Annotated in this window: 114 protein-coding genes, 2 tRNA genes and 1 pseudogene (2 of these 117 running past the window's edge); 59 read left to right on the top strand and 58 right to left on the bottom strand. The window is 68.0% G+C overall.

Annotated features, from left to right (window positions below):
- Positions 1-300, top strand: partial view of a VOC family protein gene (locus KY493_RS03840; RefSeq protein WP_219897670.1) — the 3' portion only. The gene continues 42 nt to the left of window position 1, outside the view; the window shows 300 of its 342 coding nt (coding positions 43-342); its start codon lies beyond the left edge, outside the window; the stop codon is at positions 298-300.
- A gap of 6 nt (positions 301-306) precedes the next feature.
- On the opposite strand, the gene KY493_RS03835 is transcribed toward KY493_RS03840, so the two are convergent.
- Genes KY493_RS03835 through thiE form a run of 3 tightly spaced genes read right to left on the bottom strand, consistent with a single transcriptional unit; the run spans position 307 to position 3337 of the window.
- Positions 307-891 (bottom strand): hypothetical protein, encoded by a 585-nt coding sequence (locus KY493_RS03835; protein ID WP_219897669.1) that lies wholly within the window; start codon positions 889-891, stop codon positions 307-309.
- Between the two features lie 51 nt (positions 892-942).
- Positions 943-2619: a HAMP domain-containing sensor histidine kinase gene (locus tag KY493_RS03830; protein ID WP_219897668.1), complete on the bottom strand. Its 1677-nt coding sequence runs from the start codon at positions 2617-2619 to the stop codon at positions 943-945.
- Positions 2620-2668: 49 nt separating this feature from the next.
- Positions 2669-3337, bottom strand: a complete 669-nt coding sequence (thiE, locus tag KY493_RS03825) for a thiamine phosphate synthase (RefSeq protein WP_219897667.1) — start codon at positions 3335-3337, stop codon at positions 2669-2671.
- Positions 3338-3461: 124 nt separating this feature from the next.
- On the opposite strand from thiE, the gene KY493_RS03820 reads away from it, so the two are divergent.
- Together KY493_RS03820 and bfr are read left to right on the top strand one after the other, a co-directional pair.
- Entirely contained in the window at positions 3462-3647 is a 186-nt protein-coding gene (locus KY493_RS03820; RefSeq protein ID WP_219898311.1) for a bacterioferritin-associated ferredoxin, read from the top strand.
- Positions 3648-3781: 134 nt separating this feature from the next.
- On the top strand, positions 3782-4282 hold the full coding sequence (gene bfr, locus KY493_RS03815; protein WP_219897666.1) for a bacterioferritin: 501 nt from the start codon (positions 3782-3784) through the stop codon (positions 4280-4282).
- A gap of 31 nt (positions 4283-4313) precedes the next feature.
- On the opposite strand, the gene KY493_RS03810 is transcribed toward bfr, so the two are convergent.
- From KY493_RS03810 to rpsL, 16 genes are all read right to left on the bottom strand, one after another.
- The gene (locus KY493_RS03810) at positions 4314-4733 is read right to left on the bottom strand and encodes an NUDIX hydrolase (RefSeq protein ID WP_255568010.1); all 420 of its coding nucleotides are present in this window, start codon (positions 4731-4733) and stop codon (positions 4314-4316) included.
- A 127-nt stretch (positions 4734-4860) separates the two neighbouring features.
- Positions 4861-5964, bottom strand: coding sequence for an AI-2E family transporter (locus KY493_RS03805; RefSeq protein ID WP_219897664.1), 1104 nt, complete (start codon positions 5962-5964; stop codon positions 4861-4863).
- Between the two features lie 172 nt (positions 5965-6136).
- Positions 6137-6826 carry a 50S ribosomal protein L1 gene (gene rplA / locus KY493_RS03800; protein WP_219897663.1) on the bottom strand — a complete coding sequence of 230 codons (690 nt, stop codon included), beginning with the start codon at positions 6824-6826 and terminating at the stop codon, positions 6137-6139.
- Positions 6827-6830: 4 nt separating this feature from the next.
- Entirely contained in the window at positions 6831-7262 is a 432-nt protein-coding gene (gene rplK, locus KY493_RS03795) for a 50S ribosomal protein L11 (RefSeq protein ID WP_219897662.1), read from the bottom strand.
- A gap of 258 nt (positions 7263-7520) precedes the next feature.
- On the bottom strand, positions 7521-7871 hold the full coding sequence (locus KY493_RS03790; protein WP_219897661.1) for an endonuclease domain-containing protein: 351 nt from the start codon (positions 7869-7871) through the stop codon (positions 7521-7523).
- 163 nt (positions 7872-8034) lie between these two features.
- The gene (nusG, locus tag KY493_RS03785; RefSeq protein ID WP_219897660.1) at positions 8035-8604 is read right to left on the bottom strand and encodes a transcription termination/antitermination protein NusG; all 570 of its coding nucleotides are present in this window, start codon (positions 8602-8604) and stop codon (positions 8035-8037) included.
- 13 nt (positions 8605-8617) lie between these two features.
- Positions 8618-8914: a preprotein translocase subunit SecE gene (gene secE / locus KY493_RS03780; protein ID WP_219897659.1), complete on the bottom strand. Its 297-nt coding sequence runs from the start codon at positions 8912-8914 to the stop codon at positions 8618-8620.
- A gap of 70 nt (positions 8915-8984) precedes the next feature.
- Positions 8985-9060 (bottom strand) — tRNA-Trp (locus KY493_RS03775).
- 80 nt (positions 9061-9140) lie between these two features.
- The gene (locus KY493_RS03770) at positions 9141-9773 is read right to left on the bottom strand and encodes a hypothetical protein (protein WP_219897657.1); all 633 of its coding nucleotides are present in this window, start codon (positions 9771-9773) and stop codon (positions 9141-9143) included.
- Between the two features lie 58 nt (positions 9774-9831).
- Complete coding sequence (locus KY493_RS03765; protein WP_219897656.1) at positions 9832-11166, bottom strand: hemolysin family protein; 1335 nt, start codon at positions 11164-11166, stop codon at positions 9832-9834.
- Between the two features lie 91 nt (positions 11167-11257).
- A complete protein-coding gene (locus KY493_RS14425; RefSeq protein ID WP_255568009.1) occupies positions 11258-11389 on the bottom strand; it encodes a hypothetical protein in 132 nt (43 codons plus the stop codon).
- Between the two features lie 89 nt (positions 11390-11478).
- Positions 11479-12468: a sensor histidine kinase gene (locus tag KY493_RS03760; RefSeq protein ID WP_255568008.1), complete on the bottom strand. Its 990-nt coding sequence runs from the start codon at positions 12466-12468 to the stop codon at positions 11479-11481.
- A 113-nt stretch (positions 12469-12581) separates the two neighbouring features.
- Positions 12582-13772, bottom strand: a complete 1191-nt coding sequence (gene tuf / locus KY493_RS03755; RefSeq protein ID WP_219895839.1) for an elongation factor Tu — start codon at positions 13770-13772, stop codon at positions 12582-12584.
- 112 nt (positions 13773-13884) lie between these two features.
- Entirely contained in the window at positions 13885-15963 is a 2079-nt protein-coding gene (gene fusA / locus KY493_RS03750; RefSeq protein WP_219897654.1) for an elongation factor G, read from the bottom strand.
- Between the two features lie 141 nt (positions 15964-16104).
- On the bottom strand, positions 16105-16578 hold the full coding sequence (gene rpsG, locus KY493_RS03745) for a 30S ribosomal protein S7 (RefSeq protein ID WP_219897653.1): 474 nt from the start codon (positions 16576-16578) through the stop codon (positions 16105-16107).
- Positions 16579-16614: 36 nt separating this feature from the next.
- Positions 16615-16989 (bottom strand): 30S ribosomal protein S12, encoded by a 375-nt coding sequence (gene rpsL / locus KY493_RS03740; protein WP_008260482.1) that lies wholly within the window; start codon positions 16987-16989, stop codon positions 16615-16617.
- A 338-nt stretch (positions 16990-17327) separates the two neighbouring features.
- Between rpsL and KY493_RS03735 the strand changes: the two genes are divergently transcribed.
- Positions 17328-18128: a hypothetical protein gene (locus tag KY493_RS03735; RefSeq protein WP_219897652.1), complete on the top strand. Its 801-nt coding sequence runs from the start codon at positions 17328-17330 to the stop codon at positions 18126-18128.
- 70 nt (positions 18129-18198) lie between these two features.
- Here the strand turns inward: KY493_RS03735 and rpoC are convergent, their stop codons facing one another.
- Complete coding sequence (gene rpoC / locus KY493_RS03730) at positions 18199-22392, bottom strand: DNA-directed RNA polymerase subunit beta' (RefSeq protein WP_219897651.1); 4194 nt, start codon at positions 22390-22392, stop codon at positions 18199-18201.
- 135 nt (positions 22393-22527) lie between these two features.
- Positions 22528-26646: a DNA-directed RNA polymerase subunit beta gene (rpoB, locus tag KY493_RS03725; protein WP_219897650.1), complete on the bottom strand. Its 4119-nt coding sequence runs from the start codon at positions 26644-26646 to the stop codon at positions 22528-22530.
- Positions 26647-27043: 397 nt separating this feature from the next.
- Here rpoB and KY493_RS03720 point away from each other — a divergent pair, with 397 nt between their 5' ends.
- The 6 genes from KY493_RS03720 (at position 27044) to KY493_RS03695 (ending at position 34037) form a co-directional block, all read left to right on the top strand.
- The gene (locus tag KY493_RS03720) at positions 27044-27586 is read left to right on the top strand and encodes an FKBP-type peptidyl-prolyl cis-trans isomerase (RefSeq protein WP_219897649.1); all 543 of its coding nucleotides are present in this window, start codon (positions 27044-27046) and stop codon (positions 27584-27586) included.
- Positions 27587-27727: 141 nt separating this feature from the next.
- The gene (locus KY493_RS03715) at positions 27728-27991 is read left to right on the top strand and encodes a hypothetical protein (protein WP_219897648.1); all 264 of its coding nucleotides are present in this window, start codon (positions 27728-27730) and stop codon (positions 27989-27991) included.
- 50 nt (positions 27992-28041) lie between these two features.
- Positions 28042-29052, top strand: coding sequence for an alpha/beta fold hydrolase (locus KY493_RS03710; protein ID WP_219897647.1), 1011 nt, complete (start codon positions 28042-28044; stop codon positions 29050-29052).
- Positions 29053-29118: 66 nt separating this feature from the next.
- The gene (locus KY493_RS03705; RefSeq protein WP_219897646.1) at positions 29119-31086 is read left to right on the top strand and encodes a M61 family metallopeptidase; all 1968 of its coding nucleotides are present in this window, start codon (positions 29119-29121) and stop codon (positions 31084-31086) included.
- A gap of 78 nt (positions 31087-31164) precedes the next feature.
- Positions 31165-33129 carry a M61 family metallopeptidase gene (locus tag KY493_RS03700; RefSeq protein WP_219897645.1) on the top strand — a complete coding sequence of 655 codons (1965 nt, stop codon included), beginning with the start codon at positions 31165-31167 and terminating at the stop codon, positions 33127-33129.
- The gene (locus KY493_RS03695) at positions 33129-34037 is read left to right on the top strand and encodes a PHB depolymerase family esterase (RefSeq protein WP_219897644.1); all 909 of its coding nucleotides are present in this window, start codon (positions 33129-33131) and stop codon (positions 34035-34037) included. The genes KY493_RS03700 and KY493_RS03695 overlap by 1 nt, the downstream gene beginning before the upstream one ends.
- Before the next feature lie 125 nt (positions 34038-34162).
- Here the strand turns inward: KY493_RS03695 and KY493_RS03690 are convergent, their stop codons facing one another.
- The 3 genes from KY493_RS03690 to rplJ form a co-directional block, all read right to left on the bottom strand.
- A complete protein-coding gene (locus KY493_RS03690) occupies positions 34163-34648 on the bottom strand; it encodes a cytochrome c (RefSeq protein WP_219897643.1) in 486 nt (161 codons plus the stop codon).
- Between the two features lie 302 nt (positions 34649-34950).
- Positions 34951-35334 carry a 50S ribosomal protein L7/L12 gene (gene rplL, locus KY493_RS03685; RefSeq protein WP_219897642.1) on the bottom strand — a complete coding sequence of 128 codons (384 nt, stop codon included), beginning with the start codon at positions 35332-35334 and terminating at the stop codon, positions 34951-34953.
- A 59-nt stretch (positions 35335-35393) separates the two neighbouring features.
- A complete protein-coding gene (rplJ, locus tag KY493_RS03680; protein ID WP_219897641.1) occupies positions 35394-35909 on the bottom strand; it encodes a 50S ribosomal protein L10 in 516 nt (171 codons plus the stop codon).
- A 320-nt stretch (positions 35910-36229) separates the two neighbouring features.
- Here rplJ and KY493_RS03675 point away from each other — a divergent pair, with 320 nt between their 5' ends.
- From KY493_RS03675 to KY493_RS03655, 5 genes are all read left to right on the top strand, one after another.
- Positions 36230-36937 carry a glutathione S-transferase gene (locus KY493_RS03675; protein WP_219897640.1) on the top strand — a complete coding sequence of 236 codons (708 nt, stop codon included), beginning with the start codon at positions 36230-36232 and terminating at the stop codon, positions 36935-36937.
- A gap of 59 nt (positions 36938-36996) precedes the next feature.
- Entirely contained in the window at positions 36997-37533 is a 537-nt protein-coding gene (locus KY493_RS03670; protein WP_219897639.1) for a tryptophan-rich sensory protein, read from the top strand.
- A 125-nt stretch (positions 37534-37658) separates the two neighbouring features.
- On the top strand, positions 37659-38225 hold the full coding sequence (gene efp / locus KY493_RS03665; RefSeq protein ID WP_219897638.1) for an elongation factor P: 567 nt from the start codon (positions 37659-37661) through the stop codon (positions 38223-38225).
- Positions 38226-38343: 118 nt separating this feature from the next.
- Positions 38344-39150, top strand: a complete 807-nt coding sequence (locus KY493_RS03660; RefSeq protein WP_219897637.1) for an inositol monophosphatase family protein — start codon at positions 38344-38346, stop codon at positions 39148-39150.
- Positions 39151-39239: 89 nt separating this feature from the next.
- Entirely contained in the window at positions 39240-40247 is a 1008-nt protein-coding gene (locus KY493_RS03655) for a glycerophosphodiester phosphodiesterase family protein (protein ID WP_255568007.1), read from the top strand.
- Here KY493_RS03655 and KY493_RS03650 read toward each other — a convergent pair.
- Positions 40229-42079: an ABC transporter transmembrane domain-containing protein gene (locus KY493_RS03650; protein WP_219897635.1), complete on the bottom strand. Its 1851-nt coding sequence runs from the start codon at positions 42077-42079 to the stop codon at positions 40229-40231. The genes KY493_RS03655 and KY493_RS03650 overlap by 19 nt on opposite strands.
- Before the next feature lie 136 nt (positions 42080-42215).
- Between KY493_RS03650 and rpmE the strand changes: the two genes are divergently transcribed.
- Positions 42216-42440 (top strand): 50S ribosomal protein L31, encoded by a 225-nt coding sequence (rpmE, locus tag KY493_RS03645; protein WP_219897634.1) that lies wholly within the window; start codon positions 42216-42218, stop codon positions 42438-42440.
- Between the two features lie 158 nt (positions 42441-42598).
- Positions 42599-44164 (top strand): murein L,D-transpeptidase, encoded by a 1566-nt coding sequence (locus KY493_RS03640; RefSeq protein ID WP_219897633.1) that lies wholly within the window; start codon positions 42599-42601, stop codon positions 44162-44164.
- A 64-nt stretch (positions 44165-44228) separates the two neighbouring features.
- Here the strand turns inward: KY493_RS03640 and KY493_RS03635 are convergent, their stop codons facing one another.
- Positions 44229-44744 carry a DUF1465 family protein gene (locus KY493_RS03635; protein WP_219898310.1) on the bottom strand — a complete coding sequence of 172 codons (516 nt, stop codon included), beginning with the start codon at positions 44742-44744 and terminating at the stop codon, positions 44229-44231.
- Between the two features lie 96 nt (positions 44745-44840).
- The gene (locus KY493_RS03630; protein ID WP_219897632.1) at positions 44841-45065 is read right to left on the bottom strand and encodes a DUF1192 domain-containing protein; all 225 of its coding nucleotides are present in this window, start codon (positions 45063-45065) and stop codon (positions 44841-44843) included.
- Between the two features lie 67 nt (positions 45066-45132).
- On the opposite strand from KY493_RS03630, the gene KY493_RS03625 reads away from it, so the two are divergent.
- The gene (locus KY493_RS03625; RefSeq protein ID WP_219897631.1) at positions 45133-46104 is read left to right on the top strand and encodes an NAD(P)H-quinone oxidoreductase; all 972 of its coding nucleotides are present in this window, start codon (positions 45133-45135) and stop codon (positions 46102-46104) included.
- Between the two features lies 1 nt (position 46105).
- Here KY493_RS03625 and KY493_RS03620 read toward each other — a convergent pair whose 3' ends face one another.
- Positions 46106-46738, bottom strand: coding sequence for a beta/gamma crystallin-related protein (locus tag KY493_RS03620; RefSeq protein WP_219897630.1), 633 nt, complete (start codon positions 46736-46738; stop codon positions 46106-46108).
- 214 nt (positions 46739-46952) lie between these two features.
- Between KY493_RS03620 and KY493_RS03615 the strand changes: the two genes are divergently transcribed.
- Positions 46953-47618: a DUF1013 domain-containing protein gene (locus KY493_RS03615; protein ID WP_219897629.1), complete on the top strand. Its 666-nt coding sequence runs from the start codon at positions 46953-46955 to the stop codon at positions 47616-47618.
- A gap of 80 nt (positions 47619-47698) precedes the next feature.
- Here the strand turns inward: KY493_RS03615 and KY493_RS03610 are convergent, their stop codons facing one another.
- The gene (locus KY493_RS03610) at positions 47699-47872 is read right to left on the bottom strand and encodes a YdcH family protein (RefSeq protein WP_219897628.1); all 174 of its coding nucleotides are present in this window, start codon (positions 47870-47872) and stop codon (positions 47699-47701) included.
- Positions 47873-47988: 116 nt separating this feature from the next.
- On the opposite strand from KY493_RS03610, the gene KY493_RS03605 reads away from it, so the two are divergent.
- The 6 genes from KY493_RS03605 to KY493_RS03580 all read left to right on the top strand — a co-directional run bounded on the left by KY493_RS03605 (position 47989) and on the right by KY493_RS03580 (position 52600).
- The gene (locus KY493_RS03605) at positions 47989-48603 is read left to right on the top strand and encodes a UbiX family flavin prenyltransferase (RefSeq protein ID WP_219897627.1); all 615 of its coding nucleotides are present in this window, start codon (positions 47989-47991) and stop codon (positions 48601-48603) included.
- The gene (locus tag KY493_RS03600; RefSeq protein ID WP_219897626.1) at positions 48600-49064 is read left to right on the top strand and encodes a TIGR02444 family protein; all 465 of its coding nucleotides are present in this window, start codon (positions 48600-48602) and stop codon (positions 49062-49064) included. Before KY493_RS03605 ends, KY493_RS03600 begins: the two co-directional genes overlap by 4 nt.
- Positions 49065-49101: 37 nt before the next feature.
- Positions 49102-49326 carry a YdcH family protein gene (locus tag KY493_RS03595; RefSeq protein WP_219897625.1) on the top strand — a complete coding sequence of 75 codons (225 nt, stop codon included), beginning with the start codon at positions 49102-49104 and terminating at the stop codon, positions 49324-49326.
- Positions 49327-49476: 150 nt separating this feature from the next.
- Entirely contained in the window at positions 49477-50115 is a 639-nt protein-coding gene (locus tag KY493_RS03590) for a M23 family metallopeptidase (protein WP_219897624.1), read from the top strand.
- An 86-nt stretch (positions 50116-50201) separates the two neighbouring features.
- Positions 50202-51161 carry an ABC transporter ATP-binding protein gene (locus tag KY493_RS03585; RefSeq protein WP_219897623.1) on the top strand — a complete coding sequence of 320 codons (960 nt, stop codon included), beginning with the start codon at positions 50202-50204 and terminating at the stop codon, positions 51159-51161.
- Positions 51158-52600 (top strand): ABC transporter permease, encoded by a 1443-nt coding sequence (locus KY493_RS03580; protein WP_219897622.1) that lies wholly within the window; start codon positions 51158-51160, stop codon positions 52598-52600. Before KY493_RS03585 ends, KY493_RS03580 begins: the two co-directional genes overlap by 4 nt.
- Before the next feature lie 220 nt (positions 52601-52820).
- Here the strand turns inward: KY493_RS03580 and rpsU are convergent, their stop codons facing one another.
- Positions 52821-53063, bottom strand: coding sequence for a 30S ribosomal protein S21 (gene rpsU / locus KY493_RS03575; RefSeq protein ID WP_087120183.1), 243 nt, complete (start codon positions 53061-53063; stop codon positions 52821-52823).
- 190 nt (positions 53064-53253) lie between these two features.
- Here rpsU and KY493_RS03570 point away from each other — a divergent pair, with 190 nt between their 5' ends.
- Positions 53254-53919 carry a COQ9 family protein gene (locus tag KY493_RS03570; protein WP_219897621.1) on the top strand — a complete coding sequence of 222 codons (666 nt, stop codon included), beginning with the start codon at positions 53254-53256 and terminating at the stop codon, positions 53917-53919.
- Here the strand turns inward: KY493_RS03570 and KY493_RS03565 are convergent.
- Both KY493_RS03565 and purE read right to left on the bottom strand, forming a co-directional pair.
- Positions 53916-54998, bottom strand: a complete 1083-nt coding sequence (locus tag KY493_RS03565; RefSeq protein ID WP_219897620.1) for a 5-(carboxyamino)imidazole ribonucleotide synthase — start codon at positions 54996-54998, stop codon at positions 53916-53918. The two genes, KY493_RS03570 and KY493_RS03565, sit on opposite strands and share 4 nt — an antisense overlap.
- Positions 54999-55002: 4 nt before the next feature.
- Positions 55003-55461: a 5-(carboxyamino)imidazole ribonucleotide mutase gene (gene purE / locus KY493_RS03560; protein ID WP_219898308.1), complete on the bottom strand. Its 459-nt coding sequence runs from the start codon at positions 55459-55461 to the stop codon at positions 55003-55005.
- A 167-nt stretch (positions 55462-55628) separates the two neighbouring features.
- Here purE and KY493_RS03555 point away from each other — a divergent pair, with 167 nt between their 5' ends.
- On the top strand, positions 55629-56204 hold the full coding sequence (locus KY493_RS03555) for a GGDEF domain-containing protein (RefSeq protein WP_219897619.1): 576 nt from the start codon (positions 55629-55631) through the stop codon (positions 56202-56204).
- 25 nt (positions 56205-56229) lie between these two features.
- Here the strand turns inward: KY493_RS03555 and KY493_RS14420 are convergent.
- Together KY493_RS14420 and KY493_RS03545 are read right to left on the bottom strand one after the other, a co-directional pair.
- A pseudogene (locus KY493_RS14420) lies at positions 56230-56367 on the bottom strand (IS5/IS1182 family transposase); the annotation flags it as partial.
- Between the two features lie 321 nt (positions 56368-56688).
- Positions 56689-60054 carry an EAL domain-containing protein gene (locus tag KY493_RS03545; protein WP_219897618.1) on the bottom strand — a complete coding sequence of 1122 codons (3366 nt, stop codon included), beginning with the start codon at positions 60052-60054 and terminating at the stop codon, positions 56689-56691.
- A 112-nt stretch (positions 60055-60166) separates the two neighbouring features.
- Between KY493_RS03545 and KY493_RS03540 the strand changes: the two genes are divergently transcribed.
- Positions 60167-60616 (top strand): PleD family two-component system response regulator, encoded by a 450-nt coding sequence (locus tag KY493_RS03540; RefSeq protein ID WP_219897617.1) that lies wholly within the window; start codon positions 60167-60169, stop codon positions 60614-60616.
- A 6-nt stretch (positions 60617-60622) separates the two neighbouring features.
- Here KY493_RS03540 and KY493_RS03535 read toward each other — a convergent pair whose 3' ends face one another.
- On the bottom strand, positions 60623-60985 hold the full coding sequence (locus tag KY493_RS03535) for a DUF4440 domain-containing protein (RefSeq protein WP_219897616.1): 363 nt from the start codon (positions 60983-60985) through the stop codon (positions 60623-60625).
- Between the two features lie 140 nt (positions 60986-61125).
- Here KY493_RS03535 and KY493_RS03530 point away from each other — a divergent pair, with 140 nt between their 5' ends.
- Positions 61126-62124 (top strand): SDR family oxidoreductase, encoded by a 999-nt coding sequence (locus tag KY493_RS03530; protein ID WP_255568005.1) that lies wholly within the window; start codon positions 61126-61128, stop codon positions 62122-62124.
- Positions 62125-62151: 27 nt separating this feature from the next.
- On the opposite strand, the gene KY493_RS03525 is transcribed toward KY493_RS03530, so the two are convergent.
- Both KY493_RS03525 and KY493_RS03520 read right to left on the bottom strand, forming a co-directional pair.
- Positions 62152-62646 (bottom strand): isoprenylcysteine carboxyl methyltransferase family protein, encoded by a 495-nt coding sequence (locus KY493_RS03525; protein WP_219897615.1) that lies wholly within the window; start codon positions 62644-62646, stop codon positions 62152-62154.
- Positions 62643-63704, bottom strand: a complete 1062-nt coding sequence (locus tag KY493_RS03520) for a type III polyketide synthase (protein WP_219897614.1) — start codon at positions 63702-63704, stop codon at positions 62643-62645. Before KY493_RS03520 ends, KY493_RS03525 begins: the two co-directional genes overlap by 4 nt.
- 161 nt (positions 63705-63865) lie before the next feature.
- Between KY493_RS03520 and KY493_RS03515 the strand changes: the two genes are divergently transcribed.
- Together KY493_RS03515 and KY493_RS03510 are read left to right on the top strand one after the other, a co-directional pair.
- A complete protein-coding gene (locus KY493_RS03515) occupies positions 63866-64264 on the top strand; it encodes a hypothetical protein (RefSeq protein ID WP_219897613.1) in 399 nt (132 codons plus the stop codon).
- A gap of 119 nt (positions 64265-64383) precedes the next feature.
- Positions 64384-64944: a DUF1003 domain-containing protein gene (locus KY493_RS03510; protein ID WP_219897612.1), complete on the top strand. Its 561-nt coding sequence runs from the start codon at positions 64384-64386 to the stop codon at positions 64942-64944.
- Between the two features lie 9 nt (positions 64945-64953).
- Here the strand turns inward: KY493_RS03510 and KY493_RS03505 are convergent, their stop codons facing one another.
- A complete protein-coding gene (locus KY493_RS03505) occupies positions 64954-65469 on the bottom strand; it encodes a peptidase S1 (protein ID WP_255568004.1) in 516 nt (171 codons plus the stop codon).
- 111 nt (positions 65470-65580) lie between these two features.
- On the opposite strand from KY493_RS03505, the gene KY493_RS03500 reads away from it, so the two are divergent.
- Genes KY493_RS03500 through KY493_RS03490 form a run of 3 tightly spaced genes read left to right on the top strand, consistent with a single transcriptional unit; the run spans position 65581 to position 67396 of the window.
- Positions 65581-66285 (top strand): CoA transferase subunit A, encoded by a 705-nt coding sequence (locus KY493_RS03500; RefSeq protein ID WP_219897611.1) that lies wholly within the window; start codon positions 65581-65583, stop codon positions 66283-66285.
- A gap of 32 nt (positions 66286-66317) precedes the next feature.
- Positions 66318-66692, top strand: a complete 375-nt coding sequence (locus KY493_RS03495; RefSeq protein ID WP_219897610.1) for a four helix bundle protein — start codon at positions 66318-66320, stop codon at positions 66690-66692.
- 44 nt (positions 66693-66736) lie between these two features.
- A complete protein-coding gene (locus KY493_RS03490) occupies positions 66737-67396 on the top strand; it encodes a 3-oxoacid CoA-transferase subunit B (RefSeq protein WP_219897609.1) in 660 nt (219 codons plus the stop codon).
- Positions 67397-67415: 19 nt separating this feature from the next.
- On the opposite strand, the gene KY493_RS03485 is transcribed toward KY493_RS03490, so the two are convergent.
- The 8 genes from KY493_RS03485 to flgK form a co-directional block, all read right to left on the bottom strand.
- On the bottom strand, positions 67416-68099 hold the full coding sequence (locus KY493_RS03485) for an ABC-type transport auxiliary lipoprotein family protein (RefSeq protein ID WP_219897608.1): 684 nt from the start codon (positions 68097-68099) through the stop codon (positions 67416-67418).
- Positions 68096-69034, bottom strand: coding sequence for an MlaD family protein (locus KY493_RS03480; RefSeq protein ID WP_219897607.1), 939 nt, complete (start codon positions 69032-69034; stop codon positions 68096-68098). The genes KY493_RS03485 and KY493_RS03480 overlap by 4 nt, the downstream gene beginning before the upstream one ends.
- 15 nt (positions 69035-69049) lie before the next feature.
- Positions 69050-69856 carry an ABC transporter ATP-binding protein gene (locus tag KY493_RS03475; RefSeq protein ID WP_219898302.1) on the bottom strand — a complete coding sequence of 269 codons (807 nt, stop codon included), beginning with the start codon at positions 69854-69856 and terminating at the stop codon, positions 69050-69052.
- 5 nt (positions 69857-69861) lie between these two features.
- Positions 69862-70980: an ABC transporter permease gene (locus tag KY493_RS03470; protein WP_219897606.1), complete on the bottom strand. Its 1119-nt coding sequence runs from the start codon at positions 70978-70980 to the stop codon at positions 69862-69864.
- Between the two features lie 107 nt (positions 70981-71087).
- Positions 71088-72593, bottom strand: coding sequence for a UdgX family uracil-DNA binding protein (locus KY493_RS03465; RefSeq protein WP_219897605.1), 1506 nt, complete (start codon positions 72591-72593; stop codon positions 71088-71090).
- Positions 72593-73834, bottom strand: coding sequence for a putative DNA modification/repair radical SAM protein (locus KY493_RS03460; protein WP_219897604.1), 1242 nt, complete (start codon positions 73832-73834; stop codon positions 72593-72595). Before KY493_RS03460 ends, KY493_RS03465 begins: the two co-directional genes overlap by 1 nt.
- 54 nt (positions 73835-73888) lie before the next feature.
- Positions 73889-74893 carry a flagellin gene (locus KY493_RS03455; RefSeq protein ID WP_219897603.1) on the bottom strand — a complete coding sequence of 335 codons (1005 nt, stop codon included), beginning with the start codon at positions 74891-74893 and terminating at the stop codon, positions 73889-73891.
- Complete coding sequence (gene flgK / locus KY493_RS03450; protein ID WP_219897602.1) at positions 74893-77016, bottom strand: flagellar hook-associated protein FlgK; 2124 nt, start codon at positions 77014-77016, stop codon at positions 74893-74895. Before flgK ends, KY493_RS03455 begins: the two co-directional genes overlap by 1 nt.
- Before the next feature lie 1207 nt (positions 77017-78223).
- On the opposite strand from flgK, the gene KY493_RS14410 reads away from it, so the two are divergent.
- From KY493_RS14410 to KY493_RS03430, 4 genes are all read left to right on the top strand, one after another.
- Entirely contained in the window at positions 78224-78976 is a 753-nt protein-coding gene (locus KY493_RS14410; RefSeq protein WP_255568003.1) for a flagellar hook-length control protein FliK, read from the top strand.
- A 5-nt stretch (positions 78977-78981) separates the two neighbouring features.
- Positions 78982-79653, top strand: a complete 672-nt coding sequence (locus tag KY493_RS03440; protein ID WP_219897601.1) for a flagellar hook assembly protein FlgD — start codon at positions 78982-78984, stop codon at positions 79651-79653.
- Positions 79654-79672: 19 nt separating this feature from the next.
- The gene (gene flgE / locus KY493_RS03435; protein WP_219897600.1) at positions 79673-81124 is read left to right on the top strand and encodes a flagellar hook protein FlgE; all 1452 of its coding nucleotides are present in this window, start codon (positions 79673-79675) and stop codon (positions 81122-81124) included.
- Between the two features lie 169 nt (positions 81125-81293).
- Complete coding sequence (locus tag KY493_RS03430) at positions 81294-81578, top strand: DUF1153 domain-containing protein (RefSeq protein WP_219897599.1); 285 nt, start codon at positions 81294-81296, stop codon at positions 81576-81578.
- A 62-nt stretch (positions 81579-81640) separates the two neighbouring features.
- On the opposite strand, the gene KY493_RS03425 is transcribed toward KY493_RS03430, so the two are convergent.
- On the bottom strand, positions 81641-82045 hold the full coding sequence (locus KY493_RS03425) for a helix-turn-helix domain-containing protein (RefSeq protein ID WP_255568002.1): 405 nt from the start codon (positions 82043-82045) through the stop codon (positions 81641-81643).
- A gap of 110 nt (positions 82046-82155) precedes the next feature.
- Between KY493_RS03425 and KY493_RS03420 the strand changes: the two genes are divergently transcribed.
- From KY493_RS03420 to KY493_RS03405, 4 genes are all read left to right on the top strand, one after another.
- Complete coding sequence (locus tag KY493_RS03420; RefSeq protein WP_219897597.1) at positions 82156-82902, top strand: SDR family oxidoreductase; 747 nt, start codon at positions 82156-82158, stop codon at positions 82900-82902.
- Between the two features lie 115 nt (positions 82903-83017).
- Positions 83018-84190 (top strand): tRNA 2-thiouridine(34) synthase MnmA, encoded by a 1173-nt coding sequence (gene mnmA, locus KY493_RS03415; RefSeq protein WP_219898298.1) that lies wholly within the window; start codon positions 83018-83020, stop codon positions 84188-84190.
- A 91-nt stretch (positions 84191-84281) separates the two neighbouring features.
- Entirely contained in the window at positions 84282-84557 is a 276-nt protein-coding gene (locus KY493_RS03410) for a hypothetical protein (protein WP_219897596.1), read from the top strand.
- A gap of 19 nt (positions 84558-84576) precedes the next feature.
- Positions 84577-85269 (top strand): alpha/beta fold hydrolase, encoded by a 693-nt coding sequence (locus tag KY493_RS03405; protein ID WP_219897595.1) that lies wholly within the window; start codon positions 84577-84579, stop codon positions 85267-85269.
- A 16-nt stretch (positions 85270-85285) separates the two neighbouring features.
- On the opposite strand, the gene KY493_RS03400 is transcribed toward KY493_RS03405, so the two are convergent.
- The 3 genes from KY493_RS03400 to queC are packed head-to-tail and all read right to left on the bottom strand — an operon-like array spanning position 85286 to position 86999.
- Positions 85286-85654, bottom strand: coding sequence for a 6-pyruvoyl tetrahydropterin synthase family protein (locus KY493_RS03400; RefSeq protein ID WP_370627353.1), 369 nt, complete (start codon positions 85652-85654; stop codon positions 85286-85288).
- Positions 85654-86289 (bottom strand): 7-carboxy-7-deazaguanine synthase, encoded by a 636-nt coding sequence (gene queE, locus KY493_RS03395; RefSeq protein WP_219898296.1) that lies wholly within the window; start codon positions 86287-86289, stop codon positions 85654-85656. Before queE ends, KY493_RS03400 begins: the two co-directional genes overlap by 1 nt.
- The gene (queC, locus tag KY493_RS03390) at positions 86286-86999 is read right to left on the bottom strand and encodes a 7-cyano-7-deazaguanine synthase QueC (protein WP_219897593.1); all 714 of its coding nucleotides are present in this window, start codon (positions 86997-86999) and stop codon (positions 86286-86288) included. The genes queE and queC overlap by 4 nt, the downstream gene beginning before the upstream one ends.
- A 191-nt stretch (positions 87000-87190) precedes the next feature.
- Between queC and KY493_RS03385 the strand changes: the two genes are divergently transcribed.
- Positions 87191-88819: a response regulator gene (locus KY493_RS03385; RefSeq protein ID WP_219897592.1), complete on the top strand. Its 1629-nt coding sequence runs from the start codon at positions 87191-87193 to the stop codon at positions 88817-88819.
- 81 nt (positions 88820-88900) lie between these two features.
- A protein-coding gene (locus KY493_RS03380; protein ID WP_255568001.1) for an IS5 family transposase occupies positions 88901-89655 on the top strand; the annotation gives its coding sequence in 2 pieces (ribosomal slippage) (positions 88901-89237 and positions 89237-89655; 756 coding nt in all).
- Positions 89656-89664: 9 nt separating this feature from the next.
- On the opposite strand, the gene KY493_RS03375 is transcribed toward KY493_RS03380, so the two are convergent.
- Positions 89665-90696, bottom strand: coding sequence for a ligase-associated DNA damage response exonuclease (locus tag KY493_RS03375; protein WP_219897590.1), 1032 nt, complete (start codon positions 90694-90696; stop codon positions 89665-89667).
- A 51-nt stretch (positions 90697-90747) separates the two neighbouring features.
- On the opposite strand from KY493_RS03375, the gene KY493_RS03370 reads away from it, so the two are divergent.
- The 6 genes from KY493_RS03370 (at position 90748) to KY493_RS03345 (ending at position 93673) form a co-directional block, all read left to right on the top strand.
- A complete protein-coding gene (locus tag KY493_RS03370) occupies positions 90748-91221 on the top strand; it encodes a PaaI family thioesterase (protein ID WP_219897589.1) in 474 nt (157 codons plus the stop codon).
- The gene (locus KY493_RS03365; RefSeq protein ID WP_219897588.1) at positions 91218-91616 is read left to right on the top strand and encodes a PaaI family thioesterase; all 399 of its coding nucleotides are present in this window, start codon (positions 91218-91220) and stop codon (positions 91614-91616) included. The genes KY493_RS03370 and KY493_RS03365 overlap by 4 nt, the downstream gene beginning before the upstream one ends.
- A gap of 69 nt (positions 91617-91685) precedes the next feature.
- On the top strand, positions 91686-92039 hold the full coding sequence (locus KY493_RS03360; protein WP_219897587.1) for a hypothetical protein: 354 nt from the start codon (positions 91686-91688) through the stop codon (positions 92037-92039).
- Between the two features lie 70 nt (positions 92040-92109).
- Positions 92110-92460, top strand: coding sequence for a hypothetical protein (locus KY493_RS03355; protein ID WP_219897586.1), 351 nt, complete (start codon positions 92110-92112; stop codon positions 92458-92460).
- Positions 92426-92980, top strand: a complete 555-nt coding sequence (locus tag KY493_RS03350) for a hypothetical protein (protein ID WP_219897585.1) — start codon at positions 92426-92428, stop codon at positions 92978-92980. The genes KY493_RS03355 and KY493_RS03350 overlap by 35 nt, the downstream gene beginning before the upstream one ends.
- A gap of 57 nt (positions 92981-93037) precedes the next feature.
- Positions 93038-93673, top strand: a complete 636-nt coding sequence (locus KY493_RS03345; protein ID WP_219897584.1) for a helix-turn-helix transcriptional regulator — start codon at positions 93038-93040, stop codon at positions 93671-93673.
- Positions 93674-93743: 70 nt separating this feature from the next.
- On the opposite strand, the gene KY493_RS03340 is transcribed toward KY493_RS03345, so the two are convergent.
- The 3 genes from KY493_RS03340 to KY493_RS03330 form a co-directional block, all read right to left on the bottom strand.
- Entirely contained in the window at positions 93744-94214 is a 471-nt protein-coding gene (locus KY493_RS03340) for an SH3 domain-containing protein (RefSeq protein ID WP_219897583.1), read from the bottom strand.
- Positions 94215-94351: 137 nt separating this feature from the next.
- The gene (locus KY493_RS03335) at positions 94352-96025 is read right to left on the bottom strand and encodes a lysine--tRNA ligase (protein ID WP_219897582.1); all 1674 of its coding nucleotides are present in this window, start codon (positions 96023-96025) and stop codon (positions 94352-94354) included.
- A gap of 40 nt (positions 96026-96065) precedes the next feature.
- Complete coding sequence (locus KY493_RS03330) at positions 96066-96929, bottom strand: NAD(P)H-binding protein (protein ID WP_219897581.1); 864 nt, start codon at positions 96927-96929, stop codon at positions 96066-96068.
- Positions 96930-97037: 108 nt separating this feature from the next.
- Here KY493_RS03330 and KY493_RS03325 point away from each other — a divergent pair, with 108 nt between their 5' ends.
- Complete coding sequence (locus tag KY493_RS03325) at positions 97038-97568, top strand: peptide-methionine (S)-S-oxide reductase (protein WP_219897580.1); 531 nt, start codon at positions 97038-97040, stop codon at positions 97566-97568.
- Here KY493_RS03325 and KY493_RS03320 read toward each other — a convergent pair.
- Positions 97522-98976 (bottom strand): phospholipase D-like domain-containing protein, encoded by a 1455-nt coding sequence (locus tag KY493_RS03320; protein ID WP_219897579.1) that lies wholly within the window; start codon positions 98974-98976, stop codon positions 97522-97524. The two genes, KY493_RS03325 and KY493_RS03320, sit on opposite strands and share 47 nt — an antisense overlap.
- A gap of 74 nt (positions 98977-99050) precedes the next feature.
- On the opposite strand from KY493_RS03320, the gene queA reads away from it, so the two are divergent.
- Positions 99051-100145 (top strand): tRNA preQ1(34) S-adenosylmethionine ribosyltransferase-isomerase QueA, encoded by a 1095-nt coding sequence (gene queA / locus KY493_RS03315; RefSeq protein ID WP_219897578.1) that lies wholly within the window; start codon positions 99051-99053, stop codon positions 100143-100145.
- Positions 100146-100218: 73 nt separating this feature from the next.
- Here the strand turns inward: queA and KY493_RS03310 are convergent, their stop codons facing one another.
- Entirely contained in the window at positions 100219-100494 is a 276-nt protein-coding gene (locus KY493_RS03310; RefSeq protein ID WP_219897577.1) for a YdeI/OmpD-associated family protein, read from the bottom strand.
- A 575-nt stretch (positions 100495-101069) separates the two neighbouring features.
- Here KY493_RS03310 and tgt point away from each other — a divergent pair.
- Entirely contained in the window at positions 101070-102185 is a 1116-nt protein-coding gene (gene tgt / locus KY493_RS03305; RefSeq protein ID WP_370627352.1) for a tRNA guanosine(34) transglycosylase Tgt, read from the top strand.
- Here tgt and KY493_RS03300 read toward each other — a convergent pair.
- Complete coding sequence (locus tag KY493_RS03300; RefSeq protein WP_219897575.1) at positions 102182-102805, bottom strand: hypothetical protein; 624 nt, start codon at positions 102803-102805, stop codon at positions 102182-102184. The two genes, tgt and KY493_RS03300, sit on opposite strands and share 4 nt — an antisense overlap.
- The gene (locus KY493_RS03295; protein ID WP_219897574.1) at positions 102802-103131 is read right to left on the bottom strand and encodes a hypothetical protein; all 330 of its coding nucleotides are present in this window, start codon (positions 103129-103131) and stop codon (positions 102802-102804) included. Before KY493_RS03295 ends, KY493_RS03300 begins: the two co-directional genes overlap by 4 nt.
- Before the next feature lie 152 nt (positions 103132-103283).
- Between KY493_RS03295 and KY493_RS03290 the strand changes: the two genes are divergently transcribed.
- From KY493_RS03290 to KY493_RS03265, 6 genes are all read left to right on the top strand, one after another.
- Positions 103284-103360, top strand: a tRNA-Lys gene (locus KY493_RS03290).
- A 144-nt stretch (positions 103361-103504) separates the two neighbouring features.
- Positions 103505-103771: a hypothetical protein gene (locus KY493_RS03285; protein ID WP_219897573.1), complete on the top strand. Its 267-nt coding sequence runs from the start codon at positions 103505-103507 to the stop codon at positions 103769-103771.
- Positions 103772-103837: 66 nt separating this feature from the next.
- Positions 103838-105634, top strand: a complete 1797-nt coding sequence (locus KY493_RS03280) for an autotransporter assembly complex family protein (RefSeq protein ID WP_219897572.1) — start codon at positions 103838-103840, stop codon at positions 105632-105634.
- The gene (locus KY493_RS03275) at positions 105631-109875 is read left to right on the top strand and encodes a translocation/assembly module TamB domain-containing protein (RefSeq protein WP_219897571.1); all 4245 of its coding nucleotides are present in this window, start codon (positions 105631-105633) and stop codon (positions 109873-109875) included. Before KY493_RS03280 ends, KY493_RS03275 begins: the two co-directional genes overlap by 4 nt.
- Before the next feature lie 55 nt (positions 109876-109930).
- Positions 109931-111184, top strand: a complete 1254-nt coding sequence (locus tag KY493_RS03270; protein WP_219897570.1) for a hydrolase — start codon at positions 109931-109933, stop codon at positions 111182-111184.
- Positions 111185-111348: 164 nt separating this feature from the next.
- A protein-coding gene (locus KY493_RS03265; protein WP_219897569.1) for an arginine N-succinyltransferase crosses the window boundary here: on the top strand, positions 111349-111668 show its 5' end (the start). It continues 688 nt past the right edge of the window; 320 of the gene's 1008 nt are visible here — the first part of the coding sequence; its start codon is at positions 111349-111351; its stop codon lies off the right edge, out of view.

The raw sequence follows: 111668 nt of genomic DNA, 5'->3' as shown, positions 1-111668 counted from the left end.
GGGGTCCTGCCGCGGACCAAGGCGTTCTACGGCGAGGCGTTCGGCTGGACCTTTGTCGATTACGGCCCGAGCTATGCCGCGTTCGAGCAGGGGTTGGACGGCGGCTTCGACGCCGATGCGACCGCCGCCACGCCGCAGCCCCTGCCCGTCCTCTATGCCCATGACCTGGAGGCCATGCAGGCCAGGGTCGAGGCGGCCGGCGGCGTCATCGTGCGGGCGATCTATGCTTTCCCCGGTAGTCGGCGCTTCCACTTCCGCGACCCGGCCGGAAGCGAGCTGGCGGTGTGGTCCGAGGGCTGAGGGCGATCAGCGCGGCTCCACGCCCTGGCCGATCGCCTCGGCCTGGACGCGGTCGGCGCCGTCGAGGCTGGCGATCCAGACGTGGATCTCCTTGGGGGCCGAGGGGCGCTGGAACAGGTGCTCGGCGGCGGTGCGCTGGCCGTTCTCCGTCAGCACGACCGAAGAGCGCCCGCCCGCCTGGACCATCTCTCCGTCATAGATCGGAAACTGCGACGCCGGGCCGGCATAGACGGTGACAAAGGTCTGGCCGCCGCGCTGGATGGCGTAGACCTTGGCGTCCGCGCCCGACGGACGCTGGATCATCTGAAAGCCCGCCGGCACGGTCGCACGGAACGGCAGGGCGGCGATGGCGGCGGCGCTCAGCGGCGCAACCTCCGGCGCACGTGGCGCGGCCGCAGTCGTAGCGACAGGCGCGGGCGTCGTCACAGCCGCCGGCGGCGCGGCTGGGCGGGTCGGCGCCGGCGCCGGCGCCGCGGACTGAGCGGCCGGTCCGCCGTTCAGACTGCGGGTCAGGTCGCTGGACGGGCGCGGCGCGGTCTGACCGGACGGCGCGGCGACGGCAAAGGCGGAGACAAGAGCGATCAACATCATTGCGGAAGCTTGTCCCGCCCTTGTGTCGAGAACAAGCCCCGTCGCATCGCCTTAGACGCCCGGCAGGGTGACCCAGAAGGCGGCGCCCTCGCCCGGCTCAGACACCACGCCGATCTCGCCGTTCTGCAACTCCACCAGACGGCGCGCCAAGGCCAGGCCGATGCCGTGGCCCTCGATCGTCGAACGCTCCAGTCCCAGCCGGTTGAAGGGCTCGAACAACTGCGCCTGTTTCTCGGCGCTGAGGCCGGGACCGAAGTCGATCACCTCTACACGAACTGCGGCGTCCTCGCGGACGGCGCGCAGGATGACGCGTCCGCCGGAGCGACCGTACTTCATCGCATTGACGCCCAGGTTGGTCAGCACCTGCGCCATGCGCTGCGAATCGGCCAGGGCCACGGCCGCGGAAGGCTCGCCCTGCACCTCTACCGAGACGTCCTGCGCTTCCGGCCGCAGGATCAGGGCGCGGCGAACGTCCTGCATGACGCCGAACATGTCGGTCGGACGCAGATCGACGCGGACAGCCCCCGCCTCGGCGCGCGCCACGTCCAGCAGGTCATGCGCCAGGGTCTCGACCTCGCGCGCGGTGCGGACCAGCATGTCGGCCATCTCGACCTGCTGAGGCGTGACAAGGCCCAGCTGTCCCTTTGACCACAGTTCGCCGATGCCGATCACGCCCGCGACCGGGCTCTTGATCTCGTGCGCCACATTGGCCAGCAGGCGCGACTTGGCGGCCGAGGCCATCTCGGCCTGGCGCTGGGCCCGTCGGGCGGCGGCGACCAGCCCCGCCCGCTCCTCGATCAGGCTGGCCAGGAGGGTGAAGGGCATATAGCCGACCACCACAAGCAGTTGCGCCGTCATCACCTGCTGCGACAGGTCGCCGGCCGCGCGATAGGGACCTTGCCCGAGCAGCGAAGAGCCTACCGCGACCAGGGCGATCACGCAGATGGCGGCAGCCACGCCGAGCACCCGGAAGCGCAGCGCGATCAAAACCAGCGCCGGCAGCAGCAGAAAGCCCAGCGGCATGCCGCCGGTGAAGGCGAACAGGCAAAGCGCGACCAGGCCGACCAGCAGACCCAGCGCCTCCAGCGCGCGTTGCGGCCTGGCGAGCACGCGCAGGCTGACCGACGTGGCGGCGATAACGGTGGAGCAGATCACCGCCATGCCCATGGCGTGGCCCAACCACCAGGTCTGAAGGCTCGGCAGGATCGGCGCGCCGGTGAAGAGGCCCAGGCCGATCGAGGCGACCAGGCCGGCGGCGAGCGGCGGCAGCACGGCGGTGCTGACCAGCAAGCGCGCGGCGTCTTCCAGGGTGTTCATCGACAAAGCCGGCGCGAACCGCCGCGCCATCGCCACAGCGCCAACGATCTCGATCAGATTGACGATCGTGAAGAAGGCCGACAGCGCCGGCGGATTGCCCGCGAGCAGTTCGCCGACCATGATCGCCGTGGTCATGGCTGCGAAGAAGGCGGTGTCGAGAGAGCGCCCCCTGCCGCCCTGACGAAGCCAGACCGCCGTCGCCAGACCGCCCGCGCCCCACAAAGCCGCGACCGTCCCCTCAGATCGCGCCAGCGACAGGGCCAGGCCGATCAGAACGACCACTCCGACCCCGGTGAGGATAGGCGCCAGCGTCCACGTCAGCCCGCCCGCCCCGCGGGTTCGCTCGATACGCGCCTTGCGCGAGCGCGGGACCTTCGAAGCAGCGATGTCGAGCGCGGTGCTCGGGGTCATGGGGAGGGCCTTGGGTAAGCGGCTACATTCTCCACAAAACCTATCTTTGTTAAATTTCCTCTGCGACAGCCGCCAGCACAGCTGCGAATCGCGACACGGCGACCGCTGGACCGTCAGGGTGGGCCCAGACGCCGCCAGAGACCGCGATGAAATCGGCTCCGGCGCGGGCGAGCGCCGCCGCATTGTCGACGGTGATCCCGCCGATGGCGACGCAGGGAACCTCCACGGTCTCCTGCCAGGTCGACAACAGCTCCAGTTCCGGCCGGTGAGCCGTCTCCTTGGTGGCGGTCGGGTAGAAGGCGCCAAAGGCGACGTAGTCCGCTCCGCCCTCGGCCGCGTCCCAGGCCAGGTCGCGATCGGCATGGCAGGTGACGCCGATCATCGCGTCAGGCCCCAGGATGCGGCGCGCCTCGGCGAGCGGCGCGTCCTCCTGTCCGATGTGAACACCGTCGCAGCCCAGCGTTCGCGCCAGGTCGGGCCGGTCGTTCAGCAACACCGCCACGCCCATCGCGCGCGCGATGGGCAAGAGCCGCTGCACGGCGTTGCGGATGTCGCCTTCCTCCGCCGGCTTCAGCCGGATCTGCAGCGCCGCGACGTCGCCTGCATCCAGCGCCTGCTCCAGCTGCGCGGCGAAGGCGTCCAGATGAGCGATGTGCGGCGGCGTGATGAGATACAGTCGGCACGGCGGGCGGACAGGAGCGAGAGGTTGGCGAGCCATGGCCGAGGACCTGCGACGGCGCGCCGCGCGCGTCAACGGCAATCCATCGCCGCGAACGATTTGCAATCGCCTCTACGGCTGCTATAGCGAACCATTATCAGTCGCCTGCGTGAGTGTTCGCCTCGTGTATGTCTGCAACTGCAATGGCCTGCGTCGCCGCGACGTGGCCCAGGCCATCGAAGCGGGCGCCGAGCGGCCCCGCGACATCTTCGCCTCGCATGGGTGCCAGGCGCAGTGCGCCAAGTGCGTCTGCGAGATGCGCCAGATGATTCAGTCCAGCCGCGAAAGCTTCGCGCTCGCAGCCGAGTAGAAGAGAAAGAGCGAGCGACAATCGTTCGCGTTATCAACGCGCTGATAAATAGTCGCAGGTAAACACAGCCGCTTTTACTGTGCTAGGAAGCCTCTGACGGCGCGGTTGCGCGATCAGGACAAAGGACCATGGCCATGAAGGGCGATCCCGCGATCATCCGCACCCTCAATGCGGTGCTGACCAACGAGCTGACGGCGGTCAACCAGTACTTCCTGCATGCCCGCATGTTTGAAAGCTGGGGCCTGAAGCACCTGGGTCAGGTGATCTACGAGGAATCGATCGGCGAGATGAAGCACGCCGACATGCTGATCAAGCGCGTGCTGTTTTTGGACGGCCTGCCCAACCTGCAGGATTTGCACAAGCTGCACATCGGCGAGAACGCCATTGAATGCCTGGGCGCCGACTTGCAGCTGGAGCTGGGCAGCCGCGAGACCCTGCTTCCCGCCATCGTCCAGTGCGAAGAGGCGCGCGACTTCGTCAGCCGCGAGATCCTGGTCCACATCCTGTCGGACACCGAGGAGCACATCGACTTCCTCGAGACCCAGCACCTGCTGATCCGCCAACTGGGCGAGCAGAACTATCTGCAGTCGGCCATGACCGAGATCAGCCCGGACAAGAGCGCGTCGGGCAACTGACGCCGAACGGGGCGGGCGCGATGCGCCTGCCCTACCCCTCGCCGGCGTCCGGTGCAGCTACGGGCGGTTCGAAGCGGCGGATCAGGTCGGCGAGATCGGTCTCATGCACGGCCTCGGCGGCGTGGGCGAGCATCATCCATTGCCGCTGGCGTTCGCCGTCCTCGGGCCAGGCGCCCAGCTGGATCAAGACTTCCAGCGGATAGACGGCGACCACGCACTGACGCTCGGCGCCGGTGCGCAGGCGTTTTGCGTAGCGAAATGAGCCGATCGCGTCCGGATGGATCTCGCCCCGGACGCCGGCCTCCTCCAGCGCCTCCTGCGCGGCGGCTTCATGGTCGGTCTTGCCGATCATTCGACCGCCCTTGGGGATGACCCAGCGCCGGGTCTCGCGCGAGGTGATCATCAGGACCTGCAGCCCATCGTCGGTCTTGCGCCAGGGCAGCGCCGCCACCTGGCGAGTTTCCGAGCTTCTTGAACGCTTGCTCTTGGTCACACGCTTGGGCCCTTCAACGCGACACCTCGTCTCAGGGGCCCGAAGACGGCATTCGAGCGGCGGGGTCAAGACGTCCGTTCACGGATCATTCCTTCTTGGACTTGCGTCCCTTCTCACCGTGAGCCTTGGCGTCGGGATCGCCAAGCACGTCCTGGCGGTACAGCATGGTCACCAGGGTGTGCAGCACGAGCGCCAGGGGCGTGGCGAACAGCACGCCCAGCGGCCCGAACAGCGTGCCGATGCCGACAACCGCGAAGATGCCGAGCACGACCGGCAGGTTGGCGACGTTCTTCTGCACCATCGGGGTGATGAAGTTGCTCTCGAGCTGGGACACGACAAGATAGAGGCCCAGCGTCAGCAGCACGGTGTCGAGCCCTTGGGTCGTGGCCACCAGCACCGCAGGCACGGTGGAGACGATCGGCCCCACGATCGGCACGAACTGCGCCAGACCGGTGAGCAGCCCCAGCGCCAGCGCCGAGGGCACGCCGATGACGGCGAGGCCGACGCCGGTCAGGGTGCCCACCAGGACCATCGAGAACAGCTGCGCCTTCAGCCAGCCCTTCAGCGCCATGCCGCAGGTGTTCAGCACCTGGCGCAGACGGGGACGCCGATCCATCGGGAAGATCGACAGCATGCCTTCGCGCGACTTGGCCGGTTCGATGGCCAGAAAGACGCCTGCCACCACCACCAGCAACAGGGTGGTCAGGCCCGAGGCGAAGCCCATTGCGAACTTCTGGGCGACCTGCAGCGCCTGGCCGGCGCGGTCGCCGAGGTGCTGCACCTGCTCCAGCAACTGAGGCCCGTAAGGCTGCGCCAGGACGTAGGCCTGAACGCGCGCGGCGCCTTGGGGCAGCACCGCCGATAGCGAGGCGATCTGCTGCGCGATCTGGGTGCCGAACAGGAACAGCACGCCGGCTATGAAAAGAACCACGATCAGCAGCGAAGCGAACACCGCCATGGGATCAGGCAGACGCAGCCAGCGCACGATGGGATCGGCCAGGGACCGCAGCACCACGGCGACGACAATCGCCCCGAAAATCAGCAGCCACAGCGTCTGCAGCCCGACAATCAGCTGCACCGTGAAATAGGCGGCCACCAGCACGATCGCGCCAAAGGCCAGACGACCTTTCCATGGATCACCGCCGTCCAGCGGCTCGCCCTGTGTCCTTGCCTTCAGAAATCCGAACATCGCCGCCCAATCTTGATCCGAACCGGTGCAACGCGCCGCGGGCGCAGCCGTTCGCATCCAGTCAAAATAAACGGCACAGCTTGTCCGAACAGCTGTTGATCGCCGCTGAAAAGAAAAGGGCGGCGACCCTGAGGTCGCCGCCCTTTCACGTCCCGGTGGCGGTCGCCGCGGCTCAGGCGCCGAGCGAAGCTGGGTCGATCTTGAAGCCCGGGCCCATCGTCGAGGACAGGCTGATGCGCTTCACATAGGTGCCCTTGGCGCCCGACGGCTTGGCGCGGTTCAGAGCGTCCACGAACGCCTTGACGTTGGCTTCCAGAGCTTCCTGGGTGAAGGAGGCCTTGCCGACGCCGGCGTGGGCGATGCCCGCCTTTTCGACACGGAACTCGACCGCGCCGCCCTTGGCGTCCTTGACGGCCTGGGCGACGTTCGGGGTCACGGTGCCGACCTTGGGATTCGGCATCAGGCCGCGCGGGCCCAGCACCTTACCCAGACGGCCGACCAGGGCCATCATGTCCGGCGAGGCGATCACGCGGTCGAACTCCATGAAGCCGCCGGCGATGCGCTCGTACAGGTCCTCGGCGCCGACGTGCTCGGCCCCGGCCGCGCGCGCTTCATCGGCGCGGGCGTCCTTGGCGAAGACGGCGACGCGAACGTCGCGGCCGGTGCCCGAGGGCAGGTTCACCACGCCGCGGACCTGCTGGTCGGCGTGACGCGGATCGACGCCCAGGTTGACGGCGATCTCGATCGACTCGTCGAACTTGGCGGTGGCGTTGTCCTTGACGGCCTTGATGGCGTCGGCGAACGGCATGTTCACCTGGGTGTCGCCGGTGCGGGCCTTGAGGCGCTTGGTTTGCTTGGCCATGAGCTTAGCCCTCCACCACTTCCAGGCCCATCGCGCGGGCCGAGCCTTCGATGATCTTCGCCGCGGCGTCGATGTCGTTGGCGTTGAGATCCTTCATCTTCTTTTCGGCGATCTCGCGCAGTTGCGTTTGCGTGATCTTGCCGGCCGTTTCGCGGCCCACGAGCTTGGAACCCGACTTCAGGCCGGTGGCCTGCTTCAGGAACCAGGTCGCCGGCGGCGTCTTGGTGACAAAGGTGAAGCTCTTGTCCTGGTAGACGGTGATCACGGTCGGAAGCGGGGTGCCCTTGGCTTCCTTTTCCGTGCGCGCGTTGAACTCCTTGCAGAAGCCCATGATGTTGACGCCGCGCTGACCCAGCGCAGGGCCGATCGGCGGCGAAGGCGTGGCCGAGCCGGCCGGCACCTGCAGCTTGATGTAGCCGAGAATCTTCTTGGCCATTGAACTCTCCTATGGATGACCTGATCGGGGATCAGGCCGGTGAGCCGTGGTCCGGCATGGCTGCCTCCCACGGATTTGCCCCGCATGCGCGGGAGGCGCGCCTATAGCGGACGGATGTGGAAAAGGAAACCCCTCCGTCACGAGGCTTACGCCTCGCGCCACCTCCCCATCGACGATAGGGAGGAGAAATCTTCTCCTCCCTATCGCGCAGAGATGGGGAGGTGGATCGGCGGCGCAGCCGACGAGACGGAGGGGTCTTCAGCGACCGGTCAGTTCGGCCTGAAGGAAGTCGATCACGGACGGCAGATCGTCTCTGACTGCGACGGCTTCGATCCTGATGACGCGAACACCCTGCTGCGCCAGCCAGACGGTTCGTCGCGCATCATGTGCGGCGCGTTCCGCGCCGCTGTGCATGAGACCATCCACCTCGACCGCTGCCTTCGCCTGTGGGCAATAGAAGTCGAGGATGTAGGGGCCGATCGGATGCTGGCGGCGGAAGCGCACGCCGAGCCGCTGGTTCTTGATCGCCGTCCAGAGTCTAGCCTCTGGCGGCGTCAAAGCCCTTCGCATGGTGCGGGCGCGTTCGTAGCTCTTCGCGGCGGCCGGCATCCAACCCCTCCGTCTCGTCGGCTATGCCGACGATCCACCTCCCCATTCGCTTCGCGAACAGGGAGGAGAAAAGAGGTTTGGTCAACTCCCCTAACTATAGAGGATAGAGAGGGGGCGCGGCGCGCAGCACCGTGACGAAGGGGTTCTGGTAGTCAGCGGCCGATCAGCCCGCGACCTTCTCCACCTGGCCGTATTCCAGATCGACCGGCGTCGCGCGGCCGAAGATGGAGACGGCGACGCGCAGGCGGGCGTTGTCCTCGTCCACGCTTTCGACCGAGCCGTCGAAGCTGGCGAAGGGGCCGTCGGTGACCTTGACCTTTTCGCCGATGTCGAAGCGGATGGTGGGTTTCGGACGCTCCACGCCCTCTTCCACCGCGCCGATGATGTTCTGCACTTCGCGTTCGGAGACCGGCAGCGGCTTGGTGCCGCCGGCTGCGCCCAGGAAGCCGGTGACCTTGGGCGTGTCCTTGACCAGGTGATAGGCCTCGTCCGTCATCTCCATCTTCACCAGCACATAACCGGGGAAGAATTTGCGCTCGGAGTTCACCTTGCGGCCGCGGCGGATCTCGACGACGTCCTCGGTCGGCACCAGGATTTCGGAGAACTTGTCCTCAAGCCCACGCTGACGAGCCTGCTCGCGCAGCTGCTCGGCGACCTTCTTTTCGAAGTTCGAATAGGCGTTGATGATGTACCACTTGTGGCGCGGATTGGCGGCGGGCGCTGCATCGGTCATGGGCGCGTCTTTCTCAGGATCCGAGAGCGATGATGTAGCGGAAGGCGAAGCCCAGGCCGGTGTCCACGATCCAGAAGAAGATCGAGGCGATCAGCACCATGATGAAGACCATCACCGAGGTGATCCAGGTCTCCTTGCGGCTCGGCCAGGTGATCTTGCGGCCCTCGGCGCGGACCTGGCTGAAGAACTGACCGGGCGAGGTCTTCTTCTTGGGCGCAGGCGCGTCCACGGCGATCGTCTGGGCCGCCGGAACCGTCTGGGGCCCCGCGCCCATCTGGGGACGCCTGCCGGGAGTTTTGGCCTTGGCCATCAGCTGCTCTTCAAAACAATTGAACCTGTCGCCGCAGATGGGAAGTCCCATCCGGCGGCGACAGGGGGAATGGCAGGAGTTGGGGGACTCGAACCCACGACCCCCGGTTTTGGAGACCGGTGCTCTACCAGCTGAGCTAAACTCCTAGACAAGAGGCGGCCGTGAAGCCGTTCTCGCCAGAGGGGCGCGTATGCCCCACCCCGCTCCGCTTTTCAAGCGCGATGCGTCAGCGCGGGCTGAACAGTCGTCCGTTGCGGCGCACGAACTCGCGCAGCGTTCCCGTCAGGACCCAGCCCTGCTCGCCCTGGAGGTAGATCCACCCGGCCGCGGCGCCCACGAGCGCGCCCAGACAGTCCACGATCAGGTCCCACATGGTGTCCATCAGCCCGGACCGCTGGGTGTTCGTGCCCAGCGTCTGGTCGGCAGTGAACTCGATGATCTCCCAGAACACGCCCACCGTGACCGCAAAGCAGAAGGCGAAAAAGGCCACGGTGATCGGCGCCGCGGTCAATCGCTCGCCGCGCACAAGGATCAGCATCAGCACGACCCCGGCCAGGCCAAAGGCCACGGCGGAGCCGATGTGAAGCACGATGTCCCACCACCAGAAGCGTTCGTAGAAATTCCTGATCTCTCCTAGAAAGAGGGTCGCCATCAGGAACACCGCGATCGCCACCAGGAAACCCGAAGGGATGTGCACGCCCGAGACCCGTCCCACATAGAGCGGAAGCAAGGTCAGACCGAATGTCGTCAGCGCGACCGCACCGACGATCCATTCCCTGTTGAGCAGGGCGGCGCAGGCTTCGCCCAGCAGCACGAGCCAGATCAGCTTCAGGGGCCAAGGTTGCTGGAGCAGTCGCATCAGCTTCTCCGAGGGGAAAGGCCGCTAACGCGGTTCGGCTTCGGATCGATCCGCAGGGTCAGCTCTCGACGTGGGCGGCCACCGCGTCCTTTTCGTCCTCGGCCTTGACCACCTCGCGGAAGATCAGCTTGTCGATGCGGCGGTCGTCCATGTCGATCACCTCGACCTCGAAGCGTCCGACCTGCAGCACCTCGCCCTCGTCCGGGACGCGCGACAGCTGGTGCAGGATCAGGCCAGCCACGGTGTGGAAGCTTTCGTTCTCGCCGAAGTCCTCGCCCAGGACGTCGCACAGTTCGTCCAGGTCGGTGCGCCCGTCGACCAGCCAGCTGCCGTCCGAACGCTGGGTGACATAGGCGTGCGGCTCGTCGTGGCCCTCGTTGAAGTCGCCGGCGATCATCTCGAGAATGTCGGTCGCGGTCACCACGCCTTCAAAGGCGCCGTACTCATCGACGATGAAGGCCATGTGGACAAAGGAGCCCTTGAGGATCTCCAGCGCCTTCAGCACCGAAGTCGACTGCGGAATAAAGGCCGGGGTGGCGATGTGCGCCTCGACCGTCAGCTCGCCGGTCGTCAGAAGAGCGTCCAGCAGGTCCTTCTTGTGAACCACGCCGACGGGGTGATCCAGGTCGCCGTCGCGCGCGACCACGATGCGCGAATAGGGACACAGGCGGATTTCCTCGCGCAGCGTCTCGGGCGTGTCGTCCAGCGCCACCCAATAGACGTCGGTGCGCGGCGTCATGGCCACCCGCACCGGCCGGTCGCCCAGACGCAGGATCTCCTCGATCATCTCCTGCTCTTCCGGCTCGATCAGACCAGCCGATGTGCCCTCGGCGATCATGGTCTCGACCTCTTCCTGGGTCACGTCCGAGCCGTCGCGATCCTTGACGCCGAGCAGCTTGAGGATGCCCGAGGTCGATGCCGTCAGCAGCAGCACGAAGGGCTTTAGCACAATGGCCAGGGTCGAGATCGGCGCCGCCATCTTGGCCGCGATCGATTCGGGAAAGATCAGGGCCAGTCGCTTGGGCACCAGCTCGCCGACGATCAGCGACACATAGGTGATGCAGATGACCACCAGCAGGGTCGAGAACACCTCGGTATAGGCCGACAGCGCCGGAAAGCTCGCCTCCAGGATGCGGTCCAGTTCGCCCGCGATCGCCGCCTGACCGTAGGCGCCCGCCAGAATGCCGATCAAGGTGATGCCGACCTGAACCGCCGACAGGAAATGGGTCGGCTCTTCCGCCAGCTTCAGCGCCGCGCGCGCCCCCTTGTCGCCCCGCTCCGCCCGGCTTTGCAGCCTCGACTTGCGAGAGGAGACGACCGCCAACTCGGTCATGGCGAACAGGCCGTTGAGCACCACAAGGAGCAGAACGACGACAATGGCGATCAGTAACATCTAGGGGGTTTTGGAACCGACGCGGCGCGACAGCCGGCGTCCGCACCGGTCATCTTACGAGATCACGCGACCTTTCGCCACGATTTCGTTGTCAGCGGCTGCGACCCACGTCCACCGAGCCATAGGCGCCGGCCTGCCCGGACCCATGGTCAGACGCGGTGGCGCAGGCGGACATGCCGATCAGGGTGCCGATGAACAGACCGATGTGAAGCGCGCGCCGCATGGTTGGTTACCGAAAGCTTAACGTCCAGACAGCGAACGTAAGCGGCGCCGTTCGGTTGCTTGCAAGCTCTCTCGCGCCTCACGCGAAGATCAGCCTGCGATATCCCTCGGTATCGGATAGGCGAGCGCGCAGCGGACGCCGGGATCAACGTGCTCCATCTCGAAGCGGCCGCCCAACTGCCCGGCCAGGCCATGGACGATCCGAAGGCCCAGGCTCGACGGCCGTCCCGCATCGAAGCCGGACGGCAGGCCCCGGCCGTCGTCGCGCACGGTCAGCCGACGCTGCCCCTCTGTTTCGGCGAACACCACCTCGATCCGGCCTTCGCGATCGGCCAGGCCGTGCTCGAGTGCATTGTTCACGCACTCCAGCAGGATCAGCATGACCGGTGTCGCCTCCTCCGCCGTCAGCGTCAGCTGCCCCCCGTCCAGCAACAGGGCGACGTCCTCTCGCGCGGCGGCGGCCAGGGCGTCGGCGCAAAGATCGCGCGCCACCGCTTCGAACGGGGTGGCGCGGCCCTCGGCGTCGGACAGGCCGCGCTGCACCTTGGCGATCAGGGCCGTGCGGCTGGCCGCCTCGGTCAGGATACGACGCGCATCGCCGTCCTTGGCCATGCCCGCTTCCAGCCTCAGCAGCGAACTGACCACCTGGATGTTGTTGGACACGCGGTGCTGGACCTCGCGGTAGAGCAGGTCCCGGCTCTGGGCCAGGGCGGCGCTGCGGGCGGCCTCCGCCTCCAGCTTGCCCCGCGCCGAGGTCATGCCGACGATAAAGAAGATATCGACCGCAACCACAAAGGCGAAGAACACCAGGGCCACGGCCGTGGCCGGGCTCCAGTCGAAACCCGGCGCGCCGATCCAGAACCACCATGCGCTGAGACCCGACAGCACCGCCGTCAGGATCGACGGCCACAGTCCCGCGAAATAGGCGGCCACCACGACGGCGGGAAAGAAGGTCAGATAGGGAAAGCCTGGAGGAAACCAGTCGGCCAGCGCCACGCGCAGCACAAAGGCCGCCAGCCATGCGCCGATCGCCAGGCCATAGCCGAGCACCGGCCGGCTCCGGATAGCTTCCGCGTTCAACTTCGGTGATCCCCCTTGTGCGCCCATCTTGCCTCAAGCTGCGCTGCAGGCAAAGAAAAACGGCTCCGGGACAAGCCCGGAGCCGCTTCTGCAGTTCTCAAGACCGATCGCGATCAGGCGATGATCTTGGAGACCACGCCGGCTCCAACCGTGCGGCCGCCTTCGCGGATGGCGAAGCGCAGCTTTTCTTCCATGGCGATCGGGGTGATCAGTTCGACGTTCAGCTCGGCGTTGTCGCCGGGCATGATCATCTCCACGCCTTCCTTCAGGTGCACGATGCCGGTCACGTCGGTCGTGCGGAAATAGAACTGCGGGCGGTAGTTGGTGAAGAAGGGGGTGTGACGACCGCCTTCTTCCTTGGTCAGGATGTAGGCTTCGGCCACGAACTTGGTGTGCGGGGTGATGGAGCCCGGCTTGCACAGCACCTGGCCGCGCTCGACGTCTTCACGCTTGGTGCCGCGCAGCAGCACGCCCACGTTGTCGCCCGCCTGGCCCTGGTCCAGCAGCTTGCGGAACATTTCCACGCCCGTGCAGGTCGTCTTCTGGACCGGACGGATGCCGACGATCTCGACTTCCTCGCCGACCTTGACGATGCCGCGCTCGACGCGACCCGTCACCACGGTGCCGCGGCCCGAGATCGAGAACACGTCTTCCACCGGCATCAGGAACGGCAGGTCCACCGGACGCTCAGGCTGCGGGATGTAGGCGTCAACCGTGGCCATCAGCTCCAGCACGCGCTGTTCGCCGATTTCCGGGTTCACGCCGTCGGTCGCGGCCTTGGCCGAGCCCTTGGTGATCGGAATGTCGTCGCCCGGGAACTGGTAGGACGAAAGCAGCTCGCGCACTTCCATCTCGACGAGCTCGAGCAGCTCCTCGTCGTCGACCAGGTCGACCTTGTTCATGAACACCACCAGCGCCGGCACGCCGACCTGACGGGCCAGCAGGATGTGCTCGCGGGTCTGCGGCATCGGGCCGTCGGCGGCCGAAACCACCAGGATCGCGCCGTCCATCTGGGCGGCGCCCGTGATCATGTTCTTCACATAGTCGGCGTGGCCGGGGCAGTCGACGTGGGCGTAGTGACGGTTGGCCGTCTCATATTCCACGTGCGCGGTGTTGATCGTGATGCCGCGAGCCTTTTCTTCCGGCGCCGCGTCGATGTCCTCGTACTTCTTCGCCGTGGCGCCGCCCGACTTCGCCAGCGTCATCGTGATCGCCGCCGTCAGCGTCGTCTTGCCGTGGTCAACGTGACCAATCGTGCCGATGTTGCAGTGCGGCTTCGTGCGTTCGAACTTTTCCTTGGCCATTCTCTAGCTCCTAGGTCCCCGAACCGGGGGTTCCTGCAGTTTGGGGGTTTAGGGACGCCCGGCCATGACACCGGCCGGGCGCTTGTAGGTCCGCTTCTCCGAAAGGAAAAGCTTAGGCGTACTTCTTGATCACTTCGTCGGCGACGTGCTGCGGCACCGGCTCGTAGTGGTCGTACTGCATGGTGAACTGGGCGCGGCCCTGCGACATGCCGCGCAGCGTGTTCACATAGCCGAACATGTTGGCCAGCGGCACAAAGGCGTTCACGACGGTGGCGTTGCCGCGCATGTCCTGACCCTGGATCATGCCGCGACGGCCGTTCAGGTCACCGATGACCGAACCCAGATACTCTTCCGGGGTCACGACCTCGACGGCCATGATCGGCTCGAGCAGCTTGGGCCCGCCCTTTTCGCGCAGTTCCTTGAAGGCGGCGCGAGACGCGATTTCGAACGCCAGAACCGAGGAGTCGACGTCGTGGAAGGCGCCGTCGACCAGGGTGGCCTTGACGTCGATGACCGGGAAGCCCGCCAGCAGGCCGTTGTCCTTGGCCGACTTCAGGCCCTTTTCGACGCCCGGGATGTATTCCTTGGGCACCGCGCCGCCGACGATGGCGGATTCAAACACGAAGTCCGTGCCCGGCTCGCCCGGCTCGAACACCAGCTTGACGCGGGCGAACTGGCCCGTGCCGCCGGTCTGCTTCTTGTGGGTGTAGTCGATTTCGGCCTTGCGGCTGATCGATTCACGATAGGCGACCTGCGGCGCGCCGATGGTGGCCTCGACCTTGTAGGTGCGCTTCAGGATGTCGATCTTGATGTCGAGGTGCAGCTCGCCCATGCCCTTCAGGATCGTCTGGCCGGACTCGTGGTCGGTCGACACGGTGAAGGACGGATCTTCCGAAGCGAGCTTGGCCAGAGCGACGCCCAGCTTTTCCTGGTCGGCCTTGGTCTTGGGCTCGACCGCGATCTCGATCACGGGCGCCGGGAACTCCATGCGCTCCAGGATCACCGGGGACTTCAGCGGATCGCACAAGGTGTCGCCGGTGCGGGTGTCCTTGAGGCCGGCCAGGGCGACGATGTCGCCGGCGTAGGCTTCCTTGATGTCCTCGCGGTTGTTGGAGTGCATCAGCAGCATGCGGCCGACGCGTTCCTTCTTGTCGCGGGTCGAGTTCAGCAGGCCCATGCCGGTTTCCATCTTGCCGGAATACAGGCGGCAGAAGGTCAGCGAGCCGACGAAGGGGTCGTCCATGATCTTGAACGCCAGGACCGACAGGGGCTCTTCGTCCGAGGCGCGGCGGACCACTTCTTCTTCGGTCTTGTAGTCGATGCCCGGCGTCGGCGGGATGTCGACCGGCGACGGCAGATAGTCGACGACGGCGTCCAGCAGCGTCTGCACGCCCTTGTTCTTGAAGGCCGAGCCGCACAGGATCGGATAGAAGGCGCCGGTCAGCACGGCCTTGCGGATGCACTTCTTGATGGTCTCTTCCGAAGGCTCATTGCCTTCGAGGTAGGCTTCCATCGCCTCGTCATCCAGCTCGACGGCGTTGTCGATCAGGTACTGGCGCGCTTCGTTGGCCTTGGCTTGCAGGTCGGCGGGGATTTCCTCGTCGCGGAAGTTCGCGCCCAGGGCGTCGTTGTCCCAGACCACGGCCTTCATGCGGACCAGGTCGACCAGGCCCGACAGGTTGGACTCGGCGCCGATCGGGAACTGGATCGGCACGGCCTTGGCGCCCAGACGGTCGCGGATCGACTCGACCGACTTGTCGAAGTCGGCGCCGATCTTGTCCATCTTGTTGACGAACACGATGCGCGGCACGCGGTACTTGTCGGCCTGGCGCCAGACGGTTTCGGTCTGCGGCTCGACGCCGGCGTTGCCGTCAAGCACGGTCACGGCGCCGTCGAGGACGCGCAAGCTGCGCTCGACTTCAATGGTGAAGTCCACGTGGCCGGGGGTGTCGATGATGTTGAGGCGCTTTTCTTTCCAGAAAGCGGTCGTCGCGGCCGAGGTGATGGTGATGCCGCGTTCTTGTTCCTGGTCCATCCAGTCCATGGTCGCGGCGCCGTCGTGGACTTCGCCGATCTTGTGGGACTTGCCGGTGTAATACAGGATCCGCTCGGTCGTCGTCGTCTTGCCCGCGTCGATGTGGGCCATGATGCCGAAGTTGCGGTAGTCTTCGATTTTATGCGTGCGGGGCATTGTGCGTCCCTGTGGGGTGCGTTGGCGGGACGCCTCAAGCGCCCCCGGATATGTCGGATAAGACAGCGCGGGCGATTTAACGGAAATCGCCCGCGCCGGATAGTCTCAAGATAGCGACGCCCTATGGCGCTTTGAAGACGCTTACCAGCGGTAGTGGCTGAAGGCGCGGTTCGCCTCGGCCATCTTGTGGGTGTCTTCGCGCTTCTTGACCGCGGTGCCGCGGTTGTTGGAGGCGTCCAGCAGCTCGGCCGCCAGCTTCTCGGTCATGGTGTTCTCGCCGCGCTTGCGAGCGGCGTTGACCAGCCAGCGGATGGCCAAGGCGCGACGGCGGTCCGGACGAACCTCGACCGGCACCTGGTAGGTCGCGCCGCCGACGCGGCGGCTGCGGACTTCGACCGCCGGGGCGACGTTGTCCAGCGCGGCGTGGAAGGTGGCGACCGGTTCCTGGTCCTTCTTCTTGTCGGCCAGGATGTCGAAGGCGCCGTAGACGATGTTCTCGGCGACGGCCTTCTTACCTTCGTACATGACGTAGTTCATGAACTTGGTGACGACCAGGTCGCCGAACTTGGGATCCGGCAGGACGTCGCGCTTCTGGGCGCGGTGACGACGGGACATAGGTGTATCCTCTTAAATCTGACTGGGCGCGAAGGCTTACTTCGGACGCTTGGCGCCGTAGTGCGAACGGCGCTGCTTGCGGTCCTTGACGCCTTGCGTGTCCAGCACGCCGCGCAGGATGTGGTAGCGGACGCCGGGCAAGTCCTTGACCCGGCCGCCGCGGATCAGGACCACCGAGTGCTCCTGCAGGTTGTGGCCTTCGCCGGGGATGTAGCACACGGCTTCGTAGCCGTTCTTGGCCAGGCGAACCTTGGCGACCTTACGCAGAGCCGAGTTCGGCTTCTTCGGGGTCGTGGTGTAGACGCGGGTGCAGACGCCGCGACGCTGCGGCGAACCCTCGAGCGCCGGCACCTTGTTGCGGGTGGGCTTGGGCTTGCGCGGCTTGCGGATCAGCTGATTGATCGTGGGCATTGGAGACTCGTCTCGACTTCTGATGGAGGCGTGTGCCTTTCGGCCGGGGCGCCTCATGGACCTTCTTTTGGACGGCGCGTGAGCCGCCCGGGCTGCTGTCGAGACCCGGCGCATGACGCACAAACAGAAAAACCGGAACGCGCGCTTCGGGCGTTCCGGCGGGCACAGCCCGTCCGTTCGATTGTCACGATCCCGGAAAGCGGCGAACCGCCCATCCTCGAAAGTGCGGGGCTTCTACGTCCGATCGACGATTTCGTCAAGCGACCGCGCTCCCACGCGCTTTCCACGCCTGAAAGTCGCCTCAGTTGCCGCTCAGCTTGCTGATCGAGGGAGAACCCATGGCGGCTCTGGCGGCGGATACCGGCAGCCTGGACGGGCGCAAGCTGTCGCTGGCGGCGGCCGCCCTCTTGCTCAACGCCGGGATGATCGGCCTGCTGGCGATCGCGGATTTGGGTCAGAGGGCGCGGCAGACAGCCGCTTGGACGCCGCCGGTCTATATGGACATCGAGCCTCGCCTGCTGCTGCCGGACGAGCGGCCTCGGCCGATCTCGCCGTCGGTACGGACGCCGGTGAGGCGGGATGTGACGGCGCCGAACCGGCCCTCGTCTTTGACCGCTGCTCCCACGCAGAGCAACGCCCCGCCCTCCCCGCCGGCGCCCCGGCTGGCGGCGCCTGCGCCGCAAGGAACGCCCCAGCCCGACAGCCCCTGGGCCGTGCGGCCAAACGGCGGGGCTTTCGCCCGGTCGCTGCGGCAAGGGCCGGTCGGCTGCGCCTCGTCGCAACTGCTGAACGACGCCGATCGCGCGGCCTGCCGCCAGTCCTTCAACGACCGCGCCGAGCGGGCGCCCCCGCTGGACGGAACAGGCAATGCTCGCCGCGACTCCCGCTTCGCCCGCGAGGGCGCGCGCAAGCTGCAGGAGTGGGAGGCCCGGCGTCGGCCGCTGTCCGGCGGCATCGGCAATGTGGGCGTTCAGGAGGGCGTCGGCTCCAACTTCGGCATCGGCGTCGCGGGCGCCCATCTGGATCCGTCGCTGCGGCCCGATTCCACCCGGAACGTCCAGACGCGCCGCGACGGCCCGCCGGCGTCCGGAGCCCCGCTCGTCCCCGGCTCGACCGGCCCGGGGCGCGAGCCGAGATAGACGCCCGATAAGGAAAAAGCGGCGCTGTTTCCAGCGCCGCCTTCCTTCCGTTCGGACGATCCTGAGCCGATCAGCTCTGGTCGGCCAGCTCCAGCTGCAGGTCGGCCGGCAGCGGCTCGATGGAGTCTTCGCGCGCTTGCGTGAGGACGGCGTCGCGCTCGTTGGCGATCTTCTGCAGCGACCGCAGATAGGCGCCCGTGCCCGCCGGGATCAGGCGGCCCACGATGACGTTCTCCTTCAGGCCTTCCAGCATGTCCTTCTTGCCGTGGACCGAGGCGTCGGTGAGGACGCGGGTGGTCTCCTGGAAGGACGCCGCCGAGATGAAGCTGCGGGTTTGCAGCGACGCCTTGGTGATGCCCAGCAGGACCGGCTGCGTAGTGGCCAGACGACCGCCGCGCTTTTCGACCTTGTCGTTCTCGGCCACGGCCTCGGCGACCTCGACCGTGTCGCCACGGATCAGCGTCGTCTCGCCCGCGTCCAGCACCTCGACCTTTTGCAGCATCTGGCGAACGATCACCTCAATGTGCTTGTCGTTGATCGGCACGCCCTGCAGTCGGTAGACCTCCTGCACTTCGTTCACGAGATACTCGGCCAGCGCCTCGACGCCCTGGATGCGCAGCAGATCGTGCGGATCCGGGTTGCCGTCGATGATGTAGTCGCCCTTCTGGATCAGATCGCCGTCGTGGACGGAGATGTGCTTGCCCTTGGGGATCAGGAACTCGACCGGTTCAGGCTGCACGCCGTCGGCGTTGACCTCGGGCGTGATCTTGATGCGGCGCTTGTTCTTGTAGTCGCGACCGAATTCGACGCGGCCGTCCATCTCGGCGATGACCGCGCAGTCCTTCGGACGACGGGCTTCGAACAGCTCGGCCACCCGCGGCAGACCGCCGGTGATGTCGCGGGTCTTGGCGCCTTCGGTCGGAACGCGGGCGATGATCTCGCCCGGCTTGACCTCGTCGCCGTTCGAAACGGACAGAACCGCGCCCACCGGCAGCAGGTAGCGGGCGTCGGAGCCCGAGGCCAGCTTGGCGTAGGCGTCGCCGGTGGTGACCCCCATGGCCGGACGCAGGTCCGAACCGCGCGGGCTGGCGCGCCAGTCGCTGACCACGCGCTGGGCGATGCCGGTGGCTTCGTCGGTTTCTTCCTTGACCGACAGACCTTCGACCAGGTCCTCGAAGCGCACGACGCCGCCGACTTCCGTCAGGATCGGTGTGGTGTAGGGGTCCCACTCCGCCAGACGCATGCCGCGCGTGACCTCGGCGCCGTCCTTGACCCGGATGCGGGCGCCGTACGGGGCCTTGTGCGTTTCGCGGTCCTTGCCGTCCACGACCACGGTGACGACGACGTTGCGGCTCATCGCCACCAGATCGCCGTGCGCCGCGATGACGGTCGGGCCGGTCACCTTGGCTGTACCGGCGTTGGTCGCCTCCATGAAGGAGGTTTCCGCCACCTGCGCGGTGCCGCCGATGTGGAAGGTCCGCATCGTCAGCTGGGTGCCCGGTTCGCCAATCGACTGCGCGGCGATGACGCCCACCGCTTCGCCGATGTTGACGTTGGTGCCGCGCGCCAGGTCACGACCGTAGCAGTGGCCGCAGATGCCGGCTTCGGCCTCGCAGGTCAGGGCCGAGCGGACCTTGACCGACTGGACGCCCGCAGCCTCGATCGCCTCGACCTCTTCTTCCTGCAGATAGGTGTCTGCGGGGAAGACGATGGTGTCGGCGCCCGGCTCCTTGATGTCCTCGGCCGCATAGCGACCCAGCACACGTTGGCCCAGCGAGACCAGCACGTCGCCGCCTTCCATGACGGCGCGGAGGGTGATGCCGCGCGTCGAGCCGCAGTTGTCCTCGGTGACGATCGAGTCCTGCGCCACGTCCACCAGACGGCGGGTCAGGTAACCCGAGTTGGCGGTCTTCAGCGCGGTGTCGGCCAGACCCTTACGGGCGCCGTGGGTCGAGTTGAAGTACTCGAGAACCGTCAGGCCTTCCTTGAAGTTCGAGGTGATCGGCGTCTCGATGATCTCGCCGGACGGCTTGGCCATCAGGCCGCGCATGCCGCCCAGCTGCTTCATCTGCGCCTGGGAACCCCGGGCGCCCGAGTTGGCCATCATGAACACCGAGTTGATGTCGGGGTTCTCGCCTTCGATCAGGACGCGCGGCTGGGCGATCTCGCCCATCATCGCGTCGGCGATCTTGTCCGTGGCCTTGGCCCAGGCGTCGACGACCTTGTTATACTTCTCGCCGCGCGTGATCAGGCCGTCGGCGTACTGTTGCTCGTACTCCTCGACCTGGGTGCGGGTTTCCTCGACCATGCCGGCCTTGGCCGCCGGGATCACGATGTCGTCCTTGCCGAACGAAATGCCCGCCTTGGCCGCCTCGCGGAAGCCTAGGCCCATCATCTGGTCGGCGAAGATCACCGTCGCCTTCTGACCGCAGTGGCGATAGACCACGTCGATCAGATTGCCGATTTCCTTCTTGGTCAGGTTCTTCTCAAGCAGGCGGTAGCCGACGTTCGGATTGCGCGGCAGCAGTGCGGCCAGCTTCATCCGTCCAGGCGTGGTGTCGATGACCTTGGTCACCTCTTGGCCTTGCGCGTCCTGCTCGGTCCAGCGCGCCTTGATGCGGGTGTGGAGCGTGACGACCTTGGCGTCCAGCGCGGCGTCGATCTCGCCGATGTTGGCGAACAGCTTGCCCTCGCCCGGCTCGCCGTCCTTGACCAGCGACAGGTAGTAGAGGCCGAGCACGATGTCCTGCGACGGCACGATGATCGGCTTGCCGTTGGCGGGCGACAGGATGTTGTTGGTCGACATCATCAGCACGCGCGCTTCCAACTGGGCCTCGAGGCTCAGCGGGACGTGCACGGCCATCTGGTCGCCGTCGAAGTCCGCGTTGAAGGCCGTGCAGACCAGCGGGTGCAGGCGGATGGCCTTGCCCTCGATCAGCTTGGGCTCGAACGCCTGAATGCCCAGGCGGTGAAGCGTCGGCGCGCGGTTCAGCAGCACCGGGTGCTCGCGGATGACCTCGTCCAGGATGTCCCAGACCTGCGGCTGCTCGCGCTCCACCATGCGCTTGGACTGCTTTACGGTGCCCGACAGGCCCTTGGCGTCCAGGCGCGCGTAGATGAACGGTTTGAACAGCTCCAGCGCCATCTTCTTGGGCAGGCCGCACTCGTGCAGCTTCAGTTCCGGACCGACGGTGATGACCGAACGACCCGAATAGTCGACGCGCTTGCCGAGGAGGTTCTGGCGGAAGCGGCCCTGCTTGCCCTTCAGCATGTCGGCCAGCGACTTCAGCGGACGCTTGTTGGCGCCCGTGATCACGCGACCGCGACGGCCGTTGTCAAACAGGGCGTCGACGGATTCCTGCAGCATCCGCTTTTCGTTGCGGATGATGATGTCCGGCGCCCGCAGCTCCATCAGGCGCTTCAGGCGGTTGTTCCGGTTGATGACCCGGCGATACAGGTCGTTCAGGTCGGACGTGGCGAAGCGACCGCCGTCCAGCGGCACCAGAGGGCGCAGTTCCGGCGGGATGACCGGCACGATGGTCAGGATCATCCACTCGGGCTTGTTGCCCGATTCCAGAAATGCCTCGATCAGCTTCAGGCGCTTGGACGCCTTCTTGGCCTTCATTTCCGACGGATTGTCGGCCAGCTCGGCGCGGTGCTTTTCGGCCTCCGCGTTCAGGTCGATGCCCATCAGCAGATTGCGCACGGCCTCGGCGCCGATCTCGGCGGTGAAGCCGTCATCGCCGTACTCGTCCTGATAGCGGTAGAACTCGTCTTCCGTCAGCAGCTGGTTCTGCTTCAGCGGGGTCAGGCCCGGCTCGGTGACGATGTAGTTCTCGAAGTACAGGACGCGCTCGACGTCCTTCAGAGCCATGTCGAGCATCAGCGAGATGCGGCTCGGCAGCGACTTCAGGAACCAGATGTGGGCGACCGGCGCGGCCAGGTCGATGTGGCCCATCCGCTCGCGGCGAACGCGGGCCAAGGTGACCTCCACGCCGCACTTCTCGCAGATGATGCCCTTGTACTTCATGCGCTTGTACTTGCCGCACAGGCATTCGTAGTCCTTGGTCGGGCCAAAGATACGGGCGCAGAACAGGCCGTCACGCTCGGGCTTGAACGTGCGGTAGTTGATGGTTTCCGGCTTCTTGATCTCGCCGAACGACCACGACCGGATCTTCTCCGGCGAAGCCAGGGCGATCTTGATCTGGTCAAAGGTCGGGGTGACCGGGACCGGGTTGAAGATGTTCAGGACGTCCTGGTTCATCTTGATTCCTTCTGCGGCGCGAGGGCCGCTTGAAAATAGTGTCGAGTGGTTAGTGGCGAGAGGTGATCGAGGGGCGACGACGATTTCTCGTCACTCGCCACTCGTCACTCGCCACTCTGAGGCGCGCTACGCGCCTCAGCTGTTCTCCAGCTCCACGTTGAGGCCCAGCGAGCGCATTTCCTTGACGAGCACGTTGAAGCTCTCGGGAATGCCGGCCTCGAAGCTGTCGTCGCCGCGGACGATCGCCTCGTAGACCTTGGTCCGGCCGGCCACGTCGTCCGACTTCACCGTCAGCATCTCCTGCAGGGTGTAGGCGGCGCCGTAGGCTTCCAGAGCCCAGACCTCCATCTCCCCGAAGCGCTGACCGCCGAACTGCGCCTTGCCGCCCAGCGGCTGCTGGGTGACCAGCGAGTACGGGCCGATCGAGCGGGCGTGGATCTTGTCGTCCACCAGGTGGTGCAGCTTCAGCATGTAGATGTAGCCGACCGTGACCGGACGCTTGAACTGCTCGCCGGTCTGGCCGTCGTACAGGATCGACTGGGCCGACTTGTGCAGGCCGGCTTCCTCGAGCAGGCGCTCGATGTCGCCGATGTGCGCGCCATCGAAGACCGGGGTCGCGAAGGGCACGCCCTTGGACAGGTTCTTCGCCAGTTCGATCAGGTCTTCCTCGTCGTCCGGCAGCGGCGTCTCGGGGCCGTAGATTTCGCCCAGGCGCTGAACCAGGGCTTCCTTCTGGCCGCCGTGTTGCCACGCTTCCAGCAGGCCCGAAATCTGCTTGCCCAGACCGGCCGCGGCCCACCCCAGGTGGGTCTCGAAGATCTGGCCGATGTTCATGCGCGAAGGCACGCCCAACGGGTTCAGCACGATGTCGACGTGGGTGCCGTCCTCGAGGTGCGGCATGTCCTCGATCGGCAGGATCTTGGAGATGACGCCCTTGTTGCCGTGACGGCCGGCCATCTTGTCGCCGGGCTGAAGCTTGCGCTTCACCGCCACGAAGACCTTGACCATCTTCATCACGCCCGGAGGCAGTTCGTCGCCACGTTGCAGCTTCTCGACCTTGTCTTCGAAGCGACGGTCCAGTTGCTTGCGGGCGTCCTCGAACTGACGCTTCATGGCTTCCAGCTCGCCCATGGCGCGCTCGTCGTCCAGGGCGATCTGCCACCACAGGCCGCGCGACACTTCGCCCAGCTTGGCTTCGGTCAGCTCGCCGCGGCCGACGCCCTTGGGCCCCGACACGGCGTTCTTGCCCAGCAGCAGCGGCTTCAGGCGGCCGTAGACGTTGCGCTCAAGGATCTTGAGCTCGTCGTCGCGGTCCTTGCCCAGGCGCTCGATCTCGGCGCGCTCGATGGCCATGGCGCGTTCGTCCTTGTCGACGCCGTGACGGTTGAACACGCGCACGTCGACGATGGTGCCGGCGACGCCCGGCGGAAGACGCAGCGAGGTGTCGCGCACGTCAGACGCCTTTTCGCCGAAGATGGCGCGCAGCAGCTTCTCTTCCGGGGTCATCGGGCTCTCGCCCTTCGGCGTCACCTTGCCGCACAGAATGTCGCCCGGCTGGACCTCGGCGCCGATCGCCACGATGCCCGCCTCGTCGAGGTTGCGCAGGGCCTCCTCGCCGACATTGGGGATGTCGCGCGTGATCTCTTCCGGCCCCAGCTTGGTGTCGCGGGCCATGACTTCGAACTCCTCCAGGTGGATGGAGGTGAAGACGTCGTCGCGCACGATGCGCTCGGAGATCAGGATCGAGTCCTCGAAGTTGTAGCCGTTCCAGGGCATGAAGGCGACAAGCGCGTTGCGGCCCAGCGCCAGTTCGCCCAGGTCCGTCGACGGGCCGTCGGCGATGACGTCGCCGGCCTTGACCTGGTCGCCCACGCGCACGATCGGACGCTGGTTGATGCAGGTCGACTGGTTGGAACGCTGGAACTTCGACAGGCGATAGATGTCGACGCCCGAGCGGGCCGCGTCCACCTCGCCGGTGGCGCGCACCACGATGCGGGTGCCGTCGATCTGCTCGACCACGCCGTCGCGGCGGGCGACGACCACGGCGCCGGAATCGACGGCCACGACCGCCTCCATGCCGGTGCCGACCAGCGGCGCGTCCGACTGCACCAGCGGCACGGCCTGACGCTGCATGTTGGCGCCCATCAGCGCGCGGTTGGCGTCGTCGTTCTCAAGGAAGGGGATCAGGGCCGCGGCCACCGACACCACCTGCTTGGGCGACACGTCCATCATGTCCACCGCCGACTTGGTCAGCAGCTGGGATTCGCCGTTGATCCGGCCGGGGACCAGGTCCTCGACGATCTGGCCGTCCTTCAGCTCGATGTTCGCCTGGGCGATGGTGAAGCGCGACTCCTCCATGGCCGAGATGTAGACCACCTCGTCCTGCGCCTGACCGTCCTTCACGCGACGGTAGGGGCTCTCGATGAAGCCGTACTTGTTGACGCGAGCGTGGGTGGCCAGCGAATTGATCAGGCCGATGTTCGGGCCTTCCGGCGTTTCGATCGGGCAGATACGGCCATAGTGGGTCGGGTGCACGTCGCGCACCTCGAAGCCCGCACGCTCGCGCGTCAGACCGCCCGGACCAAGCGCCGACAGGCGACGCTTGTGGGTGATCTCCGACAGCGGGTTGGTCTGGTCCATGAACTGCGACAGCTGCGAGCTGCCGAAGAACTCGCGCACGGCCGCGGCGGCCGGCTTGGCGTTGATCAGGTCGTGCGGCATGACCGTGTCGATATCGACCGAGCTCATGCGCTCTTTGATGGCGCGTTCCATGCGCAGCAGGCCGACGCGGTACTGGTTCTCCAGCAGCTCGCCCACCGAACGCACCCGGCGGTTGCCCAGGTTGTCGATGTCGTCGATCTCGCCGCGGCCGTCCTTCAGGCCAACGAGGATCTGCAGCACCTTGAGCACGTCGTCCTTTTGCAGGACGCGGATCTCGTCGGAGACCTCGGGCGTCTCCAGACGCATGTTCATCTTGACCCGGCCCACGGCCGACAGGTCGTAGCGTTCGCTGTCGAAGAACAGCGACTTGAACATGGCCTCGGCCGCTTCGATCGTCGGCGGCTCGCCCGGACGCATCACGCGATAGACGTCGAACAGCGCGTCCTCGCGGTTGTCGTTCTTGTCCACCCGCAGGGTGTTGCGCATGTAGGCGCCGACCGTGACGTGGTCGATGTCCAGCGTCTCGATGGTGGTGAAGCCGTTGTCTTCCAGCAGCGTGATCGTGGCCTGGTCCAGCTCGTCGCCGGCTTCGGCGTAGATTTCGCCCGTCTCGAAGTTCACCGCGTCATTGGCGAGATAGCGCGTCAGCAGCGCATCGGCCGCCAGCGACAGCGCCTGCAAGCCGTTGTCGGCCAGCTTCTTGGCCGCACGGGCGCTGATCTTCTGGCCGGCCTGGGCGACCACTTCGCCGGTGTCGGCGTCGACCAGGTCGAACTCGGGCTTCACCCCGCGCCAGCGTTCCGGCTTGTAGGGCGTGACCCAGCCTTCGCCGCGCTTCTCGTAAGGCACGGTCTCGTAGAAGGTCTTCAGGATCTCCTCGCCGTCCATGCCCAGACCCATCAGGAAGGTCGAGGCCGGCAGCTTGCGGCGGCGATCGATGCGGACATAGACGATGTCCTTGGCGTCGAATTCGAAGTCCAGCCACGAACCGCGGTACGGAATCACGCGGGCGGCGAACAGCAGCTTGCCCGAGCTGTGCGTCTTGCCCTTGTCGTGGTCGAAGAAGACGCCCGGCGAGCGGTGCATCTGCGAGACAATGACTCGCTCGGTGCCGTTGACGATAAAGGTGCCCTTGTCCGTCATGAGCGGGATGTCGCCCATGTAGACGTCCTGCTCCTTGATGTCCTTGACCGAACGGGCGCCCGTTTCCTCGTCGGTCTCGAACACGATCAGGCGCAGCTTGACCTTCAGCGGCGCGGCATAGGTCATGTCGCGCTGGATGCATTCCTCGACGTCGTACTTGGGCTCCTCGAACTCGTAGGAGACGTACTCAAGGATCGCGCGCTCGTTGAAGTCCTTGATCGGGAACACCGACTTGAACACCGCCTCGACGCCCTCATCGCGGCGTTGGCCCGGACGGACCTCGCGCTGCAGGAACTGTTCATAGGAGGCGCGCTGAACCTCGATCAGGTTCGGCATCTGCACCGCTTCCGGGATGCGGCCGAACGACTTGCGGATGCGCTTCTTGCCGGTGAACGAAGTGGCGGTGGCGACCTGACCGTTGATGGCGAGACCGTGGGCGACGTCAGTCATTCAATGTTTCCCAATCCGCGAAGTCCGGGCAGACCCCGCGTCAAATGCGGCGGCCACGGCCCGCCTTTCGGCGTCCGCAGCCTTGTTTCTTCGGCGTCCGCCCTCGGCCGGATCACGGCCTGGACGCCTCAAATGAACCGGCTCCCTTGGGAAGGAGCCGCGCCTTCGCACCGGTCGGAGGGCGACGAACCGGGCCTCGGCGCTTGCGCGCAGACTCGTGGCTGAGTGTTGCGGAAGGCGGACATATACTCGCTTCCTTGACGAAATAAAGGCCCTGCGCGGAACCTTTTGCATGGTGATGAAGCGGCGCCGTTCCGCTCGTCCCCATCGCCACGCGGCAGAGAGCAGAAAGGCAGGGTGGCTGGACGGACCGGCAGCTCAGCCGTAAGCCTTGCCCATGACCCGCATCGCCCTCGCCGCCCTGTCCGCCCTCGCCCTCTCCGCCTGCGCCCACCGCGAGCCCGTCTCCTACCCCGAGACGCAGCTGGCCGCCGCCCGCGCCGCCGACAATGTCGCAACGCCCGGCACGCAGGAGGGCTGGGACGCCGGAAACGCCGCCTATCTGGTCTGGAGCGGCGCCCGGCGCGGCTGGACCACCACCGAAAGCGGCCTTCAGTATCGCCGTGTCGGCAAGGCGCATCCCGAGGGCGCTCAACCCGCCGCGACCGACACCGTGCGCGTCCACTACCGCGGGACCTTTATCGACGGGCGCGAGTTCGACAGCTCCTACGCCCGCAACGAGCCGGCCGAGTTCCCGCTGAACCGCGTCATCAAGGGCTGGACCGAAGGCGTGGCCCTGATGCGGCAGGGCGAGACGTTCGAGTTCGTCATCCCCGCTTCGCTCGGCTATGGCTCGCGCTGGGTGGGCGGCGACGAGCTGCCGCCGAACTCCACGCTGCTGTTCACCGTCGAGTTGCTGGACGTAAAGCCGGCCAGCTGAGACCGGCGCTATGCCCGTCGTTGGGGAAAAGCGCGCGGTCGGAGGCTGTTAACCACCCTGCATTGTGGACACCCCCGCAACGGCTCTGCATCGTTCCTGGAATCCGGACGCGCCTCCCCGCGCGTCGCAGGAAGGATGCCGATGCCGCGCTATTTCCTACATCTCCGCCGAGGCGCGGAGGCGTTCCTGGACACCGAAGGCTCCGAGTTTCGGGACCTTGAGGCGCTTCGCGCCGCCGCCCTGCACGACGCGCGCGACACCATGTCCTGGGACATCAAGGAAGGCCGGCTGGATCTGCGTTTTCGCATCGAGGCCGAAGATCGCAGCGGCCAGGTTGTCTTCACTCTCGGGTTTGACGAGGCGGTGACGATCCTGTCCCCCGACATTGCCCTGGAAGACTGCTGACGCTTCGCCGCAGGGCGGAACCGGCTGCGGTGGCTTACGCTTCGGCGGTCATGACGCATCGCTTCTCCGCCGCCATCGCCCTGTCCTGCGCCCTTCTGTCCGCGACCGCCGCGTCCGCGCAGGACCGCCCCGCCTACGGGCCTCGTCTCGAAGGCTACGACTACCCGCACCCGGTCAGGACCTTCGCCTTCACCTCGCAGCGCCAGCCGCTGGAGATGACCTATATGGACGTGGCGCCCAGCGCCCCTGCGAACGGCGGCACGGTTGTGCTGCTGCACGGCAAGAACTTCTGCGCCGCCACCTGGGCGCCGACGATCGAGGTGCTGTCGCAGGCAGGTTTTCGCGTCCTCGCCGTTGATCAGATCGGGTTCTGCAAGGCTTCCAAGCCGCAAGGTTATCAGTTCAGCCTAGCGCAACTGGCGGCCAACACCCGCGCCCTGATGACCCATGCGGAGGTCGAGCGCGCGGTGATCGTCGGCCATTCCATGGGCGGCATGCTGGGTGCGCGCTTCGCCATCCAGCATCCGGAAGCGGTCGAGCGGCTGGTGCTGGTCAATCCAATCGGGCTGGAGGACTGGCAGGCCGAGGGCGTGCCCTATTCGCCGCTCGACGCCGCCTATGAAACCGAGCTGAAGACCAGCCTCGACAGCATCAAGGCGTACCAACGCAGGTTCTACTACGACGGCGACTGGAAGCCCGATTATGACGCGCCCGTCGAGATGCTGGCCGGCATGTACATGGGTTTGGGACGCGAAAGCGTCGCCTGGAACCAGGCGCAGACCTCCGACATGATCTTCACCCAGCCGGTTGTGCACGAACTCGGCCGCATCGCCGCGCCCACCACCCTGATCATCGGTCAGACCGATCGGACGGCGCCGGGCGCGAATCGCGCCTCGCCCGAGATTCAGGCGCGTCTGGGCGATTATCCGTTGCTTGGCCGCCGCACGGCCGAGGCCATTCCCAACGCGACCCTGGTGGAGTTCGAGGATCTTGGGCATGCGCCGCAGATCGAGGATCCCACGCGCTTTCATCGCGCCCTGCTGGACGCACTGGGCGACTGACGCTTGACGCGGGGCGCCCTGCGGCGGAGGGTCGCACCTTCCCCCAGCCTCCCCGCGGAGCCCGCCTTGTTTCCTGCCCGTCTTGCGCTGCTTGGCGCAGCCAGCCTGATCGTCCTGTCCCCGCTCGCCCCGCCGGCCCTGGCGCAGGCGACCGCGCCCTCCCCGGCCATCGCCGGTCCTGCCCTTCCCGTCGCGCTGCCGCCGCTGCCGCAGGTCCAGGACGCGCCCTGGCCGGGCGTGGTGCGGCTGCAGGTGAACGCCACTGACCTGAACCGCCGCATCTTCGACGTCACGGAGACCATCCCGGTCGAGCGTTCCGGTCCGCTGGTGCTGTTCTTCCCTGAGTGGCTGCCCGGCAACCACGGCCCCGTCGGGCCGATCGCCCAGCTGGCGGGGCTGGAGATCACCGCCAACGGCCAGCGGGTCGAGTGGGTGCGCGACACCCTGCATCCCTTCGCCTTCCACCTCGACGTGCCGCAGGGCGCGACCGAGATCACGGCCCGCTTCCAGCACCTGTCGCCCACGACCGCCAGTCAGGGTCGCGTCACCATGACGGCCGAGATGCTGAACATCCAGTGGGAGAAGATGCTGCTGTATCCCGCCGGCCGCTGGTCGCGGAACATCACGGTCCAGCCCAGCGTCACCCTGCCCGACGGCTGGCGCTTCGGCACGGCGCTGGAGCCGGAAAGCGCGTCCGGAGCGGCCACCACTTTCAAGCCCGTGAACCTGGAGGTTCTGGTCGACAGCCCGATGTTCGCCGGCGTCCACTATCGCCAGATCGACCTGGATCCGAACGGCCGCTCGCCCGTTCGCGCCAACATCGTCGCCGACAAGCCCGAGAGCCTGGAGGCCACCGACGAGCAGATCGACATCCTGCGCAACCTGATCACCCAGGCCGATCGCCTCTACGGCGCGCGCCACTTCGACCACTACGACTTCCTGATCGCCATGACCGACAAGCTCGGCGGCATCGGCCTTGAGCATCACCGCTCCTCCGAGAACTCGGTCGATCCCGAGTTCTTCACCGGCTGGGCCACCCATTTCGGTGATCGGGACCTGCTGGCGCACGAGTACAACCACTCCTGGGACGGCAAGTGGCGCCGGCCGGCGGACCAGTTGGTCCCCAACCTCAACACGCCGCTGCAGAACAGCCTTCTGTGGGTCTACGAAGGCCAGACCCAGTATTTCGGCCAGGTGCTGGCCGCCCGCTCGGGCCTGACCAGCAAGCAGCAGGCGCTGGACAGCCTGGCCATGACCGCCGCCACCTTTGACACCCGAGTCGGCCGTCAGTGGCGCGCCATGCAGGACACGACCAACGACCCGATCATCAGCCAGCGCCAGCCCAAGGGTTGGCTGTCGTGGCAGCGGGACGAGGACTACTATTCGGAAGGCCAGCTGATCTGGCTGGACGTGGATACCCTGATCCGCGAGCGGTCGGGCGGCCGCAAGTCGCTGGACGACTTCGCCCGCGCCTTTTTCGGCGTCGAGGACGGCGACTACACGCCCGCGCCCTACACCTTCGAGGACGTGGTCCGCACCCTGAACGGCGTGGTCGCCCACGACTGGGCCGACTTCCTGCGCACCCGCCTGGACGGTCACGGGCCGGGCGCCCCGCTGGATGGGCTCACGCGCGGCGGCTACCGGCTGGTGTATGCCGAAACGCCCAGCGACTGGCAGAAGACCCTCTACGGCGAATACAAGCGCAACGACTTCACCTATTCGCTGGGCGTCCAGACCGGCGAAGGCAATGTGATCCGCAGCGTCCAGTGGAACAGCCCCGCCTTCCAGGCCGGCCTGGCCATCGGCATGGAGATCGTTGCGGTGAACGGACAGGCGGCGTCGGCCGAGGCGATCTCCGCCGCCATCACGGCCGCCAAGGACCCGAACACGGCGGTGGAGCTGATCCTCAAGGACGCCGACCGCTACCGCACCGTCCGCATCGACTACCACGACGGCCTCCGCTACCCGCGGCTCGAGCGCATCGCCGGCGCGCCCGACCGGCTCGGCGACATTCTGACGCCCCGACGGCGCTAGACCATCGCATCATCGACCTTGACGTAAGGGAGGCGCGCAGCCGAGGTTGCGCGCCTCTCTTTTTGTCCGGACTCATCGATGACGCGCACTCGCCTGACCGCCGCCTGCCTCGCCCTGCTGATGACCAGCGTGTCCGGCCACGCCATCGCCCAGCAGCAGCCGAACACGGCCGACGTCATCGCCCCGGCGGCCCTGCCGCGCGCCGTCCCGCCGATCCCGGCCCCGACAAGCGCCAGCTATCCCGGCGTGATCACGCTGAACGTCGACGCCTCCGACGTGGATCGCGGCCTGATGAACGTCACCCAGACGATCCCTGTCTCGGCCGGTTCAGTCACCCTGCTCTATCCCAAGTTCCTGCCGGGCAACCACGCGCCGACCGGTCCGATCTCGATGCTGACCGGCCTGACGATCACGGCGAACGGCCAGCCGCTGCAGTGGCTGCGCGATCCGGTCGATCCCTGGGCCTTCCACCTCGAGGTTCCGCAGGGCGCGACCCAGCTCGACGTCGCCTTCACCGCCCTGACGCCCACCGGCGAGGGTCAGGGCCGCCGGCTGCAGACGCCCGAGATGCTGAACCTGCAGTGGGAAAAGGCGCTCCTCTACCCTGCAGGCTACAACGCCAAGGGCATCGCCGTCGTCCCCAGCGTCAAGCTGCCGGTCGGCTGGCGCTACGGCGTGGCGCTGGAGACCGCGTCCTTCGACAACGACCTGGCGCGCTTCGCTCAGACTGACCTCTATACCCTGGTCGACAGCCCCATGTTCGCGGGGATCAACTTCCGCGAGATCGCGCTCGGCGGCGGCGACCAGCCCGTGCGCGCGACGGTGGTGGCGGACAAGCCGATCCAGCTGGAAGGCGGCGACGCCCGCGTCGATCAGATGGAGGCCCTGGTGGTCCAGGCCGACCGCCTGTTCGGCGGCGAGCGCCACTTCGACCACTACACCTTCCTGGTCGGCGTCACCGACACTCTGGGCGATGTCGGGCTGGAGCATCACCGCAGTTCGGAGAACACCGTCGCCACCGGCTATTTCACCGGCGAGGGCAAGGTGCCCTACGGCGATCTGGCGGTGATCCCGCACGAATACGTCCACTCCTGGAACGGCAAGTTCCGCCGCCCGGCGGACCAGATGTTCCCGAACTACAACGTGCCCACGACCAACAGCCTCTTGTGGGTCTATGAGGGCCAGACGCAGTATTGGGGCGACGTCCTGACCGCGCGCTCCGGCTTCGTGTCCAAGGAGGAGGCGCTGGCGGTGCTGGCCGGCGTCGCCGCCTCCTACCAGAACCAGGCGGGTCGTCAGTGGCGCCCGCTCCAGGACACCACCAACACCCCGATCCTCGGCTATCGCGCGCCGAACCCCTATCCGACCTTTGCGCGCGGCACCGACTACTATCGCGAATCCGGCCTGATCTGGCTGGACGCCGACACCCTGATCCGGGCCGAGACGCGGGGCCGCAAGTCACTCGACGACTTCGCCAAACGCTTCTTCGGCGTCGAAGCCGAGGGCTGGTTGCCGCAGGGCTATACGTTCGAGGACGTCGTTGCCGCGCTCAACGCCGTGCATCCGCACGATTGGGCGACCTTCCTGCGCACCCGCCTGGATGCGGTCAACGCCCCGCCGTTCCTCGACGGGCTGGAGCGCGGCGGCTACCGCCTAGCCTATGTCGATACGCCGTCCGACGCCGAAAAGAAGATCAACTCGACTTGGGAGAACGACTTCCAGTATTCGCTGGGTTTCTCGCTGGCGGGGCCGACCAACCGCATCACCGGCGTTCGCTGGGGCGGTCTGGCGTTCGAACAGGGCCTTGGCGCGGGTTGGGAGCTGGTGGCCGTCAACGACATGGCCGCCTCGCCCAAGGCGCTGCGCGACGCGGTGACGACCGCCAAGGGCGGATCGGAGCCCATTCGCCTGATCCTGAAGAATGGGGAGCGATTCCGCACCGTCGCCCTCCCCTACCACGAGGGCCTGCGCTACCCGCGCCTGGAGCGGATCGAAGGCTCGCGCGACTACCTCGGTGACATCCTGGCTCCTCGTCGCCGTTGATGCCTGCCGCCCTGCGCCTGCTGCCCGCGCTTCTGCTGCTGTTCCTCTGGAGCCCGGCGGCGGCGCGGGCGGTGTGCGATCTCGCGCCGGCAGGATCGGCGCAGCGGGTGGAGATCGGCCGCGCCGGCCGTCCCCTCCTGCTGCACCTGCCGCGCAGTCTCGATCCGGCCGCGCCTGCGCCGCTGGTGTTCGTGCTGCACGGCAGCGGCGGGACGGGCGTCGACATCCTGCGCGACTCTCGCCTGGCCGAAACCGCCGACCGCCACGGCTTCATCGTCGCGGCGCCCGACGCCGGCATTCCGGTCGAGCGCGGCTTTGTCTGGAACATCCCTGGCGTGCCGACCGTCACCGGAAAGGTCCCCGGTCCCGGCGATGCGGACGACACGGCCTATCTGAAGGCCGCCATCGACGATCTGGCGGCGCAAGGGTGCGTGGACCGGTCGCGCGTCTATGTCACCGGTCTGTCGGGCGGCGGCCGCATGGCCTCCTGGCTGGCGTGCGCCGCCGCCGACCGCTTCGCCGCCATCGCGCCGGTGGTGGGCCTGCGCGCCGGCCGTCCCGACGAAGACGACCCAGCCCGCCCCGATCCCCGCACCTGCCGCCCATCGCGGCCCGTGCCGGTCCTCGCCTTCGCCGGCGACGCCGACACCACCAATCCGGTCAACGGGGGCGGCGCCGGCTATTGGCGCTACGCCATGCACGCCGCCGAACAGCGCTGGGCCCAGCTGAACGGCTGCAACGAAGTCCGCCCGACCCGCTGGATCACCCCCGACGTCTACGAGGAAGGCTACACCGCCTGCCGCTCCGCCGCCGACGTCCTCGCCCGCATCACCCGCGGCGGCGGCCATAGTTGGGTCGCCGACAACGACGCCATGTGGACCTTCTTCGCCGGACGCGTGCGCGAGTGAGCGGATAGACTGGAGCCGAGAGCGGACGTTCCCGGCGTCTATCTTGGGGGGAAGCGGACATACAGCGTCCCACCGAGACAACTCGCATGTGACGCTCCGCTGGCCCATTTCGTTCCTGGCGACGCTTAGCCGCGAGGCGGTGTAACGCCCGGAGGCAAGGGTGCCGGCGAGGGCTCACCGATGACACCAGGCAAGGACCTGATGTAACGGTAGATGGCGCGCTTGTCGTAGTCCGACATGTTACGCACGCTCGGCCATGGCATCGGGGGGAGGCTTGAGCCGGTGCTCAGCAACTCTACCCACTCGTCCTCAGTGTTCTCGGCGACCGTGAGGCGGAGGTTCTTACCGTAGCTCGTGCCCCACGGACCCGTATGCGGCTCGGAGCTGCCTCTCAGCCATTCGGATTCAGGTGGCTGCGCGCCGTTTGTGCGGGCGTACATCGGGGTATGGCAGTCGTTGCAGCCGCTGGTGGCGACGCGATAGCGTCCGGCCTCAATGTCCGAGGACGCCAGGATGCGCGGCGCGGCCACCTGATTGGCCGTCTCCACCTTCTGGGGCGCTGGTTGGCATCCGGAGTTGAGGGCGCACACAGCGACGAAGGTGGCAAACATTGCTGATCTTATCATTGGCATCCCTCTGTTCGCCGAAGAAGGCCTTCAGTGTGTTCCGTCGTCAAGCGGTTGTGTGTTGCTGCTTTACCGACCGGGAGCACGCCCAACCGGCTCGCTCAAAAGCAGGCGCATGGAACTTCCGCTCAGGGTCGGAAGCGGCCTTTGGTGAACCGTCAGAGCGCCACATGTCGGGGCCGGCGTCTTCGTTGCGGCAGCGGGATTGTGACCCACGCACAAAAAAAGCCCCGGAGGTTTCCCTCCGGGGCTTCTTGATCTTCAGCATAGGCCGAAGGTCGTCGGTCTTACTTGACCTGGACCTTGGCGCCGGCTTCGGTCAGCTTCTTGGCGACTTCGTCGGCTTGTTGCTTGGAGACGTTCTCAACGACGTTCTGCGGAGCGCCTTCGACCAGGTCCTTGGCTTCCTTCAGACCCAGGTCCGAACGGACGCCGCGGACTTCCTTGATGACGTTGATCTTCTTGTCGCCGCCGTCCAGCAGGACAACGGTGAACTCGGTTTGCTCTTCAGCGGCTTCAGCCGGAGCGGCGCCGCCGCCGGCCGGCATGGCCATGGCGACCGGAGCAGCGGCGCTGACGCCCCACTTTTCTTCCAGCAGCTTGGAGAGTTCAGCGGCTTCCAGAACGGTAAGCGCGGACAGGTCTTCGACGATCTTGGCGAGGTCGGCCATTGTCAGTTTTCCTTCGGAGGATGAGGTTCAGAGAGTGCAGAGATGAAAGACGGGTCCGCTTACGCGGCGTCCTTGGTGGCGTAGGCGTTGAACACGCGGGCCAGTTGACCGGCGGGCGCTTGAACGACGGCGGCGATCTTGGTCGCCGGGGCGTTGAGCAGGCCGATGAGCTGGCTGCGGATTTCGTCGAGGGTCGGCAGCTTGGAGAGAACCTCCACGCCCTTCTGATCGACGACGGTGTCACCCATGAAGCCGCCAACGATCTTGAAGCGATCATTACCCTTGGCGAAATCGGTGACGACCTTGGCGGCCGTGCCGGGGTTTTCGGCATAGGCGATGCCCACCGGACCCTTGAACAGGGGGTGGTAGTCGCTGCCGTCCTCGGCCTCGAGCGCCTTCAGCGCCAGGCGGTTCTTGACCACCTTGAACGCGCCGCCTTCTTTGCGAAGACGGCCACGCAGATCTTCCATTTCCGCAACGGTCAGACCCAGGTTGTGGGTCACGACCACGGAGCCGGCGTCGGCGAAGACGCCCTTCAGCGTCTCGATCGACTCGGCCTTTTGAGCGCGGTCCATTGCGGTCTCCAGTTCAGTATTCGCCGCCGGGCGGATTCCCGACGACGTGTGTGGCCTTCCGCTCCCGCATCGCTGCGGGCGCATCGGCCGGTCGTATTGTCCGAAGGATGCAAACCGACGATGTCCATCCCGGATCACGGGCCGAACATCCGCCAGGGTCGCGTCCCCATCTCCCCACGGCGCCAGAGGGCTCTCTGACGGTTACGAAGCGGGCGGCCCCCGCTCCCCGAAGTTCTCGGACAGGACCGTCACCGGAATGAACCGACGACGGGAAGCGGCGCTCTTACAGCCACACGTCCCCGAAAGCAAGGAGCCGCCACATGGCCTATGAACTCTACTACTGGCCGACCATCCAGGGGCGCGGCGAGTTCGTGCGGCTGGCGCTCGAGGCGGCCGGCCCGGATTACGTCGACGTCTCGCGCCAGGACGGCGGCAAGGCGATGCAGCGGCTGATCGAGGACGCGCCCTTTCCCGCCTTCGCGCCGCCGTTTCTGAAGCTGGGCGACCGCACGATCGGCCAGACCGCCGCCATTCTGGCCTGGATCGGGCCGCAGCTGAACCTGGCGCCCGCTGGCGACACCGACCGCGCCTGGCTGAACCAGATTCAGCTGACCTTTGCCGACCTTGTGGCGGAGGCGCACGATACCCACCACCCGGTCGACATGATGGCCTACTACGACGAGCAGAGGCCGGAGGCCGCCCGCCGCGCCAAGGGCTTTCGAGAGGCGCGGATAGAGAAGTTCCTGACCTGGGCCGAACGCGTTCTGACGCGCAACGCCACCGGCTCGGGCTGGCTGGTGGGGCGCGATCTCACCTACGCCGACCTGTCGCTGTTCCAGGTGGTGGAAGGCTTGCGCTACGCCTTTCCGACAGCGACAGCGCGCGTGCTGCAGCGGACGCCGGGCGTGTTGCAGGTCCGCGACCGCGTCGCCGCCCTGCCGCGCATCGCCGCCTATCTGTCCAGCGAACGCCGCATCCCCTTCAACGAAGAGGGCATATTCCGCCACTATCCCGAACTCGACGGCTGAAAGGCCCGGAACCGTGGCGGAAGCCGGCCATTCTTAGGGCAACGCTTAAGAGGGCTGGCATGACCACTATCGACGACGCCGTGGACGAGGTGCGCGACCGCGCCGTGGACTTCCTGAACAGCGAGGGCCGCTCGACCACCCATGTGGCGACGGGCATCGCCATCACGGCGGGCTTCGCCATACTGGCGACGCTCTTGGCCACCCAGGCGATCAAGCCGCCGACGACCAAGCTGAAGCACCTGCGCAAGAACGCCAAGCCGACCACCGAACGTCCCAAGGGTCCGCTCAGCATGATCCTGCCCGCGGTGTTCTCGGCGACGACCCTGTCGGCTGTGCGGGTATGGAACGCGCCCGATCGGCCAGAGCGGCGAAGCGCCATGGGCCTGTGGGCGGCCGCTCAGGCGGTCAATGCGGTGTGGCTGGCTTATCGCCCGGCCACCCTGGCCGTGCAGGTCGCCGCCGCCATGACCAGCGCAGGGCTCGCCGCGGCCTTCGCCCATGAGGCGCGCAAGCTGGACGAACTCGCCGGCAAGCTGGCCGCCCCGCGCGGCGCCGGCGTCGCCTTGGCCAACAAGGCCGACGACGCGGCCAAGTGATCGCAGGCGGGCGGCTCCGGCGGGGCCGCCTTGCCCTTTGACGGGGCTTCCTCTAGGGATCGCGGCCGATTTGACGCGCCGTCGCGACGACGGGCGCGCGCCTCTCCTTTCCTCGATGTGACCCCATGAAGATCAACGGCAACACCATCAAGCCCGGCATGGTCCTGCAAGTGAACGGCGGCCTGTGGGTCGTCACCAAGGCCAGCCACGTCAAGCCCGGCAAGGGCGGCGCCTTCGCCAACGTCGAGGCCAAGAACCTCGAGACCGGCAACAAGCTGAACGAACGCTTCCGCTCGGAAGACAAGGTCGAGCGCGTGACGCTGGAGCAGAAGGACTATTCCTACCTGTTCGACAACGGCGACAGCCTGGTCTTCATGGACGACGCGTCCTACGAGCAGATCGAGCTGCAAAAGGACTGGGTCGGCGAGGACCGCATCCCTTACCTGCAAGAAGGCATGAAGGTGGTCATCGAAAGCCACGAAGATCGCCCGATCGGCCTGTCCCTGCCCGACCAGGTCGTGCTGGAAGTCGCCGAGACCGAGCCCACGGTGAAGGGCCAGACGGCCTCCTCGTCCTACAAGCCCGCCACCGCCTCCAACGGCGTGCGCATCATGATCCCGCCCTACATGTCCGCCGGCGAGCGCATCGTCGTCGACACCGCCACCGGCGAATACGTCCGCCGCGCGGACTAAGGTCAAAGCGGCGAGTGACGTGTGGCGGGTGGCGAGAGATTGAGCCAGTCGGTCACCCGCCTCGCCGCCGTATTCCTGCTCGCCACTCGTCACCAGCCACTCGCCACTGAGTTCCGCCATGGCCCTCGCCTCCGCCCTGCTGCAAGTGATGATCGACGCGGTCCGCAAGACCGCCCGCCCGATGCTGCGCGACTTCGGCGAGGTGTCGCAGCTGCAGGTCTCGCGCAAAGGCCCCGGCGATTTCGTCACCGCCGCCGATCTGAAGGCCGAGGACACACTCTACGAACTGCTGATGAAGGCCCGCCCCGGCTACGGCTTCCTGGGCGAAGAGCGCGGCATGATCGAGGGCACGGACAAGTCGCACACCTGGATCGTCGACCCGATCGATGGCACCACCAACTTCATGCACGCCATGCCCCACTTCGCCATCACGGTGGGGCTGGAGCGCCGCGCGCCCGACGGCTCGTCCGAGATCGTCGCGGGCGTCACCTACAACCCGGTCATGAACGAGCTGTTCTGGGCCGAAAAAGGCAAGGGCTGCTACCTGAACGACGCCCGCATCCGCGTGGCCGGCCGCAAGGACCTGTCGGAAAGCCTGATCGCCACCGGCCTGCCCTTCATCGGCAAGACCGGCCATGCCCAGGCCATCAAGGACATCCACGCCATCGGCCAGCGCGTCGCCGGCATCCGCCGGCTCGGCTCGGCCGCGCTGGATTTCGCCTGGGTCGCCGCCGGGCGGTATGACGCCTATTATGAGCGCAACCTGAAGCCCTGGGACGTGGCGGCCGGCCTGCTGTTCGTCACCGAGGCCGGCGGCCTGGTCACCACCATCGACCAGGACGGCGATGCCAAGACCGGCTCAAGCATCCTCGCCGCCAATCCCGACCTGCATCCGCAGCTGCGCAAGGTGCTGCAGGCGAGCTGAACCGTCACGGGCGCGTCGCGGTCGGCATGTAGACGAGCGGCGTGATCCGCGCCGTTCTTGCCGCGCTCCTGCTGACAGGAACGCCCGCCATGTCCGAGACCCTCGCCAGGACGCCCCTGGTCATCGCCCACCGGGGCGCCTCTGGCGAGCGGCCCGAGCACACCCGCGCGGCCTATGCGCTGGCGATCGAGCAAGGCGCCCATGTCATCGAACCCGATCTGGTGATGAGCCGAGACGGTGCGCTGATCGTGCGCCACGAGAACGAGATCGGCGGCACGACGGACGTTGCCGAACGGCCCGAGTTCGCGAGCCGGCGCACCACCCGCATGATCGACGGCGTCGAGACCACGGGCTGGTTCACCGAGGACTTCACGCTGGCAGAGTTGAAGACGCTGAAGGCGCGTGAGCGGCTGCCACAGCTCAGGCCGGGCAATGTCGCCCATAACGACCGCGAGCCGATCCTGACGTTCGACGAGGTCGTGGCCATCGCGCAGGAGGGTTCGGCCCGGGCCGGCCGGATGATCCTTGTGGCGCCCGAGCTTAAGCATCCCTCCTATTTCGCGTCGCTGGGCCTGGACATGGAACAGGCGTTCCTTGCCGAGATGAAGCGGCTGAACCTTACGGGCGCGGATGCGCCGATCCTGATCCAGTGCTTCGAGGTCGGCCCGCTGGAGCGGCTCGCGGCGCAGATCGACGCGCCTCTGGTTCAGCTGGTCGCCGCATCCGGCGCGCCGTTCGACAGACCAGCTCAAGCCTATGCGCAGATGATCACGCCGGAAGGGCTGGCGGCGATCCGTCGCTATGCCGACTGGATCGCTCCGGAGGCGACGCTGGTCCTGCCGCGAGACGCCGCCGGCCGGTCGCAGGCGCAAAGCGCCCTTGTCGGGCACGCGCACGCGGCAGGCCTGAAGGTGGTTGTCTGGACCCTGCGCGCCGAAAACGTCTTCCTGCCGCTGGAGCGCCGGCGCGGAAGCGATCCGGCCGCCCACGGCGATCTTGCCGCCTATGCGGCAGCCATCCTCGACGCGGATGTGGACGCGGTGTTCAGCGACTTTCCAGCCATCGTGGTCGCGGCCGCTCAGCCGCCACGGAACTGAAGCTCGGCCAGCCGTGCATACAGGCCGCCGCGCGCCGTAAGCTCGGCGTGCGTCCCCTCTTCCACCACCGCGCCGTCTTCCATGACCACGATGCGGTCGGCGCGCAGCACCGTCGCCAGCCGGTGAGCGATGACCAGTGTGGTGCGCTCTTCCATCGCCTGGTCCAGCGCCGCCTGCACCAGCCGCTCGCTTTCGGCGTCCAGCGCTGAAGTGGCCTCGTCCAGCAGCAGGATCGGCGCGTCGCGCACCAGAGCCCGCGCGATCGCCATCCGCTGGCGCTGTCCGCCCGACAGGCTGCGGCCCCGCTCGCCCAGCGGGGTGTCGAAGCCCTGCGGCAGGGCGTCGATGAAGCCCAGCGCCTGAGCCTTGCCGGCGACGTCGCGCGCCTCGTCCAACGTCGTCGCCTCGCGCCCGAAGCGGATGTTCTCCAAGGCCGAGCCGGAGAACAGCGGCGTCTCCTGCGACACCCAGGCGAAGCGGTTGCGCACCTCCACCGGATCGGCGTCGCGCACATCGACGCCGTCGACCGAGACCAAGCCGGAGTTCGGGTCGTAGAAGCGCAGCAGCAGGCGGAACACCGTGGATTTGCCCGCACCCGACGGCCCCACCAGCGCAACCGTCTCGCCTGGCCGCACCGTAAGCGAAAAGCCCTTCAGCGCCGGCAGGTCCGAGCGTCCCGGATAGGCGAATTCCACCCCGGACATCGACACCTCTCCGCGCGGCGGCGATGGCAGGACGCGAGGCGAAGCCGGCGCGGCGGTCCCCGGTTCGGACCGCATCAGTTCCTCGATCCGCTCCATGGCGCCGGCAGCCTTCTGCACGTCGCCCCAGCTTTCGCCGAGCGCGCCGACCGCTCCGGCCGCAAACACCGACAGCAGCACGAACTGGATCAGGGCGCCCGGCGTCATGGCGCCCGAGATCACGTCCTGCGCCCCCAGCCACAGCACCAGCGTCACGCCGCCGAACATCACGACGATGATCATGGCCGTCATCCAGGCGCGCGCCTTCATGCGGATCAGCGAGGCGCCGAACGCATCCTCGACCGCCGAGCCGAACCGGTCGATCGCGCTGCGCTCACGCCCGAACGCCTGCACCGTTTCGATGGCGTCCACGCTTTCGCCGGCGAAGCCCACGGCATTGGCGAATCGGTCTTGCGACGCCACCGTCAGCTTCCTGACGCGACGCCCGAACACGAACAGCGGCACGATCAGCAGCGGCACGATCAGCAGCACCATGCCCGTCAGCTTGGGACTGACGAAAAACAGCAGGGCCACGCCCCCGATCAGCGTCAGCAGGTTCCTGAGCGCATAGGAGATCGAGGTCGTCATCAGCGTCTCGACCAGGGCGATGTCGGTGGTCAGCCGCGACAGCACCTCGCCCGTGCGCATGTGGGTGTAGAAGCTGGGATCCAGCGTCAGGATGCGGCCGAACAGGCCCTTGCGCACATCGGCGATGACCCGCTCGCCCGTACGCGTGACGTAGAAGTAGCGCGCCGCCGTCGCCAGCCCGAGGAACAGGGCGTTGGCGCCGAGCAGCAGGAACCACACGTCCAGGTCGCGCCCGCCGTTCTCGAACCCGTGGTCGATGGCGCCCCGCGCCATGGCGGTCAGGCCAAGAGACGCCGCGGTGGACGCCAGCAGCCACAGCACCGCCAGCGACGCATGCCCCTTGTGCCGCATCGCATAGGGGATCAGGCGCGCCAGCGGCCGGACGTTGCGGGTCTTGGCGCGCTTGCCGCCCGCCTCGTCCATCTGCTCCATCAGCAAGGCGCCGGCGCCGGGGCGACCGTAAGCTTCGGGGCGGGCGGGAGCGGAAGGCGCGGCGTCGGTCATGGCCCGCGCCTCTTGCCCCGGATCGCCCCCCGGTGTAAACGCCGCCCTCTTCCCGCCGGGGCCCTCGGCGGGTTTCTCATTTTGCATGCGCAGCGACGGTCGGCATCGTCATCGCGCCAGAGACCGGACGACGACCATGAAGGCGGATACCCACCCCGACTACCACTTCATCACCGTGACCATGGTGGATGGTTCCACCTACCAGACCCGTTCGACCTACGGGAAGGAAGGGGACACGCTGAACCTGGACATCGATCCGTCGACGCACCCGGCCTGGACCGGCGGCAACCAGCAGCTGATGGACCGCGGCGGCCGCGTTTCGCGCTTCAACAACAAGTTTGCCGGCTTCATCAAGAAGTAAGCGCCCGCTCGCCGCAGGTGCGGCGAATAGGTCACTGCAAGCGCCGGTCGCAAGGCCGGCGCTTTCTGTTTGTCCGGAACGGCGATAATACACGCACGTTCGACCCGTCGGGGGCGTCCCGACCGGCGGACGCCAAGAGTCGATCCAGAGCTTCGAGTATGAACAGACGGGAATTGGGCCTGGGCGCCGCGACGGCGGCCCTGACCTTCGCCGGCGCCGCGGTCGCGCAACAGCCGGTCTATGCCCAGCGCGACCCGCGGGCGACCGCCTTCTTCAACAGCTTCAGCGACCAGATCGCGCGCCTGCCTGAAGAGCAACAGGGCGACGTTCGCGCCTTCTACGAGGCCAACGGCTGGCGCCCGGTCTGGAACGCCGAGCGCCTGCGCGCCTTGAACGCCGTCGCCGCCCGCAGCGAACGCCACGGCCTGGCTCAGGGCGACTTCTTCGACTTCGTGGGCCTGGCGGCCGATCCCGCCTCGGCCGAGCTGCGCACCACCGCGGCCGCCCTGCTCTACGCCCGTGTGCTGGCCGAGGGCCGCGTCCGCCCGGAGACGGTGGAAGAGCTCTGGGAGATGCAGAAGAACCGGGTCGATCTGCCCGGCGGCCTGACCGACGCCATGGCGCGCAACCGCCTGCTCGACTGGTACGAAGGCCTGGCGCCCACCGACATCGGCTATCAGAACCTGTCGGCCGGCTACATCCGCTATCGCCGCCTGATGGCCAATGGCGGCTGGCCCGCCTTTGCCCAAGGCCAGACCATCGAGCCGGGCATGAGCGACCGGCGCATCCCCGCCCTGATCGCCCGCCTGGCCGCCGAGGGCGACCTGTCGCAGGACGACGGCGCACGGCTGAAGGCGCAAGGGCTCGTCTATGGCTCCGAGCTTCAGAACGCGGTCAAGGGCTTCCAGGCCCGCCACGGCCTGGGCGCCGACGGCCGCATCGGCACGGGCACCCAGCGGTCGCTGTCCGCCTCGGCGCAGGACCGCGCCCGCCAGATCGCCCTGAACCTGGAACGTCGCCGCTGGCTGAAGCGCGAGGTCGCGCCCGAGCGGATCGAGGTCAACACCGCGGCCGCCATCATGGTCTATTGGAAGGACGCAAAGCCCGTCCACTCCAACCGCGTGGTGGTCGGCACCGCCGACAACCAGACGCCCAGCCTGGAAAAGCCCTTCGCCTCGGTCGTGGCCAACCCGCCCTGGTATGTGCCGGCCGGCATCGCGCGCCGCGAAATCCTGCCCAAGGGGCCCGGCTATCTCGCCGCCAACGACATGTTCGTGCGCGAGGGTACGGTGATCCAGCGCGCGGGCCCGCGCTCGGCCCTCGGCTACGTCAAGTTCGAGCTGCAGGACAGCTACGCCATCTTCCTGCACGACACGCCGTCGAAGGCCGCCTTCAACCTGGCCATGCGCCAGCGCAGCCACGGCTGCGTGCGGGTGCAGAATGCGGTCGAGTTCGCGCGCCTGCTGCTGTCGCCCGACCCGGTCAAGCTGGGCGAGTTCGACGCCGCACAGGACAGCCGCGAAACGACCCGCGTCACCACCGGCCGCGACGTCACTGTGCGCCTCCTCTACTGGACCGCCTTTGTCGACGGTCAGGGTCGCGTCGCCTTCCGCGAAGACGTCTATGGCCGCGACGACAAGCTGGCCCAGGCGCTTGGCATCGCCGTCAGCCTGCCCAAGCCCGTCGATGACGGCCAGACCGACTCCAACGACGTCGGACCGTAGGCCTTAATCGATCTCGATTTTTCCCTCCCCGTCCGGGGAGGGAGAAGATCGCGTCGCTCGGTCCCTACCGCCCGAAGGCGGCCTGGAGGCGATCCATCTGGCTCAGCACCGGATTGGCCGCGGGCGGCTCGCCTTCGCCCATGTACATGCGCCGGTCCAGGTACACCGTCCGCTCGAACAGCTTGTCGGCCCGCACCAGGTATTCGATCAGCGCGATCGGCAGCTCGGCATGGCTGGGCTCGCGCTCGATCTTGCGTTCGTTCAGCCGGTAGCGCGACTCGCCGGCGGCTTCGGGCGTCATGTCGCCCTCGCGCACGGCCCGCTGCACCAGGAGCCACGAGGCAATCTGCATCAGTCGCGTGGTCAGCCGCATGCTCTCGGCGGCATAGGCCAGAGCCGCCGCCCGCGACAGCATCTTAGATTCCCGTCGTCCGTCGCCGTCCAGATAGGCGGCGGTCTCCTCGACAAGTTCCATGCCCTCGCGAAAGGTGCGGTCGAACAGTTCGGAACGGGCGAAGTCGCGCACGGCGGCGGCGCGATCTGCGCTGCTCTGGTCGGCGCCGGCGGTGAGTTCAGGCATCATCATGGGCTGTGCGCGCGTCCGTACCAACTTCGGCGTCCTGCGACGCCCGGCTCCCCAAGCCTGCAACCGTCATGCCACGGATCGCGCTCTGCGTCATGAGCCCGCTTGTGGAGAACCGCCAAAGCTGAACAGGGCGTCGGCTGCGCTCTTCTGCGACTGCTTGCGTGCGATGGACCTCCGGGCGCGTTCGATCTCGGCCTCCAACGCCTCGATCCGCGCGTGCAGAGCCTCGACCGACAGCGGGTCCAGATCCTCTCGGCCGAGCGAGGCCAGGGCGTCGCCCGGCCGCGCGCGAGGTTCGGATTCGTCGAAGATCATGGCCGCCTCCGCGTGAAACGCCTATTTCAGCGCGCGAGGGACATGGATTGCAAGAGAAGGGTCGGCCATGCGCGTGATCGAGATCGAGGGCGGCTCAGGCCCCGCCGAAGCCCTGCGCGTCGCCGAACGCCCGGACCCGTCGCCCGGCCCTGGTGAGATCCTGATCCGCGTGCGCGCCGCCGGGATCAATCGCCCTGACCTGCTTCAGCGCAAGGGCGCCTATCCGCCGCCGACCGGCGCATCCGACGTTCTGGGGCTTGAGGTCGCGGGCGAGGTCGCGTCGGTGGGCGACGGCGTCGAACGCTGGAGCGTCGGCGACCGTGTGTGCGCCCTGCTGGGCGGCGGCGGCTATGCCGACCTGGCGGTCGTGGACGCCCGTCACGCGCTGCTGATCCCCGATGGCCTCGACTTCGCTCAAGGCGCGGTTCTGCCCGAGACCACCTTCACCGTCTTCGCCAATGTGTTCGAGGCCGGCGGCCTGAAGGCGGGCGAGACCCTGCTGATCCACGGCGCGACCAGCGGCATCGGCGTCACCGCCATCCAGATGGCCAAGGCGGCCGGCGCCCGGGTCATCGCCACGTCGCGGGGAGCCAAGAAGGCCGAGGCCGCCCTCTCCCTTGGCGCGGACGTCAGCCTCGACGCCACGGGCGGCGACCTGTCCGCCGCGATCGCGGACGCGGGCGGCGCGGACGTCGTGCTCGACATGGTGGGTGAAGACTATGCCGAGCTGAACCTCCAGTCGCTGAAGCCGGGCGGTCGCTGGGTGGTCATCGCCACCCTGACCGGCTGGGAGGCGCGGGTCGACCTGCGCCGCATCATGGTGAGGCGGCTGACCCTGACCGGCTCGACCCTGCGCGCCCGCCCCGCCGACGAAAAGGCGCGTCTGGCTCAGGCCGTAGAGGCGACCGCCTGGCCTTGGGTCGCCTCAGGCGCCGTCCGACCACCGATCGAACGGACTTTTCCGCTAGAAGAAGCCTCGGCCGCCCACGCCCTCCTGGAAGCGGGCGACCACATCGGCAAGATCGTGCTGATCCCCTAGATCAGCGATCGCCGCGCCAGGGCCGTAGCGAGGCGATGCTGTCGTCCATGCCAAGCCGGAAAAGGGTGCGCAGGTCGCCTTCCACCACCCGGCAGCGCCCACGGTAGCCCGGCTCGGAACAGACCTGCCACTGCCCCTCGGCGCGGATGGCGCTGGCCTGTCTGTTCAGCGGCGACCGACGCAGGTCCGGCGCCTCGCCGCGAAACCGCTCCGAAAGCCCGCGGTAGTCGGGATCGGCATAGAGGGTCAGGGTCTGACGCCCGCCATTCCAGCCGCCCCCCGAGCCGCCGCCGGGACGACCGTCGTTGTCGCCCCAACCGCCGCCGCCAGGACGGCCGGGGCGTCCGCCGCCTTCTCCGTCCTCGTAGTCGCCGCGGATGCGTCCGCAGACGAGCCGACCGTTGTCGTTGTGGATCTCTTCCCCGCCGCACTGGCCGACCTCGATCGAGGTGCCGCGCATCCGGCCGCGCAGGTCTCGGCAATCGGCGTAGAGCCGCCCCCGGTTCACAAAGGCCTCTGTGCAACTCTCCGTGTAGGAGCCCCTGGGCGCCACGCGCTGCACCGACATGTCGCCCCGCGCCTGCACGGGCATGAGCATCCCGGCCGCCATGGCCGCGCTCAACAAAATCGCCATCGTCTTCCCTCCCTTGCGCCAGCGCCCCAGCGGCCCGCGCTACAAAGAGCATCGTTCAGCCAAGATGAACCCTGGCTGTATGACCTTCGGATGACGTTTCCTTTTGATGCGGAATGCGCTTATATCCGTTTCAATCAGCGCCCGGTCGAAAGGCCGGGCGCCGTCGTATTCAACGCCCGGCAAGCACACGGGCAGTTCACGGGACGAACGCGCCATGAGCGACATTCTGATGCCCAAGGCCACCGCGGTCTGGCTCGTCGACAACACCTCGCTTACCTTTGACCAGATCGCCGACTTCTGCGGCCTGCACCCGCTCGAAGTCCGCGGCATCGCCGACGGCGACGTGTCGCGCGATATCCGCGGCGTCGATCCGGTGACGGGCGGCCAGCTGACCCGCGAGGAGCTGGATAAGGCCCAGGCCAATGACGCCTATCGCATGAAGGCGGTGGTCAGCCGTCACGCCGAACTGCTGAAGACCAACAAGCCCGCGCCCAAATACACGCCGGTTTCGCGCCGCCAGGACCGTCCGGACGCCATCGCCTGGTTCGTGCGCAACCACCCGGAGGTGACGGACGCCCAGATCGCCAAGCTGCTGGGCACCACCAAGTCGACCATCGAGAGCGTGCGCAGCCGCACCCACTGGAACAGCGCCAACATCAAGCCGGTCGATCCGGTGACGCTGGGTCTCGTCGGCCAGCTGGCGCTGGACGATCTGGTGCGCAAGGCCGCCGACAAGAAGGCCAAGGACGACGCCAAGAACGGCGGCGCCTCGCTTCAACCGCTGCAGCCGCTGGATTCCGAACCCGAGTTCGTGCCGGAAGCGCGCGAGCGTCCCTCCGCCGAGCCGACCGCCGAGTCCGTGTTCGGCCGCCGCGACTAAGGTCTCCAAGGATCCGCCAAAGGAAAACGGCCCCGGGAGCGATCCCGGAGCCGTCATCATGTCTGGCTATGTTTGATCGGTCAGGGCGTTCGCTGCTCGAGACTGGAAATCTCCTCCTTGAGCTTGAGCTTCCTCTGCTTGAGTTCCCTGAGGTGCAGCGAGTCCACGGACGGGCTTTGGCGCTCCCGCTGGATGGTGTCGTCCAGCGTGCGGTGACGGTTACCCAGTTCGCGAATACGAGCCTCGATGGTCATGGCTTGCGCCTCCATGTCTAAGGGACCACTAGAGTGAGCGCCCGGTTCGACGGACTGTGTAGTCACAAATCCGTGACGATCCGCCTTTCCGGACATCCAAGAGGCTGAGCCCCGAAATGGGTCATGATGTGAACGGAGCCGTAGGCGCGACACCGCGCCGCATCGTCGTCGGCGTGTCCGGCGCATCGGGCGTCGTCTATGGCGTGCGGACGCTGGATGCGCTGAGGGCGCTGGGCGTCGAGAGCCATCTGGTGATCACGCGAGCCGCCCTTCTGACGTTGTCGCAGGAGACGGATCTGACGCCGGACGACCTGACGGGTCGGGCGGATGTCGTGCACCGCCTGGCCGACGTGGGCGCCAGCATCGCCTCCGGCTCGTTCCGCACCCTGGGCATGATCGTCGCGCCGTGTTCGGTCAGGACCATGAGCGAGATCGCGACCGGCGTGACCTCCACCCTGCTGACCCGCGCCGCCGACGTCACGCTGAAGGAGCGGCGTCGGCTGGTGCTGATGGTGCGCGAAACGCCGCTGCATCTGGGACACCTGCGCACCCTGACCGCGCTGGCCGAAATGGGCGCTGTCATCGCCCCGCCCCTGCCCGCCCTGTACGCCCGCCCCGGCTCGATCGACGAAATGGTGGACCAGTCCGTCGGCCGGGCGCTGGACCTGTTCGGCCTGGACTGGGACGCGGTGCGACGCTGGGACGGATTGAAAGGAGCGGCCGACGCATGAGGCTGTGGGACTGGACCGTCGCCGCCTACTCGGCGCCTGATGTCGCGGAGGCGTGCCTGCTGCTGCAGGATCGGCATGAGCAGAGTGTGCCGCTCTTGCTCTGGTCAGCCTGGGTCGCCGCGACCGGTCGTCGCCCCGACAAGGAAACGCTGGAGGCCGCCTGCGACACCGCGCGGGCCTGGGACAGCGTCGCGGTCGCGCCGCTGCGGTCGATCCGGCGCACGCTGAAAGCCCCGATCCCCGACATCGACGACGGGCCGCGCGAGGCGATCCGCGACCGGATCAAGGCGGTTGAATTGGAGGCCGAACGCCGGCTGCTCGAGGCGCTGGAGGCGCTCGCGCCCGAGCCCGCAGGGCCGCCCCGCCCCGCGATTGACGCCCTGGTCGCCGCCGCCCGCGTCTGGGCGCCGGTCACGCCGCGCCCGGCCCTGATCGTCTTGGCCGACGCCCTTCCGGCCTGAATCGACCTCGGCTATAGACCGCGCTCGGGGAGCGGCCATGAACGACGACACGCCCAAGGTCAGCGAGGAAGAAGCGGCGCTGCACGCCCGCGTTCGCCTGCTGCGTCAGGAGCACGCCGATCTCGACGCCTCCATCGAGGCGCTCGGCCACGGCCCCGTGCCCGACCAGCTTTTGATCGCCCGCCTTAAACGCAAGAAGCTGGTTCTGCGCGACGAGATCGTGAAGATCGAGGCGCGCATCCTGCCCGACATCATCGCCTGATCGCGCCTGCGCTGCGGCCAATCGCCGCCCCTGCGATGCCCCAAAGCGGTCAAATAACAAAGAGATAAGCGCCGCCTCGGCCGGATGGCCGCGCACGCGCGCGATCCTCGGCCGCTTTCCGCCGCTCGAAGAGCTGGGAGACGCCGCCGAATGCGACGACCGACAGGCTATGCGCACCTGACGCGCCTCAAGACCTTTTTGGCCCACTCCGGCCAGACCGCCGTGCTCGCCGCGGTCGCCGTCATGGCCATGGCCGCCGCCCCATCGGCCACCCGCAGCAGCGTCGCCGCCGAAGCGCCTGCCGCCCTCGCCGCTCCCGTCGCTCCGCCGATCAAGGCGACGGTGGAAAAGCCCGGCCCCATTACCCGAACCATCGCCTTCTCAGCCCCGGTCAGGGGACGGCCGATCAACTCGCCCTTTGGGCTGCGAAAGCTCGCCATCGAGGCCAAGGCCCGCGCTCACAAGGGCGTCGACATCGCCGCCCCCATAGGCACCTCGGTCTTCTCCACCAGCGAAGGTCGCGTGCTGCGCACCGGCTATGACGCGGGCGGCTACGGCAAGTTCATCGAGGTGCGTCACCCGAACGGCCTGACCAGCCTTTACGGTCATCTCAGCCGTGTCGACGTCACCGCGGGCGCGGTCATTGCGGCTGGCGAGCGGATCGGCCTCGTCGGCTCGACTGGGTTTTCCACCGGCCCGCACCTGCACTTCGAGGTTCGTCGTGGCGGCGCCCAGGTCGATCCCGCCAAGATCATGGGCCGCGACTTCCAGGTCGCCGCCAAGGGCTGAAGCGGCCTCACCTGAATGACAGGAAATTAATTTTCCCCTTCCTTGATGGGCGCTAGGCTCCCGGCAGGACAAGGGGGGAAGACGGCATGACGGCGGCGTTGACGCTGGAGGGCGTGAGCAAGAGCTACGGCGACTTTCAGGCCGTGCGCGATCTCGGTTTTTCGGTGCCCAAGGGGTCGATCTGCGGCTTTCTGGGACCGAACGGGGCGGGCAAGACCTCGACTATCCGCATGATCCTGGGGCTGCAGCCCGCAAGCAGCGGCCGGATCGACATCCTGGGCGCGCCCGATGGTCGGCAGGTCCGCGACCGCATCGGCTTTCTTCCCGAGGAACGCGGCCTCTACAAGAAGATGACGCCGGTCGAGGCCATCGCCTTCTTCGGCTCGCTGAAGGGGCTGCCGACGACCGAAGGCAAGGCGCGCGCACGCGACCTGCTGGAGCAGCAGGGCCTCGGCGCATCGCAGAAGAAGAAGATGAAGGACCTGTCCAAGGGCATGGCCCAGAAGGTGCAGCTGATCGCCGCGGTGGTGCACCGACCGGAGTTCGTGATCCTGGACGAACCCTTCTCCGGTCTGGACCCGATGAACCAGCAGGGGCTGGAGGAGATGATCCGGGGCCTGGCCGCCAATGGCGCCACGGTCCTGTTCTCCACCCACGTCATGCAGCATGCCGAGCGCCTGTGCGACAAGGTCGTGCTGCTGGCCCGAGGTCGCAAGGCGTTTGAGGGCACGGTGGATCAGGCGCGCGCCACGTCTCCGCGCTTTCTCGATCTGACCGGCGCCATCTCGCCTGATCAGGCGTCGGCCCTGCCCGGCGTCGAGGCGGTGGAGACCGTGCGGGCGGAGGACGGCGTCCACGAGCTGCGCATCCGTCTGCGCCCTGACGCGGCGGGCCAGGAGACCCTGAAGGCGGCCTTCCTCGGCGGCCTGGACGTGCGCGCCTTTGCGCTGAAGGAGCCGACGCTGCACGACGCCTTCATCAACCTGACCGGCGACCGGCCTGATGCGCCGACCACACCCGCCCGCGAACTGGAGGCGGCCCAATGAAACGCACCCTGCTGATCGCCCAGCGCGAGTTCATGGCCTACGCCAAGACCGTGGGTTTCTGGCTGTCGCTGCTGGCATTTCCGCTGTTCGCCCTATTGGGCGGCGGCATACCCTTTTTGATCCGCTCGGCCGAGCCGGTGCGCCAGGTGGCGATCGTCGACGAGACGCCCCAGGGCTCGTTGGCGAGCGCAGTGCGCGCCGCATTGGAGGCGGATCAGCGCCGGTCCGACATCGACGCCCTGCGCCTCGCCGCCATTCCCGAGGCTGGCACGGCCGGCGGCGATCGAGTGAGGGCGGCGGCCGAGGCGGGCGGCTATGAGGCGGGCCTGGCCGAGCTGCGGCGGATCGCGCCCCGTGCGGGCGCCGGCGCAAAGCCGGCCAAACGCCAGATCGTTCTGGTCGCGCCGCCGACGAGCATCGCGGACGCACAGCCCGGCGCCGACCGCGACGCCGCCATCCGCGCGGCGTTGGAGACCTCCGATCGCGCCGACCGGCCGCTCAGCGCCGTGGTCCTGCTGAACCAGCAGGGCGCCGGTCCCTCCGCCCGAGTCTGGACCGAGCGTGCAACCGACACGACGGTGGAAAGCGCGATCCGCGACGCCCTGCGCGACGTGAACCGCCAGACCGTCTTCGTCCAGGCCGGCGTCGATCCGGAGGTGGTGCGTCAGGCCGACCGCTTCCGCCCCGACGTGTCCGTCTTCTCGCCCCGCGCCACCAGCGGCGGCGAAGTGTCGTTCCGCGACCGCCTGCCGGGCTTGGTCGGCCTGGTGTTCGGCTTCCTCCTGTGGTCGCTGATCATCACCGGCGCCTCCATCCTGCTGAACAGCGTGATGGAGGAGAAGTCGAACAAGATCCTGGAGGTGCTGCTGTCCTCCGCCTCGGCCACCGAAATCCTGACCGGCAAGGTCCTGGGCGTGGCCTTCCTGACCGGCACGGTGCTGCTGGTCTGGGGCGGGATCGGGGCGGCGGGCTTGCAGGCGGGCGTGCCGGACGTGGCCAGGGACGTGATGTCCGTGCTGATGCGCGACGGCCTGCTGATCTACTTCCTGCTCTACACGATCGGCGGCTATCTGATGTACGCGGTGCTGTTCGCGGCCATTGGGGCTTTCTGCGAGACGCCGCGCGACGCCCAGACCCTGATGGGGCCGATCATGATGATCCTGGTCGTTCCGATCCTGGTCATGCAGATGGCCCTGCGCACGCCGGACGCCACGGTGGTCAAGGTGCTTTCGTGGATCCCCTTCTTCACGCCCTTCCTGATGAGCGCACGGGCGCCCAGCGATCCCGCGCTGATCGAGATCGTTTTGACCCTGCTGGGCATGTTCGGCACGGCGCTGCTGATGGTCTGGTTGGCCGGCCGCGCCTTCCGCGCTGGCGCATTGTCGGACGTGAAGCTGAGCTGGAAAAGCTTCGGCCGCGCCATCACCGGACGGGGATGACGCCCTTTCCTCCCCATCGGAGATGGGGAGGTGGCGCGATGCGCAGCATCGTGACGGAGGGGTAAGACGCCGGGAGCGTCACCGACACAGACGGAGCGCCCCTCCGTCTCTCCGGCTTCGCCGTCGATCCACCTCCCCATTGAAAATGGGGAGGAGAACAACAAGAAAAGGCCGCTTCCGAAAGGAAGCGGCCTTTGATCTTTCGGCTTTCGCCTGAGCCTTAACGGCCGCCGGGAACCCGGGGCTTCGGCGCGGGCAGCAGGCCTTCGCGCTGGGCGCGCTTGCGAGCCAGCTTGCGGGCGCGACGAACGGCTTCGGCCTTTTGGCGCGCGCGCTTCTCCGAGGGCTTCTCGTAGTGCACGTGGCGCTTCATCTCACGGAAGCTGCCTTCGCGCTGCATCTTCTTCTTCAGGGCTTTCAGCGCCTGATCGACGTTGTTGTCGCGAACGAAAATCTGAACCAGGTGAATCTCTCCTTTGGCCGCCCGCCGCGTCCTGATGAGGGAAGACGGGCAGACAAAACAAAACCTCTCCCGGCGGACGGCGGTCCTCGGGTGAAGGCGGGCTGATACACGAGAGCCCCCGTGCTGTCCAGATGGCCGCACGTGTTTCGCAGGGCTCGAAAGCCCGTCCGTGCGGGCGTATGCTGCGCCCATGACCGAGCCTCGATCCGCCCCCTCAGACTGGGCCAGCCGCACCGAACAGGCCGTACTGGACGCCGCTGTGGCGCGCGCGCCGGCGCTGGGCTGGAACGGCCTGCTGGTCCGGCAGGCGTGCGAGGCCTGCGGCCTGTCACGCGGCGACGAGGAACTTCTGCTGCCCAACGGCGCGCGCGATCTCGCCGCCCTCTTGTCGCGCCGCCACGACGCCCGCGCCCTGGATGCGCTTGAGGCGACCGACGCCAAGGCGTTGAAGATTCGAGAGCGCATCTTCGCCGCCGTGTCCGCGCGCATGGAGGCCGGGGCCGCCGACCTGGAGGCTGCGCGCCGCTGCGCCGCCTTTCTCGCCCTCCCCGCCAACGCCGACCTCGGCCTGAAGCTGGCGTGGGAAAGCGCCGACCACCTGTGGCGCTGGGCCGGCGACACCTCGACCGACTGGAACCACTATTCCAAGCGCACCATCCTGTCCGGCATCCTGATCCCGGCCCTGACTCTGCGCTGGTTCGAGGGACGAGAGGCGGCGGAACGCTTCGTCTCCCGCCGCATCGATAACGTCATGTCGTTCGAGAAGTGGAAGGCCGGCAAGGACTTCGACGCTCCCTTCCGCAAGGTCACGGACGTCCTGGCGCGGCTGCGCTACGGCGCCAGGACCGCCGCCTAGATCGGCCCCAGCACCTTGTTGACGTGGCCCATCTTGCGGCCGGGGCGGGCCTCGGCCTTGCCATAGAGGTGCAGGCGGACGTCGGCCTTCCCGTTCAGGTCTGACCAACGCTCGATCTCGTCGCCGAGCAGATTGGCCATCTCGACGCGGGCATGCGCCTCGGTGGGGCCCAGCGGCCACCCGGCGATGGCGCGGACATGCTGTTCGAATTGATCGCAGACACAGCCGTCCTGGGTCCAGTGGCCGGTGTTGTGGACGCGCGGTGCGATCTCGTTGACCAGCAGCACGCCGTCGCCGAGATCGAACAACTCCACCCCCATGACCCCGACATAGTCGAGGCCGTCGAGGATCGCCTCGGCGATGGCGCGGGCGCGGACCAGGGTCTTTTCGTCGGCGATGGCGGGGGCGGTGGTGACGCGCAGGACGCCGCCCTCGTGGCTGTTCTCGCCCACCGGATAGACGGCCATCCGCCCGTCCCAGTCGCGCGCGGCGATGACCGACAGCTCGCGAATAAAGGGCGCCGCCGCCTCAAGGATCGCGGGCCGACCTTCGATGGCGGCGAAGGCGTCCGCCACCTCGGCCGGATCGCGCACCCAGACCTGTCCTTTGCCGTCGTAGCCGTCGCGCCGCGTCTTCAGCAGGGCGGGCGTTCCCAACCGCTCCAGCCCCGCGCGCAGATCGTCCAGCGTCGCGACGGCATGGAAGTCGACGGTCGGTGCGCCCACGGCGTTCAGAAAGGTCTTTTCCTCCACCCGGTCCTGCGACACCCGCAGGGCGGTGGGTCCGGGCGCGACACGGGCGCCCGCCTCGGCCAGCCGTTCCATGGAGGCGGCCGGCACATTCTCGAACTCGAACGTCACCACGCCGCACGCCCGGCCCAGCGCCGTCAGCGCCTCCGGATCGTCATAGGGCGCAACGAACTGGCCGGCGGACACGCGCGCGGCCGGGCAGTCGTCCTCCGGGTCCAGGATCAGCACGTCAAAACCCAGACGCGCCGCCGCCTGGCTCAGCATCCGACCCAGCTGGCCGCCGCCGACGATGCCGAGGGTCGAACCGGGACGAAGGGGCAGATCGGCCATGGGCTCAGTCCTCGACCGTTTCGGCAACGCCCTCGGTCTGCGCGGCGCGAAAGGCGCTCAGCCGCTCGGCGAGGGCGGAATCGCTCAGCGCCAGTATCTGCGCCGCCAGGATGCCGGCGTTGGCGGCGCCCGCCTCGCCGATGGCCAGGGTCGCGACCGGCACGCCCGCCGGCATCTGCACGATGGACAGCAGCGAATCGAGCCCCTTCAGCGCCTTGGACTTCACCGGCACGCCCAGCACCGGCAGGTCGGTCATGGAGGCGGCCATGCCTGGCAGGTGCGCCGCGCCGCCGGCGCCGGCGATCACGACCTTGATCCCTTGCGCCTTGGCTCCGCTCGCGAACTCGACCAGTCGCTGCGGCGTCCGGTGGGCGCTGACGACCTTTGCGGTCCAGCCCACGCCCAGCTGATCCAGCCGCTCGGCCGCCAGCTTCATCGTCGGCCAGTCCGACCGGCTGCCCATGATGATGGCGACGGGCGGTGCGGAAGTGTCGGGTGCGGTCACGGCCAAGCCCTTCTGCCGGAAAGGCCGCCCGTTACAGCACGCGCGTTGCGCCCGCAACCAAGCGCGCTAGCATTGCAAAACAGCGTGACCCGGTTGAGTCGCGCCCGTCCGGAGCCGCCACACCCTTGACCCCAGCCCCGACAGACGTGGCGGAGTTCGATCCCCAGGCCGAGATCACGCGCCTGCGCGCCGAGCTCGACGCCTGGAAGGCGCGCGCCGAAGCCGCCGAGGCCGCCGCCGATCACGACGTCCTGACCCCCGCTCTGAATCGGCGCGGCTTTGTAGAGGCGCTGAACCGGACCATGGCCTATTGCCAGCGCCACTGCGTGCCGGCCGCCCTGCTCTACCTCGATCTGGACGGCTTCAAGGGCGTCAACGACCGGCTGGGGCATGCGGCGGGCGACGCGGCGCTGGTGCATGTCGCACGGCTGTTGATGTCCAACGTGCGCGAATCGGACGCGGTCGGGCGGCTCGGCGGCGATGAATTCGCGCTTCTGATGCTGAACGCCGGCGTAGAGGAAGGACGCGCCAAGGCGCGCCAGCTGAGGGCCGCGCTGGAAGGCGACGGTTTCGTCTGGGACGGGCAGCCGACCGGCCTGGGCGGCTCCTTCGGCGTGCGCGGCTGGGATGGTCACTCGGACGCCGAAGTCTGGCTGGCCGAGGCCGACGCCGCCATGTGGCTGCGAAAAAGGGGGCGCTGAGGCCCCCTTCCCCTTTGTCCGATGTCTAGGCCCTTAGACTCACAACCACCAAGAGATGATTGCGGCGAGAGCGATTGCGGCGGCGCAGTTTGTCGTATCGGGTAGCGACGCGTCGAAAGTCCTTGATGCGGCAGAAGGCGCGTTCGACGCGGTTTCGGCGCTTACCGGCTTGCGGGCCGAAGGCGGGGAGGTTCTTGCGACAAGGGCTGTTTGGGATGACGCGGCGGGTTCCACGATCCAACAGCAGGCGTCGCAAATGCATAATTATAGCGTCTTCCGCTGATCAGCACATGGACTATGCCCGAGATCACCCGCCGATCATCCACCCGTGGCGCGCCGCGCGGCGTGTTCGGCGGCAACGGCCGAAGCCGCTCGAACTGCGCATTCGTCAGCCAGAACTCCCGAAGCGATGTCCGTCCTCCTGTTTCCACGGACGGAAATCACAATCCACGATCGCCGGGAGTCCTGTTTATGGGGCCCGGCCCTAAGCCACGTCCCTGACGTCGCCTTGCAGGCCGAGCGTCTCGGCCAGATCGCCCACCGGCTGCGGGCGGTGGAAGTGGTAGCCCTGCAGCAGATGCGCGCCGGCGATGCGCAGGAAGCTGGCCTGCTCCGCCGTCTCCACGCCCTCGCACACCACCTTCATGCCCAGCGCCCGGCCCACGCTGATCACGGCGTGCAGGATCGCGGCGGACGCCGTGTCCTCGCAGCATTTGGCGATAAAGCTGGCGTCGACCTTCAGCGTCGCAAACTTCAGGTCGCGCAGCGCATGCAGGCTGGTGAAACCCGCGCCGAAGTCGTCCAGGGCCACGCCGACGCCCAACGCCCTCAGCGCCTCGATGGATTGCCGCGCCGAGTCGAGGTTCAGCATGGCCGTTTCGGTGACCTCGATCTCCAGCCGCTCCGGCGGGAAGCCGACCTTGCGCATCACGGCCGCGACCCGATCGGCGAAGTCGGCGGACTGGAACTCGTCCGCCGAGGCGTTGATCGACACGCGCACCTCGACCAGCGGCAGGATGTCGGTCATCGCCCGCTCCAGCGCGAAGTCCGTCAACCGGGCGATGGCGCCCGCCTTCTCCAGAGCGGGAATGAAGTCGGCGGGAGAGCGCCGGCCCTGCCGCGAACAGGTCCAGCGCACCAGCGCCTCGACCTTGCCGCTGAACTCGCCCTTGGGGTTCATCAGCGCCTGATAGTGCATCTCCAACTCGCCGCACGCCAGCCCCTGCTCCAGCTCGGCCAATGGTCCGGACGGCTCGGCCGGCGCCCCGCCCAGTTCGAGCATCGTGCGGTCCAGGCAGTCGGCGATCGCCTCCACCTGTTCGGCCGAGATCGCCTCGCCCTGCCGCGCGGAGGCTTCCATGCCGGCGGCCAGGGCGGCCACAACGCGAGCGCCAAGGCTCAGGCTCATGGACTTCAGCGCGTGCGCGGCGCGCGCGACGGCGTCCAGCTGTCCGTCGCCGGCCGCGGCCGTCAGTTCGGCCAGGCGCAGCGGCGCATTGTCGAGGTACAGCCGCTCGACCCGCTCCACGAAGTCCGGCCGCCCCTGCTGGGCCATGCGTTGAAGATCGGCGCGGGTCGCTGCATCGAACAGGTCGTCGGCGCTGACAGCGACAGGCTCGGCCGCCGACTGCGGCGCCGCAGCGATCGCGGCTTGCGAGCGGTCGCCGCAGACTGCGTTCAGCACCTCCACCAGATCATTGGTGGTGAAGGGCTTGTGCACCACGCCGTTCATGCCGGCCTCGCGCCAAGCCTGGGCCGCCGCGCCGATGACGTGAGCGGTCAGGGCGTAGATCGGCGTGGGCGAACGCCCTTCCGCCTGCTCCTGCGCGCGGATGCGTCGCGCCGCCTCGAAGCCGTCCATGACCGGCATGGAGCCGTCCATCAGCACCAAGTCGAACCGCTCGCCGGCCACGCGCGTCACCGCCTCCAGCCCGTCCACGGCCGTGTCCGCCTCGATCCCGAGGCTCGCAAGAGCCTCCGACGCCACCTCGCGATTCACCTCGGAGTCATCGACCACCAGCACCCGCACGCCCGGGAAGGCCACCCCAGCCCCGGTCTGCGCAATCGCCCCCGACCATTCCGGCTTGCGCCCTTGCTGCAGTTCCTGCAGCGCATGCTCCAGCACCGCGCGTCGCAAGGGCCTCGCGAGACTGCTATCGTCGTCTCCGCCCTTCGCGCCGATCCTGACGCCGAGGCCCGCGACCTCTTCGTTCGGTCCGACCAAGGTGGCGTTCGCGACTTCCAAAGGCGCTTCCGACACGCCGTAGGCGCCCAGGTATCGCCGCACGGCGCGCCCGGTCATGACATCCAGCGCGCCGAGCCCCACCGACCATCCGGCCGGCGCCGACATGGGGGCAGCCGCTGCCGAAACCTCGCTGACCGGCAGGGAGAAGGCAAAGGTCGATCCCTGACCGACCACGCTGTCCAACTCCCAGCGCCCGCCCATGGCGCCGACCAGCCGGTCGCAGATGGTCAGGCCCAGACCCGTCCCGCCATAGCGCCGCGTGGTCGACTGGTCTGCCTGAGTGAAGGCTTCGAACAGCGTCGGCAGACGGTCCGCCGGGATGCCCGGGCCGGTGTCCTCCACGCTGATCCGAATCCGCCCCGGCTCGCCCGCGCGCTCCACCGACAGCAGCACGCCGCCCGTTTCGGTGAACTTCAGCGCATTGTTGAGCAGATTGCTGACCACCTGACGCAGGCGCACCGGGTCGGCGGCGACCGAGCCCAGCGTCGGATCGACATAGGTCGCGAGATCGAGCCCCTTTTCCTGCGCCTTGACCGCGAACAGGTCGGCCACGTCCTCGATCAGTTCGCCCAAATCGGTCTCGATCGCCTCGAGCTCCAGCTTGCCCGCCTCGACCTTGGAGAAGTCCAGGATCTCGTTGATGATGTTCAGCAGCGACCGGCCCGAGTTCGAGATGATGTCGGCGTATCGCTTCGCCTTGGGCGGCAGGGCGGTGCGCGCCAGCAGGTCGCTGAGCGCCAGGATGCCGTTCAGCGGCGTGCGGATCTCATGGCTCATCACCGCCAGGAAGTCGGACTTGGCGGCGTTGGCGGCCTCGGCCTCCTGCTTGGCGTCCGACAACTCGACCGTCCGGCTGGCGACCTCCGCCTCCAGGTTGTCGATCTGATCGGCGATCCGGGCGTCGCGTTCGCGGATGCTGCCGAGCAGATCCTTGAAGCCGTCCACCAGGTCCCGCACCTCGCCGTCGGCGGCGATGTCGCCCTGCGCCTCGAAGCGGCTGGTGCGCCGCACCTCGCCGATCTGCCCGGCAAGGGCGACGATGGGCGCGCTGATCTTGCGCGCCATCCGCAGCGCCACGACAAGCGCCGCCAGCATGGCCACCAGCGCGCCCAGCAATGTCGGCAGCAAGGCCGCCAGAATGCGGGTTCGCAGGTCCGGCGTGCGGCCGAACAGCGTCACCTTGCCGACCTCCGTTCCCTCCCACAGCACCGGCGCCGACGCTTCGATCGATCCCGTCCTCAAGGTCTGCCAGAGCGAGGGTCGGCCGTCGCGTTCGACGCTGAGGTCCGACAGCAGCCGCGCGCCCGACCCGGTCTCGGCCAGCAGGAACCCTTCGCGCGTTTCCAGCCGCGCATAGCTGAGGCTTGGCATCTGGGAGATCGACCGCACGGCCTGGAACGCGCCGGCGCGGTCCTTTTGGGCCACCGCCTCCGCCGACAAGGAGCCGATCACCCGCGCGGTCTGCACCAGGCGCTCGCTTTCCAGCCGCGCCTGCGCCGTCGCATCCATCCAGGCGGCGGTCAGCGCCGTCACCGCGAAGGAGACGCCCAGCGCCGTCAGCACCAGCTTGGCGAGTTTGCGCGCGATGGTCTGGGTCTTCGGCAAGGCGGCGCTCGTGTCGTGGTTCGGTGCTCTACCGATACGACACGTTAATGACCCGCTGCTTAAGGACGGTGGCGTGGTTCGGGCGCGCCCGGACAGAGTGCGAGGCCTTGCAGTGAGCGGCTTTTTCTATGTCCTGGACGAGGATGTCCGCATCCTCTTCGTCGATGACGATCCGATCCTGCGTGAGTTCGCCCAGGTCAATCTGGCCTCGGTCCATGCCGAAATCGAGGTCGCCGGCGACGGCGTCGAGGCGCTCGAACAGCTCGAGCAAGGCGCCTTCGACCTGGTCGTCACCGACCTGGAGATGCCCCGCATCGACGGCTTCGACCTGCTCGGCAGGCTACGGGCCGATCCGCGTTGGGAGCGTCTGCCCGTTATCGTGGCCACCGGCCGCGACGACGTCGAGGCCATCGACCGTGCCTTCCAGGCCGGCGCCACCGCCTTTGTCACCAAGCCCCTGAACTGGCGGCTTCTGACCTACCAGCTGAAGTTCGTGCTGCGATCGGCCCGCGCCGAGACCGCGCTTCTCCGCGCCGGGACGGACGCCTCTCCGATCGCCTGACGGCGCCTATTCGCTGATCGAGATCGGCGGCGTTTGCTGATGCTGCACCACGCGCCAGACGTCGTGTTCCAGCCGCCGATAGGTCGAGGTGCAGAAGGCCGTATAGTCCTCGGCGTCGGGCTTGGACGCCGTGACCTGATAGGCGATCACGATCAGCCCCTCCTGCGGACGAGAGACCTTTTGTTGCTCGAACCGCACCTCGCTCCAGCGCGGGGTGTCGATCACCGCCTGGATCGCCTCGGGCCCGGCCATGACGTGAGGCGCCGCGGGAACCACCATCAGGCAGCAGTCGTCCACCGCCTCGCGATAGTGGTCGGCGTCGGCCGTCCACAGGCTCTCCTCGAACTCCCAAACGCGGCTGTCTTCCATGTCGCTGTCCTCTTGGCTGGCCTTGTGGGTCTGAAAGGCAATCCGGGGCGGATCGTTATGTTCCGATCTGGAACCACGCGGATTGGGAACCGGCTCTGCATCGTCCGGTTAACGAACAGCATTCCATTCAGGAGAACACCATGGCCGACATCGACAAGGCGCGCCGCACGTTCGTGGCCACAGCGGGCCTCGGCGCCGCGGCGGCTGCGGCCGGGCCGGCTCTCGCCCAGCAGCAGCCGCAAAATCCGCCAGGCGCGCCCACCGCGCCTCGCGCAGCCGACTATCCAAAGCCTCCCTTCCCTGTTCAGACCCAGCCCTGGCCCGGCCTCGCGTCGCGCATGAATCCGCGACCGGATCACGGCGAGACCAGCTATCGCGGCTCCGGCCGGCTCCAGGGCAAGCGTGCGCTGATCACCGGCGGCGACAGCGGCATCGGTCGCGCCGCCGCCATCGCCTATGCGCGAGAGGGCGCCGATGTGGTCATCAACCACCTGCCGCAGGAAGAGCCGGACGCGCGCGAGGTCATCGAACTGATCCGCGCCGAGGGCCGCAAGGGCGTCTCCATTCCCGGCGACCTGCGCGACGAAGCGTTCTGCCAACAGCTGGTGGAGCGGGCCGCGCGCGAACTGGGCGGACTGGACATCCTGGTCAACAACGCCGCGCGCCAGCAGACCCGCCCGACCATCGGCGACATCTCCAGCGAGGACTTCGACGCCACCATCAAGACCAACGTCTATGCCCCGTTCTGGCTGACCAAGGCGGCGGTGGCGCGGATGCAGGCCGGCGGCGTCATCGTCAACACCTCGTCCGAACAGGCCGGCAATCCGTCCGAGGACCTCGTCGACTACGCCATGACGCGGGCGGCGGTGCTGAACTTCACCAAGTCGATGGCCAAGCAACTCGCGTCCAAGGGCATCCGCGTCAACGCGGTCACGCCCGGTCCATTCTGGACCCCGCTTCAGGTCAGCGGCGGCGCCACGCCCGAAAAGCTCCAGCAGTTCGGCGCCCAGGCGCCGCTGGGACGCCCCGGCCAGCCGGCCGAGATCGCCGGCCTCTATGTCGCGGCCGCCGATCCCGCCCTCAGCTACTCGACCGGGCAGATCTTTGGCGCCACCGGCGGCGGCGGCCAGCCGGGCTGATCGATCGGAGCGGATGGATGCGGCGTCTCAGGTGGACGCCGCATCCAACGCCCGCTGTTCGCAGCGGATGCGCACCCACATCATCACGGCGTTCAGCGCGGTGAAGACGAAGGCGTAGAGCGGCAGGCCGAACGCCAGCGGCAGCACGGCCAGTTCGCCCGCCACCACCATGTAGTTGGGGTGAGATACGAAGCGGAACGGCCCCTTTCGCACCAGGGGCTCGCCCGGCAGGGTGATGATCCGCGTGGTCCAGCGCCGGCCCAGCGTCGCGATCACCCAGACCCGCCCGGCTTGCAGCAGCACGAACAGGAGCAGCAGCGGCAGGTTGACCGGCCGGTCCCACGCCAGCAGCCAAAGGCCGATGAGCCAGGCGGCGTGCAGGGCGACAATGAAACCGTAGTGCTCTGCGCCGCTCTCTACCGCGCCACGCGCCATCAGCCGGCGCGTGTTGGCGCGCGCCAGCACCAGCTCTCCGAGCCGCTGGATCGTCACCAGGGCGAGCACGATCACGGCCAGCGTCATGCGAGCGCCTCCAGCGTCACGGTGCTGCAGGTGAATCCTGGTCCCAGCGCCAGCACCACCGAGCGCGGCGGCAGGCCCACCCGGCGCGCGCGGTCCAGCACATGCAGCACCGTGGGCGCCGACATGTTGCCGTGGTCCCTCAGGACCGTTCGCTCGTGGTCCAGCGAACCGACCTCCAGCGACAGCGCCGCTTCCAGGGCGTCGATGACCTTCATCCCGCCTGGATGGCAGATGAAGCGGTCTATGTCCTCAAGCGTCCGTCCCTGGCCTGCCAGCATCTCGACCACGGCGGGTCTCAGGCGGTTGCGGGCGAACGGCGGGATGGCGCGGTCAAAGATCACGCCGAGCCCGGTGGGATCGACCCGCCAGCCCATCACGTCCAGCGTGTCCGGCCAGGTATGTTCGGCGCTTGCCTCGATCCGGGCGAAGCCGCCCTCGCCTCCACTGCGCACCACGCAGGCGGCCGCGCCGTCGCCGAACAGGGCCGTCGCCACGATGTCCGCCTTGCCGAGATCATCGGTGCGGAACGACAGGGTGCACAGTTCCACCACCACCAGCAGCACCACCGCGCCCGGCGCAGCACTGGCCAGCCGCCCCGCCAGCGCCAGCCCGGTCGCCCCACCCGCACAGCCCAGACCGAACACGGGAACGCGCGCCGCGCCCGGCCGAAAGCCCATCCGCCCGCTCGCCCGCGCCTCCAGGCTGGGCGTGGCGACGCCCGTGGAGGAGACGGTGACGATCACGTCCACGTCGCCGCCGCTCAGCCCCGCCTCATCCAGCGCCGCCTTGGCCGCGGCGACGAACAGGTCGGTCCCTGTCTCCAGATAAGCGTCGGTGCGCTCCGGCCAGCCCCTGGGCTGCAGGTACCAGTCGATCGGCATGGCGGTCTGGCGCTGGTCGATGCCGGCGCTCTCGAACACCGGCCGCATGCGCTCAAACCCGGCATAGCGCCCCCCAAACATCTGCTCGGCAGCCCGTGCGGCGTCCGCCTGGGAAAGAACGTGCGGCGCCCGAGCGGTGGACAGCGACAGGAGGTCGGCGGGACGGGGAGATGTCATCACTCAACAAGGCGTCACGGCTGCACTGGTTCACCGCTGGCGCGCCGTCGCGTCAGCCTCGTTCATCCCGGATGGGTTCATTGTCCGTTTTCCTTCCCGTCAAGGTGGAACCGGCGGAGAAGCGGCACGCTCCCAGACTTCAATTGGAGCGGAGACACCAAGTGAAGACGATCCTGACCCTAGCTGCCTGCACCGCCGCCTTGTCGCTGGCCGCCTGCGGCAACAACAACGACGCCGAGACTCCCGCCGCGACCGACGCGGGCATGGGCGCCTCGGCCACGACCGCCGATCCCATGGCCGGAACGGGTGCCATGACCGCGCCGACCGATCCAAACGCCGCGCCCATGACCGGATCGACGGGCAGCATGACCACGCCGGGCACGACCACCGGAACCACAGGCGCGACGGGAACCACCGGCTCGACCGGCGCCGCCAGCACCACGCCGGGCGCCGCCGCTGGAACCACGACGGGCACGACCGGGACGGCCGGGACCACCGGTTCAGCCGGCAGCGGCCAGGCCGACACGGCCGGTTCGGCCGGAAGCCGCCCCGGCGGCTGATCGCCCGCAACGACATGAGGAGGCCCTGCCGATCGGCGGGGCCTTCTTTCTTTTCGGCGGCCGGCCTGCGATCCAATGCAGTGCCGAGACACTCCGCCGGCCATTCAGCGAGTCACAGCTTGAACGATCCCCGGACACCGCACCGGAGCCCTGGCAGCCCGACCTTCGAACCCCGGCCCAGCGGCCTGAACCCCGCCCTGCTGCGGAACATCGACGCGCTGCGGGCGCGGCAGCAGGACGAGGACGCCAGCGCCGGCTTCCAGGAGAAGCTGGCGGCCGGGGTCACCGCCTTCACCGGCAGCATGATCTTTGTCTACGTCCACCTGGCGATCCTGGCGGTGTGGATCGCCATCAACGTGGGGGCCGTTCCGGGGGTTGAGCCGTTCGACCGCACATTCGTGATCCTGGCCACGGCGGCGTCGGTCGAGGCGATCTTTCTGTCGACCTTTGTCTTGATCAGCCAGAACCGCGCCTCGCGCGCCGCCGACCGTCGTGCGTCGCTGGACCTGCAGATCAACCTACTGACCGAGCATGAGGTGACGCGGCTGATCACCCTGGCGACCGCCATCGCCGAAAAGCTGGGTGTGCATGAGGCGCAGGAGCCGGATCTTGCCGAACTTCAGCGCGATGTGGCGCCCGAGGCGGTGCTCGACACCCTTGAACAACAGTCGCAGGACTGAAGCCGGACCTCAGAGTTCCGAGATCGACAGCGTCGCCTCGGCCGTGTCCGCCTCGCCATACACGCCGACCCAGATGTCGTAGACGCCGGACTGGGGTTCGCCGAACTTGAAGGCGGGATCGCCGTCGCCGCCGCTATCGTCGTCGCAGGCCCACTGCCCGTCCGGCGTATTGATGACCAGCGTCGTGTCGCTTCCGGATACGGCCATGATCGTCAGTTCGAAATCCCCGGCCGTGTAATCCAGCCTGAAATCCGGAGCATCGGCGATGTAGCCGTCGCAGTCGCCTCCCAGCTTTGAGGCGTCGATGCTGCCGCCCGCCGTGATCGACCGGCTGTAGGGATCGGGATCGAAGCCGGCCGACAGCCGCGCCTGACCAAAGGCCGGCTTGGCCGAGACATCCTGCGCCTGCCCCGATCCGGCCGACACCATTATCAGGCTCGCCGCCGCGACCGCCGCCATCCAGGTCTTCATCGTGCCGCCCCGTTCTGCTGCGACAGGCTGCCACACCCGCAGATCAAAGATCAATGTTCTTTCTTGCCGCTTGCCGGATCGCCCGGCCGGACTGCCCTTGTCGCAACAACCGCCCCGCCCTAATCAGCGCATCGAGACCGCGAAAGGCGGCGATGAGGGAATGAGATGGACAAGATCTATCCGGACGTCGGGTCCGCGCTCGACGGGCTGACGTTTGACGGCATGACCGTCATGTCAGGCGGCTTCGGTCTGTGCGGCATTCCCGAGGGCCTGATCGCGGCTTTGCGCGACAGCGGCGTCACCGGCCTGACCGTCATCTCAAACAACGCCGGCGTGGACGATTTCGGCCTCGGCCTGCTGCTGCAAACCCGACAAATCCGCAAGATGATCTCGTCCTACGTCGGCGAGAACAAGGAGTTCGAGCGCCAATATTTGGCCGGCGAGCTGGAGCTGGAGTTCAATCCGCAGGGCACGCTTGCCGAGCGCATCCGCGCCGGGGGCGCCGGGATCCCCGCCTTTTTCACCGCCACCGGCGTTGGCACCCTGGTCGCCGAAGGCAAGGAGGTGCGTGACTTCGATGGCCGCGCCTATGTCATGGAAACGGCGCTGAAGGCCGACCTGTCCATCGTCAAGGCGTGGAAGGCGGACGAACGCGGCAACCTCGTGTTCCGCAAGACCGCGCGCAACTTCAACCCGATGATGGCCACCGCCGGCAAGGTCACGGTCGCCGAGGTCGAGGAGATCGTGCCGACCGGCTCGCTCGATCCCGACCACATCCACACGCCCGGCGTCTATGTGGACCGCATCGTCCAGACCACGCCGGAAAAGCGGATTGAGCAGCGCACGGTGCGGCAACGCGCGGAGGTCTAAGGGTGTGGGCTACTGGGTGTAGGGTGTAGGCGATGGGTTCGCCTCTGAGATCGTATCGCCAGCTGACCGTCTGGAGCGACGGTATAACCCTTGTGAAAGCGTGCTACCTCATCACCCACGACTTCCCGCGAGACGAGCTGTTCGGACTTACATCTCAAATCAGACGCTCCGCGGTCTCCGTGCCTGCTAACATTGCCGAGGGTTACGGCAGAGGAAGCCGCAAAGACTACGTGAGACACCTGATGATCGCGCAAGGATCGCTGAAGGAGCTCGAGACTCACCTGATCATCGCAGGAGAAGTCAGCCTTGCGCCGCCAACCAAAATCCAGCCCGTCTTGGAACAGTGTGATCGACTTGGCAAAGGTCTCGGAGCTCTGATCCGAGCCCTACAAGCCAAGCACGACTAAACCTCCACACCCCTGATCCTACACCCCACGCCCGGAACGATCTCATGCCCCGCACCCGCGAACAGCTTGCCCAGCGCGCCGCTCAGGAGCTGGGCGACGGCTTCTACGTCAATCTCGGCATCGGCATTCCGACCCTGGTCGCCAACTACATCCCCGAAGGCATGACCGTGACGCTGCAAAGCGAGAACGGCATGCTCGGTATGGGTCCCTTCCCCTATGCGGGAGACGAGGACCCGGACCTGATCAACGCCGGCAAGCAGACCATCACCGAGATTCCGGAGTCGGCCTATTTCAGCTCGGCGGACAGCTTCGCCATGATCCGCGGCGGCCACATCGACCTGTCGATCCTGGGCGCCATGGAGGTGGCCGAGAACGGCGACATCGCCAACTGGATGATCCCAGGCAAGCTGGTGAAGGGCATGGGCGGGGCCATGGACCTGGTCGCCGGCGTCAAGCGCGTGGTGGTGGTGATGGAGCACGCCAACAAGCACGGCCAGTCCAAGGTGCTGAAGGCCTGCACCCTGCCGCTGACCGGTACGGGCGTGGTCAGCCGCATCATCACCGACCTGGCCACCTTTGACGTCAAGCCTGACGGCGCGGGGCTGGAGTTGGTCGAACTCGCCGACGACGTGACCCTGGACGAGGTCGCGGCCAAAACCGGGGCCGCCTACACGGTCGCGGAGCACCTGAAGACGGCGGCCTAGCCGCCGCCTCAAGGATCGCTTAGCGACCCGCGCCCTGCCGCACGGACGCCGGCGCGGACTGGATCGTCCAGTCCGCGATCTGGCTGTTCAGGTCGCGCGATGCGCGATCGAAGGCGTCCACGATGGCGGACACGCGATTGGCCGCGGCCGGTTCGCTGATCGAAAAGGTCCGTTCAACCGCCGCGGCCTGCTCGGGGCGGATGGCGCCATCGCCGGTGTTGCGCTCCGGCGTGGTGCGCAGCTGTGCGCGGGCCGTGACCACGACCGTCGGCGCGGCGTCCTGCGCACCCGGCGCATAGCGCGCCTCGAAGGTCGTGACCGTGACCTGCAGCACATAGGGGGGCGTGCCCGGCTCGCTGCGGTTCAGCACGCGGATCTGGTCGGCGCGCGAGGCGAAGGCCGAACGCAGATCGTCGTCGAACAGGTTTTCCGCCGCCGTCACCCAGCGTGCGCCGCCGATGTAGGCCGTTTCGTTGCCGGTGACGCCCAGGATGCGCTCGCCCTGGGCTGCGTCCGGAAACTCGATCCGGCGAATGGAGACCGACAGCGGCGCCGGCCGCTGTCCCTCGGGCGAGGGCGCATCGACGGTGAAGCCGAAACGATACAGCTGCGCCGGCTCGGGCGACGACAGCAGCGCGCATCCCGACAACGTCAGGGCGCCGACGCCGGCGACGGCGAGACGGAGAGCGGAGCGGCCGATCATGGCTGGACCTCGAGTTCCTTGGAGGCGGGACGGGCGATGAAGTCGCGCGGGCTGGCCCGCACGTCGTCGATCAGTTGCTGCAGCGAGCGGGTCGCCTCGTTCAGTTCCTGAATGGTCTGGCTCAGCTGCGGCAGGCTGGAGGTCGCAAAGTCGCCGACCGGCCCTTCCAGACCGCTGACCGAACGATTGACCGAGGCGATGGCCGTGCGGGCGTCGGCCGTGGCCTGGTTGATGTTGGCGATGGCTTCGCGGCCGTCGTTGTTGATCAGGCGGCGGGCGTCGATGCCCAGCTGCTCATACTCCTGCACCGCGCGATTGGCGCTGGCCACCGCCTGCTCCAGCTGCAGGAAGATGCCCTTGCGCGCCTCAAGCTCGGTGGTCAGCGACTCGACATTGCGCACGCTGGTCGAGAAGGAGCGGATGTTGTCGTCCGACATGATCCGGTTGACGCGGTTCAGCACGTCCACCGTCTGCGCCAGCACCGTGCCCGATCCGTTCAGCAGCTCGGCGATCGGCGATGGCTGGGACTGGATCACCGGCACGACGTTGTCCGGATACTGGTCCTTCAGGATGGCGCTGTTCGGCGCGCCGGCGGTGATCTGGATGTAGTTCAGGCCGGTGATTCCCTGCGGCTCGAGTTGGGCGCGCGAGGTGACGCGCACCGGCGTGGTGCCGTCCAGCCGCACCCGCGCGATCACCTGATCGCCCTTTTGCGGATCGAGGTTCAGGTCGGTGACCTCGCCCACGCGAATGCCGTTGAAATGCACCTCGCCGCCTTCAGACAGGCCGCGCACCGGCCCGTAGAAGATGATGTCATAGACATCGTAGTCGCTGTTGAACTGCAGCCGGGCCAGCCAGATGGTGAACACCGCCAGCGCCGCAAGAAGGGCGACGGTGGCGATGCCGACGGCGGCGTAATGGGCGTCTCTTTCCATTTCGATCCGCTCTCCTCAGGCGGCCTTCTGCCCGGCGCGTCCGCGCGGGCCGAGGAAGTATTCCTTGATCCACGGGTGGTCGGATCGTTCCAGTTCCTGCACCGGCGCCTTGGCGACGATGCCCTTGTCGGCCAGCACCGCCACCTTGTCGCAGATCGCGTACAGGCTATCGAGATCGTGGGTGATCATGAACACCGTCAGACCCAGGTCGTCCGACAGGTTGCGGATCAGATCATCGAACGCCGCCGCTCCGATAGGGTCCAGGCCCGCCGTCGGCTCGTCCAGGAACAGCAGTTCGGGATCCAGCGCCAGGGCGCGGGCCAGGCCGACCCGCTTCCGCATTCCGCCCGACAGTTCGGCCGGCTTCAGATAGCGCGCTTCGGGCTTCAGGCCGACCATGGCGATCTTCATCTCGGCCAGTTCGTAGATCTGGGCCTTGGGCAGGTCGGTATGTTCCACCAGCGGCGAGGCCACGTTCTCCAGCACGCTCAGCGACGAGAACAGCGCGCCTTGCTGGAACAGCACGCCGGTGCGCATCTCGATGTCCGCCGCCTGTTCTTTCGTCAGGTTCGCCCGATCGTGGCCGAACAGGCGGATTTCGCCGCCGTCGGGTTCTTTCAGGCCGATGATGGTGTTCAGCAGCACCGTCTTGCCGGTGCCCGAGCCGCCCACCACGCCCAGCACCTCGCCGCGCTCGACGTCGAGGTCCAGGCCGTCGTGGATGGTGTTCTCGCCGAAACGGCTGACCAGCCCACGCACCTCGATCAGGGTCTCGGGCTTGTCGGCGTCATGTTGCGCGCTGGGCGCCGGAGCATCCTGCACGTCGCTCACAGGTTCAGCTCCAGGAAGACCAGGGCGAACACCGCATCCAGAAAGATGATGGCGAAGATCGCCTGGACCACCGCCGCGGTCACTCTCCGCCCCAGGCTCTCGACGTCGCCGGCCACCGCCATGCCCTGGCGCGCGCCGATGGCGGCGATAACGATGGCGAACACGGGCGCCTTGATCAGGCCGACCATCAGGTGCTGGCCCATCATCGGGTCCTCGTTCAGACGCTGCACAAAGAAGGCGGGTCCTAGGTTCAGCTGGCTCCAGCACACCAGGGCGCCGCCGAACAGGCCGCCCAGCATGGCCACGAACGTCAGCAGCGGCAGCATCACCACCAGCGCGGCAAGGCGCGGGATCACCAGCGCCTGGAACGGATTGACGCCCATGACCTGCATGGCGTCGACCTCCTGGTTCATCCGCATCGAGCCGATCTCGGCCGCAAAGGCCGAGGCGGAGCGGCCGGCCAGCAGCACGGCCGTGATCACCACCGCGAACTCGCGGAACACGGCCACGCCGATCAGCTGCACGGCGAACACGCCCGCGCCGAAGTCGGTCAGCAGGTCCGCGCCGATAAAGGCGATCACCGCGCCGATGAAGAAGTTGGTGACCACCACGATGGGCATGGCGTCCAGCCCGGCGCGTTCGGCCTGGCTGACCCAGGCGGGCCAGCGGATGCGGCCCGGATGCTTCAGCGCGGCGATCACCGCCGTCATCAGCCGCCCCAGGAAGGCGAACGACAGGATGGTCTCGGCGCCGATGTCATAGACGCCGCGTCCGACCTTGGCGAAGGTGCGGGTAAAGGGATCGGCTTCCTTGGGCTTCTTGGTCGAGGTGCGCTCGAGCTTTTCGACCATCTTGTAGATGCGTCCGGCCTCGGGACGCTGGTCCCAGGCGCCGTCCGGCACCCCGCCCTTGGAAGCCTGCGCCAGGGCCAGGGCGCCGGCCGTGTCGAACCGCCCCAGTTCGCTGACGTCCAGCGCCGAAATCTCGCGTCCGCTCAGGTCGGCGTTCAGCCGATCGGACATCCGCCCGACGCCCGTGGTCGTCCAGTCGCCCTTCAGCCGCAGGGTGGCCGCCCCGCCCTGCGTTTCATCGATCTCAAAATCCGCCCCGGTCATTCGCTCATTCTATCGAGCCACGGCCCGGTTGCCTACGGCGGCGCTTGCGTCCCCGCGGCTTGCTTAACGCAGCGCCCGGCTTTTCGTTCGCGCCGCCGAACAAGGACTTACAGGCTGTGGCGAACCTGCCGCAGGTCCTGCATGAACTTTTCCCGCTCCAGCACCCTGGCCTGCTCGTCCGGCAGGCGCAGCAGATAGGAAGGGTGCACCGTCAACATGCCGGTGGCCCCGTCGGCCAAGGCGACGAGCTGGCCTCGCTCCTTGGTCACGGCGGGCTTGCGGCCGAACACGGCGAGACCGGCCGTCGCGCCCAGCGCCAGCACCACCTTGGGCTTCACCAATCCGCGTTCCTGATCCAGCCACCAGCGGCAGGCCGTGACCTCTCCCGCGTCCGGCGTCTTGTGCAGGCGGCGCTTGCCGCGCGGCTCGTGCTTGAAGTGTTTCACGGCATTGGTGACGTAGACGTCCGAACGATCGATGCCCGCCTCTTCCAGCGCCGCATCCAGCACCCGCCCGGCCGGACCCACGAACGGCTTGCCGGCCAAGTCCTCCTGGTCGCCCGGCTGCTCGCCCACGATCATCAGCCGCGCCTCTCGCGGCCCCTCCCCGCACACGCCCTGTGTGGCGTCGCGCCACAGCGGACAGCGTCGGCATCCCTGCACCCCCTCGCCCAGTTCGGGCAGGGTTGAGGCGACAAGATCATCCGCTGCGCGCTCGATAACCGGCGCGGTGGCCCGAGCCAGGCGAACATTGGGTTCGGTAGCGGGCGTTGCGACCATGACATCGGTGCGAACCGTCGAGGCCGCCACCAGTTCCGGGATCAGAGAGGCCTCGGGCAGGTTCTTCCAGTACCGCTTGGCCATCTCGCCCTGCATGGTCTTCACCTTCAGCCGCGCGGGGTTGAAGGTCGAGGCGTAGTAGGTCTTCCAGAACTCCTCGATCTCGTCCTCGGCCGGCGCCATGTCGCGCGTCGCCGGCGGGCCCAACCGCAGTTCGTGGGTGTCCCAGAAGGCGCTGCCGTCCGGCGTCAGGATCGACCAGCGCATGTTCGGAAACCGCCGCTGAAAGAAAGGCGCGGTGCGCTCCACCACCCGGTGCGCCGGTTCGAACCAGGCGACCCACGCCTCGCCGCCCTCGTCCTCGACCTGACGGAAGCGAACAAAGGCCTTCATCTTGTGCCCGGCGCGCGACACGTTCTTGGCCCGCTCCAGCGCATCGGCCACGTCGCGATCGGAGACGACCTTCATCAGGTCCGGCTCGTCCCTCAGCCGCCACAGCAGCCGATACAGCAGGTCCCAGCGATCGCCGGAGCGATGCAGCACGACGTCGCGGGCCACGTCGACGAAGGCTTTAGAGACCGAGAATCCTTCTTCCCGCTCATCCCCGCGAAGGCGGGGACCCAGACGGTCTCGCGCCTTGTCCTGCGGAGGCGCTGGATCCCCGCCTTCGCGGGGAGGAGCGGGGGGAGAATGGTCGAACAATCCGCTTTGAGCCCCCGCACCCTCGACCACGAAGCGCGCCTGCGCCGGCTCGATCCCTTCAAGCCGAAAGGCGCGCGCGGCCTTGCGCCAGCCGTCGAAGTCCGTCTCGGACGCCAGCGTCGCCGTCCGCATCAGAACAGGCTCAGCTGCTGCGGCTCCGCCACCGGCGCCACTCGCGCGCGCAGGTCCGCCGCGTCCGTCAGCCCGCCCGGCGTCCAGTCCAACGTGGTGATGAACGGTCGCACCTTGTCCAGCGACCGCGTCAGCCGCGCCACGTCTTCGAGCCGCAGGGTGCGATAGCGCCGCACCGAAACGATCTTGTCGACCGACTTGACCCCCAATCCGGGCACCCGCAGCAGCATCTCGCGCGGCGCCAGGTTCACGTCGACCGGGAACTGCTCGCGCCGGTTCAGCGCCCAGGCGAGCTTTGGATCGACCGCCAGGTCCAGCATGCCACCCGTCGCCGCCTCACCGATCTCCGGCGCGGAAAATCCATAGAAGCGCATCAGCCAGTCGGCCTGATACAGCCTGTGCTCGCGCATCAGCGGCGGCTTGGCCAGGGGCAGGCTGGAACTCGCGTCCGGGATCGGGCTGAACGCCGAATAATAGACGCGCCGCAAGCCATACCCGCCATACAGCGAGGCGCTTCGATCCAGGATTTCCGTATCCGGCGCGCCGTCCGCGCCGATGATCAGCTGGGTGCTCTGTCCGCCGGGCGCGAAGCGCGGCGGACGGGCTTTCTCGCGCTTCTGCGGCCGGGCCTCCTCGACCTTGAGCCGCACCTGCCCCATCGCCTTCTTGATGACGCTCACATCCTTTTGTGGGGCCAGCCTCGCCAGCGCCTCGTCGCGCGGCAGCTCGATGTTGGCGCTGAGGCGATCGGCGTAGAGGCCCGCCGCCTCCACCAGCTTCGGATCGGCTTCCGGGATCAGCTTCAGGTGGATATAGCCGCGAAAGTCGTGGACCTCCCGCAGCGTCTTGGCCACCAGCACCAGCTGCTCCATCGTATAGTCGCCAGAGCGGATGATGCCCGACGACAGGAACAGCCCTTCGATATAGTTGCGCTTGTAGAAGTTCAGCGTCAGATCGACGACTTCCTGCACGCTGAACCGCGCCCGCTCCACGTTCGAGGACACGCGGTTGATGCAATAGGCGCAGTCGTAGATGCAGAAGTTGGTCAGCAGAATCTTGAGCAAGGACACGCATCGCCCATCCGGCGTGTAGGCATGGCAAATGCCCATGCCCTCGGTGGAGCCCATGCCCTTGCCGCCGGTCGAGTCGCGCTTGCTCGATCCAGACGAGGCGCAGGAAGCGTCATATTTGGCGGCGTCAGCCAGGACGGACAGCTTACGCCTGAGATCGATCTGCGCCATTGTTCCGTATATGTTCCGGAACGCTGACCACGTCCAGCGTGGCCGTTCAGGAAATCAGCGCAGCAGGTCCAGCAACGACGTCGACTTCAGCGACACGATCACCTGAGCGGACGCCTGGATCGCCACATCCGCCAGCTGCAGATCGGTGATGGCCTGCGCCGGATCATAGCCGGTCTTTGTGTCCAGCATCTTGGTCAGCGAGGTCTGCTGCGCCTGGTGGCCGGCCAGGGCGTCCTTGACCTGGTTCTGCATCAGGCCGTTGCGAGCCGTGGCGCCCGTAACCGCGACATTGGCCTTGTCCAGCAGTTGCATCTGCTTGGTCAGGAAGGCCGTCACATCGTCGGATGGCGAGCCGTCGATGTTGCCGGCGGCGGTCGTCCGCGGCGGCACGACGGCCGGCGTATAGGTTTCCGGCAAGCCTGTGGTCGGATCGGTAATCGTGACGGGATCGCCGTTCTGATACCTCTGGATGTTGCGAAAGACCTCGGTCAACGCCGCCCCGACGTCGTCGGCCAGAAAGCCGGTCGTCAGGGTCGTGGCCTCGCCGATGCGCGATTTCTGCGCCTGCCGGTCATTGCCAAAGACGGAAGCCACGTCCGGCGCGGCCGCCAGGGCGGCGAGGCTGTCGGCCGTCGCCGGCGGCGTGTCGCCCAAGCCCCCGCCCAGCAGGAACTGACCCTGGTGCGAGAAGTTCAGGCCGGACTGCATGGTCTGGAAATGGCCCTGCAGCTCGCCCATCAGGCCTTCCAGCCGCCCGGCCGCGATGGCGGTGGCGATGGCCTCGCGCGCGCCGGTCCCGCCGTCCCCGACGCGGGTCAGGGCGATGTCCTGCGACGCCAGCCGCGCCTCCACCGCCTCGCCCGAGGCGACAAAGCCGGCCAGCCGGCTCTGCGTCGCCTTCAGCGCCGTGATGTTCTGCGACGCCCGGCCATAGCCCTTGGAGTCGGTGGCGATCTTTTCGCTGTCCAGCCGGTCCTGCGCAAGCTGCTGGCGGCCCTGCGCCTTCATCAGGTCCAGCAACGCCGACTGGTAGTTGCCCATGGTCGAGACGCGGGTCATCAGATCATCCCCAGCAAGGTGTCGTACATGTCCTTGGCCGCCTGGATCAGCCGCGCCGAGGCGTTGAAGGCCTGCTGATAGGTGGTCATCATCACCAGTTCTTCATCGAGGTTGACGCCCTCATGCGCGGTCTGGCGCGCCTGGGCCTCGGTCAGCAGGGCCTCGGCGCTGTCCTTGCGCGACTCGGCGGCGGCGGCCTTGCTGCCGATGTCGCCTGAGAAGTCGGCGGCGTAGCGCGTGATGGAGGTCGATGTTGCAGCCGATCCTCCGGCGCCGTCGAAGCGCGCCGTCGCCTTGCCCGCGTCCGCCAGCAGCAGAGCGCCGGAGCCGTCGTTGCTGGTCAGGGCGGGCGTTCCCGCCGCCGCACCGAGGTTCAGCCGCGCCAGCGCCAGCTTTGTGGAATCCGCCTGGATGTCGCCGCGCAACGTCAGCCCGCCCGTTCTCGCCGCCCGCACGCCGCCGCCGATGCCGAACAGCGCGCTGACCGACACGCCCGAGGCGCTCTGGCTGGTGGTGTCGTCCAGCACCGACAGCGTCGGGGCCGGCGATCCCGCGCCCTTGAACGTCAGGGCGCCGGTAGCCGCGTCCAGCGAGAACTGACCGTATCGACCCGCGCCCGTCGCAGGATTGTTCAACGCCGCCAGAAGGTCGTTCACCGTCGCCGCGCCAGCCGGAGCGGCGATCGCCACATCCTTCAGCTTGGACCCGCTCTCGCCGGTGAAGCGCAGCGTCAACGACCCTCCGGCCGCCAGGCCGAGAGAGGAGGCTCCGCTCAGACCAGTCTCATAGAAGGCCGGCTGCGTCGTGGTCACCAGATCGTTCAGACCGAAAAAGTGCGAAAAGCCGCGCCCGACCTTGGTCGCCGGCGCATTGGCGTCGTCGGCGATGGCGATGCCGTTCGCGCCCATGCTGGTCAGGCTCATTGCGCCGTTCTGGAAGCGGAAATCCACCTGTCCGCCCAGCGCCGCCTCCAGGTCGGCTTCGAAGTTCGCCGCCGAGGACATCGCGCCGTTGATGGTGATCGCGCCGCCTGCGCCAAAGACGATCTCGGCCCGCTGCTGCACGACGCCAGCCGCGTTGGTTGTCGCGATATTGGTGGTTCCGGTGAAACCGGCGATGGCGGTGGCCCAGGACTGGCCTGTGTTGCGCCCGTTCAGGCTGGTCGGCGCCGGAACGGAAGAGTTCGCATTGTGCGCGCGGTTCAGCTCGTCGGCGACCTTGGACATCAGCTCGCCCAGCCGCTCGGCCGCGGCCGGCGCATCCACGTCGCGCAGTTCGACCAGCCCCTTGATCTCGCCCGAAGCGACGGAGTCCAGCAGGGCCCGCTTCTGACCGCCCGGCTCGGTGATCCAGATTTCGTTGAAGGCCGTCCGCCCGTCCACCGACCCCGCCGGCGAATAGGCCAATGTCGCATGCCCCTGCCCGGCCAGCAGCGTGCCCGTGCCGGTGCGCACCATCACGCCGCCGTTGGCGCGGCCCGTCACCTTGATGTCCATCAACTGCGACAACCGGCCAAGCAGGGTCGCTTGGGTGGTCTGCGACCCCGTAGCGTCGTCGCCGGTGGCTGCCGCCGCCGCGATGGTCTTGTTCAGATCCTCGATCTGACCCAGCAGGTCGTTGGCGGTGTCCACGGCCGTGCGCAGCCGCCCGTCCGCCTCTTCGCGCGCCGCCTGGATGTTCTTGCCGATGCTCGCGCCCTGATCGAACAGAGCCTGGGCCTGGTACAGGATGTCCTGGCGCAGCGGCGAGGACGTGGGGCTTTCCGACACCGACGAAAACGCCGCGAACAGGTCGTCGACGCCGGTGAAGAAGCTGTTGTCGCCGCTGGGATCGCCGAACAACGTCTGGATGCGGTCGAACAGTTCATAGCGCACGCCCTGCCGTCCGGCCTCGGCGCCGGCGTTCAGGCTGGCCGCCTGCAGGAACCTGTCGGTCGCCAGCCGGATGCGCGCCACCTCGACGCCCGAGCCGATGCCCTGCGTCGCCGTGGACTGCTGGTCGGCGATCTTGCGGACGTAGCCCGGCGTGTTGACGTTCGCCACGTTGTCGGAGACCACGCGCAGCTGCGTCTGCGCCGCGTGCATCCCCGAGTTGGCGATGTTCATGATGGACGTCAGCGACATGCGCGGCCCTCCTTCGTGGCGCCGGCGCCCGGCAAGCCGTTCCCGCCGCCATGCACTTCCTGCCTGGCGCCCGCGCGAACGAGCGACAGCAAGTCCTTGTCTTTTCGAGGAAACAGGTTTGGTGCGATCCACATGGCGCTGTCATCCGCGCAAACGGCGGGCCAATCGCGGCGTCGGCCGACCGCCCCTGCGGCAAGGGCGGCAAAAGGCGACGTCGGGGCGGCAAAAAGCGACCGATCGCTAGCGTCGCGCAGCCGTCGGCCTAATCCATATTCCTTGTAAGACAGATACTTATGCCGGATGGGGCGTATGGCCCGCCGCTTGCGACGTGAGGGTGGAATGCCCAGGCGCAGCAGGCGCCGCCCCACTTCTTTGTATCGGCCGCCTGCTTTTCATGTCGCTCGCCATCGCCGCCTTCGCGCCCCCGGCGCCGTCCTCGACGAACGCCCCGTCCGCCGCCCCCGATGGCGACGGCGCCGGCTTCGCTCAAGCCCTGTCCGAGCACACCGACCGCGCCGAGCCCGCCGCCGCGCATACGAAGAAGGCGTCCGCCGCGCCCGCGCAGCACGGCCCCGCTACTGAGGACACGGTCACTACAGCCTCCGCACCCGCGATCTCCACAGCGACCGTATCCGCCGAGGCGCCGGCCGAAGCAGCGTCAGATCCAACGGGCGAGGAGACGACCGACGCCGAAGCGCCCCCTCCCGCCGAGGTCACGACCGCCGACGTCACGACTGCCGACGCCCTGCAGCCCGTCGTCATAACGCCCCCCGCTTCCGCATCTCCGATGTCCCCTGACGGGCTCGAGGCTCAGCCATCCACGCTCGAGGCTGGGGTCGGCCCGGGCGTTGCCGATCCGCTCCAGGCCGCCACCTTGCCGCCGTCAGAGCCGCCGTCAGCGCCTCGGCCTGCGTCCTCGCAGCAAGAAAACCGAGCGGCCGCTGGGCGCCCGGACGCTGCTCCCGCTCCGTCGCCCATGACGCCCGCCGGAGAAGCGACCCCCTCGGCCAGTCCTACGGCCGCCAAGCCGTCAACCGCCTCACCGACGCCGCCCACAGAACCGCTCGCCCAAGCGCAAGGCCAAGGTGCGGATACTTCCGGCTCGAGAAGCGCGCAGGTCGCGGAGTCTGGAATCGCCGTCAAGTCGGCCGAACCGGGCGCTGTCGCCGACGCGCCCGCCCAGTCGGCGCCCGTTGTTGCGCCCGCAATGGCATCCGGCTCGCGCGCGGAAGCGTCTGCATCGAACGCGGCTCAGCCTGGCGATTCGCCCGCCACGTCCGCCACACCGAAGGGCGACGTCGCTCCCAAACCCAAGCTCGCCGAGTCGGCGACGGCGCTGTCGGGCGCGACCGGCGGTGTGGGTACGCCCCCGACGAGCGACGCCGCGACAGCGCAGGCCGCGCCCGCCGAACCGGCTGCGCCCCCTCCGGCCACGACCGCTCCCGCTCCAACGCCTGCCCAGCAGGCCTCGGCCCCCGCCTTCCCGCTCGGCCTCATGTCCACCCTCTCGCAGACGACCATCGAGACCGCGACCCGGATCGCCGCCCAGATCGCGGCGCGCCTGGAAGGCCGTTCCACGCGCTTCGACATGGTGCTGACGCCCGAAGACCTCGGCCGCGTGGAGGTCAGCCTGGAGATCGACGAGACGGGCCAGCTCGCCGCGCGCCTCGCCTTCGACAATCCCGCCGCCGCCACGGACCTGCGCGGCCGCGCCGACGAACTGCGGCGCCAGCTGCAGGACGCCGGCTTCCAGGTCGCCGGCGATGGCCTCGACTTCTCGCACCGCGAGGACGCGCGCGGCGGTGAGAACGGCGGCGGCCTGTTCGATCGTCGGGGTCGATCCTCGCTGTTCTCGGGCGCATCCCGTCTGGCCGCCGAGGCCGACATCGCCGCCGCGCCCCCGCCGGGCGCCTGGATCAACCTGTCGCTGGCGCGCGAACGCGTCGATCTGAAGGTCTGACGAACATGGTCGACGCCGTCACCACCGCATCCGCCGCCGGAACCATCTCGTCCGGCACAAAGAGCCTGGCCTCAAACTTCGAGACCTTTCTCAGCCTGCTGACGACCCAGCTGAAGAACCAGGATCCGCTATCGCCGGTCGATTCCAACGAGTTCACCGCCCAGCTGACCCAGATGGCCGGAGTCGAGCAGCAGTTGCTGACCAACACCTTGCTGAAGAGCCTGCTCGGCGGGCAGCAGGCCGGCGGCCTGTCGGACGCCGCGGCCTATATCGGCAAGGACGCGACCGGAGTCTGGGCCGCGACCGAACTGACGGACGGCAAGGCCGAGTGGAACTACGAGCTGGCGGCGAACGCCTCCAAGGCGACCCTGCAGGTGGTCAATGGCGCAGGCCAGGTGGTCTGGTCGGGCGACGCGCCCGACAAGACCTCGGGAATCCACGCCTTCACCTGGGACGGCAAGACCACCGGCGGCGGTCAGGTCGACGACGGCGGCGTCTACACCCTCAAGATCACCGCGACCGACGCCGCCGGCAAGGCGGTGACCAGCCAGGCCCTGATCCAGGGCCAGGTCACCGGCGTCGAGCTCTACGACGGCCAGCCCTACGTCACCATCGGTAACTCCATCATGCCGCTGTCGAGCCTGATCTCGATCGAACAGCGCGCTTCAGCCAACTGACTTCGCAAAGGAATCCGACATGAGCATCAACAGCGCCATGCTGGCGGGCGTTTCGGGCCTGCGGGCCAACTCCGCCGCCCTCGCCTCCATCTCGCAGAACATCGCGAACGTGAACACGGTGGGCTACAAGCGCAGCCAGGCCGACTTCTCCACAGTGGTGAACACCCAGAGCGTCTACACCGGCTATTCGGCCGGCGGCGTCACCTCGGTCGCGCGTCACAACATCAGCCAGACCGGGCAGCTTCAGTCGACCACCTCCTCGACCGACCTCGGCATCGCCGGCCAGGGCTTCTTTGTGGTGACGCAGAAGGCCGAAGGTCTGACGCCGACCGACGCGCGCCTGTTCACCCGCGCCGGCTCGTTCAAGGTCGATGAGTTCGGCTATTTGAAGAACACCGCCGGCCTGTATCTGCAGGGCTGGCCGGTCGACGACAACGGCGTAATCACCACCGATCCGTCGGACCTGAACCGCCTGTCCACCATCAACGTCGGCTCCGTCGGCGGCACGGCCGAGGCGACAAGCCGCGCCCAGCTGAACGCGAACCTGAAGTCCAGCCAGACGATCTCGCCCGAGGCTCGCGACGCCGCCCTCGCCGTGCCCGGCCCCAATGCCTACAGCCCGGCCACCAACTCCATGGCTATGTACGACCCCGACAACGGCGTCGGCGTCAAGCCGGACTTCGAGGTCACCATTCCGATCTCGGACTCCAAGGGCGGACAGCGCACTGTCGCCATATCGTTCCTGAAGAGCACCACGCCGAACCAATGGTACGCCGAGATGCGGGCGGTTCCCGCCGACAGCGTCCAGACGGGCGCGGGTCTCACCAACGGCCAGATCAAGACCGGTCTGGTCGCCTTCACCCAGGATGGACGACTGGACACTGCGGCGATGGCGGCGCTGGGCGCCAACGCCCTGTTCGCCGATCCCGCCAACGCCATCCTGACGTTCGGCGCGTCGGACAGCACCCCGGCGGCCGGCGCCGTGTCCTGGGCGGGCGGCCTGGGCATCGACGACCAGACGATCGCCTTCGACCTGACCAACGCCGCCGGCGGCCTGACCCAGTATGACAGCGCGTCGGTCGTGCAGGCGGTTCAGACCAACGGCACCAACTTCGGCAGCCTGACCGAGGTGCAGATCGACGAAAACGGCTTTGTCACCGCCATCTTCGACAATGGCGTGACCCGCCAGATCGCCCAGGTCGCCATCGCCACCTTCCCCAGCCCCGACAGCCTGAGCCAGGTCAACGGCAACGCTTACCGGGTCAGCCAGCAGTCGGGCACTTACAACCTGAAGACCGCGGGCACGGGCGGCGCGGGCGTTCTGGGTTCATCGCAACTCGAAGCTTCGACGGTCGATCTGTCCAGCGAATTCACCGGCCTGATCACCACCCAGCGCGCCTATTCGGCGTCGTCCAAGATCATCACCACGGCCGACGAAATGCTGGCCGAATTGATCAGCATCAAACGCTGATCTTCCGTCAAGTAATCGTTAGCCTCAATGAATCGTAGCCCAAAGCGGGACTTCGCGTTCGTTAACGTGCGGGAACGGATTATTCCTTCCTTCACCACGACGCTTAAACGGCCTTTAGCCGCGGGGTCCTACCTTCACCGCAGTACGGTGATGGAAGAGGCATAAGCCCATGTTGCAAGAGCGACGCCTGAACAGCAAAGGCGAACAATATGTGGTTGGCCCGACGGGCTCGGCCCTGACGCTGGCCGACCTGCCTCCGGCCAACACAGACCGATGGGTGATCCGGCGCAAGGCCGAGGTCGTGGCGGCCGTCCGCGGCGGCCTGATCAGCCTGGAGGACGCCCTGGCGCGCTACCGCCTGACCGCCGAAGAGTTCGTCGCCTGGCAGAAGGCCATCGACAAATGGGGCATGCAGGGCCTGCGCACCACGCGGATCCAGAGCTACCGCTCTTAAGGTCCCAGGCGCCTTACGACCAACACGGCCGCTTCCGGCGACGGAGGCGGCCGTTGTCGTATTCAGCGCGCGGCCGCGCGCGCGGCGTCGAACGTCTGTCGCGCTGCCTCAATGCGGTCCAGGTGCGTCTCGGCCCAGGTCCAGACGCCGCAAAAAGCCTCGGCCAGGCTGAAGCCCAGATCCGTCAGCCGATACTCGACCTTGGGCGGGATCACGGGATGGACCGTGCGCACCACCAGTCCGTCGCGCTCCATCTGACGCAGCGTCTGCGTCAGCATCTTCTGGCTGACGCCGCCGGACAGGGCGGCGATGCGGGTGAAGCGCAGTTCCCCGTTCTCGGCCAGGACGTCCAGCACGATCATGGTCCACTTGTCCGCGACCCGGCCGATCACCTGGTTGACCAGCGCCTCAACGCGGGGATCCACCGGCGGATATTCGGGCGCGCAGAGAGGCTCGGGGGCCGTCATCGCCATTTCTTCCCTTTTGGTAAGTACCTCACGATCCGGTGCCTTCTTCCTGATCGTCAGCGGCTCTTCTATCTCCGTGTGCATCGCAGGCAAGCCGAAGAAAGCGCATCATGAACATCGCTCAAGACACCATCCTGATCACCGGCGGCGGCTCCGGCATCGGTCGGGCCTTCGCCGAGGCGATCCACGCCAGGGGCGCCAAGGTCATCATCGCCGGTCGCCGCGAGGCCGCTCTGGCCGAGGTCGCCGCCGCCAACCCCGGCATGGCCTATGAGGTGCTCGACGTCGCCGACGCCGCCGACATCGCCGCCTTCTCGGCCCGCGTCACCGCCGCCCATCCCGACCTGAACGTCGTGGTTCACAACGCCGGGATCATGAAGGCGGAGAACGTCTCCGCCGGCGCGTTCGACCTCGCCGTCGTCGACGACACGGTCGCGACCAACCTGCTGGGGCCCATTCGCCTCACGGCCGCGCTGCTCCCGCATCTGCTGAGCAAGCCCTCCGCGAGCATCGTCACCGTCTCCTCCGGGCTCGCGTTCGTGCCCCTGGCGGCGACGCCGACCTACAGCGCTACCAAGGCGGCGATCCACTCCTGGAGCCAATCGCTGCGCCATCAACTGAAGGACACCGCAGTCCGCGTCATCGAGTGGGCGCCGCCGGCGGTGGCCACCGATCTGATGCCCGGCCACGCCGAGAACCCCAACTCCATGCCCTTGGCCGATTTCACCACCGAGAGCGTCGACCTGTTTGAGGCCGGTCACGACGAGGTGCTGGTCCAGCGCGTGCAGTTCCTGTCCGGCGCGGAGGGCCGCGGCCAGTACGCCGAGGTCTTCGGGATGGTGAACGGGGCGCACTGATCGTGAATGGCGCCGGCGGCTCGAAAACCGCCGGCGATCGGCCTATATGGCGGCCATGACCGCCTCCCTCTCGGCCCTCGCCGAACCCGTCTGCCCCGTGCCGACCATCGCGCCCATGTCGTCTCAGGCCGACATGGATGCGGCGATCGAGCAGGCGCGCGCGGCCGTGGGCCTGCCGGTCGGGGCGCGCATCGTGGCGGCCATGTCCGGCGGAGTGGACTCCACCGTGGTCGCCGCCCTGCTGCACAAGGCCGGCTATGACGTCGTCGGCGTCACACTGCAGCTCTACGACCACGGCGCCGCGCTGAAGAAGAAGGGCGCCTGCTGCGCGGGGCAGGACATCCACGACGCCCGCCTGGCCGCCGAGACCATCGGCATCCCTCACTACGTCCTGGACTACGAAAGTCGCTTCCGCGACGCGGTTATCGACCAGTTCGCCGACAGCTATCTGAGGGGCCAGACGCCGGTCCCCTGCATCCGTTGCAATCAGACGGTGAAGTTCCGCGACCTGCTCGATGTCGCGCGCGATCTGGGCGCCGAGGCCATGGCCACCGGTCACTACGTCCGCCGCGCCGTGGGTCCGGACGGCCGCAGCCAGATGCGCAAGGCGATCGATCACTCGCGCGACCAGTCCTACTTCTTGTTCGCCACCACGCCGGATCAGCTGGACTACCTCCGTTTCCCCCTCGCCGACCTGGAGAAGCCCCAGGTGCGCGGCATCGCGGCCGAGCTTGGCCTGCGCATCGCCGCCAAGCCGGACAGCCAGGACATCTGCTTTGTTCCGTCCGGCGACTACCGCACCCTGATCGATCGGCTGCGGCCGCAGGGGCGCGAAGGCGGCGAGATCGTGCACATGGACGGCCGCGTTCTGGGCCGACATGGAGGCATCACCGACTACACCATCGGCCAGCGCCGGGGCCTGAACGTCGCGGTGGGCGAGCCCCTGTTCGTGGTGCGGCTGGAGCCTGAGGCGCGCCGCGTCGTCGTCGGCCCGCGCGAGGCCCTGCTGACCGCCAGTCTCGTGCTGGAGGAAACCAACTGGCTGGGCGACCAGCCGTCCATCGCGGCCGCAGCCGTTGCCGGCCTGCCGGTCCTGGCCCGTGTTCGCTCGACGCGCCAGCCCTCGCCCGCGCGCCTGGCCATGATCGACGGCGCGGTTTCCGTCGTCTTTGACGAAGGCGAAGAAGGCGTCGCCCCGGGACAGGCCTGCGCCCTCTACGATCCGGTCGATCCTGACCGCCTGCTGGGCGGCGGCTTCATTTCGAGCACCGCGCCCGTCCGCGCCTGATCGCAAGGCCGCAGAAGCCGCCGACCGCCCGAAGTCAGCCTCCATTCACCATTATGCGGGCAGGCTGCATTCGCCATCCGGAGACGCCGCCATGACCGCTCGCCTGCCCCGCCGCGCCGCCGCCCTGGCGCTTGTTCTTGGATCGGCCCTGATGCTTCAGGGCTGCCTGGTCGGTGCGGTCGTCGGAGGCACGGCGGCCGTCGTCGGCGGCACGGCTAAGGCCGCAGGCTCGGTGGTCGGCGCGGGCGTCGACGCCGTCACCACCTCCGACGAGGAAACCCGGCTGCGCCGCGAACGCGAACAGCGCGAATGGGATCGCGAGCAACGCCGCTGCGAGCAGCGTCAACGCCAGGACAAGCGCTGCTGAGACGGCCGGCTTCTCTGCCATGAGCCCGATCCTGCTGATCCCCGGCCTGGCCTGCACCGCCGAACTGTTCGCGCCTCAGATCCCCGCCCTTTGGCCGCGTGGTCCGGTCACCATCGCCTCCACCCTGTCAGGAGAAACGATGGCCGAGATCGCCGCCGCGATCCTGCACGAGGCGCCGCCGCGCTTCGCCCTGGGCGGCGTGTCGATGGGCGGCTACGTCAGCCTCGAAATCCTGCGTCAGGGGCCGGAGCGGGTGCTGAAGCTGGCGCTGATCGACACCACCGCCCGGCCGGACACGCCCGAGATGAGCCGTCTGCGCCGCGCCTCCGTCGCCCAGGCGCGCAGCGGCGGCTTCGAGCCCGTACTGCGCCAGAGCACGCCCAACCTGCTGCATCCGGATCACCGCGCGGACGCCGCCCTGATCGAGACCCACGTCCGCATGGGACTGAGCGTCGGCGTCGAGGCTTTTGCGCGCCAGCAGGCGGCGATCATCGGCCGCATCGACTCGCGCCCGCATCTTCCCGCCATCACCGTTCCGACCACCGTCATGGTCGGCGACCGCGACCTGCTGACCCCGCCGGATCGCGCCGAGGAAATGGCCGCCGCCATCCCGGGCGCCCGGCTCGTCGTCATCGCGGACAGCGGTCACGCCTCCACGCTGGAACAGCCGGACGCCGTGAACCGAGCGCTGCTCGACTGGTTGGACGCCTAGAAGCGCGCGACGCGGCTCATAAGGACAGCACGCAACGCTCGTTGATGGTCGGCCGGGCCACCTGGATGCGCGCCAGACCCGGCCACTCGGGCTGCAATCGGCGCACGAACCACAGGCACAGGTTCTCCAGGCTCGGCAGTTCCAGCCCCGGATGCTCGTTCAACAGGCCGTGGTCCAGCTCCTCCGCCGCGGCCTTCAGCGCACGATCCAGCGCGCCCAGGTCCGCCACCCAGCCATGTTCCGGGTCCAGCGTCTCTGACCGCACGGTGGCCTCGACGGTGAAGGAGTGGCCGTGGATGCGGCGATAGATGCTGCCTTCCGGCTCGTTCGGGAAATGGTGTGCGGCGTCGAACGTCGCCTGTTTGGTGATCTCGAAAAAGGGCATCAACGCACGCCGATATACTTATGGGTCTGAACGCTCAGGCGCCACTGGGGATGGGTCAGGCAGTATTCGAGGGCGGCGGCGGTGTTGGCCGCCTGGTCGGGACCGTCCATCGGCTGCAGCCAGAACCGCTCGAACGGCAGGTGCTCGAACCGCTCGGGCATGGCGGCGACCTGGGGATAGACCAGCTTCAGCTCCTGACCGCGCATTTGCACCACCGGCGCGGACGCCTTGGGGCTGATGCAGATCCAGTCGATCCCGTCCGGCGCCTCCAGCGTACCGTTGGACTCGATGGCGATCTCGAAGCCGCGCGCGTGCAGGGCCGCGATCAGCTGTGCGTCCAGCTGCAACAGCGGCTCGCCCCCGGTGCAGACCACCAGCCGGGGATCGCCCTCGCGCCCCCGCCACATCGACGCGACATGGTCCGCCAGCCCGTCCGCCGTGGCGAACTTGCCCCCGCCATCCCCGTTCACCCCGACGAAATCGGTGTCGCAGAAGGTGCACACCGCGCTCGCCCGGTCCTGCTCGCGCCCGCTCCACAGATTGCAGCCGGCGAAACGCAGGAACACGGCCGGTCGCCCGGCCTGCCCGCCCTCCCCCTGCACCGTCAGGAACACTTCCTTGGCCGAATAGGTCACGCCGATGCGACCCATTCTGCATAGCCCGCCGCGCGCAGTTCGCAGGCCGGGCAGTCGCCGCAGCCATAGCCCCAGGCGTGTCGATGCGTCCGGTCGCCCAGGTAGCAGGTGTGGCTGTCCTCCAAGATCAGTTCCACCAGCGCCGCCCCGCCGATCCGGTCGGCCAGCGCCCAGGTCTCGGCCTTCGTCAGCCACATCAGCGGCGTTTCGACCACGACCGGCTTGTCCAGCCCCAACGACAGCGCCCGCGCCATCGCCTGCATCGTCTCGTGGCGACAGTCGGGATAGCCGGAATAGTCCGTCTCGCACATGCCGCCGACCAGGACCTCCAGCCCGCGCCGGTCCGCCAGCGCCGCCGCCGCGACCAGGAAGATCAGGTTGCGCCCCGGCACGAAGGTCGTCGGGAGGCCGCGCGCGTCCATCTCGATCTTGCGATCGGCCGTCAGGGCGCTCTCGGCGATGCGGCCATAGCCGGTCAGATCCACCACATGATCGCCGCCGAGGCGTCCGGCCACCGCCGGCAGGGCTGTCTTCATCCCCTGTCGCACCGCCTGCCGCGCCTGCATCTCCACGGCGTGGCGCTGCCCATAGTCGAAGCCCACCGTCTCTACCCGGTCGAACCGCTCCAGCGCCCAGGCGAGGCAGGTCGCGCTGTCCTGTCCGCCGGAAAACAGCACAAGTGCGGAGGTCGAGGTCTGGATATCGCTCATGACAAACCTGCGGTCGGCCACGGCCGCGCGCATGCAAAAAAGGATGGGGCCGAACGAACGGCGGACGATCTCTTACACCACACGGAAAACCAGCGCAAAAACGGCGGCAAGGTGTCAAAGGCGAAGGGATTAACCCTTCTGCAAACCGTTGTCGGGCAGAATCGAGGCTCGTAACGGAGTCCCCGGCCAGTATGCCGACCATTGAGACCCTAGTTGAACGACCGGAAGCGGTGACACCGGGCGCATCTGGCGCCGAGGTCTTCGCCCGTTTCGTGCGCGAACCGGATATTCTGGTCCTGCCGATCGTCGACAACGGCCGACCTGTCGGTCTGATCGAACGCACGGCCTTTCTTCTGAAGATGGCCAGCCCTTTCGGCCAGGCGCTCTACAGCGGCCGCTCGATCGTCCACGTCATGGACGCCGAACCGGTGGTGGTCGAGGCGGGCCTCGAGACCGACGACTTCTGCGACATCCTGCTCAGAGGCGGCCCCTCTGATCTGTTCCGCGGCTTCATCGTCACCCGCAACGGCCTCTATGAAGGGGTGGGCACGGCCGCCACCCTGCTGCGCGCCATCAACGAGCGGCACAAGCGCCAGAGCCGCGAGATCGCCGAGCAGGCGGTGGTGCTGACCGACGTCCGGACCCAGGCCCTGACCGCCGCGCGCGCCAAGAGCCAGTTCCTGGCGATCATGAGCCACGAACTGCGCACACCCATGAACGGCGTGCTGGCCGTGGCCGAGCTGCTGCGCCGTCAGCCCCTGAACGACGCCGCCCAGGCGCACGTCCAGACCATTGTCGATTCCTCCGAAACCCTGCTGCGGATCCTTCAGGACGCGCTGGATCTGTCCAAGGCCGAAGCGGGCGAGCTGGAGCTGTCGCTGCGTCCCACGCCTCTGCGCGCGCTGATGGACGACATCCAGGCGCTGTGGGAGCCGCGCGCCTCGCAGGACGGCGTCACCCTGCTGGTCGGCTACGAGGGGGACACCGAGCTGTCCGCCGAGATCGACGACGTGCGCGTCAAGCAGGTGTTCAACAACCTGATTTCCAACGCGCTGAAATTCGCCCGCAACGGCGTGGTCGAGGCCAGCCTGCGGGCGACGGCCCACGATGGCCGCATCCGGATGGAAGGGCGCGTGCGCGACAACGGCCCCGGCCTTGATGACGAGCGCGTCGATGTCATTTTCGAGCCCTTCGTCCACGGCTCGGGTCCCGACGGCGCCGGCCTTGGCCTGTCGATCTGCCGCCAGATCACCGAACGCATGGGCGGCCGCATCTGGGCCGAGAACAACGCCGGCAGCGGCGCCACCTTCGCCTTTGAACTGGACGCCGAGCGCGTTCATATCGAAGAGGCCGCGCCCTCGAACGTCTCCGACCTGACCGAGCTCGACCTGCAGTCCAGCCCGCACGTCCTGATCGTCGACGACAACGCCACCAATCGCGTGGTGGCCCAGGCCTTGTGCGAAATGTTCGGCTGCACCTCTGAATTGGCCGAGGACGGGCTGGAGGCTTTGGCCGCCGTGCAGGAGCGTCCGTTCGACCTGGTGCTGATGGACATCAAGATGCCGCGCATGGACGGCGTACAGGCCACCCAGGCCATCCGCGCGCTGGACGCTCCGGTCGGATCCGTGCCCATCGTCGCCCTGACCGCCAACGCCGATCCGGAAGACGCCCGCCGCTACTTGGCGATCGGCATGGCCGCGGTGGTGGAAAAGCCGATCAAGCCCGAGCGCCTGCGCATGGCCATGAACGCCGCCATGTCCGCCGGCCAGGCCGGTTCCCAAGCCGACCCTAAGGCGCAGGCGGGCCGCGCCGTCGCCTGACGCCTAGGGTCTGGACCCATAAACGGGATTCCCTATTGAGCCGAAGCGTGATTCCCTGCTGTCGGACGCAGGAGAACCGGGATGGCTTCGGAGTTCTGGCTGACCGACGCGCAGTTCGAGCGGTTGCGGCCGTTGTTGCCGAACAAGCCTCGGGGCGTGGCGCGGGTGGATGACCGGCGAGTGATCTCCGGCATCGTTCACGTGCTGATCAGCGGCGGGCGCTGGATCGATGCGCCGGCGGTCTATAGTCCAAGGAAGACGCTCTACAATCGCTGGGTCCGCTGGGCCAAGGCGGGGGTGTGGCGGCGCGCGTTCGAAGAACTCGCCGCCACCGGCGGGCCACCCGCCGAACTGATGCTGGATTCCACCTGGGCCAAGGCGCACCGCTCGGCGACGGGCGGAAAAGGGGGGCTTCAGTTAACGCTATAGGCCGGTCGCGCGGCGGGCCGACGACCAAGCTGCACGCCCTGGTCGATGGCATGGGCAGGCTCATCGCCTTCGTCATCACGCCGGGCCAGCGCGGCGATGCGCCCGTCGCCGCAGACCTGATCCTGGCCGCGCCCGCTTCCGCCACCCTGGCCGCCGACCGGGCCTATGACTCGGATGCGATCCGCCGTCTGCTGTTGGCTCGTGGAACCCAACCGGTGATCCCGAACGCACCCTACCGAAAGCGCCTGCACCCCTTCGACCCCGAACCCTACAAGCGCAGGAACCTCGTCGAACGCGCCTTCTGCCGCATCAAGGACTTCCGTCGCGTCGCAACACGATACGACAAGCTTGCCTGCACCTACGCCTCAGCCATTGCCCTCGCTGCTCTCGTCGCGTGGTGGTTATGAGTCTTGGCCCTAGTCCGGCCGAACCTCGAGGCTCTCGTCGTCCTCCTCGTCATAGCCGACGAGTCTCAGCGCCCGCGCCTTCATGCCGTTCAGCTCGGCCCAGCGACACAGCCCCTCCTCGCGGCCGTGGGTGATCCATATCTCTTCCGGCGCGACTTCGCGGAAGGTGGCGGTCAGCTCGTCCCAGTCGGCGTGATCCGACACCACCAGCGGCAGCTCCACCCCCTTTTGCCGCGCCCGCGCCCGCACGCCCATCCAGCCGGACGCGAACGCCGCCACCGGCTCGGCGAAGCGTCGCGCCCAGCGATCCTGGATCGCCGACGGCGGCGCGATCGCTACCTCCCCGCCCAGCGATCCCTTGGGCAGATCCCGCGTCGGCAGGATCGGCCCCAAGGCCACCCCCTCGCGCTCGTACAGGGCGTTCAGCCGCTCCAGCGCGCCGTGCACATAGATCGGCCGCTCCCAGCCCGCCTCGCGCAGATGGGCGATGATCCGTTGGGCCTTGCCCAGCGCATAGGCCCCGACCAGATGCGCCCGCTCCGGAAATTGCCCCAGGGACTTCACCAGCCGCGCGACCTCCGCCTCCGCCGGAGGATGACGGAACACCGGCAGGCCGAACGTCGCCTCCGAGATGAAGACGTGGCACGGCACGGGCTCGAACCCCGCGCACGTCGGATCGCGCCTGCGCTTGTAGTCGCCGGACACCACGGTGGTCAGACCCCGCCAGCGCACCTCCGCCTGGGCCGAGCCCAGCACGTGCCCGGCAGGGTGCAGCCGCACCTCCACCCCGTTGATGGAGGTCGCCTCGCCATAGGCCGCCGCCTGTCGTCGCCCGGTGAAGTCCTCGCCATAGCGTTCGGCCATGATCGCCAGCGTCTGGGGCGTGGCCAGCACCGCGCCGTGGCCGGCCCGTGCGTGGTCGGAGTGACCATGCGTGACGACCGCCCGGTCCACCGGCCGCACCGGATCGACGTAGAAGTCCCCCGGCGGACAATAGAGGCCGGCCGGGGTGGGGTGCAGCAGGTCTTCGGGTCGGATCATCGTCCTCTAACGCACTCGACGCCAAGCGGCGCCGTCGTCATAAGATGCAGCATGGCCGACGGCTTTCTTTCCACCATTCTGCCCCAGCTCGCCGCCGGATCGGCGCACACCCATGCCCTGGGGTTCGTCTACGAAGGGCTGGACGAGGAAGGCGTGTCCATCCGCGTTCCCTATCGTGCGGACCTGATCGGCGACCCCGACACCGGCGTCCTCGCGGGCGGGCTGGTGACGACCATGCTGGACCACGTCGGCGGCCTGTCGGTGTGGGTCAAGCTTGAGGCCTTCCGCCCGATCGCCACCCTGGACCTCCGGGTCGACTACATGCGCGCCGCCCTGCCCGGCCGAGACCTGCTGGCCAAGGGCTCCTGCTTTCGCCTGACGCAGTCCGTCGCCTTTGTGCGCGCCTGGGCGTTCGAGGACGATCCCTCCGACCCCGTGGCCGCGGCCCAGGCCGCCTATGTCGTCAACGAGGACCGGGCCGCCCGCCGCGCCGCCATCCTCGCCGCGCGCGAGGCCGAACAGTGACCGAGCCCCTGCTGGATCGCCTGCCCTACGCCCGCTTTCTCGACCTGCGCACCCTGGTCAGCGGGGACGAGATTACGGTCACCATGCCGTTCCGCGACCAGCTGATCGGCAATCCGATGATTCCCGCCCTGCACGGCGGCTCGACCGCGGCCCTGCTGGAGATGACGGCCATCGCCCAGGTCGCCCTGGCGTTCCCCGCCGCCCGCCTGCCGCGCCCCATCAACGTCACCGTCGCCTATCTGCGCACCGGCCGGCCGCAGGATGTCTTCGCCCGCGCCCGCATCAGCCGCGCGGGCCGGCGCGTCGCCCATGTGCTGGCCGAGGCCTGGCAGGAGGAGCGTGGTCAGCCGATCGCTTCGCTGACCGCCCACTTCCTGCTCGCGGAAGACAACTAGCGATATAGGTGTTTACTGCTCGGTGAATGTCTCTAACGGTGACGCTTCATCACCATGCGAGAGATGCTCATGCGTCAGCAGATCGGCGAACAGCTCGCAGCCCAACTCTTCGCCGCTGAAACCGCCATCGACGTAGCGCTGCGTGAGACGGCGACCCTGGCGGCCCTGCTGCCGCAATCCCGCGCCGACGCCTATTTGTCCGCAACCACCGGCCAGCGCGCCTTTGACGGCGCCGCCGGAGCGATCCGCTCGCTCACGGATGCCCGCGGGCAGCTGATCGACACCCACCGGACGCTTGCCGCCCTTGCCCGCAGCCTGGGCTTGGAGGTGCTCGCGGCGGGGCCGACGGACAAGCCTGAAGACCGCCCTCAACGCGGAAGCGGCCTCCACAACCGTGGGGCGGGCGCGATGCAAACACGGTAAACAAACCTCTACCGCAGCACGCCAACCTATGTTAACCCTTCGTTTACCATATCCACCTTGGAGGGCTAACATGGATCGGGTCGAAGTCATCGCCAGCGTCGCCGGCGATCTGCATGCTACCGAACAGGCCATTGATGCGGCCATCACCCAGGCAACCGCCCTGGTGCAGTCGATGATCGGCGCTCGCGCCGCCCTGTCGCTGTCGCCCGTCGCGGCCACGGCGTCCCAGGCCAAGGCCATGGAAACCATCGCCCAGCTCGGCGCCGCGCGCGAAGCCATCGTCGCCTGCCACGCCGAAATGCAAAAGGACCACCGCCGCCTGGGTTGGGGAACGTTCGCCGTTGGTCCGGTGCGCAAGCCGGACGATTGGCTCGACCCGAAGCCGCGTGAAGAAACGCGCGGCCTTCGCGCCGTCGGCTGAATTCGACGTAATAAATGCGATCCGGCATTTCACCGGATTGCGATTCATTCCAAAGTCGCCCTCGCGTTCTGTCAGACGCGAGGGCGATTTCATGCTGGACACCCTTTATCTGCAAGTGGGCGCCGGTCTCGTCATCGCAGGATGCATCTTCGTCTTCCTCAAGGGCGATGATCTCGAACGATTCGGCGCGGGAGCCTTCTTGCTGGCGTGGTTTGCGACGCTGCTCGTTCAGCGAGACGGCGACCTCTACAATCCGCAGTTCGGTATGTTCGCCATCGACGTTGTCATGCTGCTGCTCTTTGCAGGCATGGCCTGGCGGTCGCGCGCGATCTGGCCGGTGTGGGCCGCCGCCTTCCAGCTTCTGGCGGTCATGAGCCACATCATGATCATGATCGATCAACGCACTCCGATGGCGTCGCTCTATACGGTGCTGACGCTGGCCGGGTACGGTGTTCTATTCTGCATCGTCGGTGGAGCCTTCTTTGCTTGGCAAGACCGGCGCGCCGCCGGCTTCGACTAGGTGGATATTCCTATCCTGAACCGCTAGATTCGACGAATCACCGCCGGATTGCGCGCCATGCCTTTGTCCCACGCCCAGCTCTGGAAGGCCGTCGACAGGCTCGCCGCGCGCCAGGGCATGACCGCTTCGGGGCTGGCCAAACGCGCGGGCCTGGACGCCACCAGCTTCAATCCGTCCAAGCGTTTTGGTCCGGGCGATCCGCCGCGTCCCCGCTGGCCTTCGACCGAAAGCGTCACCCGCATTCTGGAGGCGACCGGCGTGTCGCTATCGGACTTCGCCGCCCTGGCCGACGATGTTCGCCCGGCACCCAACACCGTGCCGCTACTGGGACTGGCCCAGGCCGGCGAGCACGGCTTCTTTGACGACGCGGGCCTGCCGACCGGCGAAGGCTGGGAGCAGACCGAATTGCCCCGCCCCACCGACACTACCTTCAGCATCCGCATCACCGGCGACTCGATGTCGCCCGTATATCGCGAAGGCGATCAGGTCATCGTGGATCGCGGACGACCCGACGTGCGGCGCGGCGACCGGGTGGTGGTCCGCCTGTCCACCGGCGAGACCCTGGCCAAGGAAGTCACCAGCCTGACCGCGCGTCAGGTGGTCCTGTCCTCGATCAACCCGGCCTATCCGCCCCGCGTCGTGCCTCGGCGCGAAATCGAGTGGATGAGCCGCATCCTGTGGGTGTCGCAGTAAGGAAAAGGCCGCTCCCCTTTCGGAAAGCGGCCCCAATCCTTGATGCCAGGCTCCTGGTGTCAGGCGCCGATCAGTAGCGCGAAACATAGTTGGCGTTCACCCAGCCGCCGCCGGCGATCTGGACCCAGTCGCCCTGCGAGGCGACGGCCGTGAACGGCTGGCCGGCCGACAGGCTGCCCGCCTGACGGAAGCCCGTGCCCGGACCCGAGCGGATGCGCAGGTTCGAGTTGGCCCGGAACTGCGAGGCGTTGGCCTGGGCCACGGCCCGCGTGCGCTGCTGGTTGCAGCCGATGTAGGAACCGGCCGCGGCGCCCAGACCCGCGCCCGCCACCGTGCCGAGCGTGCGCTCGTTGCGCGCCACCTGGTTGCCCAGCACGCCGCCCAGCACCGCGCCGATCGCGGCGCCCGCGCGCTGACGGCCGCCCGGCGCATCGCAGTTGGTGACGCCGTTCGCCTGGGCCTGCGCCGCCATCGGGGCAAGGGTCACCAGCGAGGCCATCGCGGCCGCCGTGGCCAATCCGGTCTTGAAGATCTTCGACATGGCGCTTCTCCTGTCCATCGAGTTGCCGATGGGATGGACAATGCCGCACCGAACCTGAAGGCTCCCGGAGCCTTGCAGTTATCTTCGGTTCATCTTTGTTGACCTATCGCGCCGTCGCGCTGCTTGAGGCCGGACGCTTAGCTGGCGGCCAGCCGCCCTTCCGCCCCCTCGCGGATCAGCTTCACGGTCTGCTCCAGCCCATAGATCGCCGCGAACGAGCCGAAGCGCGGTCCTTGCGACGCGCCCAGCAGCACCTCGTACAGAGCCCCGAACCAGGCCCGCAGCGGATCGAAGCCGTGTGCCTTGCCGACCGCATAGACCTCGCCCTGGATCGTCTCGCCGTCCGTCGTGTCCGCCGGCAGCGCCTCGAGGCGCGCCGCCAGGTCCAGCAGCGCCGCCTTCTCCTTGTCGTCCGGCGCCCGATAGATCTTCGTCGGCTTCACGAAGTCCTCGTAGTAGTTCAGCGCATAGCCCATCAGCCGATCCAGCAGCGGCTCGGTCTCGGGCGTGGCGTCGGGCAGATAGCGGGCGAAATAGGCCCATAGCGCCGCCTTGTCCGTCGCATTGGCCACCCCCACCAGGTTCAGCAGCAGGGAGAAGGACACCGGCGAGGCGTGATCCGGCGGCGACCCGGCGTGGATCGACCACACCGCATTGTCGATCCGCTTGGCCGGCTCCTGCGTCTTGTAGGCCTCGATGAACGCCAGATAGTCATCGGTCGCGCGCGGGATGACGTTGAAGTGCAGGCTCTTGGCCGACTTTGGCGACTGGAACATGTACCAGGACAGGCTCTCGGGCGTGCCGTACCGCAGCCAGTCCTCCATCGTCAGGCCGTTGCCCTTCGACTTCGAGATCTTCTTGCCTTCGATGTCGAGGAAGAGCTCGTAGTTGAACCCTTCCGGCGGCACGCCGCCCAGCGCACGGCAGACCTTGGAGCTTTCGCGCACGCTTTCGATCAGGTCCTTGCCCGACATCTCGTAGTCGACGTCCAGGGCGGTCCAGCGCATGGCCCAGTCCGGCTTCCACTGCAGCTTCACGTGACCGCCGGTCACCGGAACCTCGGTTCGTCCGCCCGCTGGGTCGTCGAAGACGATGGTTCCCGTGTCCACATTCCGCTCCAGCGTCGGAACCTGCAGCACATGGCCGGTGATCGGGCTGATCGGCAGAAAGGGCGAATAGGTCGCGCGCCGTTCCTCGCCCAGCGTCGGCAGCATGATGGCCTGCACCGCATCAAACCTTTCGAGCAGGGTCAGTAGCGCCTGATCGAAACGCCCGCTCCGGTAGGTCTCGGTCGAGCTCATGAACTCGTAGTCGAAGCCGAAGCTGTCCAGGAACGCCCGCAGCCGCGCATTGTTGTGGGCGGCGAAACTGTCGTGCGTGCCGAACGGATCGCGCACCTGCGTCAGCGGCTTGTGCAGGTCTTCGCGCAGCATCTCCGGATTGGGGATGCCTTCCGGCACCTTGCGCAGCCCGTCCATGTCGTCGCTGAATGCGATCAGCCGCGTCGGCCAGTGATCCCCCGTCAGCGCGCGAAAGGCGTTGCGCACCATGGTGGTGCGCGCCACCTCGCCGAACGTGCCCATGTGCGGCAGGCCCGACGGGCCATAGCCGGTCTCCAGCACCACCGGCCGCCGAAGGACCTCGAACCGCGCCAGCGCCTTGTCCGCCTCGCCCGCGTCGATCAGCGCCCTGGCCTCGCCCCGCTCGGCCTCCGGCAGCCGCTTCTTCAGCACATGCGCCAGGAGGTTGCGGGCCTGCTCGAACGGCCACGACCGGGCCTCGCGCGCGAGTGTTTGGAGGTTCTGAAGCATGCGGCGCGGTTTGGCGGTTCACGCGTTCGCGGTCAACGCCTCAGCCCCCACGCGCGACCAGCGCCTGGATATAGCTTTCCAGCGTCACGTCCCCGCGCTCGTCCGGTTCCGGCGCCTGCTCCACCTCGTCAATGGTCGCCTGGGTCATGCGGGCGTAGGATTGCGCCGCCGCTTTTGAAAAGCCGTGCGCCCGGTAGTCCGCCAGCCACGCGTCGCGCGGGATCGTCTCCACACGAACCGGCCGATCCAGAGCCGTCGCAAAGGCGCGCGCGACGTCGGCCATGGTGCGCCGTTCCGGTCCGGCGACGTGACGCACGCCGACATCGTCCAGGCCGCTGACCAGCCGCCGGGCGGCGGCCGCCCCCAGGTCCTCCGGCGCGGCCATCGGCAGGGGCAGCTCCGCCGGAAACGGCGTGGGCAGCACGCCGCTTTCGCGCACTGCATGCAGAAGCATGTCGAAGTTGCTGAAATAATAGGCCGCACGATTGATCGCGACCGGCGTGTCCTGCGCCAGCAGCGCCTGCTCGAAGGCGTACAGCACCGTCAGGTCGCCGCAGGCGTCGCCCGGTCGGGCGCCATAGGTCGACGCGGCCACGGCCTTCTCCAACCCGGCCCCCTTCACCGCTTCCACGATGGCGTTCGCCGTCGCGGTTTCCTGCGCGTCCGTGTCGCCGCTGACCGGAGCGGGCGGATTCAGAAGAAGGGCGCGTCTTCCGGTTCGCAACACGGCGCGCAGGCCCTCTACGTCGCACACGTCCACGACGGCCGCACCAAAGCCCTGCGCCTCCAGGCCGCCGACCTTCGCGGCGTCGGAGGTGACCACCGTCACCGCATGCCCGCTCGCCTTTAGCCTGCGCGCCGCCGCGCCGCCCACATGACCGGTTCCGCCCAGGATGATGAACATCAACCACCTCCGCTGCCTGGAAAACCAACGGCGGGCGGCCAGGGCGCGTTCCGATCCCGCGCTTCTCGCCGGCTTGCGACTGGCGACGCCGAAACCATCTGGAAGAGCGTGACGACGCTTCAGCAACTCGGTCTCGGCGGCGGCTGCCACTGGTGCACCGAGGCGGTGTTTCAGTCGCTGGCGGGCGTGCATCGGGTGCAGCAGGGCTTTATCGCCTCCGACGCCCCGAACGATTCGTTCTCCGAAGCTGTCCTGGTCGATTGGGACGCGCAGCGCCTGCCGCTGGACGCCCTGATCGAGGTACACCTGCGCACCCACGCCAGCGCCTCTCGCCACAAGATGCGCGGCAAGTATCGCAGCGCCATCTACGCCATGGACGCCGCGCAGGCCGAGGCCTGCGTCGCCGCGCTCGACCGCCTGCAACCCGGTTTCGACGCGCCCCTTATCACGCAGGTTCTGCCGTTCCGCGCCTTTCAGGCGTCCGACGCGCGTTTTCGTAACTACTACGCGACCGATCCGGATCGCCCGTTCTGCCGCACCTATATCGAGCCCAAGCTGGCCATGCTGCGCCGGCGCTTCGGGACGAACAGCGTCACCCCTTCGGCTTCCTCAGCCGACGAAACAGCCCGCGCCGGCTGAACGGCTCGAACATCTCCTCCGGCCCTTCGGGGTCCAGCGCCTCATTCTCGGCCAGCCACGCCTCGACCGACGACAGGTCGGGCGTCTCGTACGGCTTCAGCGTCTTGCCCTGCCCTCGCAGCCGCTCGATGGCGGCGATCAGCGAGCCGGTCTCCTCGACCGTCCCCCTCACCGTCTCCGCATCGACGCCCAGATGTTCGGCCATCAGGCTCTCGCGAGTTGCGCGGATGACATCTTCCGCGCCTGCGTTCGCCGCCAGCCGCGCGTCGATCACCACGTCGCATTCGGTGTCCAGCCGCATCGAGCGATTGTTCATGTTGGACGAGCCCACCCGCAGGCTCAGATCGTCCACCACCGTGATCTTGGCGTGGACGTAGATCGGCTCTCCGCCCGCCGTGTGGGGGTGGTAGACGCGAAAGCGCCCGTGCACGTCGCGCCGCCTCAGCGCCTCCACCAACCGCGCCCGCGCCGAATCCATCGCGATGGGCTCCAGCCAGCCCTCGGCCGTCACCGGATTGATCAGCACGATCTCCGGCCCGTCCGGCTCGTCCAGCCGCCTGGCCATCGCCTCGGCGATGCGACGCGAGGCGAAATACTGGCTTTCCGCATAGATGAACCGCTTCGCCCGCGCGATCTGCTCCAGGTACAGCGCCTCGATCTCGCGCACAGGCGGACTGTCGTCCATCAGCGGCGAAGAGCGGGCGATGGCCACGTCCACGTCCCTGAACTGCACCGCCAGCCCCTCGGGCCAGGGTTCCGACTGAACTTCCGCCTCGCCGACCGGTCCGCCGCCCGCCGCCTTCCATCGCTCGCGAAACAGGTCGCCCAGCGCCCGCGCCGCCGGCCCCGCCAGCGCCGTGGTCGCATCATGCCAGGGCTTGGAGATCTTGCCCTTGCGGTCGCGCCTGCCGCCATCGCCGTCCCGGTGCGCGCGGGTGTCCCAGCGGTCGGACAGCATGTCGATGCCGCCACAGAACGCCAGGCGGTCGTCGATCACCACGATCTTCTGGTGGTGCGAGCCCGCCGGCGGATGGTGCCCGTCCAACCGGGCGTGAATGCGTTTGTTGCGGCTCCACTTGACCAGCGCGCCCAAGGCATTGCCCCGCAGCACCATCTTCAGCAGGCCGATGTCCCAGCGCAGGATAAAGATTTCCAGCTCGGGATTGCGGTCGGTCAGCCAGCAAAAGAAGTCGGCGATCTCGCGCGGCCCCTCGACCGCCTCGGCGCTCCGATCCAGGTCCAGGTCGCCATCGAAGTCCCAGCCGATCAGCACGATCCGCTTCTCGGCCCCCAGCATCGCCTGCCGCGCATGCCGGAAATAGTCGTCGCCATCGACGATCACGCTGGCGCAGGACGCCCGCTCGATGCGCCAGCAGGTCTCCCCTGGTTTGAGGCCGCTTTCGGTCATGAGGCGCAAACCGGTTACGGCCAAGCTGGTTCCGCGCCGCTTGACCCCCCGCTCCAGCGTCTTAAAGCGCGCGCATGCGGACCGCCGACTTCGACTTCGACCTGCCGGAAGAGCGCATCGCCCTTCGCCCCGCCGAACCGCGCGACAGCGCCCGCCTGCTGGTGGTGCAGGGCGGCGCGCTTCAGGACCGCGCGATCCGCGACCTGCCCGGCTTTCTGCGCCCCGGCGACGCCCTGGTGTTCAACGACACCCGCGTGATCCCTGCGCGCCTGTCCGGCGTCCGCCACCGCCCCGGCCCCGAAGGCGAGACGCTGAGCGTCGCCGTCGAGGCCACCCTGCACCACCGCGACGCGCCCGACGCCTGGTCCGCCTTCATGAAGCCGGGCAAGCGCATCAAGCCGGGCGACCGCATCCGTCTCGGCTGCGAAGGCGATGCGGCCTGCGACCTCGGCCGTCTCGACGCGACCGTCGTGGCCAAGGGCGAGGACGGCCTGGTCGCGCTGCGCTTCGACCTGTCCGGCCCCGCGCTGGACGACGCCATCCGCGACGTGGGGGTGATGCCGCTGCCTCCCTACATCGCCGCCAAGCGGCCAGAGGACGACCGCGACCGCTCCGACTACCAGACCGTCTTCGCCCAGCACGACGGCTCGGTCGCCGCCCCCACCGCCGGCCTGCACTTCACCCCCGCCCTGCTCGAGGCCATCCAGGCCAGGGGCGTCTCCACGCACGCCGTGACCCTGCACGTCGGCGCCGGCACCTTTCTGCCGGTCAAGGCCGACGACCTTTCCGATCACCGCATGCACAGCGAATGGGGCGAGGTCTCAGCCGAAACCGCCGCCGCCCTGAACGCCGTGCGGGCGAGCGGGGGCCGCATCGTCTGCGTCGGCACCACCTCGCTTCGCCTGCTGGAGTCCGCCACGACCGAAGACGGCGTCGTCCGGCCCTTCCACGGCGACACCGTCATCTTCATCACGCCCGGCTACGCCTTCCGCGCCGCCGACGTGCTCCTGACCAATTTCCACCTGCCGAAATCGACCCTGTTCATGCTGGTCAGCGCCTTCGCCGGCCTCGACACGATGAAGGCGGCTTACGCCCACGCCGTTGCCGACGGATACCGCTTCTACTCCTACGGCGACGGCAGCCTGCTGTTCCGAAACGCCGCTGCCTGAACCTTTTCCTTCCAGCAGCACCATCGCTCGTCCGCCACGAGATCTCAGCGTCGCCTGACGATTGAAAGTGGACCTAAGCCGCTCCTGCCTTGCTTGGGCGATGCGGGCAGCCGGGCCAGCAGCAGGGGCGGCGTTTGCCGTCATGCAGGCTCGAACAACCCCAGGCGATGCGCTTGTGTCGCGTTTCGGACTTCTTCGCCGTTTCGATCCAGCAGATCCATTCGTTGCGGGCGAGAGGCGTGATGTCCCTCCAGGTCGACAGCGCCGGCGGATCACGCCTCAGGGCCTCCTGGAAATCCTCCGGGAGATCATGGACGACACCGCCGGGAAGCTCTGTCCGCTCGGCCATCCCGCTTTGTCGCAGCGGAGCGCGTGCTCTGCAACGGGGCCGTGCCGCCCCCCCTCCTCTCTACATCGTGGGGAGCGGGACCGCCGCACCAACCCCTCCGTCACGGCGCAAGCGCCGCGCCACCTCCCCATCTGCGATGGGGAGAAGAAAAGACCACCCATTTCTCCCTCCCCGTTCGGGGAGGGTGGCTGAGCCGCAGGCGAAGCCGGGTGGGGGCGGCCAGGCGACCCATCGACGACCTGTCCGGCCTTAGCAGGCGCGCCCCTCCCGGGCCGCCCCCACCCGGTCGCTGACGCGACCTCCCTCCCCCGAACGGGGAGGGAGAACCGACGCCTCGCAGGACTTAGGCGATAAGACCGCCACCATCCCACGGTCCTGGCTTGCAGCCAGTCATCCGCGCGGGGCGTCAGCTTTCGTCGAAACGGTACACAACTACCCATACTCCGGGCGAAAGCCCGGCGCCCCGCCCGCCCTCCAACCGGATGCGAAACGGCAGCCGGGGCTTCAGCCTGCCCGCTGTTCGCGCGGGCCGTTCGCGCCTATATGCCCCGCCTTCTCCCGTGTATGAGGCCCTTTTGCCCTTTTCCTTCGACATCGCCGCCACAGAGGGTCGCGCCCGCACCGGCGTGCTGAAGACCGCGCGCGGCGACATCCGCACGCCCGCCTTCATGCCGGTCGGCACCGCCGCCACGGTCAAGGCGCTGACGGTGGATCAGGTAAAGGCGACGGGCGCCGACATCATCCTGGGCAACACCTATCACCTGATGCTGCGTCCCGGCCCCGAGCGGATGGAGCGGCTGGGCGGGCTGCATCGCTTCATGGGCTGGGACAAGCCGATCCTGACGGATTCAGGCGGCTTCCAGGTCATGTCCCTGGCCGGCATTTCCAAGGTCAAGGAAGAGGCCGTCACCTTCTCGAGCCATGTGGACGGCTCCAAGCACGTCCTGACGCCGGAGCGCTCGATCGAGATCCAGGCCGACCGCATCGGCGCCGACATCTCCATGCAGCTGGACCAGTGCGTCGCCTATCCGGCCGAAAAGGATGCGGCGCGCAAGGCCATGGAACTGTCGATCCGCTGGGGCGCGCGTTCCAAGGCGCGGTTCGGCGAGCGCGAGACCCAGGCCCTGTTCGGAATCCAGCAGGGCTCGACCTTTCAGGACCTGCGCCGCCAGTCGTCGGATCAGCTTCAGGAGATCGGCTTCGACGGCTACGCCATCGGCGGACTGGCGGTCGGAGAAGGTCACGCCGCCATGTGCGAGGTGCTGGACTACGCCCCCGACATGCTGCCCGTCGATCGCCCCCGCTATCTGATGGGCGTCGGCAAGCCGGTCGATCTGGTGGAGGCGGTGTGGCGCGGCGTCGATATGTTCGACTGCGTCCTGCCCACGCGCGCCGGCCGCCACGGCCAGGCCTGGACCTGGGACGGGCCGCTGAACCTCAAGAACGCCCGCTTCGCCGAGGACCAGGACCCGCTGGACCCCGCCATCCCCTGCCCGGCCTCGTCCGGCTATTCAAAGGCCTACCTGCATCACCTCGTCCGCACCGACGAAATCCTCGGCAAGGTGCTGCTCAGCTGGCACAACATCGCCTTCTACCAGGCCCTGACCGCCGCCATGCGCGCCGCCATTTCGGAGGGCCGCTTCGAGGCGTTCCGGCGCGACTTCCACGCCCGCCACGTCTCGAACGGCTAGGGCTGCTGGATGATGATGCGGGGCGGTGCTTCGGGCGCCGGCTGAAACCAGCGGGGCGCGGCCGGCGGCGCGCAGTTCCGCTGCATGCCCATGCCCTTCAGAAAGGCGCGCCTGACCCGTCCGGCCTGCAGCGCCCGCTCGGTGTTCTGCTCGCGCCGGTTGGCCCCGCTCAGCCGCCGCACCCAGCTGCGGCCGGGGATCAGGTCGGTGGCCGTATCGCGGATCGCATCCAGCGCCGCATCGGCCGCCGCGTTCGACGCCCGGTCGCCCAGGCTCAGCGCCCGTGGCGGCGGCGGCTCGTCGAGGTCCGGCCCCAGCGCCTGGTCCAGCAGCGTCACCTCCTGCGCGATCACGTCGCATCGCTCCAGGCCCGTCATGTCATAGGGCTTGGCCTGCGCCCACGTCAGCACGTCGGCCACGTCCTTGCGCCGCAGGTTGAGGTCTTCCAGAGGCGCGCCGATCGCCGCGCCGAAACCCTGTCGCACCTGTCCGATCCCCCGCCCGGCCGGATGGCTGGCGCAGGCGCCGGTCGCCATCACGACGCCGGCGAGAACCGAACAGGCGAACAGGCGACGGACGCAGGACCGGTCCCGCGCCCGGCGAGAAACCTTGTGGATCAATCCTGTCCTCGAACCTCGTCGCGGTTGGCGGCGCGCGTCTTGGGGCCCTGTCCGCGGTCGCCCTCGGTTCCGATGGGACGATTGGCGTTGTTGCCGCCTGACTGGACATTGGCGCCGCCCAGGCCGTCGCCCTCGTCCAGATAGTCGTCGACCTCGCCTGCTGCCGGCGGCGCCAGGGTCGAATCGGCCAGGTTCTCGGCCGCATAGCGGCTCGCCTCCGGATGGGCGGAGGCGTTCTGGTCCTGGCCCGGATCGTTGGGCATCTGCTTGTCGCCGACCCCGTTCTGGGCCGTCGCGTCCGACGATGACGTGTTCTGATGCGGCATGGATCGCTCCTTGTGGGTTGCTTCAACAAGAACCCGGCGCGCATGAGCCTTGTTCCGAGATCGCCGGTTGACGGCCTTCGCCCTTGACCGGAACGGCCCGACGCGACAGAAGGCGCCCAGCAGCGGTCCGCCTTCTCGGCCGCAGCGTCGGCGCGTCCTTAGCTCAGTTGGTTAGAGCATCTGACTTTTAATCAGAGGGTCCTCGGTTCGAGCCCGAGAGGACGTACCATCTCTCATTTTCAAGCCAGCCTCGTTGCCGCCATCAGGCGATGCGACTGGCGATCTTGAGCGGCGATCCATGGATTGCGCGCTCGACATGGGAACGGCCGCGCTTTCAAAGCGTTGGCGTGGAGAAGTCGGGGAATTCAAGTCGATGAAGCGCATTCTTTTCGCTCTGGCCGCAGCGGGCGCCCTGTCGCTGTCCGCCTGCGACGATGTTCAGGAACGAGACGTGGACGAACGGCCGATGGCCGTCGAGGCCGAGCCCGTCGCGCCCGCCGCCGAGGATTCGGCCGCGCCGGTCGTGGCCCCCGACGTGCGCGATCCCGCGCCGACCACCCCGCCGCCCGAGACCCTGCCGCCCGAGCCCAAGACCTCGGAAGAGTCGGTTCAGCCGGAAAGCGAAACCCTGTTCTACTGACCGTTCATGCGGTTCGCCTCACGCATTCGCCGGACGTTACCCGGCGGCCAAGACGAAGGGTCGAGTTTGACGTCCAGGCCGAAGCTCTTTCTTGCCGCGCTTGCGCTCGGCTCCGCCTGCGGGGCCGCCGCCCACGCCGATCCGCGCGCCCAAATTCGCGGCGAGATCGACGGCGACCTGCGTCGACAGCTGGAGCAGGCGGTCGGGGAAGTCGATGGCGCCCCCTCCAGCCGCTTCGAGGCGCGTCGCAGAGCTCGCGCGGCGATGGGGTCGGCCGAAGCCCTGCTGCGCTCCGAAGGCTACTATCAGCCGGTGCTGGAAGACATCGTCGAGGGCGAGGAGACGCCGGTCGCCATCGTGCAGGTCACGCCCGGCCGCCGCTTCGTCCTGACGCCGCCGACGGTGCAGTGGGCCGCGCCGGCGCCTGACGAGACCAGCGCCGCGACCGCCATCGAGGCCATCGACCTGGAGGCCGGCGCGCCCGGCCGGGCGGTGGACGTGATCGCCGGCGAAGGCCGTGTCGTCGCCTCCCTGACCCGCCAGGGCTATGCCGACGCCGCCGCCAACCCGCGCCGGGTCGTGGTCGATCACGCCGCCTGGACAGTTGCGCCCGAATACCGCATCGCCTCGGGCGAGCTGGTGCGGCTGAACGGCGTCCGGCTGGAAACCGAGGGCCGCACCAACCCGGCCTGGGTGGCGGGCCTTGCGCCATGGGACGAGGGCGACCGCTACGATCCCGAGGACGTGGCCGAGTTGGAGCGGCGCCTGCTGGAGACCGGCGTCTACGACGGCGTCGGCGTGGCGCTGGCGCCCCAGGCCCAGAACACCGAAGCGGGCCTGCGTCCCGTGATCGTCTCGCTCCAGGATCGGCCCCGCCGCATCCTGGAGGCGGGCGCCAGCTATTCCACGGCCGAAGGCTCGGGCGTGGACCTGATCTGGACCCACTACAACCGGTTCGGCCGCGCCGACACCCTGCGCTACCAGGCGCGCCTGGCCAGCATCGACAGCCGCATCGGCGTGGACCTCAGCCTGCCGCACTGGCGCCGGCCCGGCCGCACGCTGGCGATGCAGGCCGCCGTGGTCAACGAGGATACCGACGCCTACGTCCGCCAGGCCCTGGTGCTGTCGGCCGACCTGCGCCAGCGCATCGGCCGCACCTCCTACTTCAGCTACGGCATCGGCGTGGACGCCGGCCACTATAACGAGAACCGGTTCGACTATGCGTTCGACCCGCCCCAGCCGGTGGACTTCGACCGCGATCTGGCCATCGTCACCCTGCGCGGCTCGGCCTACATGGATCGGTCCGACGATCCGCTAGACCCCAGAAGCGGCTATCGCCTGACCGCCTCGGTCCAGCCCACGGCCGTGGCCGGCGACGACACCGTGCTGTTCCTGCGCAACGACTTCGTGGCGACCGGCTATCTGCCGGTCACCGACGGCGGCCGCACCGTGCTGGCCGGCCGCATCCGCATCGGCTCTATCCTCGGCGGCGAGGAGCTGACGGTGCCGGCCGACCGGCTGTTCTATTCGGGCGGCGGCGGTTCGGTGCGCGGCTATGAATATCAGGGCGTCGGTCCGCGCCTGCCCGACAACACCCCGCGCGGCGGCCTGTCGCTGTTCGAAACCGCGCTGGAGGTGCGTCGCGACATCGGCGAGAGCTTCCAGGCCGTGGCCTTTATCGACGCGGGCGCGGTCGGCTTTCAGGAAACGCCGAACTTCTCCAACATGCGCTACGGCGCGGGTCTGGGCGTGCGCTACAAGCTGCCGTTCGGCCCCATCCGCGCCGACATCGCCGTGCCGCTCGACGCCCAGGTCGGCGACGCCGCCTTTCAACTCTACATCAGCATCGGCCAGGCCTTTTGACCGACACGCCGCCTCCCGCCTCGGACCAGCCCAAGCCTGAGACCCCCGCGGTCAAGGCGAAGAAGAAGCGCACCCGCCTGCAGGTCGCGGGCCTGATCATCGGCTCGATCCTGGCGGCGGTGATCGTGCTGGCGCTGGTCGCCTTTATCGGGGGGCGGACCTATCTGCTCAGCGGCCCGGGCCGCGAACTGGTCACCAGCTTCGTGGCCGGCAAGAAGATCGGCCGCTACGGCCGCATCAACGTCGAGGGGCTGTCGGGCGACCTGTTCGACGACTTCACCCTGGCGCGCGTCACCATCACCGATCGTGACGGCGTCTGGCTGGAGGCGCGCAATGTGCGGGTGGACTGGAGCTATCTTCAGCTCGTCTTTCGCCGCTTCCATGCCGACGAGATCAGCGCCGACCAGATCCGCCTGATCCGCCGCCCTGTGCCCGAGCCTCCGACCGGCGAGCCGCCCCGCCCCGCGCCCATCGGCGTCGTGATCGACAAGTTCTCGGCCAATGTCGAACTGCTGGAGAACTTCTCAAAGGAGTACGGCCGCTGGCGCTTGGCCGGCGACGCCGCCATTCCGCGCTTTGGCGCAAAGACGGCCAACGTCAACGCCGACAGCCTCAGCCGCCCTGGCGATTACCTGCGTCTCGCCGCCACCCTGGGCGAGGAGATGTCGGACCTGCGCCTGAATCTGCGCGCGCAGGAGGCGCAAGGCGGCCCGATCGCCGGCGCGCTCGGCTATTCGCCGGACCAGCCCTTCGCCGCCCATGCCCTGGTCAACGGCGAGGTCATCGATGCTCGCGTCCAGACCGGGCAGTTCACGCCGCTGACGATCAAGGGCCGGTTCGGCGAGAACGGCGGACGGCTGTCCGGCTATTTCGACTTCTCCGGCTCCGACCTGCTTGAGCCGTTCGTCACGCGCGTCGGCCGCACCGCCCGGTTCGGCTTCGCCATCGTGCCCGACCGCTCGGACGACGCCTTCCAGGGCGTGGCCTGGGTGCTGGACGCCGAGAACCTGACCTCGCGGGCGCAGGGCAAGCTGCGCAAGGAAGATCGCGCCTCGCCCGGCGGCATCGCGCTTGAGGTCGCAACGCCATCCCTGACCCGGCTAGCCGGAACCGAGATCGCCGGCCCCACCGCCTACACCGGCGTTTTCAAGGGCGACGCCCAGACCTGGAGCCTTTCGGGCCAGGCCAGTCTGCTGAACGCGTCTCTCGCCAGCTATCGCGCGACCCGCATCGCAGGCCCTCTGAACGTCCAGGCGCGCGACGGCCGCTTCGACATCGACGGCGACATCCGCGCATCCGGCGGCTCGGCCGAGGGCGTGATCGGCGCCCTGCTCGGCGCGCAGCCGCGTGTGCAACTCGAAGCCGCCCGGATGAAGGACGGCGCCATCCTGCTGGAGCGCGTCAATGCGACTGGCCAGGCGCTGGCGCTGAACGGCTCCGGTTCCCGCAACCTCCTGGGCGGCTTGTCCTTCCGAGGACGCGCCGAGATCACCGACCTGTCGCGCGTCCAGCCCGGCGCGCGCGGCGCATTCGGCGGGCCCATCCAGGCGGCGTCCGCCCGCACCGGCGCCCCGTGGTCGATCCGCTTCGACGGGCGGGGACGCGGCCTGGTCACGGGCCTGGGCGAACTCGACCGCGTGCTGGGCCAGCAGCCGCGCCTGCAACTGGCGGGACTGCTGAACGGAGGCCGCATCGAGCTGAACCAGGGCGAACTGACCGGCGCCAACGGCCGCGCCTCCGCTCGGGGCCTGATTGAGCCCGAGGGCCGCCTGCGTCTGGCGCTGAACTGGAACGCCCAAGGCCCCTTCAACGCCGGCCCGGCCGAGATCGCCGGCAATCTGCGCGGACAGGGCGCCGTCACCGGCACCCTGGCCCAGCCGCGCGCCGACCTGACCGCCAACTTCGACCGTATCACCGCCGGCGCGCTTCAGCTGACCGACGCCGACCTGACGCTGAGCTTCCGTAAGGGCGCGGACGCCTCGGACGGCCGCATCGTCGTGACCTCAGGCTCCAACTACGGACCGGCTCGCGCGGCGGGCAACTTCTTCCTGGGCGGAAACCAGATCCGCCTGACCGAGGTCGACCTGAACGCCGGCGGCGTCACCGCCCAGGGCGCCGTCGCCCTGTCCAACAATGTGCCGTCCAGCGCCGACCTGACCTTCACCGCACGCCCCGGCGCCTTCTTGCAGACCGGCGAGGCGCAAGGCCGCGTTCGCCTGCTCGACGGCGGCGGCGCGGACAGCGCCATCCTGGATGTCACCGCCCGCAACGTAAAGCCGGCGGGCTCGGACATCGTCATCCGCAATCTGGCCCTGAACGGTCGCGGCACGCTGGAGCGCCTGCCCTTCGATCTGGCGCTGGACGTCGGCGGCGGCACGCCGGTGCAGTTCAACGGCAACGGCCTTTATTCCAGGCAGGGCCAGAACCAGAGCGTCACCCTGTCCGGCGGCGGGCGCGTGCGCGAGATCGCCTTCACCACCCGCAACCCCGCCGTGGTCGCCCTGTCCGGCGACGGCCGCGTGGCCCGCGTCGATCTGAACGTCGGCGGCGGCATGCTGATGGGCGAGCTTCGCCAGGACTCGGATTCCGCCATTATCCAGGCCGACCTGACCAGCGTCGAACTGGGCTCTCTGGCTCCCGACCTGCGAGGTCGCGCGACCGGTCGAGTGTCCCTGCGCGGCGCCGGAAACGACCTGTCGGGTTCCGCCAACGTCACTCTGGACCAGATCCGCTCCATCGACGCGCCGCGCGGTCTCGCCGTCGACGGCCAGTTGAACGCCACCCTTCTGAACAACGTCCTGCGCATCCAGGCCTCGGCCGTGGACGAGGGCGCGGTGCGCGCCAACGCCGACCTGACCCTGCCGGTCGAGGCCTCGGCCGCGCCCCTGCGGCTGGCGATCGCCCGCACGCGTCCGATGTCGGGCAATGTCTCCATCCAGGGCCAGGTGCAGCCGATCTGGGACCTGTTCCTTGGCGGAGAACGCTCGCTGTCCGGCAACGTCAACGGTCAGGCGACCATCGCCGGCACGCTGAACGCGCCGCGCCTCAACGGCCGTCTCGACCTCGCGGACGGCGCCTATTTCGAAGGCTCCACCGGCACCCGTCTTAACGCGCTGAACCTGGCCACGCGCTTTGACGACACCACCGCCTATCTGGAGCGGTTCTCGGCCAACGACGGCGACGGCGGCACGGTCTCCGGCGAAGGCCGCATCGGCCTGCGTCAGGGCTCGGCCTCCAACCTGCGCCTGGTGCTGAACCGGTTCCGCATCATCGACAACGACCTGGCCGAGGCGCGCGGTTCGGGCACGCTGACCGCCGCGCGTGCAACGGACGGCAAGATCGCGTTGGCCGGCCGTCTCAACGTCGACGAGGCCACCATCTCCGCCAACGACCTGCCCGGTTCGAACGGCATCGTCCGCATGGACGTGGTGGAGATCAACAAGCCGGGCGGCGACACCGACGAGACCGCCCGCCCCGCCACCACCGGCGGCCCGCCCATCGCCCTCGATATCGACCTGACCGGGCGCGAGATCTTTGTGCGCGGGCGCGGCCTGAACCTGGAACTGAGCCTTGCGGCCAGCGTGCGCGGCACCATCGCCCAGCCGGTGCTGGACGGACGCGCCAATGTGGTGCGCGGCGACTACGAGTTCGCGGGCAAGCGCTTCATCTTCGATGACCGGGGCTATGTCACCCTGTCGACGGATGTGAACCGCATCCGGCTGAACATCGAGGCGACGCGCGAGGACCCGGCCCTGACCGCCACAATCCGGGTCACCGGCACGGCCGCCTCGCCGGTGATCGCCCTGACCTCGACGCCGCAGCTTCCGCAGGACGAAATCCTGTCGCAGGTGCTGTTCGGCCGATCGGCCTCGCAGCTGTCGGCCTTCGAGGCGGCGCAGCTGGCGGCCGGCGTGGCGTCGCTGGCGGGCGGCGGCGGCTTCGACGTGATCGGAAATCTGCGCGAGCTGGCGGGTCTGGACCGACTGTCCTTTGGCGGCACGGCCTCGGCCGTGACGGTCGCGGGCGGGCGCTACATCACCGACAACGTCTATCTGGAGATCATCGGCGGCGGCGAAGGCGGGGCTGCGGTCAACGTCGAATGGCAGGTGCGCCGCAACCTTGCGCTGTCGTCCCAGTTCGGCGGCACCGGCGACACCAGCCTGTCGATCCGCTGGCGCCGCGAAAGCCGCGAGCCCGGCCAGCGCCAGGACCGCCGCCCCAACCGGGAGCTGCGGCGCTAAAACGGACGGCGAGGTCGCCTTCACCTTTGCCGTCCGCCCGTCTAGGGTCCGCGCCATGCGTATCTCGGACCCGGATCAGGCCGTGCTCGACCACGTCGCGGCGCGGCGCGAGGCGATCGTCGATCGCGCCGTGGCCTGGTCGAACCTCAACTCGGGCAGCCGCAACGCGCCGGGCCTCGCCGCCGTGCTGGACGCTCTGGAGGTCGCGGGGCGCGGCCTCCCCGCCAGCGTGGAGCGCGTGCCGACGCGCGGCTCCACCACCGTCGCCGACGACGGTTCGGTGCGGACCGAAGCGCACGCCGACGCGCTCCGGATCACCGCGCGTCCCGAAGCGCCGATCCAGATCGTCCTGACCGGCCACTATGACACCGTCTATTCGGCCGATAGTCGCTTCCAGGCTGTCACGACCCACCCTGACGGCGCGCTGAACGGGCCGGGCATCGCCGACATGAAGGGCGGCATCAGCGTCATGCTGGCGGCGCTGGAAGCCTTCGAGACGCACCCGGATCGGACGCGCCTCGGCTGGACGGTGCTGCTGAGCCCCGATGAAGAGATCGGCTCGCCCGCCTCCGCGCCGCTGCTGGCCGAACTCGGCGCACGCGGCCATCTCGGCCTGACCTATGAGCCGGCCCTGGCGGACGGAACCCTGGCGGGCGCCAGAAAGGGCAGCGGCAACTTCCACCTGATCGTGGCCGGCCGCGCCGCCCACGCCGGCCGCGCCTTCGAGGAGGGCCGGAACGCGGTGGCCGGCGCCGCCATGATCGCAGCGCGGCTGCACGCCCTGAACGGCCGGAGCGACGGCGTCACCGTCAACGTCGCCCAGATCGCGGGCGGCGGCGCGCTGAACGTCGTGGCGGACAACGCCGTGATCCGCTTCAACGTCCGCGTGCCGGATCAGGCGTCCGCCGACTGGATCAGGGGCCGGATCGACGAGATCGCCTCCGCCGCGCCGTTCGAGGGCCTGACGCTGGACCTGCGCGGCGGCTTCACCCGCCCGCCCAAGCCGATGGACGCGGCGCAGACCGCCCTGTTCGAGGCCGTCCGCGACGCCGGCGCCCTGCTGGGTCAGGACATCGCCTGGAAGCCGTCGGGCGGCGTGTGCGAGGGCAACAACCTGCATGCGGCCGGCCTGCCCAACATCGACACCCTGGGCGTGCGCGGCGGCGATATCCATTCGGAGGCCGAGTTCGCCTGGCCCGACAGCTTTGTCGAACGCGCCCAGCTCAGCGCCCTGATCCTGTGCAAGGTCGCCTCGGGCGAGATCGACGCGCTGAAACTGAAAACGATGAGACTGGAGACGATGGCGTGACGACCGTGGCCACAAGCTCCTCCCCCGTCTGGGGGAGGGGGACCACGCGCAGCGTGGTGGAGGGGGCAACCCCGAACACCCGTGCGAAGTTCGGCCCCCTCCACCACCTACGGCGGTCCCCCTCCCCCACCCTGTGGGCGGGGGAGGATCAAGAGAGCCTCTGAATGCTGGTCGTCCGCCCCGCCGGTCCGCGTGACCTCGACTCCTTGCTGGAACTCGCCATCCTGTCCGGCCCCGGCTTCACCAGCCTGCCCGAAGACCCCGACGCCTTGTCCGAACGGCTTGAACTCAGCCAGGCAAGCTTCGAGGGCCGGGTGGAGCCGCAGAGCGCCTGGTACACCCTGATGCTGGAAGACGGCGACACGGGCGACATCGACGGCGTCGGCTCGGTCAAGGCGGCGGTGGGACTGAAGCGGCCGTTCTTCTCCTTTCGCGTCAACACCAACACTTCCTCGTCGCCGTCGCTGAACGTCAAGCTGACGCA

It is taken from the genome of Brevundimonas sp. PAMC22021, from assembly GCF_019443405.1.
GTDB lineage: Bacteria > Pseudomonadota > Alphaproteobacteria > Caulobacterales > Caulobacteraceae > Brevundimonas.
The sequence above is the reverse complement of the archived record's forward strand: the minus strand, read 5'-3'. Positions and strand labels throughout refer to the sequence as shown.

Excerpts from the sequence above, each read along its gene's own strand:
- flgE (WP_219897600.1), top strand. The coding sequence starts at position 79,673 with ATGAGCATCAACAGCGCCATGCTGGCGGGCGTTTCGGGCCTGCGGGCC.
- KY493_RS03480 (WP_219897607.1), bottom strand. The coding sequence starts at position 69,034 with ATGGAAAGAGACGCCCATTACGCCGCCGTCGGCATCGCCACCGTCGCC.
- thiE (WP_219897667.1), bottom strand. The coding sequence starts at position 3,337 with ATGGCTCGCCAACCTCTCGCTCCTGTCCGCCCGCCGTGCCGACTGTAT.
- KY493_RS03605 (WP_219897627.1), top strand. The coding sequence starts at position 47,989 with ATGGGTCATGATGTGAACGGAGCCGTAGGCGCGACACCGCGCCGCATC.
- KY493_RS03620 (WP_219897630.1), bottom strand. The coding sequence starts at position 46,738 with ATGGCGATTTTGTTGAGCGCGGCCATGGCGGCCGGGATGCTCATGCCC.
- KY493_RS03695 (WP_219897644.1), top strand. The coding sequence starts at position 33,129 with ATGCCTGCCGCCCTGCGCCTGCTGCCCGCGCTTCTGCTGCTGTTCCTC.
- tuf (WP_219895839.1), bottom strand. The coding sequence starts at position 13,772 with ATGGCCAAGGAAAAGTTCGAACGCACGAAGCCGCACTGCAACATCGGC.
- rpoB (WP_219897650.1), bottom strand. The coding sequence starts at position 26,646 with ATGACTGACGTCGCCCACGGTCTCGCCATCAACGGTCAGGTCGCCACC.
- KY493_RS03830 (WP_219897668.1), bottom strand. The coding sequence starts at position 2,619 with ATGACCCCGAGCACCGCGCTCGACATCGCTGCTTCGAAGGTCCCGCGC.
- flgK (WP_219897602.1), bottom strand. The coding sequence starts at position 77,016 with ATGTCGCTGACGTCCATCATGAACATCGCCAACTCGGGGATGCACGCG.
- fusA (WP_219897654.1), bottom strand. The coding sequence starts at position 15,963 with ATGCCCCGCACGCATAAAATCGAAGACTACCGCAACTTCGGCATCATG.
- KY493_RS03425 (WP_255568002.1), bottom strand. The coding sequence starts at position 82,045 with ATGACGGCCCCCGAGCCTCTCTGCGCGCCCGAATATCCGCCGGTGGAT.
- KY493_RS03580 (WP_219897622.1), top strand. The coding sequence starts at position 51,158 with ATGAAACGCACCCTGCTGATCGCCCAGCGCGAGTTCATGGCCTACGCC.
- purE (WP_219898308.1), bottom strand. The coding sequence starts at position 55,461 with ATGGGCAGCCGGTCGGACTGGCCGACGATGAAGCTGGCGGCCGAGCGG.
- KY493_RS03310 (WP_219897577.1), bottom strand. The coding sequence starts at position 100,494 with ATGGCCGAGCGGACAGAGCTTCCCGGCGGTGTCGTCCATGATCTCCCG.
- KY493_RS03345 (WP_219897584.1), top strand. The coding sequence starts at position 93,038 with ATGCCTTTGTCCCACGCCCAGCTCTGGAAGGCCGTCGACAGGCTCGCC.
- KY493_RS03640 (WP_219897633.1), top strand. The coding sequence starts at position 42,599 with ATGAACAGACGGGAATTGGGCCTGGGCGCCGCGACGGCGGCCCTGACC.
- KY493_RS03710 (WP_219897647.1), top strand. The coding sequence starts at position 28,042 with ATGACGCATCGCTTCTCCGCCGCCATCGCCCTGTCCTGCGCCCTTCTG.
- KY493_RS03625 (WP_219897631.1), top strand. The coding sequence starts at position 45,133 with ATGCGCGTGATCGAGATCGAGGGCGGCTCAGGCCCCGCCGAAGCCCTG.
- KY493_RS03420 (WP_219897597.1), top strand. The coding sequence starts at position 82,156 with ATGAACATCGCTCAAGACACCATCCTGATCACCGGCGGCGGCTCCGGC.
- KY493_RS03610 (WP_219897628.1), bottom strand. The coding sequence starts at position 47,872 with ATGACCATCGAGGCTCGTATTCGCGAACTGGGTAACCGTCACCGCACG.
- queA (WP_219897578.1), top strand. The coding sequence starts at position 99,051 with ATGCGGACCGCCGACTTCGACTTCGACCTGCCGGAAGAGCGCATCGCC.
- KY493_RS03410 (WP_219897596.1), top strand. The coding sequence starts at position 84,282 with ATGACCGCTCGCCTGCCCCGCCGCGCCGCCGCCCTGGCGCTTGTTCTT.
- KY493_RS03400 (WP_370627353.1), bottom strand. The coding sequence starts at position 85,654 with ATGCCCTTTTTCGAGATCACCAAACAGGCGACGTTCGACGCCGCACAC.
- KY493_RS03335 (WP_219897582.1), bottom strand. The coding sequence starts at position 96,025 with ATGCTTCAGAACCTCCAAACACTCGCGCGCGAGGCCCGGTCGTGGCCG.
- KY493_RS03715 (WP_219897648.1), top strand. The coding sequence starts at position 27,728 with ATGCCGCGCTATTTCCTACATCTCCGCCGAGGCGCGGAGGCGTTCCTG.
- KY493_RS03360 (WP_219897587.1), top strand. The coding sequence starts at position 91,686 with ATGCGTCAGCAGATCGGCGAACAGCTCGCAGCCCAACTCTTCGCCGCT.
- KY493_RS03670 (WP_219897639.1), top strand. The coding sequence starts at position 36,997 with ATGACCACTATCGACGACGCCGTGGACGAGGTGCGCGACCGCGCCGTG.
- KY493_RS03770 (WP_219897657.1), bottom strand. The coding sequence starts at position 9,773 with ATGCGACTGCTCCAGCAACCTTGGCCCCTGAAGCTGATCTGGCTCGTG.
- KY493_RS03635 (WP_219898310.1), bottom strand. The coding sequence starts at position 44,744 with ATGCCTGAACTCACCGCCGGCGCCGACCAGAGCAGCGCAGATCGCGCC.
- KY493_RS03330 (WP_219897581.1), bottom strand. The coding sequence starts at position 96,929 with ATGTTCATCATCCTGGGCGGAACCGGTCATGTGGGCGGCGCGGCGGCG.
- KY493_RS03520 (WP_219897614.1), bottom strand. The coding sequence starts at position 63,704 with ATGACATCTCCCCGTCCCGCCGACCTCCTGTCGCTGTCCACCGCTCGG.
- KY493_RS03790 (WP_219897661.1), bottom strand. The coding sequence starts at position 7,871 with ATGCCGGCCGCCGCGAAGAGCTACGAACGCGCCCGCACCATGCGAAGG.
- rplL (WP_219897642.1), bottom strand. The coding sequence starts at position 35,334 with ATGGCCGACCTCGCCAAGATCGTCGAAGACCTGTCCGCGCTTACCGTT.
- KY493_RS03735 (WP_219897652.1), top strand. The coding sequence starts at position 17,328 with ATGGCGGCTCTGGCGGCGGATACCGGCAGCCTGGACGGGCGCAAGCTG.
- KY493_RS03530 (WP_255568005.1), top strand. The coding sequence starts at position 61,126 with ATGGCCGACATCGACAAGGCGCGCCGCACGTTCGTGGCCACAGCGGGC.
- KY493_RS03660 (WP_219897637.1), top strand. The coding sequence starts at position 38,344 with ATGGCCCTCGCCTCCGCCCTGCTGCAAGTGATGATCGACGCGGTCCGC.
- KY493_RS03375 (WP_219897590.1), bottom strand. The coding sequence starts at position 90,696 with ATGATCCGACCCGAAGACCTGCTGCACCCCACCCCGGCCGGCCTCTAT.
- KY493_RS03835 (WP_219897669.1), bottom strand. The coding sequence starts at position 891 with ATGATGTTGATCGCTCTTGTCTCCGCCTTTGCCGTCGCCGCGCCGTCC.
- KY493_RS03430 (WP_219897599.1), top strand. The coding sequence starts at position 81,294 with ATGTTGCAAGAGCGACGCCTGAACAGCAAAGGCGAACAATATGTGGTT.
- KY493_RS03470 (WP_219897606.1), bottom strand. The coding sequence starts at position 70,980 with ATGACCGGGGCGGATTTTGAGATCGATGAAACGCAGGGCGGGGCGGCC.
- nusG (WP_219897660.1), bottom strand. The coding sequence starts at position 8,604 with ATGACCGATGCAGCGCCCGCCGCCAATCCGCGCCACAAGTGGTACATC.
- KY493_RS03650 (WP_219897635.1), bottom strand. The coding sequence starts at position 42,079 with ATGACCGACGCCGCGCCTTCCGCTCCCGCCCGCCCCGAAGCTTACGGT.
- rplK (WP_219897662.1), bottom strand. The coding sequence starts at position 7,262 with ATGGCCAAGAAGATTCTCGGCTACATCAAGCTGCAGGTGCCGGCCGGC.
- KY493_RS03495 (WP_219897610.1), top strand. The coding sequence starts at position 66,318 with ATGGGTTCGCCTCTGAGATCGTATCGCCAGCTGACCGTCTGGAGCGAC.
- KY493_RS03615 (WP_219897629.1), top strand. The coding sequence starts at position 46,953 with ATGAGCGACATTCTGATGCCCAAGGCCACCGCGGTCTGGCTCGTCGAC.
- bfr (WP_219897666.1), top strand. The coding sequence starts at position 3,782 with ATGAAGGGCGATCCCGCGATCATCCGCACCCTCAATGCGGTGCTGACC.
- KY493_RS03285 (WP_219897573.1), top strand. The coding sequence starts at position 103,505 with ATGAAGCGCATTCTTTTCGCTCTGGCCGCAGCGGGCGCCCTGTCGCTG.
- KY493_RS03655 (WP_255568007.1), top strand. The coding sequence starts at position 39,240 with ATGTCCGAGACCCTCGCCAGGACGCCCCTGGTCATCGCCCACCGGGGC.
- mnmA (WP_219898298.1), top strand. The coding sequence starts at position 83,018 with ATGTCGTCTCAGGCCGACATGGATGCGGCGATCGAGCAGGCGCGCGCG.
- KY493_RS03295 (WP_219897574.1), bottom strand. The coding sequence starts at position 103,131 with ATGCCGCATCAGAACACGTCATCGTCGGACGCGACGGCCCAGAACGGG.
- KY493_RS03370 (WP_219897589.1), top strand. The coding sequence starts at position 90,748 with ATGGCCGACGGCTTTCTTTCCACCATTCTGCCCCAGCTCGCCGCCGGA.
- KY493_RS03485 (WP_219897608.1), bottom strand. The coding sequence starts at position 68,099 with ATGATCGGCCGCTCCGCTCTCCGTCTCGCCGTCGCCGGCGTCGGCGCC.
- KY493_RS03630 (WP_219897632.1), bottom strand. The coding sequence starts at position 45,065 with ATGATCTTCGACGAATCCGAACCTCGCGCGCGGCCGGGCGACGCCCTG.
- KY493_RS03765 (WP_219897656.1), bottom strand. The coding sequence starts at position 11,166 with ATGTTACTGATCGCCATTGTCGTCGTTCTGCTCCTTGTGGTGCTCAAC.
- rpsL (WP_008260482.1), bottom strand. The coding sequence starts at position 16,989 with ATGCCCACGATCAATCAGCTGATCCGCAAGCCGCGCAAGCCCAAGCCC.
- KY493_RS03340 (WP_219897583.1), bottom strand. The coding sequence starts at position 94,214 with ATGTCGAAGATCTTCAAGACCGGATTGGCCACGGCGGCCGCGATGGCC.
- KY493_RS03440 (WP_219897601.1), top strand. The coding sequence starts at position 78,982 with ATGGTCGACGCCGTCACCACCGCATCCGCCGCCGGAACCATCTCGTCC.
- KY493_RS03525 (WP_219897615.1), bottom strand. The coding sequence starts at position 62,646 with ATGACGCTGGCCGTGATCGTGCTCGCCCTGGTGACGATCCAGCGGCTC.
- KY493_RS14410 (WP_255568003.1), top strand. The coding sequence starts at position 78,224 with ATGGCATCCGGCTCGCGCGCGGAAGCGTCTGCATCGAACGCGGCTCAG.
- KY493_RS03720 (WP_219897649.1), top strand. The coding sequence starts at position 27,044 with ATGACCCGCATCGCCCTCGCCGCCCTGTCCGCCCTCGCCCTCTCCGCC.
- KY493_RS03500 (WP_219897611.1), top strand. The coding sequence starts at position 65,581 with ATGGACAAGATCTATCCGGACGTCGGGTCCGCGCTCGACGGGCTGACG.
- efp (WP_219897638.1), top strand. The coding sequence starts at position 37,659 with ATGAAGATCAACGGCAACACCATCAAGCCCGGCATGGTCCTGCAAGTG.
- KY493_RS03600 (WP_219897626.1), top strand. The coding sequence starts at position 48,600 with ATGAGGCTGTGGGACTGGACCGTCGCCGCCTACTCGGCGCCTGATGTC.
- rplA (WP_219897663.1), bottom strand. The coding sequence starts at position 6,826 with ATGGCCAAGCAAACCAAGCGCCTCAAGGCCCGCACCGGCGACACCCAG.
- KY493_RS03465 (WP_219897605.1), bottom strand. The coding sequence starts at position 72,593 with ATGCGGACGGCGACGCTGGCGTCCGAGACGGACTTCGACGGCTGGCGC.
- KY493_RS14425 (WP_255568009.1), bottom strand. The coding sequence starts at position 11,389 with ATGCGGCGCGCGCTTCACATCGGTCTGTTCATCGGCACCCTGATCGGC.
- KY493_RS03690 (WP_219897643.1), bottom strand. The coding sequence starts at position 34,648 with ATGTTTGCCACCTTCGTCGCTGTGTGCGCCCTCAACTCCGGATGCCAA.
- KY493_RS03805 (WP_219897664.1), bottom strand. The coding sequence starts at position 5,964 with ATGTTCGGATTTCTGAAGGCAAGGACACAGGGCGAGCCGCTGGACGGC.
- KY493_RS03570 (WP_219897621.1), top strand. The coding sequence starts at position 53,254 with ATGACCGAGCCTCGATCCGCCCCCTCAGACTGGGCCAGCCGCACCGAA.
- KY493_RS03590 (WP_219897624.1), top strand. The coding sequence starts at position 49,477 with ATGCGACGACCGACAGGCTATGCGCACCTGACGCGCCTCAAGACCTTT.
- KY493_RS03320 (WP_219897579.1), bottom strand. The coding sequence starts at position 98,976 with ATGACCGAAAGCGGCCTCAAACCAGGGGAGACCTGCTGGCGCATCGAG.
- KY493_RS03595 (WP_219897625.1), top strand. The coding sequence starts at position 49,102 with ATGAACGACGACACGCCCAAGGTCAGCGAGGAAGAAGCGGCGCTGCAC.
- KY493_RS03700 (WP_219897645.1), top strand. The coding sequence starts at position 31,165 with ATGACGCGCACTCGCCTGACCGCCGCCTGCCTCGCCCTGCTGATGACC.
- secE (WP_219897659.1), bottom strand. The coding sequence starts at position 8,914 with ATGGCCAAGGCCAAAACTCCCGGCAGGCGTCCCCAGATGGGCGCGGGG.
- rplJ (WP_219897641.1), bottom strand. The coding sequence starts at position 35,909 with ATGGACCGCGCTCAAAAGGCCGAGTCGATCGAGACGCTGAAGGGCGTC.
- KY493_RS03355 (WP_219897586.1), top strand. The coding sequence starts at position 92,110 with ATGGATCGGGTCGAAGTCATCGCCAGCGTCGCCGGCGATCTGCATGCT.
- KY493_RS03535 (WP_219897616.1), bottom strand. The coding sequence starts at position 60,985 with ATGGAAGACAGCCGCGTTTGGGAGTTCGAGGAGAGCCTGTGGACGGCC.
- KY493_RS03490 (WP_219897609.1), top strand. The coding sequence starts at position 66,737 with ATGCCCCGCACCCGCGAACAGCTTGCCCAGCGCGCCGCTCAGGAGCTG.
- rpsG (WP_219897653.1), bottom strand. The coding sequence starts at position 16,578 with ATGTCCCGTCGTCACCGCGCCCAGAAGCGCGACGTCCTGCCGGATCCC.
- queC (WP_219897593.1), bottom strand. The coding sequence starts at position 86,999 with ATGAGCGATATCCAGACCTCGACCTCCGCACTTGTGCTGTTTTCCGGC.
- KY493_RS03460 (WP_219897604.1), bottom strand. The coding sequence starts at position 73,834 with ATGGCGCAGATCGATCTCAGGCGTAAGCTGTCCGTCCTGGCTGACGCC.
- KY493_RS03455 (WP_219897603.1), bottom strand. The coding sequence starts at position 74,893 with ATGACCCGCGTCTCGACCATGGGCAACTACCAGTCGGCGTTGCTGGAC.
- KY493_RS03675 (WP_219897640.1), top strand. The coding sequence starts at position 36,230 with ATGGCCTATGAACTCTACTACTGGCCGACCATCCAGGGGCGCGGCGAG.
- KY493_RS03565 (WP_219897620.1), bottom strand. The coding sequence starts at position 54,998 with ATGGCCGATCTGCCCCTTCGTCCCGGTTCGACCCTCGGCATCGTCGGC.
- KY493_RS03405 (WP_219897595.1), top strand. The coding sequence starts at position 84,577 with ATGAGCCCGATCCTGCTGATCCCCGGCCTGGCCTGCACCGCCGAACTG.
- rpmE (WP_219897634.1), top strand. The coding sequence starts at position 42,216 with ATGAAGGCGGATACCCACCCCGACTACCACTTCATCACCGTGACCATG.
- KY493_RS03585 (WP_219897623.1), top strand. The coding sequence starts at position 50,202 with ATGACGGCGGCGTTGACGCTGGAGGGCGTGAGCAAGAGCTACGGCGAC.
- KY493_RS03385 (WP_219897592.1), top strand. The coding sequence starts at position 87,191 with ATGCCGACCATTGAGACCCTAGTTGAACGACCGGAAGCGGTGACACCG.
- KY493_RS03270 (WP_219897570.1), top strand. The coding sequence starts at position 109,931 with ATGCGTATCTCGGACCCGGATCAGGCCGTGCTCGACCACGTCGCGGCG.
- rpoC (WP_219897651.1), bottom strand. The coding sequence starts at position 22,392 with ATGAACCAGGACGTCCTGAACATCTTCAACCCGGTCCCGGTCACCCCG.